Origin of the sequence: Mycobacterium sp. MAA66 (assembly GCF_041261665.1) — a bacterium.
Taxonomy (GTDB): domain Bacteria; phylum Actinomycetota; class Actinomycetes; order Mycobacteriales; family Mycobacteriaceae; genus Mycobacterium.
The window spans coordinates 1-113665 of record NZ_JBGCCC010000006.1 but is presented as its reverse complement, the minus strand read 5'-3'; the positions used below and the strand labels follow the sequence as shown (position 1 = coordinate 113665).

At 64.9% G+C, this 113665-nt stretch carries 113 protein-coding genes (1 of these 113 cut by a window edge); 67 read left to right on the top strand and 46 right to left on the bottom strand.

The features are described 5' to 3' along the window. Positions 1-754, bottom strand: the 5' portion of a protein-coding gene (locus tag ABIA30_RS18325) for a cytochrome P450 (RefSeq protein WP_370067910.1). Its footprint begins 449 nt before the window's first position; 754 of the gene's 1203 nt are visible here — the first part of the coding sequence; it begins with the start codon at positions 752-754; its stop codon lies beyond the left edge, outside the window. Positions 755-842: 88 nt separating this feature from the next. Beyond that, positions 843-1832 carry a LacI family DNA-binding transcriptional regulator gene (locus tag ABIA30_RS18320; RefSeq protein WP_370067908.1) on the bottom strand — a complete coding sequence of 330 codons (990 nt, stop codon included), beginning with the start codon at positions 1830-1832 and terminating at the stop codon, positions 843-845. A gap of 95 nt (positions 1833-1927) precedes the next feature. Here ABIA30_RS18320 and ABIA30_RS18315 point away from each other — a divergent pair, with 95 nt between their 5' ends. Together ABIA30_RS18315 and ABIA30_RS18310 are read left to right on the top strand one after the other, a co-directional pair. Beyond that, positions 1928-2662 carry an SDR family oxidoreductase gene (locus ABIA30_RS18315; RefSeq protein WP_370067906.1) on the top strand — a complete coding sequence of 245 codons (735 nt, stop codon included), beginning with the start codon at positions 1928-1930 and terminating at the stop codon, positions 2660-2662. Between the two features lie 63 nt (positions 2663-2725). After that, entirely contained in the window at positions 2726-3277 is a 552-nt protein-coding gene (locus ABIA30_RS18310; RefSeq protein WP_370067904.1) for a hypothetical protein, read from the top strand. 59 nt (positions 3278-3336) lie between these two features. Here the strand turns inward: ABIA30_RS18310 and ABIA30_RS18305 are convergent, their stop codons facing one another. The 4 genes from ABIA30_RS18305 to ABIA30_RS18290 form a co-directional block, all read right to left on the bottom strand. Further along, positions 3337-4716 carry an alpha/beta fold hydrolase gene (locus ABIA30_RS18305; protein ID WP_370067902.1) on the bottom strand — a complete coding sequence of 460 codons (1380 nt, stop codon included), beginning with the start codon at positions 4714-4716 and terminating at the stop codon, positions 3337-3339. A gap of 68 nt (positions 4717-4784) precedes the next feature. Then, positions 4785-5948: an MFS transporter gene (locus ABIA30_RS18300; RefSeq protein WP_370067900.1), complete on the bottom strand. Its 1164-nt coding sequence runs from the start codon at positions 5946-5948 to the stop codon at positions 4785-4787. Positions 5949-6030: 82 nt separating this feature from the next. Next, positions 6031-7221 carry a serine hydrolase domain-containing protein gene (locus ABIA30_RS18295; protein WP_370068168.1) on the bottom strand — a complete coding sequence of 397 codons (1191 nt, stop codon included), beginning with the start codon at positions 7219-7221 and terminating at the stop codon, positions 6031-6033. A gap of 177 nt (positions 7222-7398) precedes the next feature. Beyond that, positions 7399-7632 (bottom strand): hypothetical protein, encoded by a 234-nt coding sequence (locus ABIA30_RS18290; protein WP_370067898.1) that lies wholly within the window; start codon positions 7630-7632, stop codon positions 7399-7401. Between the two features lie 214 nt (positions 7633-7846). On the opposite strand from ABIA30_RS18290, the gene ABIA30_RS18285 reads away from it, so the two are divergent. Beyond that, the gene (locus ABIA30_RS18285) at positions 7847-8458 is read left to right on the top strand and encodes an O-methyltransferase (protein ID WP_370068166.1); all 612 of its coding nucleotides are present in this window, start codon (positions 7847-7849) and stop codon (positions 8456-8458) included. Here ABIA30_RS18285 and ABIA30_RS18280 read toward each other — a convergent pair. Further along, complete coding sequence (locus tag ABIA30_RS18280; protein WP_370068164.1) at positions 8455-9414, bottom strand: esterase family protein; 960 nt, start codon at positions 9412-9414, stop codon at positions 8455-8457. The genes ABIA30_RS18285 and ABIA30_RS18280 overlap by 4 nt on opposite strands. A 216-nt stretch (positions 9415-9630) precedes the next feature. Beyond that, the gene (gene mrf / locus ABIA30_RS18275) at positions 9631-10809 is read right to left on the bottom strand and encodes a ribosome hibernation factor-recruiting GTPase MRF (RefSeq protein ID WP_370067896.1); all 1179 of its coding nucleotides are present in this window, start codon (positions 10807-10809) and stop codon (positions 9631-9633) included. A 95-nt stretch (positions 10810-10904) separates the two neighbouring features. Between mrf and rpmB the strand changes: the two genes are divergently transcribed. The 4 genes from rpmB to rpsR are packed head-to-tail and all read left to right on the top strand — an operon-like array spanning position 10905 to position 11863. After that, positions 10905-11141 (top strand): 50S ribosomal protein L28, encoded by a 237-nt coding sequence (gene rpmB, locus ABIA30_RS18270; RefSeq protein ID WP_370067894.1) that lies wholly within the window; start codon positions 10905-10907, stop codon positions 11139-11141. Then, complete coding sequence (gene rpmG / locus ABIA30_RS18265; RefSeq protein ID WP_370067892.1) at positions 11142-11306, top strand: 50S ribosomal protein L33; 165 nt, start codon at positions 11142-11144, stop codon at positions 11304-11306. Next, positions 11306-11611, top strand: a complete 306-nt coding sequence (rpsN, locus tag ABIA30_RS18260) for a 30S ribosomal protein S14 (RefSeq protein ID WP_370067890.1) — start codon at positions 11306-11308, stop codon at positions 11609-11611. Before rpmG ends, rpsN begins: the two co-directional genes overlap by 1 nt. Then, complete coding sequence (rpsR, locus tag ABIA30_RS18255) at positions 11612-11863, top strand: 30S ribosomal protein S18 (protein WP_370067888.1); 252 nt, start codon at positions 11612-11614, stop codon at positions 11861-11863. Here the strand turns inward: rpsR and ABIA30_RS18250 are convergent. Continuing rightward, on the bottom strand, positions 11852-12700 hold the full coding sequence (locus tag ABIA30_RS18250; RefSeq protein WP_370067886.1) for a rhomboid family intramembrane serine protease: 849 nt from the start codon (positions 12698-12700) through the stop codon (positions 11852-11854). The genes rpsR and ABIA30_RS18250 overlap by 12 nt on opposite strands. A gap of 16 nt (positions 12701-12716) precedes the next feature. Continuing rightward, positions 12717-13499, bottom strand: a complete 783-nt coding sequence (locus tag ABIA30_RS18245; RefSeq protein ID WP_370067884.1) for an acyl-CoA thioesterase — start codon at positions 13497-13499, stop codon at positions 12717-12719. A gap of 38 nt (positions 13500-13537) precedes the next feature. Between ABIA30_RS18245 and ABIA30_RS18240 the strand changes: the two genes are divergently transcribed. From ABIA30_RS18240 to lipE, 4 genes are read left to right on the top strand one after another with little or no spacing between them, the layout of a single operon-like run. Then, positions 13538-14746 (top strand): hypothetical protein, encoded by a 1209-nt coding sequence (locus ABIA30_RS18240; RefSeq protein WP_370067882.1) that lies wholly within the window; start codon positions 13538-13540, stop codon positions 14744-14746. A gap of 38 nt (positions 14747-14784) precedes the next feature. Then, complete coding sequence (locus ABIA30_RS18235) at positions 14785-15411, top strand: class I SAM-dependent methyltransferase (RefSeq protein ID WP_370067880.1); 627 nt, start codon at positions 14785-14787, stop codon at positions 15409-15411. A 35-nt stretch (positions 15412-15446) separates the two neighbouring features. Further along, positions 15447-15941, top strand: coding sequence for a peroxynitrite isomerase (locus ABIA30_RS18230; protein WP_370068162.1), 495 nt, complete (start codon positions 15447-15449; stop codon positions 15939-15941). Further along, positions 15938-17182: a lipase LipE gene (lipE, locus tag ABIA30_RS18225; protein ID WP_370067878.1), complete on the top strand. Its 1245-nt coding sequence runs from the start codon at positions 15938-15940 to the stop codon at positions 17180-17182. Before ABIA30_RS18230 ends, lipE begins: the two co-directional genes overlap by 4 nt. A gap of 4 nt (positions 17183-17186) precedes the next feature. Here the strand turns inward: lipE and ABIA30_RS18220 are convergent, their stop codons facing one another. Then, the gene (locus ABIA30_RS18220; RefSeq protein ID WP_370067876.1) at positions 17187-17606 is read right to left on the bottom strand and encodes an SRPBCC family protein; all 420 of its coding nucleotides are present in this window, start codon (positions 17604-17606) and stop codon (positions 17187-17189) included. A 74-nt stretch (positions 17607-17680) separates the two neighbouring features. On the opposite strand from ABIA30_RS18220, the gene ABIA30_RS18215 reads away from it, so the two are divergent. Then, a complete protein-coding gene (locus tag ABIA30_RS18215) occupies positions 17681-19225 on the top strand; it encodes an acyl-CoA carboxylase subunit beta (protein ID WP_370067874.1) in 1545 nt (514 codons plus the stop codon). 48 nt (positions 19226-19273) lie between these two features. Here ABIA30_RS18215 and ABIA30_RS18210 read toward each other — a convergent pair whose 3' ends face one another. Together ABIA30_RS18210 and ABIA30_RS18205 are read right to left on the bottom strand one after the other, a co-directional pair. Continuing rightward, a complete protein-coding gene (locus tag ABIA30_RS18210) occupies positions 19274-20377 on the bottom strand; it encodes an FAD-dependent oxidoreductase (protein ID WP_370067872.1) in 1104 nt (367 codons plus the stop codon). Positions 20378-20390: 13 nt separating this feature from the next. Then, complete coding sequence (locus ABIA30_RS18205) at positions 20391-21182, bottom strand: SDR family NAD(P)-dependent oxidoreductase (RefSeq protein ID WP_370067870.1); 792 nt, start codon at positions 21180-21182, stop codon at positions 20391-20393. A 74-nt stretch (positions 21183-21256) separates the two neighbouring features. Between ABIA30_RS18205 and ABIA30_RS18200 the strand changes: the two genes are divergently transcribed. From ABIA30_RS18200 to ABIA30_RS18190, 3 genes are all read left to right on the top strand, one after another. Then, positions 21257-22159, top strand: a complete 903-nt coding sequence (locus tag ABIA30_RS18200) for a hypothetical protein (RefSeq protein WP_370067868.1) — start codon at positions 21257-21259, stop codon at positions 22157-22159. A gap of 94 nt (positions 22160-22253) precedes the next feature. After that, positions 22254-23207 carry a permease gene (locus ABIA30_RS18195; RefSeq protein ID WP_370068160.1) on the top strand — a complete coding sequence of 318 codons (954 nt, stop codon included), beginning with the start codon at positions 22254-22256 and terminating at the stop codon, positions 23205-23207. Continuing rightward, positions 23204-23920: a TIGR03943 family protein gene (locus ABIA30_RS18190; RefSeq protein ID WP_370067866.1), complete on the top strand. Its 717-nt coding sequence runs from the start codon at positions 23204-23206 to the stop codon at positions 23918-23920. The genes ABIA30_RS18195 and ABIA30_RS18190 overlap by 4 nt, the downstream gene beginning before the upstream one ends. A gap of 126 nt (positions 23921-24046) precedes the next feature. Here ABIA30_RS18190 and ABIA30_RS18185 read toward each other — a convergent pair whose 3' ends face one another. Beyond that, on the bottom strand, positions 24047-24202 hold the full coding sequence (locus ABIA30_RS18185; protein WP_370067864.1) for a hypothetical protein: 156 nt from the start codon (positions 24200-24202) through the stop codon (positions 24047-24049). Here ABIA30_RS18185 and ABIA30_RS18180 point away from each other — a divergent pair. The 6 genes from ABIA30_RS18180 to ABIA30_RS18155 are packed head-to-tail and all read left to right on the top strand — an operon-like array spanning position 24195 to position 30025. After that, positions 24195-24998 carry a metal ABC transporter solute-binding protein, Zn/Mn family gene (locus tag ABIA30_RS18180; protein WP_370067862.1) on the top strand — a complete coding sequence of 268 codons (804 nt, stop codon included), beginning with the start codon at positions 24195-24197 and terminating at the stop codon, positions 24996-24998. The genes ABIA30_RS18185 and ABIA30_RS18180 overlap by 8 nt on opposite strands. Beyond that, complete coding sequence (locus ABIA30_RS18175; protein WP_370067860.1) at positions 24999-25844, top strand: metal ABC transporter ATP-binding protein; 846 nt, start codon at positions 24999-25001, stop codon at positions 25842-25844. It begins immediately after the preceding gene. Continuing rightward, positions 25841-26734 carry a metal ABC transporter permease gene (locus ABIA30_RS18170; RefSeq protein WP_370067858.1) on the top strand — a complete coding sequence of 298 codons (894 nt, stop codon included), beginning with the start codon at positions 25841-25843 and terminating at the stop codon, positions 26732-26734. Before ABIA30_RS18175 ends, ABIA30_RS18170 begins: the two co-directional genes overlap by 4 nt. After that, complete coding sequence (locus ABIA30_RS18165) at positions 26731-27582, top strand: metal ABC transporter permease (protein ID WP_370067856.1); 852 nt, start codon at positions 26731-26733, stop codon at positions 27580-27582. The genes ABIA30_RS18170 and ABIA30_RS18165 overlap by 4 nt, the downstream gene beginning before the upstream one ends. An 18-nt stretch (positions 27583-27600) precedes the next feature. Beyond that, on the top strand, positions 27601-27891 hold the full coding sequence (locus ABIA30_RS18160) for a DUF1490 family protein (protein WP_370067854.1): 291 nt from the start codon (positions 27601-27603) through the stop codon (positions 27889-27891). Between the two features lie 4 nt (positions 27892-27895). Further along, entirely contained in the window at positions 27896-30025 is a 2130-nt protein-coding gene (locus ABIA30_RS18155) for a heavy metal translocating P-type ATPase (RefSeq protein WP_370067852.1), read from the top strand. On the opposite strand, the gene ABIA30_RS18150 is transcribed toward ABIA30_RS18155, so the two are convergent. Then, complete coding sequence (locus ABIA30_RS18150; RefSeq protein ID WP_370068158.1) at positions 30022-30729, bottom strand: Rv3717 family N-acetylmuramoyl-L-alanine amidase; 708 nt, start codon at positions 30727-30729, stop codon at positions 30022-30024. The two genes, ABIA30_RS18155 and ABIA30_RS18150, sit on opposite strands and share 4 nt — an antisense overlap. A gap of 208 nt (positions 30730-30937) precedes the next feature. Between ABIA30_RS18150 and ABIA30_RS18145 the strand changes: the two genes are divergently transcribed. Then, positions 30938-32866 (top strand): CocE/NonD family hydrolase, encoded by a 1929-nt coding sequence (locus ABIA30_RS18145; protein WP_370067851.1) that lies wholly within the window; start codon positions 30938-30940, stop codon positions 32864-32866. A 151-nt stretch (positions 32867-33017) separates the two neighbouring features. Here the strand turns inward: ABIA30_RS18145 and ABIA30_RS18140 are convergent, their stop codons facing one another. After that, positions 33018-33317: a hypothetical protein gene (locus tag ABIA30_RS18140; protein WP_370067849.1), complete on the bottom strand. Its 300-nt coding sequence runs from the start codon at positions 33315-33317 to the stop codon at positions 33018-33020. 437 nt (positions 33318-33754) lie between these two features. Continuing rightward, on the bottom strand, positions 33755-34774 hold the full coding sequence (locus tag ABIA30_RS18135) for an alcohol dehydrogenase catalytic domain-containing protein (RefSeq protein WP_370067848.1): 1020 nt from the start codon (positions 34772-34774) through the stop codon (positions 33755-33757). A gap of 138 nt (positions 34775-34912) precedes the next feature. Between ABIA30_RS18135 and ABIA30_RS18130 the strand changes: the two genes are divergently transcribed. Beyond that, positions 34913-35917: an AraC family transcriptional regulator ligand-binding domain-containing protein gene (locus ABIA30_RS18130; RefSeq protein WP_370067846.1), complete on the top strand. Its 1005-nt coding sequence runs from the start codon at positions 34913-34915 to the stop codon at positions 35915-35917. Between the two features lie 266 nt (positions 35918-36183). After that, positions 36184-36465: a hypothetical protein gene (locus tag ABIA30_RS18125; protein WP_370067844.1), complete on the top strand. Its 282-nt coding sequence runs from the start codon at positions 36184-36186 to the stop codon at positions 36463-36465. Between the two features lie 153 nt (positions 36466-36618). On the opposite strand, the gene ABIA30_RS18120 is transcribed toward ABIA30_RS18125, so the two are convergent. Next, complete coding sequence (locus tag ABIA30_RS18120; RefSeq protein ID WP_370068156.1) at positions 36619-37821, bottom strand: sulfotransferase; 1203 nt, start codon at positions 37819-37821, stop codon at positions 36619-36621. A 70-nt stretch (positions 37822-37891) separates the two neighbouring features. Between ABIA30_RS18120 and ABIA30_RS18115 the strand changes: the two genes are divergently transcribed. Together ABIA30_RS18115 and ABIA30_RS18110 are read left to right on the top strand one after the other, a co-directional pair. Next, positions 37892-38467 carry a TetR/AcrR family transcriptional regulator gene (locus ABIA30_RS18115; RefSeq protein WP_370067842.1) on the top strand — a complete coding sequence of 192 codons (576 nt, stop codon included), beginning with the start codon at positions 37892-37894 and terminating at the stop codon, positions 38465-38467. Then, complete coding sequence (locus tag ABIA30_RS18110; protein ID WP_370067840.1) at positions 38464-39576, top strand: DUF1214 domain-containing protein; 1113 nt, start codon at positions 38464-38466, stop codon at positions 39574-39576. The genes ABIA30_RS18115 and ABIA30_RS18110 overlap by 4 nt, the downstream gene beginning before the upstream one ends. A 46-nt stretch (positions 39577-39622) precedes the next feature. Here the strand turns inward: ABIA30_RS18110 and hrpA are convergent, their stop codons facing one another. Both hrpA and ABIA30_RS18100 read right to left on the bottom strand, forming a co-directional pair. Continuing rightward, a complete protein-coding gene (gene hrpA / locus ABIA30_RS18105) occupies positions 39623-43522 on the bottom strand; it encodes an ATP-dependent RNA helicase HrpA (protein ID WP_370067838.1) in 3900 nt (1299 codons plus the stop codon). 24 nt (positions 43523-43546) lie between these two features. Then, the gene (locus ABIA30_RS18100; protein WP_370067836.1) at positions 43547-44386 is read right to left on the bottom strand and encodes a helix-turn-helix domain-containing protein; all 840 of its coding nucleotides are present in this window, start codon (positions 44384-44386) and stop codon (positions 43547-43549) included. An 82-nt stretch (positions 44387-44468) separates the two neighbouring features. On the opposite strand from ABIA30_RS18100, the gene ABIA30_RS18095 reads away from it, so the two are divergent. The 3 genes from ABIA30_RS18095 to ABIA30_RS18085 are packed head-to-tail and all read left to right on the top strand — an operon-like array spanning position 44469 to position 46734. Further along, positions 44469-45521 carry a zinc-binding dehydrogenase gene (locus tag ABIA30_RS18095; protein WP_370067835.1) on the top strand — a complete coding sequence of 351 codons (1053 nt, stop codon included), beginning with the start codon at positions 44469-44471 and terminating at the stop codon, positions 45519-45521. After that, entirely contained in the window at positions 45518-45913 is a 396-nt protein-coding gene (locus ABIA30_RS18090) for a nuclear transport factor 2 family protein (protein WP_370067833.1), read from the top strand. The genes ABIA30_RS18095 and ABIA30_RS18090 overlap by 4 nt, the downstream gene beginning before the upstream one ends. An 8-nt stretch (positions 45914-45921) precedes the next feature. Then, positions 45922-46734 carry an SDR family NAD(P)-dependent oxidoreductase gene (locus tag ABIA30_RS18085; RefSeq protein WP_370067831.1) on the top strand — a complete coding sequence of 271 codons (813 nt, stop codon included), beginning with the start codon at positions 45922-45924 and terminating at the stop codon, positions 46732-46734. Between the two features lie 119 nt (positions 46735-46853). On the opposite strand, the gene ABIA30_RS18080 is transcribed toward ABIA30_RS18085, so the two are convergent. Then, positions 46854-48248, bottom strand: a complete 1395-nt coding sequence (locus ABIA30_RS18080) for an oxygenase MpaB family protein (RefSeq protein ID WP_370067830.1) — start codon at positions 48246-48248, stop codon at positions 46854-46856. Between the two features lie 112 nt (positions 48249-48360). Between ABIA30_RS18080 and ABIA30_RS18075 the strand changes: the two genes are divergently transcribed. Then, a complete protein-coding gene (locus ABIA30_RS18075) occupies positions 48361-48951 on the top strand; it encodes a TetR/AcrR family transcriptional regulator (protein WP_370067828.1) in 591 nt (196 codons plus the stop codon). Positions 48952-49002: 51 nt separating this feature from the next. Here the strand turns inward: ABIA30_RS18075 and ABIA30_RS18070 are convergent, their stop codons facing one another. Beyond that, the gene (locus ABIA30_RS18070; RefSeq protein ID WP_370067827.1) at positions 49003-49608 is read right to left on the bottom strand and encodes a TetR/AcrR family transcriptional regulator; all 606 of its coding nucleotides are present in this window, start codon (positions 49606-49608) and stop codon (positions 49003-49005) included. A 130-nt stretch (positions 49609-49738) separates the two neighbouring features. Between ABIA30_RS18070 and ABIA30_RS18065 the strand changes: the two genes are divergently transcribed. Further along, positions 49739-50968: an acyl-CoA dehydrogenase family protein gene (locus ABIA30_RS18065; RefSeq protein WP_370067825.1), complete on the top strand. Its 1230-nt coding sequence runs from the start codon at positions 49739-49741 to the stop codon at positions 50966-50968. Between the two features lie 16 nt (positions 50969-50984). Here ABIA30_RS18065 and ABIA30_RS18060 read toward each other — a convergent pair whose 3' ends face one another. Continuing rightward, on the bottom strand, positions 50985-51377 hold the full coding sequence (locus ABIA30_RS18060) for a MarR family winged helix-turn-helix transcriptional regulator (protein WP_370067823.1): 393 nt from the start codon (positions 51375-51377) through the stop codon (positions 50985-50987). Between the two features lie 219 nt (positions 51378-51596). Here ABIA30_RS18060 and ABIA30_RS18055 point away from each other — a divergent pair, with 219 nt between their 5' ends. After that, positions 51597-52136, top strand: coding sequence for a hypothetical protein (locus ABIA30_RS18055; RefSeq protein WP_370067822.1), 540 nt, complete (start codon positions 51597-51599; stop codon positions 52134-52136). A gap of 47 nt (positions 52137-52183) precedes the next feature. On the opposite strand, the gene ABIA30_RS18050 is transcribed toward ABIA30_RS18055, so the two are convergent. Then, entirely contained in the window at positions 52184-52420 is a 237-nt protein-coding gene (locus tag ABIA30_RS18050) for a hypothetical protein (protein ID WP_370067820.1), read from the bottom strand. Positions 52421-52589: 169 nt separating this feature from the next. After that, positions 52590-53276, bottom strand: a complete 687-nt coding sequence (locus tag ABIA30_RS18045; RefSeq protein WP_370067818.1) for a class I SAM-dependent methyltransferase — start codon at positions 53274-53276, stop codon at positions 52590-52592. 45 nt (positions 53277-53321) lie between these two features. On the opposite strand from ABIA30_RS18045, the gene ABIA30_RS18040 reads away from it, so the two are divergent. Then, positions 53322-53735: a MarR family winged helix-turn-helix transcriptional regulator gene (locus tag ABIA30_RS18040; protein WP_370067816.1), complete on the top strand. Its 414-nt coding sequence runs from the start codon at positions 53322-53324 to the stop codon at positions 53733-53735. A 273-nt stretch (positions 53736-54008) separates the two neighbouring features. Here the strand turns inward: ABIA30_RS18040 and ABIA30_RS18035 are convergent, their stop codons facing one another. Further along, the gene (locus ABIA30_RS18035) at positions 54009-54902 is read right to left on the bottom strand and encodes a mycobacterial-type methylenetetrahydrofolate reductase (protein ID WP_370067814.1); all 894 of its coding nucleotides are present in this window, start codon (positions 54900-54902) and stop codon (positions 54009-54011) included. 165 nt (positions 54903-55067) lie between these two features. Between ABIA30_RS18035 and ABIA30_RS18030 the strand changes: the two genes are divergently transcribed. After that, entirely contained in the window at positions 55068-55829 is a 762-nt protein-coding gene (locus tag ABIA30_RS18030; protein WP_370067812.1) for an alpha/beta hydrolase family protein, read from the top strand. On the opposite strand, the gene ABIA30_RS18025 is transcribed toward ABIA30_RS18030, so the two are convergent. Continuing rightward, positions 55822-57492 carry an alpha-keto acid decarboxylase family protein gene (locus ABIA30_RS18025; protein ID WP_370067810.1) on the bottom strand — a complete coding sequence of 557 codons (1671 nt, stop codon included), beginning with the start codon at positions 57490-57492 and terminating at the stop codon, positions 55822-55824. The genes ABIA30_RS18030 and ABIA30_RS18025 overlap by 8 nt on opposite strands. 104 nt (positions 57493-57596) lie before the next feature. Between ABIA30_RS18025 and ABIA30_RS18020 the strand changes: the two genes are divergently transcribed. From ABIA30_RS18020 to ABIA30_RS18010, 3 genes are all read left to right on the top strand, one after another. Then, positions 57597-58205 (top strand): TetR/AcrR family transcriptional regulator, encoded by a 609-nt coding sequence (locus tag ABIA30_RS18020; RefSeq protein WP_370067808.1) that lies wholly within the window; start codon positions 57597-57599, stop codon positions 58203-58205. Between the two features lie 75 nt (positions 58206-58280). Next, on the top strand, positions 58281-59822 hold the full coding sequence (locus ABIA30_RS18015; RefSeq protein WP_370067806.1) for an FAD-dependent monooxygenase: 1542 nt from the start codon (positions 58281-58283) through the stop codon (positions 59820-59822). A gap of 73 nt (positions 59823-59895) precedes the next feature. Continuing rightward, complete coding sequence (locus tag ABIA30_RS18010; RefSeq protein WP_370067804.1) at positions 59896-60429, top strand: hypothetical protein; 534 nt, start codon at positions 59896-59898, stop codon at positions 60427-60429. Here the strand turns inward: ABIA30_RS18010 and ABIA30_RS18005 are convergent. Then, positions 60426-61643, bottom strand: coding sequence for a hypothetical protein (locus tag ABIA30_RS18005; RefSeq protein WP_370067802.1), 1218 nt, complete (start codon positions 61641-61643; stop codon positions 60426-60428). The two genes, ABIA30_RS18010 and ABIA30_RS18005, sit on opposite strands and share 4 nt — an antisense overlap. A 154-nt stretch (positions 61644-61797) precedes the next feature. On the opposite strand from ABIA30_RS18005, the gene ABIA30_RS18000 reads away from it, so the two are divergent. Continuing rightward, entirely contained in the window at positions 61798-62565 is a 768-nt protein-coding gene (locus ABIA30_RS18000; protein WP_370067800.1) for a hypothetical protein, read from the top strand. Positions 62566-62570: 5 nt separating this feature from the next. On the opposite strand, the gene ABIA30_RS17995 is transcribed toward ABIA30_RS18000, so the two are convergent. The 4 genes from ABIA30_RS17995 to ABIA30_RS17980 all read right to left on the bottom strand — a co-directional run bounded on the left by ABIA30_RS17995 (position 62571) and on the right by ABIA30_RS17980 (position 65840). Next, positions 62571-63731, bottom strand: a complete 1161-nt coding sequence (locus ABIA30_RS17995) for a hypothetical protein (protein ID WP_370067798.1) — start codon at positions 63729-63731, stop codon at positions 62571-62573. A 312-nt stretch (positions 63732-64043) separates the two neighbouring features. Next, entirely contained in the window at positions 64044-64472 is a 429-nt protein-coding gene (locus ABIA30_RS17990) for a hypothetical protein (protein ID WP_370067796.1), read from the bottom strand. A 52-nt stretch (positions 64473-64524) separates the two neighbouring features. Beyond that, on the bottom strand, positions 64525-65184 hold the full coding sequence (locus ABIA30_RS17985; RefSeq protein ID WP_370067794.1) for a hypothetical protein: 660 nt from the start codon (positions 65182-65184) through the stop codon (positions 64525-64527). A gap of 20 nt (positions 65185-65204) precedes the next feature. Continuing rightward, positions 65205-65840 carry an LpqN/LpqT family lipoprotein gene (locus tag ABIA30_RS17980; protein ID WP_370067792.1) on the bottom strand — a complete coding sequence of 212 codons (636 nt, stop codon included), beginning with the start codon at positions 65838-65840 and terminating at the stop codon, positions 65205-65207. Between the two features lie 183 nt (positions 65841-66023). Between ABIA30_RS17980 and ABIA30_RS17975 the strand changes: the two genes are divergently transcribed. Continuing rightward, positions 66024-66875, top strand: coding sequence for an MBL fold metallo-hydrolase (locus ABIA30_RS17975; RefSeq protein ID WP_370067790.1), 852 nt, complete (start codon positions 66024-66026; stop codon positions 66873-66875). Positions 66876-66877: 2 nt separating this feature from the next. After that, complete coding sequence (locus ABIA30_RS17970) at positions 66878-68008, top strand: alkene reductase (protein ID WP_370067788.1); 1131 nt, start codon at positions 66878-66880, stop codon at positions 68006-68008. Positions 68009-68013: 5 nt separating this feature from the next. Here the strand turns inward: ABIA30_RS17970 and ABIA30_RS17965 are convergent, their stop codons facing one another. After that, the gene (locus ABIA30_RS17965; RefSeq protein WP_370067786.1) at positions 68014-68577 is read right to left on the bottom strand and encodes a PadR family transcriptional regulator; all 564 of its coding nucleotides are present in this window, start codon (positions 68575-68577) and stop codon (positions 68014-68016) included. Positions 68578-68686: 109 nt separating this feature from the next. Between ABIA30_RS17965 and ABIA30_RS17960 the strand changes: the two genes are divergently transcribed. The 3 genes from ABIA30_RS17960 (at position 68687) to ABIA30_RS17950 (ending at position 71852) form a co-directional block, all read left to right on the top strand. Further along, on the top strand, positions 68687-69097 hold the full coding sequence (locus ABIA30_RS17960; protein ID WP_370067784.1) for a nuclear transport factor 2 family protein: 411 nt from the start codon (positions 68687-68689) through the stop codon (positions 69095-69097). A 2-nt stretch (positions 69098-69099) separates the two neighbouring features. Then, complete coding sequence (locus tag ABIA30_RS17955) at positions 69100-70137, top strand: LLM class F420-dependent oxidoreductase (RefSeq protein ID WP_370067782.1); 1038 nt, start codon at positions 69100-69102, stop codon at positions 70135-70137. A 164-nt stretch (positions 70138-70301) separates the two neighbouring features. Next, positions 70302-71852, top strand: a complete 1551-nt coding sequence (locus tag ABIA30_RS17950; protein ID WP_370067780.1) for an adenylate/guanylate cyclase domain-containing protein — start codon at positions 70302-70304, stop codon at positions 71850-71852. 36 nt (positions 71853-71888) lie between these two features. Here ABIA30_RS17950 and ABIA30_RS17945 read toward each other — a convergent pair whose 3' ends face one another. Continuing rightward, on the bottom strand, positions 71889-72635 hold the full coding sequence (locus tag ABIA30_RS17945; RefSeq protein WP_370067778.1) for a helix-turn-helix transcriptional regulator: 747 nt from the start codon (positions 72633-72635) through the stop codon (positions 71889-71891). A gap of 109 nt (positions 72636-72744) precedes the next feature. On the opposite strand from ABIA30_RS17945, the gene ABIA30_RS17940 reads away from it, so the two are divergent. The 4 genes from ABIA30_RS17940 to ABIA30_RS17925 all read left to right on the top strand — a co-directional run bounded on the left by ABIA30_RS17940 (position 72745) and on the right by ABIA30_RS17925 (position 80393). Further along, positions 72745-73920 carry an FAD-dependent monooxygenase gene (locus ABIA30_RS17940; protein WP_370067776.1) on the top strand — a complete coding sequence of 392 codons (1176 nt, stop codon included), beginning with the start codon at positions 72745-72747 and terminating at the stop codon, positions 73918-73920. Positions 73921-74201: 281 nt separating this feature from the next. Beyond that, positions 74202-76151 carry a PecA family PE domain-processing aspartic protease gene (locus ABIA30_RS17935; RefSeq protein WP_370067774.1) on the top strand — a complete coding sequence of 650 codons (1950 nt, stop codon included), beginning with the start codon at positions 74202-74204 and terminating at the stop codon, positions 76149-76151. Between the two features lie 399 nt (positions 76152-76550). Then, complete coding sequence (locus tag ABIA30_RS17930) at positions 76551-78338, top strand: PecA family PE domain-processing aspartic protease (protein ID WP_370067772.1); 1788 nt, start codon at positions 76551-76553, stop codon at positions 78336-78338. Positions 78339-78449: 111 nt separating this feature from the next. Then, positions 78450-80393 (top strand): PecA family PE domain-processing aspartic protease, encoded by a 1944-nt coding sequence (locus ABIA30_RS17925; protein ID WP_370067770.1) that lies wholly within the window; start codon positions 78450-78452, stop codon positions 80391-80393. 27 nt (positions 80394-80420) lie between these two features. Here the strand turns inward: ABIA30_RS17925 and ABIA30_RS17920 are convergent, their stop codons facing one another. Further along, entirely contained in the window at positions 80421-81533 is a 1113-nt protein-coding gene (locus ABIA30_RS17920; protein ID WP_370067768.1) for a hypothetical protein, read from the bottom strand. Positions 81534-81721: 188 nt separating this feature from the next. Between ABIA30_RS17920 and ABIA30_RS17915 the strand changes: the two genes are divergently transcribed. Then, on the top strand, positions 81722-82960 hold the full coding sequence (locus ABIA30_RS17915) for a DUF445 domain-containing protein (RefSeq protein WP_370067766.1): 1239 nt from the start codon (positions 81722-81724) through the stop codon (positions 82958-82960). Between the two features lie 5 nt (positions 82961-82965). On the opposite strand, the gene ABIA30_RS17910 is transcribed toward ABIA30_RS17915, so the two are convergent. After that, the gene (locus ABIA30_RS17910; RefSeq protein ID WP_370067764.1) at positions 82966-84120 is read right to left on the bottom strand and encodes a cellulase family glycosylhydrolase; all 1155 of its coding nucleotides are present in this window, start codon (positions 84118-84120) and stop codon (positions 82966-82968) included. 479 nt (positions 84121-84599) lie between these two features. Here ABIA30_RS17910 and ABIA30_RS17905 point away from each other — a divergent pair, with 479 nt between their 5' ends. From ABIA30_RS17905 to ABIA30_RS17895, 3 genes are all read left to right on the top strand, one after another. After that, entirely contained in the window at positions 84600-84836 is a 237-nt protein-coding gene (locus ABIA30_RS17905; protein WP_370067762.1) for an RNA polymerase sigma factor, read from the top strand. Between the two features lie 205 nt (positions 84837-85041). Next, positions 85042-85722, top strand: a complete 681-nt coding sequence (locus tag ABIA30_RS17900; protein ID WP_370067760.1) for an SDR family oxidoreductase — start codon at positions 85042-85044, stop codon at positions 85720-85722. Positions 85723-85894: 172 nt separating this feature from the next. Beyond that, complete coding sequence (locus tag ABIA30_RS17895) at positions 85895-86689, top strand: L,D-transpeptidase (RefSeq protein ID WP_370067758.1); 795 nt, start codon at positions 85895-85897, stop codon at positions 86687-86689. A 437-nt stretch (positions 86690-87126) separates the two neighbouring features. Here the strand turns inward: ABIA30_RS17895 and ABIA30_RS17890 are convergent, their stop codons facing one another. Together ABIA30_RS17890 and ABIA30_RS17885 are read right to left on the bottom strand one after the other, a co-directional pair. After that, entirely contained in the window at positions 87127-87999 is an 873-nt protein-coding gene (locus ABIA30_RS17890) for a beta-xylosidase (protein ID WP_370067756.1), read from the bottom strand. A gap of 226 nt (positions 88000-88225) precedes the next feature. Then, a complete protein-coding gene (locus tag ABIA30_RS17885) occupies positions 88226-89224 on the bottom strand; it encodes a glycoside hydrolase family 6 protein (protein WP_370067754.1) in 999 nt (332 codons plus the stop codon). A 319-nt stretch (positions 89225-89543) separates the two neighbouring features. Between ABIA30_RS17885 and ABIA30_RS17880 the strand changes: the two genes are divergently transcribed. After that, positions 89544-90032: a PRC-barrel domain-containing protein gene (locus ABIA30_RS17880; protein ID WP_370067752.1), complete on the top strand. Its 489-nt coding sequence runs from the start codon at positions 89544-89546 to the stop codon at positions 90030-90032. Between the two features lie 40 nt (positions 90033-90072). On the opposite strand, the gene ABIA30_RS17875 is transcribed toward ABIA30_RS17880, so the two are convergent. Next, entirely contained in the window at positions 90073-90456 is a 384-nt protein-coding gene (locus tag ABIA30_RS17875; RefSeq protein ID WP_370067750.1) for a cupin domain-containing protein, read from the bottom strand. Positions 90457-90667: 211 nt separating this feature from the next. Here ABIA30_RS17875 and ABIA30_RS17870 point away from each other — a divergent pair, with 211 nt between their 5' ends. From ABIA30_RS17870 to ABIA30_RS17850, 5 genes are all read left to right on the top strand, one after another. Further along, complete coding sequence (locus ABIA30_RS17870) at positions 90668-91504, top strand: ABC transporter permease (protein WP_370067748.1); 837 nt, start codon at positions 90668-90670, stop codon at positions 91502-91504. Positions 91505-91544: 40 nt separating this feature from the next. Further along, positions 91545-92267, top strand: coding sequence for an ABC transporter ATP-binding protein (locus ABIA30_RS17865; protein ID WP_370067746.1), 723 nt, complete (start codon positions 91545-91547; stop codon positions 92265-92267). Between the two features lies 1 nt (position 92268). After that, positions 92269-93294: an ABC transporter substrate-binding protein gene (locus ABIA30_RS17860; RefSeq protein ID WP_370067744.1), complete on the top strand. Its 1026-nt coding sequence runs from the start codon at positions 92269-92271 to the stop codon at positions 93292-93294. Positions 93295-93307: 13 nt separating this feature from the next. Further along, entirely contained in the window at positions 93308-94405 is a 1098-nt protein-coding gene (locus ABIA30_RS17855; protein WP_370067742.1) for an LLM class flavin-dependent oxidoreductase, read from the top strand. A 499-nt stretch (positions 94406-94904) separates the two neighbouring features. Next, a complete protein-coding gene (locus ABIA30_RS17850) occupies positions 94905-96422 on the top strand; it encodes a PE-PPE domain-containing protein (RefSeq protein WP_370067740.1) in 1518 nt (505 codons plus the stop codon). Here ABIA30_RS17850 and ABIA30_RS17845 read toward each other — a convergent pair. After that, positions 96408-97775 (bottom strand): flavin monoamine oxidase family protein, encoded by a 1368-nt coding sequence (locus ABIA30_RS17845; RefSeq protein ID WP_370067738.1) that lies wholly within the window; start codon positions 97773-97775, stop codon positions 96408-96410. The two genes, ABIA30_RS17850 and ABIA30_RS17845, sit on opposite strands and share 15 nt — an antisense overlap. A gap of 190 nt (positions 97776-97965) precedes the next feature. On the opposite strand from ABIA30_RS17845, the gene ABIA30_RS17840 reads away from it, so the two are divergent. The 6 genes from ABIA30_RS17840 (at position 97966) to ABIA30_RS17815 (ending at position 103692) form a co-directional block, all read left to right on the top strand. Then, positions 97966-98337 carry a nuclear transport factor 2 family protein gene (locus ABIA30_RS17840; RefSeq protein ID WP_370067736.1) on the top strand — a complete coding sequence of 124 codons (372 nt, stop codon included), beginning with the start codon at positions 97966-97968 and terminating at the stop codon, positions 98335-98337. Between the two features lie 113 nt (positions 98338-98450). After that, positions 98451-99068, top strand: a complete 618-nt coding sequence (locus tag ABIA30_RS17835) for a DUF1345 domain-containing protein (RefSeq protein WP_370068154.1) — start codon at positions 98451-98453, stop codon at positions 99066-99068. Positions 99069-99101: 33 nt separating this feature from the next. Beyond that, complete coding sequence (locus tag ABIA30_RS17830) at positions 99102-100583, top strand: serine hydrolase domain-containing protein (RefSeq protein WP_370067734.1); 1482 nt, start codon at positions 99102-99104, stop codon at positions 100581-100583. A gap of 171 nt (positions 100584-100754) precedes the next feature. Further along, positions 100755-101744 carry an aldo/keto reductase gene (locus tag ABIA30_RS17825; protein ID WP_370067732.1) on the top strand — a complete coding sequence of 330 codons (990 nt, stop codon included), beginning with the start codon at positions 100755-100757 and terminating at the stop codon, positions 101742-101744. 19 nt (positions 101745-101763) lie between these two features. Beyond that, positions 101764-102657 (top strand): helix-turn-helix transcriptional regulator, encoded by an 894-nt coding sequence (locus ABIA30_RS17820; RefSeq protein ID WP_370067730.1) that lies wholly within the window; start codon positions 101764-101766, stop codon positions 102655-102657. 15 nt (positions 102658-102672) lie between these two features. Beyond that, positions 102673-103692, top strand: coding sequence for a zinc-dependent alcohol dehydrogenase family protein (locus tag ABIA30_RS17815; RefSeq protein ID WP_370067728.1), 1020 nt, complete (start codon positions 102673-102675; stop codon positions 103690-103692). A gap of 26 nt (positions 103693-103718) precedes the next feature. Here the strand turns inward: ABIA30_RS17815 and ABIA30_RS17810 are convergent, their stop codons facing one another. Next, on the bottom strand, positions 103719-104330 hold the full coding sequence (locus tag ABIA30_RS17810) for a TetR/AcrR family transcriptional regulator (protein ID WP_370067727.1): 612 nt from the start codon (positions 104328-104330) through the stop codon (positions 103719-103721). A gap of 98 nt (positions 104331-104428) precedes the next feature. Here ABIA30_RS17810 and ABIA30_RS17805 point away from each other — a divergent pair, with 98 nt between their 5' ends. Together ABIA30_RS17805 and ABIA30_RS17800 are read left to right on the top strand one after the other, a co-directional pair. Beyond that, positions 104429-104899, top strand: coding sequence for an SRPBCC family protein (locus tag ABIA30_RS17805; RefSeq protein WP_370067725.1), 471 nt, complete (start codon positions 104429-104431; stop codon positions 104897-104899). A 140-nt stretch (positions 104900-105039) separates the two neighbouring features. Then, a complete protein-coding gene (locus tag ABIA30_RS17800; protein ID WP_370067723.1) occupies positions 105040-106440 on the top strand; it encodes an amino acid permease in 1401 nt (466 codons plus the stop codon). A 10-nt stretch (positions 106441-106450) separates the two neighbouring features. Here the strand turns inward: ABIA30_RS17800 and ABIA30_RS17795 are convergent, their stop codons facing one another. From ABIA30_RS17795 to ABIA30_RS17785, 3 genes are all read right to left on the bottom strand, one after another. Beyond that, on the bottom strand, positions 106451-107698 hold the full coding sequence (locus ABIA30_RS17795) for an MCE family protein (RefSeq protein WP_370067721.1): 1248 nt from the start codon (positions 107696-107698) through the stop codon (positions 106451-106453). Positions 107699-108081: 383 nt separating this feature from the next. Next, the gene (locus ABIA30_RS17790; RefSeq protein ID WP_370067719.1) at positions 108082-108456 is read right to left on the bottom strand and encodes a YidH family protein; all 375 of its coding nucleotides are present in this window, start codon (positions 108454-108456) and stop codon (positions 108082-108084) included. Positions 108457-108681: 225 nt separating this feature from the next. Further along, positions 108682-109659: a LysR family transcriptional regulator gene (locus tag ABIA30_RS17785; protein WP_370068152.1), complete on the bottom strand. Its 978-nt coding sequence runs from the start codon at positions 109657-109659 to the stop codon at positions 108682-108684. Positions 109660-110110: 451 nt separating this feature from the next. Between ABIA30_RS17785 and ABIA30_RS17780 the strand changes: the two genes are divergently transcribed. Next, on the top strand, positions 110111-111148 hold the full coding sequence (locus ABIA30_RS17780; protein WP_370067717.1) for an FAD-dependent oxidoreductase: 1038 nt from the start codon (positions 110111-110113) through the stop codon (positions 111146-111148). Positions 111149-111247: 99 nt separating this feature from the next. Beyond that, positions 111248-112048, top strand: coding sequence for a DUF1906 domain-containing protein (locus tag ABIA30_RS17775; protein ID WP_370067715.1), 801 nt, complete (start codon positions 111248-111250; stop codon positions 112046-112048). Positions 112049-112119: 71 nt separating this feature from the next. Here ABIA30_RS17775 and ABIA30_RS17770 read toward each other — a convergent pair whose 3' ends face one another. Continuing rightward, positions 112120-112527: a hypothetical protein gene (locus tag ABIA30_RS17770; protein ID WP_370067714.1), complete on the bottom strand. Its 408-nt coding sequence runs from the start codon at positions 112525-112527 to the stop codon at positions 112120-112122. 236 nt (positions 112528-112763) lie between these two features. Further along, complete coding sequence (locus tag ABIA30_RS17765; RefSeq protein WP_370067712.1) at positions 112764-112946, bottom strand: hypothetical protein; 183 nt, start codon at positions 112944-112946, stop codon at positions 112764-112766. Positions 112947-113665: the final 719 nt, after the last annotated feature.

Sequence of the window (113665 nt, the reverse complement as noted above, 5' to 3'; positions counted from 1 at the left end):
CCGCCCATCCGATCAGCCGAGTGGTGGTCTCGTTGCCGGCACCGGCGACCACGTTGATGTAGATGAGCAGCTCTTCGCGGGTGAGCTTGCGAGCGATACCGTATTCGTCGGTGAACTCGACGGTGAGCAGGTCGGTCATGATGTCGTCGGACGGGTTGTCCTTGCGCCAGTCGATATAGGTCTCGAAGATCGAGCCGTCGACCAGGCCCTCCTTGGCGGCCTTCATCGGCTTACCGGCCTCGGTGCGCAGCTGATCGTTGCCGTGATCGCGGATCATCACCTGGTCGTCCTCGGGGATGCCGAGCAGCTCGCTGATCACCTGCATCGGCATGATCGCACCGAAGTCGGTGATGAAGTCGAACTTCCCGCCGCCGACCAGCGGATCGAGCGCCCGCGCGCAGAACTCGCGGATCTTCGGTTCCAGCGCGTTGATCTTGCGCGGAGTGAACATCCGCGCAAGCAGCTTGCGGTGGATGTCGTGGATCGGTGGGTCCTCGAAAATTAATGCACCAGATGGGATTTCGATATCGGCCTTGATCAGCTCGATGATCGCGCCGCGGGCCGAGCTGAAGGTTTCGTGGTCGACCAGGGCCTTGTTGACATCGTCATAGCGACTCAGTGCGTAGAAGTCGAATTGTTGGTTGTAGTAGAGCGGCGCCTCCTCGCGGAGCCGGCGGAACACCGGGTACGGGTCGCGGTTGATGCCGACGTCGTACGGGTCGAAATACACATCGCTGGTGGTCTCCACAGACACTGTGGTCCGCCTCTCTGAAGCCGCGAGACTGCTTACCCGCGTAAGCTACACCGCTGAGCGGTCGCCCGACAAGGGGTGCGAACCCGATTCAGGTGGAGTCGCGGACCAACAGCATCGCCGCGTCGTCGCCGGGCTGTTCACCGACCGCGGGGTAGCCCAGTTCCGCCATCATTGCAGGTACGGCGGCCTCCACGATCAAACTGGGATCGAACCGCACCGAGGTCAGCGGGGGCCCACTGACTGCACCGAGCGGGATGGCATCCACGCCCATCACAGCTAGATCCCGCGGGCAGTTCAGCCCCGCTTCACGCACCCCGTGCAGCACCACGAACGCCGTCTCATCGCTCTGCGCACACACCGCGGTCAACCCCGAATCCACCCAACGGCGCACCACGTCGGCGGCATTCGAGCCGTCCGCCGCCACCGTGTCCACGACGACGTCCGGCAGTCCACGCCGGCGGGCCGCCTCCCGCAGCCCCGCCAACCAGTAATCACCAAGCGGCCGCAACTCCGAGGTGTCGACGTAGGCAAACGCCAATCGCGTATGTCCGCGCGACACCAGGTGGTCGATCCGCATCGCACCGACCGTCAGGTGCAGCGCCCCCAGCGCCTGCAACTTCTCACTGCCCAGGTAGATCTGGGGAATGCCGGCCGCGTCGACGGCCGCCGCGGCAGCTCCGGTCAGCGGAAAGACCCCGGTGACCGCGATCGGGTTGAGGTCGGCGACCGCATCGACGACGTTCTGTCCATCATCGGTTTCCAGTTGCAGCGACAGCACGATGCCCCGTCGAGCCAGCGCGGTGGTCAGCCGGCTGCCCACTTCCAGCGGGAGCTCCCCGAGCGCGATCCGCGGCACGATGTAGAGCACCACACCGCTACCGCCAGAGGCCAGATTGCGCGCCGCCAGATTGGGGCGATAGCCCAGGCTTGCCGCGGCATCATGCACTGCGGCTCGCGTTTTTGCTGAAATACGCTGCCCAGCAACATCATTGAGGACATAGCTGACTGTCGCCGGCGACACATTCGCCAGCCTCGCGACGTCGGCCTTGGTCGGCCGGGACGTTCCTCGGATCCCCACGGCCGTTAGCTTGGCACACCACACCCGACCGGCCGCAGATTTAATGTTACCTTAAGTTTCTCTTATTTTTCTTATTTTTTGGGTAGTGTTCTCTCATGCGCCCCAAAATCGCCCTTGTCACCGGAGCTTCTCGCGGCATCGGAGCTGCCGTCGCCCGGCAGCTGGCCAGCTCCGACACCCATGTATTGGTGAACTACCGGGAGAAGGCGCGGCGCGCAGAGGCCGTCGCCGAAGCCATCAGGGCCGCCGGCGGACAATCGTCCGCCCTGCGCGCGGACCTATCCGATGAATCTGCGAGCCGAGCGATGGTCGACCGGATCGACAGCCGGTTCGGCCGCTTGGACATGCTGGTGCTCAACGCCTCCGGCGGCCTGGAACTCGGCGCCGAACCCGGCTACCCGATGCGGCTGAACCGAGATGCCCAAGTCCGCCTTGTCGATTCGGTATTGCCACTGATGACAGCCGGCAGTCGCATCGTGTTCGTCACCAGCCACCAGGCACACTTCTATCCCGGCCGGCCGATCCCCGATGGTTACGCGCCGATCGCCGAGAGCAAACGGGCCGGCGAGGATGCACTGCGTGCGCTGCAACCCGAATTCGACCGGTGCCGAATCGGTTTCACCGTGGTGTCGGGCGACATGATCGAAGGGACCATCATCATCCGATTGCTGGAAAGACGCGATCCGTTGGCCGTTGACGCACGACGCGACTTCGCCCCGTTGCCGACCATCCAGCAGTTCGCGGCCGCCATAGCGGACGCGGCCACCGGACCGGACCAACGCGACACGGTGTACGTCGGCGGCACCGATTACCTGGACCGCCCGGCATGACCAAGGACGTGCACGCCATCAGAGAACTGACACCGCTTGTCGCGTGGCTGGCAGGATGAACACATGGCTATCGTCCACCGCGCAACACTGACACCGCACAAGTTCGACCTGGTCACCGCGTGGGTGCCGACGCAACCGTGGTTCGACGGCGACGGCCCCGTCGAAATAGTGTCCGCCTTCCGGCTCGACGATCCCGCAGGCGAGGTCGGCATCGAGACGTTCATCGTGCGCGGTGGCACGCGACTGTTCCACGTACCGGTCACCTACCGGTCGGCCCCGCTACCCGGTGGCGTACTGGTCGGTGAGCTTGAGCATTCCGCATTGGGGCACCGCTGGCTCCACGACGGACCCAGTGACGGCGTGTACGTCTTGACCACCACCCTGGCCATCACGTCCGCCGGCCACGAAGTGGAGATGTTCCAATCCGACGGCACCCTGGTGCCGCGCCCGGAATCGGCTGCGAGCGTTGCCGGTAGCGGCCTGACCGACGGCGCGGCGCCCGGTGAACTCGTGATAGCACGGGCACTGCCCACCGAAGTCCCTGCCGGGGCTGCGACCCTGCACGCCACCTGGCCGGGACAGAGTACCCCGGTAACGCTCGCCTGGCTGAGCTAGGCGACGGTCATTCCTGCACTGCACCAACGTGATTCAGTAGGGCTCGCCACGCGGCTGGTTCAATATCGATGATCCAGTTCGGGGACGACCGTCGCCGCGCGGACGAGCGCGCACACCTGCCATCGGCCCGGGACACCTTTGAGGTCGTACTCTCCGCGGTCGGTGAAACTATGGCGAGAGCCGGTGACGATATCGCGCACCGTCGATGAGACGAGCACCTCGCTCGGACCGGCCAGCGCGGAGACACGTGCGCCGATGTGCACGGCCATACCGGCGATGTCATCGCCACGAATCTCGACCTCGCCGGCGTGGATGCCCACCCGGACCTCGATGCCGAGCGGGCGGACCGCATCGACGATGGCCTCCGCACAGTTGATCGCGACGCTGGGGCTGTTGAATATCGCCACGAATCCGTCGCCGACGGTGTTCACCTCGATGCCTGCGAAACGTTCGAGTTCATGGCGGATCACGGTGTCGTGGTTGTCGAGCAGGCCATGCCACCGGATGTCACCGAGCCCGGCCGCATGCTGCGTCGAGCCGACGATGTCGGTGAAAACGATTGTGGTGAGCACACGTTCGGCGTCCGAGCCGACGCGGACACCGGTGATGAACTCCTCGATCTCGTCGAGGACCGGAGCACTGTCGCCGACCCAGTAAAGCGTGTCTGCGCCGGGCAATTCGACGTATCTGGCGCAGGCGATGTGCTCTGCGAGATACCGGCCGTGCGCGACCGGAACGAATGTCGCCTCTCTCCGATGCAGAAGGAGGGTCGGAGCGGTGATGTGCGAGAGCCGGTCACGCACGTCTCCGGCCACTATCGTCTGATTCGATCTGCGGGCCATGCTCGGTGATGCCGCGCGGTTGCCTGCGGCGTCCCACCATGCGCGGAACGCCCGGTCGTTTGAGACCGACGGCGCGATCTGCTGCAACACGTCGAAGCCCTGCTCGACGGCATCTGGTTCGAGTGCCACGGTCGTGAACGGGCTGGCCCCGCTCCGATGTGAGCCGGCCTCGTAGTCCGGCGCCCAGAGCACCCTGGCGGCGCCGTTGACGATCACCAGGTTCTCCACCCGCTCCGGTCGGTCGCCTGCCAGCAGGAGCGCGGCCATCGCAGTGAAGCCGGACGCGAAGATCGTCGCGCGTTCGACGCCGATCGCGTCCATCACCGTGACCGCATCCTCGGCCCAACATCCCTGGGTGATCGTGTCAGCCCCGATGCGCGACGACATTCCCATGCCGCGATGGTCGAACCGGATCAACCGAGAAAACGAGGACAGTCGCCGGAAGAAGCGATACATCGACGGCTCGTTGTCTATCGAGTCGATGGGGATGAATGGCCCCGGCATGACCACCATGTCGGCGGGTCCTTCGCCCAGCACCTGATAGGCGATGTCCAAGTCGCCGCGTGACGCGTAGCGAGTTCTGGGAACCGGTGCCACAAACGCCAGAGTAACCCGGGTGAAGCACTACCGGGACAGGACCGAGCGAGCTCCGTCGTGGCCGTGTACTACCCGGTTCCAGCCTCCGCCCGGAACATCCCCGTCCGCGCGATCACGCCGGCCAGTGCGACGGCGAACAGGACCGCCGAGGTGCTGATGACCGTCAGGACGCTATGCCCGTCGTACACCGCTCCACCGCCCACCGAACCGGAAACGATGCCCACCTGAAAAGCCGTGACGTACCACGCCGAAGCCCCCTCTGCATGTTGTGGGCAGGCCCGGATCGCCGAGGCCTGCAGCATCGGCGGCAACACCGCTGCGCAGGCACCCCAGATCAGAATGGCACCGCCGCCCAAAACCGGTGACCCGCCCGACGCCACTGCGGTCAGCACAAAGAATGTCAGGCACAGCACCGCCACCGTCACGGTCACGGCGAAGCGCGGCCATTTGTCACTGGCCCGGGCCAGCACCGCCATCGACACCAATCCGACGACGCCGTACGCCGCCAACAGCATCGCCTGGCCCCGTCCGTCGGCTCCGGTGACATCCCTGATGATCGGCACGACGAACGTGTAGGAAGCGAAATGCGCTGTGACACCGACCAACGTGATCGCACACAGCGTGAGCAGTCGCTTGTTGCGGAACCAACGCATCGGTGAATTCGATTCCAGCTCAACCGCACCAACGGTCATCGTCGGCAGGAGGCACCGCGCCAGCACCGTGATCACGCCGGCAACCGCAGCGATCACCAGCAGCGCACCCCGCCACCCCCAAGCCTGACTCATCGAGGTGGTCAGCGGGTTGCCCACGATCAGCGCGGCGGAGGTCCCGATGTAGACCGCGGTGGTGGCCCGGCCCGTGTGCGATGCCGGAACCAGGCGAGCACCGATCGGGGCAACGATCGACCACATCAATCCGTGGGTGAGCGCGCACAGCACCCGACTGACGGCCAGCAACAGCAAGCCGGGGGCGAGCGCCGAAAGCACCTGCGACACAGTGAGACTCAGCAAGGTCAAGACGAACACTTGGCGCCTGGGCCAGTGGGCGGTGAGGCGTACCAGCGGCACGGTCGACAACACGCTGATCAATGCGTAAGCCGCAGGCAGCATTCCGACCCGGGCCTCGCTGACGTGCAGATCGGCCGCGATCGCCGGCATCGCGCCGATCGGTGCCAGTTCGGCCACGGCGTAGACATAGGCAGCCGCCGCGAGCACGGTCAGCTGCAACACCACTCGCGTTGTCCACTGATAGCCCCGTGCGGGGAGCACGGGTGGCGGCGGTTCGAGCCCGATTACCGCAATGAGCGCGACCCTCTCATGCGGGCACCCCGAGCGCAGCGTAGATCTGGTCCGACAGCGCGGTACTGCGCGGATCGGCATTGGCCTTGGTCTTGTCGAAGAAGTTCATCACGTACGCGTACGCGATGCCGTTCTCCAGGTCGACGAAGGCGAACGAACCGCCCGAGCCGCCGTGCCCGAACATCCGCGCGTTGGGGCCGTTCACCTGCCGCTGGTTGAGCATGTACCCCAAGCCCCAGCCGTGGTCGGCGACTCGGGGCCCGAGTACCAGGTCGGTGTCGAAGCCACCCTGGGACGTCCGGCACAGGTCCATCAGGTCACGGCTCAGGACCTTGCCCTGAGCCATCGCGTTGTAGAAGGTCGCCATGCCCAATGCCGACACATGTGCATTGGTCGCCGGGAATTCCATTGAACGCCAACGATCCATGCTCTGCGAGCCGACTTCGTCGTCGGAGATGAAGCCCATCGCCACCGAGAGACCGGCCTTGCGGTGCTCGGCCAGCGACGTGGGACGTTCCGGCGCCCCGGCATCTTCGAGTAACTCGCGCACATGCGGCTTGTTGATCATGTCCGCACAGCGCCCATGGTGTTCCCCGGGCAGCCCGATGAACACATCCGCGCCGAACGGTTCGGCAATCTCCGCACGCAGTATCTCGCCGACGGTCTGCCCCGTGACCCGTTTGATCACCTCGCCGAGGATGAAACCGAAGGTGACCATGTGATATCCCTGCGCCGTGCCGGGAGTCCACCAGGGTGCGGATGCCGCGAGGGCGCTACACACGTGATCCCAGTCCAGCACCTCGTCCGGCGACATCCGCTGTTGTGGACCGATCACGCCCGAACGGTGCGACAACACCATCGAGACCGTGATATCAGCCTTGCCTGATTGTGCGAACTCCGGCCAGTACGTAGATACCGGCACGTTCAGATCAATGACACCGCGCTCGGCCAGAAGATGTAGGCAGGTGCTGGTCAGACCTTTCGATCCAGAGAATACCGGCGCCAATGTGCCTTGGTGCCAGGGAATTTCGCTCCCGGCATCCTGCCACCCGCCCCACATGTTGACCACCAGTTCGCCGTCGACGAAACCGGCCACCGCGGCCCCCACATCACCGCGCGCTGTGAAGTTGCGTTCGAATTCCACACGGACAGCGTCGAACTCGGGGGCGCAAAAGCCCCCGACCGGAAATTCGTCGCAAGAGTACAACTCAATGCCACACAGCGAGTCGGGCGGTTGAATGCCGTTGGCTTCCAAGCCCGAAGGAGTCCGTCACTCTAGGAGTGTTGGCCGTCCGATGGTCTCGTGGCTATGCCGTGTCGCAAATGGATTCCAGTGTGGAACCAGAACGTGATGAAACCGACACCAGCCGCAGCAGCCCGCTGCTTACCCGCCCGAGTTCGCCGTCGTGGTGATTCCGGAATCGGAACCGCCGGAGCGGACGACTGCCGACGGCGCGGTGTAGGGGTTGTCGCCGGTGGCGTTCACCGCGTTCTTCGCGATATTCACTGTGTCGTGGGTCGTGCCGTCGGTGTGCGAGATCGCCAGAACCGCCGACGCCGCGATCGCTGCACCGCCGAAAATCAGACCCAGCGACTTGGCAGTGATCTTGATGCCCATCGTGCACCTCCATGCCCTCAGGGACTGCCATCAGTCGACAGCAGTCGGGGCAACCCTACGAACCCAATCTGTGGAATCGTTGGGAATTTCATCCCGCCAAGCTGCGACTGGCAACGCCCGGCAATCGGTAGCCCCCACCTGGACAACGCCGGCGCGTACCGTCGGTCCGGTGAGCACACTCGATGATGCCAAAGTCGCCTCGGCCCTGGATCGAATGTATGCAGAGTCCGACGCCCAGATGGCCGAACTACAGAGCCGCGCAGGTCAATTCGCGCGGCTTGCCGATGCGACCGCGCAGGAGCGGGCCGACGCACTCAGCGACATCTACATGCCGGTGACCCGAGATGCCGGCCGACTGATCTATTCCTTGGTGCGGGCATCGCGCCCGCAGACCGTGGTCGAGTTCGGCATGTCGCTGGGCCTGTCCGGCATTCATCTGGCCGCAGGGGTGCGTGACAACGGCGTCGGCCGGGTCATCACCACCGAACTGAGCGCAGCGAAGATCGAAGCGGCCACCCACAATTTCGCCGAAACCGGGTTGGACGACCTGATCACGGTGCTGGCCGGAGACGCACTACAGACCCTGCCTGCGATCGACGGACCGATCGGCTTCGTGTTGCTCGACGGCTGGAAAGACCTGTACGTCCCGGTGCTCAAGATCCTGGAGCCCAAGCTGGCGACGGGCGCGCTGATACTGGCCGACAACACGTCCATGGCAGACACCCAGCCGTATCTGGACCATGTGCGTGATCCGGCGAACGGCTATGTCAGTGTGAGTTTTCCGGCCCGCGACGCCGACAGCATGGAACTCAGCTGTCGGGTCTAACCTGCGGCCGGGGCCGGGGCGGGCACCGGCGCGGCCTCGGGTGCCGCGGGCGGCGGAGCCGGCTGCCCGACACCCAGCACCCGCAGTAGATCGGGCTTCATGGCCTGCAACTGCTGGCCCCAGTAGCCCCAGCTGTGGGTGCCGTCGGCCGGGAAGTTGAACACCGCGTTGTGCCCGCCGGCCTGCCTGTACAGCTGCTCGAACTGCTTGTTGGTGGTGATGGTCAAGTTCTCCAGGAACTGCGCGCTGTACATCACGCCGAAGTCGCCCGGGGCGTCCAGATCCGATGGCGCGCCGTTGCCGCAGTAGACCCACACCGCGGTGTTGTTGGCCACCAATTGCGCGACGTTGACCGTGGGGTCGTTGCGCCGCCACGCCGGATCGCTGGCGATGCCCCACATCTGGTTCGGGTTGAAGCCGCCGGCGTCCTTCATGGCGAAGCCGATCAGGGTGGGCCACAAGCCTTGCGACGGGTTCAGGAAACCGGACAGTGAACCGGCGAAGATGAACTGCGCGGGGTGCCAGATCGCCAGGGTCAGCGCCGCGCCACCGGACATCGACAAGCCGACCACGGCGTTGCCCTGCGGTTGCACGCCGCGGTTGGCCGCCAGCCAGCCGGGCAGTTCCTGGGTCAGGAAGGTCTCCCACTTGTAGGTGATGGTGCCGCCAGAATTGGTGGCCGGCTGGTACCAGTCGGAGTAGAAGCTGGACTGCCCGCCGACGGGCATCACCACGGAGATACCGGATTGGTAGTACCAGGAGAAGGCGTCGGTGTTGATGTCCCAGCCACTCTGGTCGTCCTGCGCGCGCAGGCCGTCGAGCAGGAAGACGGCGTGCGGTCCACCGCCCTGGAACTCGACCTTGATGTCACGGCCCATCGACGGCGACGGCACGCTCAACTGCTCGACCGCCTTCGAGGCCGCCTGTGCCTGTGGAAGCCGTCCGGGCAGCAGCATGCCCGGCAGAGTCAGAGCGATGACCGCCGCCACCGCCAGTCGACGCAGTTTTGCGCCACAGGTCCTGCCCACCAAAGTCGCCAACACCGGTCCGGCTCCATCCCTCGTCTGAACCTTGTATCGCGAAGTTAGCCCGGTGGTTCGGTCTGCTCGGGGACCCACACGCGGCGTGATCGCCTTGTTATCGAGGCGATTGACAATCGAGTCCTGAACCGCTTACGCGGCGCCGTGTTCGGTGCCCGGACCGTTGCGTACCGGTTCGTCGGCACCGCACGGTTCCTGATGCCAGTCACCGAACGGGTCCGGGTAGTCCGCCCACGTCTGCGGGCGGGCGAATTCCTCGTCGGTGAGCAGTGCCGACTCCAGGGGCGCCAGCACGTCCTCGTCCCGCGCGCCACACACCAGCATCGTCATCGCGATATGTCGATCACCGAAATCGTTGTCCCACATAAGGTCTGCCATGGCCCGACGCTCCCGGTTGAGATAGGCAGCCTCGCCGGGGGCCATCGCGGCGATCCACCGTCCGGCGTTGCTGACCCGCAGCCCTCCTCCGGCGGATTCCAACCACATGACATGCTCGGGCCGGTTGGCCAGCCACATCCGGCCGCGCGTTCTCACCACCCCGTCGAGTAGGTGATCGACCGCGTCATGCAGACGCTGCGGGTGAAACGGCCGCCGTGCATTGAACTCGATAATCTGAACGGGCCCTGCGGGTTTCAGGCTGGGCTGGCCGACGAGCAGCGAGGCATGCGGGTCGTCACTGCGACCCATCCGGGCATCGGGCCACAACGTCCGCAATGCGCTGTCCGTCGCTTCGCCCGTGGTGATGACCTGAGCCCGCGGCGCCAGCCGCCGGCATACCGCCAACAGCACCGGCTCGGAGCGAGTCAGCACCAGCACGTCCGCGAACTCGGCCTGTCCGACCACCACTTGCGCCACCGTACGACCGTCGGCCAATTCGTCCTCACCGAGTGCCTGCGACAACCAGTCGGTGTCGTCGATGCACGTGACCACGCCGGCAATGACGACATCACGCGCGGCGGGCCCGTCGATGTACCCGGGTCCGAGGACAACTCGGACATGGTTGATCGCCCAGCAGATCGGTTCGGGTTCCAGCCAAGGCGCCAGGTGCACCACGATGCGATTCACCTCCGCCCGCCGGTGCAGCAGGCGAAGATAGACCAGCAGGTCGTTGCGGATCGTGCAGGAGAGGCAGCCGTGCGCGAGTTCGAGTGCGGCTTCGGCGGTTTCACCCAGGCGGGTGACGGTTCGACGCCGGACCACATGCCCGTCGAACCGATGCTCGACCAGCACTGTGCCGGGGGTTTGAAGCAGTTCCTGCACGACCTCCGCGGTCCGTTCCTGCCCAGTCACCACGATCACCGGCGTACGCATTGCCACCCCTTATCGACAATCATTTTCAAAACCGACGTCGCAACGGTACAGTGCCGATCAGCACTTGTCGAAAATGATTTTCATTAAGGATGGTCATGTCTGCACACTGCCAAGTCACCGGCCGGAGGCCCAGCTTCGGCAACACGGTGTCCCACTCGCATCGTCGCACCCGCCGCCGATGGACCCCCAACATCCAGGTCAAAACCTATTACCTGCCCTCGCAAGACCGCCGCATCCGGCTGCACGTGAGCGCCAAGGGCATCAAGGTCATCGACCGCGACGGCATCGAAGCCGTGGTGGCCCGGCTCCGCCGAGACGGGGTGCGAATCTAGATGTCCCGCACCGATATCCGCCCCGTGATCAAGCTGAAGTCCACCGCGGGCACGGGCTACACCTACGTCACCCGCAAGAACCGACGCAACGACCCCGACCGAATCGTGCTGCGTAAGTACGACCCGATCGTGCGCCGGCACGTCGACTTCCGCGAGGAACGCTGATGGCCAAGAAGTCCAAGATCGTCAAGAACGATCAGCGCCGGCTGATCGTCGCGCGCTACGCCGTCCGTCGGGACGAGCTCAAGGCAATCATCAAGTCCCCGTTGAGCACGGCCGAGCAACAGCTGGCCGCGATGCGGGAATTGGCCCGCCAGCCCCGCGACGCCAGCGCCGTACGGGTCCGCAACCGGGACGCGGTCGACGGACGGCCGCGTGGGCATCTGCGCAAGTTCGGGGTGTCCCGGGTCCGGGTCCGCGAACTGGCACACGAGGGACACCTGCCCGGTGTCCGGAAAGCGAGTTGGTAGATGGCCCGCCGCAAGCCCGCTGCCAAGAGGCCTACCGATACCAAGCGACCGGCCAGGAATCTGCTGGACACTCTGGGCGTCGACCACCTCGACTACAAGGACACCGCCAAAGTGCGGCAATTCATTTCCGAGCGCGGCAAGATTCGCTCTCGCCGGGTCACCGGATTGACCGTCCAGCAGCAGCGTCAGGTGGCGACTGCCATCAAGAACGCGCGGGAGATGGCGTTGATCCCCTACACATCACACGGCTGACCAACCGAACATCGCCTGCAACGCCAGGGTGCGCCACACGATCAGCCCGAGGAACACCGCGAGCAGTATCACCGTCACGGATACGAGCGCCAGTTTTCGTTGCTGCGCGGGCGCATACGCGAACACCGCCGCCACCAGGACGCCGGTGACCAATCCGCCGACATGCGCCTGCCAGCTGATCGCCTGGGAACTGATCAACGGCACCACGAAGGTGATCACCAAGTTGATGACGATCACGGTCACGATGCCACGGGCATCGACCCGCAGCCGCCTCAGCAACACGAATGTGGCTCCGAACAAACCGAATATCGCACCGGATGCACCCGCCGACGCGGAGTTCAGCGGCGAGAGCAAGTACACCAACACCGACCCGCCCAGGCCACTCAGTCCGTAGAGAACTCCGAACCGCAACCGGCCCAGCCATTGCTCGAGCTGAGGACCCACCGCCCACAACGCCCACATGTTGAACGCGATATGGGCGAGGCCGTAGTGCAGGAATGCCGATGTCACCAACCGGTACCACTGCCCCTGGGCAACCCCGGGCGGCCACAGCACCAGATCCTGCTGCATGTGCTCCGACGTGTGCTGCAGCACGAACATCGCGACGTTCACCGCGATCAACAGGTAGGTGAGCACCGGCTTGACACCGATCTGCCCACCGAAGCGGGTGCGCACCTGCGGCGCCGACTGCTGTCCCTCCGCGACGCAGTCGACGCATTGCTGGCCGACGGCGGCGCTGCGCATGCACTCCGGGCAGACCGGCCGGCCACACCGGGTGCAGCTCACGTAGGTCTGGCGGTCGGGGTGCCGATAACAACTCGGCGCGGGGACGGTCATCGACACACTCTCCGGACTACAGCCGCCACAAGGCTTCCTGGCTGGTGCTGGCGATCAGCACTCCACCAGTGTCGTACAAGCTGCCGCGCACCAGCCCGCGGGAGTCGGCGTTGCCCAGGGCGATCACTTCGTATCGGTGCCAGTCCTGCGGCACGAACGGGCGATGGAACCACACCGTGTGGTCCAAGCTGGCGGCAAAGCCATCGGTGAGCACCGTACCGGCGGGCCGGGCCACCGGCACTGGCCCGAAGTCGGACATGAACGTCAGCATGCAGGCGCGAATCAGCGGGTCGTCCTCGATCTCGTCGTTGGTCCGGATCCAGAACGGCGGCACGGCGAACAACGATTCGTCGTTCGGGGTGACCCGGATCTCGAACCGATCAGCGAATCCGAGGGACGGCGCCTTCAGCACCGCGTCGTCCAGCTCGATCCCGATCGGTTCCGGCCGCTGCCAGATCGCGCCGGGCTCGGAAACGTGAAATGACGCGATCATTTCCAGGATCGTCTTGCCGTGCTGCTTCGCGGTGACCCGTCTGGTGTCGAAGGCACGCCCGTCGCGGGTCCGTTCCACGTGAAATTCGACGTCCACCCCGTACTGGCCGCCCCGGACGAAATACAGGTGCAGCGACTGCGGCAGCTTCTCGCCGGGGACGGTCCGGCCGGCGGCGGCCAGTGCCTGCGCGGCTATCAGTCCTCCGAACAACCGGGAGCCGGGTCCCCCTGCGGGTTGCGGCGCGGTGAAGACGTCGCCGTCGCGGGCGAAGTCGAGAAGTCGGGCGATCCAGCTGACAGAACTCACAAACCGGCAGCGTATCGGCTGGCCGGTACAGTCTGTCCGTGCGCCTGAGCCGCGACCGGAGGTTGGTCTATGCAGCGACCGGCCTCGGTGTCGGAGTGTGGTCGGCGATCATCTTCTACGGGGCCATCGCGCTCATCCCGGTCGAGCACTACCTGGTCTCCTATTACATCGCCGACTATCGGTTCGGTTTCATCCGGCGCGGACTGGCCGGTGAACTTGTGGGCCCGGTGGACGGCCCGTCATTCTTCGTCCGGGCCGGCGCGATGCGGTGGACGTCGACCGCCGCGTACCTTCTGAGCCTGGCGTCAGTGGGCCTGATGCTGCTGCGTAACGGCTGTTCGGAACGCCGGATCATGCTGGTGCTGCTACTGCCGACGCTCTCGTTCGGCGTTCCGTTCGCGGCCTTCTCGGCGCGCCCGGACCTGTTCGGCGCGACTGCCGTGGTGCTCCTGGCACTGAGTGTGGCGGCCCGGCCGGGTTGGGCGCTGCCCTGTAGTGCCGCGTACAGCGTTGTGATCGCGGGCCTGGCGTTCGTCCACGAAGCCATTCCGGTGGAGTTCGCCCTCGGTGCGATCCTCGCGATTTACCTTCTTGCCGAAGGCCTTTCACCGCGGCGACGACGCTGGTGCGCCGCCGTCGCCGTGGTTCCCGGCCTGGCCGCGCAAACCGTCATCTCGATGTTCGGCCGCCATGACGTCGGCGCCCGGCTGTGTGCCATCGCGCCGCACCGCGTGGTGCCGATGATGACCAATTTTCGCGAATTCCGGCAACAGCTGCGTACCGGCCATAGCCCGACGCGGGATTACCACACGTGGGCCTGCCGCTGGTATCTGACCGACTACGACAAGAGCCTGGCCGACGCCGTGCGGCACGTCGCGCACAAGGGCGTGGCCGGGCTGTCGGTTTCACTGGTGCTCGGGCTGGTGGGCTTGGCCGGATGCATCGCGGCGGTGCAATACCTCTCCGGGGTGCGGTTCACCGATTTCCTGTCCGGGCTGCGTGATCAGTGGGCATGGGCGGCCTTCGGGCTGGCGCTGACCATCCCGCTGTTCGTCACGGCTTTCGACTGGACCCGGTGGTTGCTGGTCATCGCCTTCAACACCGTCGTGGTTTACCTGCTGTACCTGCGAAACCGGCCCGAACTCGACGAACCGCCGCCGCGGCGCACAGTATCGGCATTCGTCATGATCACCGCCGCGTTCGCGGTGCTGCCACTCGGTCTCATCCCCGGCGGTGCCACCGGCTGATCCCGCCCCGCTCGATACCGGCGCTTAGTATCTGGCCCATGGTTCAGCGTCGAGGATTCAACGACATCGTCACGGGTTTCTGGAGCTTTGCTGCACCGGCCTACGACACCCAGGTATTACAGCGGTTGGTCTACCAACCGGCTCAGGACGAGGTGCTGGCTCAGCTGCGCACCCACAATGCCCACAAGGTCGCCGATATCGCCTGCGGTACCGGAATTTTCGCCGACCGAATCGAGCGCGAACTGCAGGCCGACGTCACGGGCGTCGACATGGCCGACGGCATGCTCGCCCAGGCCCGCGCCCGGTCCTCCGAGGTCACCTGGCAGATCGCGCCCGCCGAGCAACTGCCGTTTTTCGACGATGAGCTGGATGCGGTGGTGACCACCTCGGCGTTCCACTTCTTTGACCAGCCTGCGGCACTGCGCGAGTTTCACCGGGTGCTGCGACCAGGCGGTATCGCCGTGGTCACCACCATGAGCCCGCGGCAGGCCGGGCCGCTGCACGGGTTGTCGTCCAGTCTGCTGAACCCGGCGCACACCCCGACTCCACCGGCCATGGCGCAGCTGTTCGAAGATGCCGGGTTCACGGTGTCCGAGCAGCATCGGGTGAAGCGGCCGTGGTGGACGCAGCTGGTCTCCGACCTGCTGACCGTCGGGACCAAGTAACTACTCGTCGGGACTGCCGGTGATCAGCCCGTAGGCTGGCGACCGTGGCCGAACTGCATGCCGACGTCGCCGTTCTCGCACCGCTGCTGGGCGCCTGGGCCGGCGCCGGTTCCGGCGAGTACCCGACCATCGAACCGTTCGACTACACCGAGGAAGTGACCTTCGGCCACGTCGGCAAGCCTTTTGTGGCCTACGGTCAGCGCACCCGGGCCGCCGACGACGGTCGGCCGCTGCACGCCGAGACCGGTTATCTGCGGGTGCCGACCCCCGGCAAGGTCGAATGGGTGCTCGCGCACCCGACCGGGATCACCGAGATACTGCAAGGCACCCTGACGGTGCTCGACGACGGCCTGGAGCTGGACCTGCAGTCGACGACCATCGCACGTACCGATTCCGCGAAAGAGGTTGATGCGCTGCGCCGGTGGTTCAAGCTGGAGCGCGATACGTTGAGTTACAGCGTGCGGATGGCGGCGGTGGGTGTGCCGTTGCGACACCATCTTTCGGCCGCCTTGCACCGGAAGGACGCATGAGCTCCCCCGAACCCGGGCGTATCCGGGTGCCGGCCGATCTGGACGTGGTGACCGCGGTCGGCGCCGAGGACCATTCCGACGTCGATTCGCAAGCAGTGGAACGGATTTGGCGGGCGGCCCGGCACTGGTATGCCGCCGGGATGCATCCGGCCATCCAGGTCTGTGTGCGCCGTGACGGACGAGTGATCCTCGACCGCGCAATCGGGCACGCCTGGGGTAACGGCCCCGCCGACGCCCCCGATGCCGACCAGATCCCGGTCCGCACCGACACCCCGTTCTGCGTGTACTCCGCGGCCAAGGCCATCAGCACCACGGTGGTGCACATGCTGGTCGAGCGCGGCGAACTCGACTTGGATGCCCGGGTCTGCGACTACCTGCCGACCTACACCAGTCACGGCAAGGACCGCACCACCGTTAGGCACGTCGTCACGCACAGCGCCGGGGTGCCGCTGGCCACCGGACCGCGGCCAGACCTCAAGCGGATGGACGACAGCGCCTACGCGCGCGAGATGCTGGGCAATCTCAAGCCGATCTATCGCCCCGGCCTGATGCACATGTACCACGGGCTGACCTGGGGCCCGCTGGTGCGGGAAATCGTCTCGGCGGCAACGGGTCAGGGCATCCGCGACATCCTGGCCGCCGAGATCCTCGATCCGCTGGGATTCCGCTGGACCAATTACGGCGTTGCGATCGAAGATGTTCCGCTGGTGGCGCCCAGCCACGTGACCGGCAAGCCCCTGCCCGCGCCGATGGCAGCGATCTTCCGCAAGGCAGTCGGCGGCACCCCCACCCAGATCATTCCGTTCAGCAACACCGAGGCGTTCCTCACCAGCGTGGTGCCGTCGTCGAGCACGGTGTCCAACGCGTTCGAGTTATCGCGCTTCGCCGAAATCCTCTGCCGTGGTGGCGAACTCGATGGCGTCCGGATCTTACGACCGGAGACGCTGCGCGCCGCCACCCGACAGTGCCGACGGCTCCGCCCTGATGTCGCGACCGGCCTCATGCCGATGCGTTGGGGCACCGGATACATGCTGGGCTCCAAGCGGTTCGGGCCATTCGGCCGTAATTCGCCGGATGCCTTCGGCCATACCGGGTTGACCGATATCGCGGTATGGGCCGATCCATCGCGCGCGCTGTCGGTGGCGGTGGTCAGCAGCGGCAAGCCGAGCAACCACCCCGAATCCAAGCGGTATCCCGCGTTGTTGGACGCGATCGCCGCCGAGATGCCGGTCGGACTCTAGCCCGTCAGGCTTTGGTCGCGGCCCGCGCGAACAGTCGCAGCAACACCTGGCTCATGGCCGCCAGTGCCAGCTTCACCGGCGGGAACGAAGAGGTCGACGACACCGCGTAGTCGATACGCGTGCCCGACCCTTCGGGCGTCAACCGAACCTCACCCTGATAGCCGGGGATGGGCACGCCGGAACGCGCCGCGTATCCGAACAGGTTCGGGGCCTGAAACGTCACGACTTCCTCGGTCATCGCCGGTCCCGGGCCGGGCGTGGTGATGCGACGCACCGCACCGAGGCCGTTCGGCTCCGGGCTGCCGGGCTTGTCGACGGTCACGGTGACGCCGGGACCCCAGCTGGACATGCCTTCGTGATCGGTCAGCGTGTTCCAGACGGACTCGATCGGGCGGGCGACAGTGGTGGATGCGGTCGCTTGCATAGTGAAGACTCCTCGGTCGGTTGAATGTGATCATGCCGCACGCTCGGCCACGGCGTCTGGCAGGCTCGGTGCCGATGCCCGACGAACCGATCCGCGATGACCACGCCGAACTGCTGCGCCGGCGCGCACTGACCGAGGACGCCGCCCGACCCGATGCGGTGCACCGCCGTCACGACGCCCGGGGTCGTACCGCGCGGGAGAACATCGCCGACCTGGTCGACGCCGGCAGCTTCGTCGAATACGGCCGGTTCGCGATCGCCGCGCAGCGGCAGCGCCGCGCCGTCGACGACCTGCTCGCCCGCACCCCGGCGGACGGCCTGGTCGCCGGTACCGCACGGGTGGACGGTCAGCCGTGCGCGGTGCTGTCGTACGACTACACCGTGCTGGCCGGCACCCAGGGCGCACTGGGACATCTCAAGAAGGACCGGTTGTTCGACCTGATCGAGCGGATGAAGCTGCCGACGGTGTTCTTCGCCGAGGGCGGCGGCGGACGCCCCGGCGACACCGACTATCCGACGGTCTCCTCGTTGGATGTTCGGGCGTTCAAGTTGTGGGCTTCGTTATCCGGTGTGGTGCCACGGATTTCGGTGGTCAAGGGACGGTGTTTCGCAGGCAACGCAGTGATCGCCGGTTGTTCGGATCTGATCGTCGCCACCGCGGACACCTCGATCGGGATGGGCGGCCCGGCGATGATCGCGGGCGGCGGGCTCGGCGACGTCGCACCCGACGACGTCGGTCCGCTATCGGTGCAGGGGCCGAACGGTGTGGTCGACGTGGTGGTGCCAGACGAGGCCGAGGCGGTCACCGTCGCCCGGCGACTACTGGGTTACTTTCGCGGGCCCGGCTCCCCTGGTACGGTGGCCGACCAATCCACTTTGCGCACAATGGTTCCCGAGCGTGCCCGACGCGCCTACCAGGTCGGGCCGATCATCGAGACCCTCGCCGATCACGACTCGGTGACCTTCCTGCGGGAGAAGTTCGCCCCGGAGATGACGACGGCGCTGGCCCGCATCGAGGGGCGCCCGGTCGGGGTGCTGGCCAACAACACGATGGTGATGGCCGGAGCGATCACCGCGGCCGCCTCCGACAAGGCCGCCCGGTTCCTACAGCTGTGCGACGCGTTCGGGATTCCCGTCCTGTCGCTGGTTGATTGCCCTGGCTACATGGTGGGCCCGGCCGCCGAGGCCGAGGCATTGGTGCGGCGCGGGTCACGGATGCTGGTCGCCGGTGCAGCGCTGCGGGTCCCGTTGATCGCGGTGATCCTGCGGCGCGGTTACGGCCTTGGCGCACAGGCGATGTGCGGTGGCAGTCTGCGTGAGCCGCTGCTGACCGTGGCCTGGCCGGGTGCCCACCTGGGTCCGATGGGGTTGGAAGGCGCGGTCCGGTTGGGACTGCGCAAGGAGCTGGCTGCCATCGCCGACGAGACCGCCCGCGAGGAGGCGGTACGGGCGGCGACGGAGGCGGCCCAAGCCAATGCCGCCGCACTCAACGCCGCGTCGATGTTCGAGATCGATGACGTGATCGACCCGGCCGAGACCCGCTCGCTGATCGCCGCGACGCTGGCCGCAGCCCAGCCGGCCGGTTTGCCGCCCCGGCGGGGCTTCGTCGACACCTGGTGATCGGCGTCGGCGAACGACGTCTCGGCTCTGTTGCGCCCGCCGCCACCGTCAGTCCCGCACGCCGCGATACAGCGATCGCCGCACCACCAACCGTTGCAGCACCCGATCGACGGACCAAGCGGGGAATCGGACGGCCTGCCCCCACGGGGTGAAGACTTCCAGTCCATCGGGCTGCGGACCCAGCACCGATCCCCAGCGAACCGCCGGCGGTCGGTAGCGTCGCAACGGACGAGACTTGAACTCGGCCAGAATATTTCGAGCGACAAGCGCACCCCCGCCGTTGCGGGCAGAGGTCCGCTGCGGATCGGTGGCAGCGAGGTCACCGACCGCGTACACCCCCGGATGTCCCGACACCTGCAACTGTGGGGTGACCCGCACGAAGCCGTCGTCGTCGAGTATCTCGGGTGGCAACCACTCGGTATTGGGCTGCACCCGCCCGACCGCCCACAACACCGCGTCGGCTTCAGCCTGTGGTTGTCCGGTACTGAATTCAATTGGTCCGCTGGTTATTTGGTCGTGATCGCCGGGGAGCACCACACGATGGCCGGACTGCAACCGGACGCCGGCTTCGGCCAGTCGGCGTTCCACCCTGGCCCGAGTGCCGGGGTGGTAGCCCGGCAGTACCTCGGCGCCCGGGAAGTACAGCTCAATCCGCTTGCCCGGCCAAGTCCGAGCCAGGTTCGCCGCCGAACTCACCGCAGCCGCGCCGCCGCCGATGACGGCGATCCGCTCGGCCGCGGCGAGCCGGTGGTGTGTGCCGTGCAGATCCGCGGCCACGTCGCCGGCGGATTGCAAGGTGGGACGGCGCCAGAATCCATTACTGGTACCGGTGGAAATGACCAAGGCGTCGAACGACTCGGTGACTTCGGTGCCATCGGCGGTGACCACCGAGACGGTACGAGCCGCGAGATCGGTACCGGTCAACGCGCCGTGCACAATCCGCACACCGTCCAATCCCCGAAAGCGCCGGAAACCGATGAAGTAGTCCCGCGCCCAGTCGTCGGGGCGGGACACCCGCATGCCGAGTTCCTGCCCACTGACCAGCCCGTCTTTCACCGAGATACCGACCACGTCGGCGTGCTCAGCCAGCCGGACTGCCGCAAGTATGCCGCTGTCCCCCAGCCCCGCGACGACGATTCGTTTTCGACTCACTGGGTTGTCCTGGTCAGGGCAGGATCGAGTCGACATAGCCACCATCGGCGCGAACCGCGGCACCGGTGGTCGCCGACGCCTGCGGTGAACTCAGATAGGTCACCATGTTGGCAATCTCGTCCGGTTCAATCAGCCTGCGTAGCAACGATTGTGGCCGGAACTTGATCATGAATTCGCGCTGCGCCTCATCCCACGGCAAGTCCTTGTCCACGAGCTGGTAGACGAACTCCTCTACGCCACCGGTGTGAGTGGGGCCGGCGATAACCGAATTCACCGTCACTCCGGTACCGGCAGCGTCCTTTGCAAAGCCGCGGGTCACCGCCAACAGTGCAGTTTTGGACACGCCATAGTGGATCATCTCTGCCGGGGTGACGACCGCCGAGTCACTGGCGATCTGGATGATCCGGCCCCAGCCCCGCTGCGTCATCGCGGGTAGGTAGGTCCGGATCAGCCGCACAGCGGAGAGCACGTTCACCTCGAAGTAGAGGCGCCACTGCTCGTCGGTGATTTCCCGGGCCGGTGTCGATCCGAAGATGCCCAGGTTGTTCACCAGGATGTCAACGTCCGTCAGCCGCTCGATGAGTTGATCGACGCCGTCGGCCGTGGCGACATCCGCTGCGATGCCGTCGACGTCGGTCAGGCCGCGGCCGGTCAGCTCGGCCACCGCCGCCTGGACCCGCTCTTCACTGCGGCCGTTCACCACCACCCGCGCACCGCTGCCACCTAGCCCTTCGGCTATCGCCAGTCCAATACCTTGGGTGGATCCAGTGACCAGGGCGGTCTTGCCGGTCAGATCGATGTGCACAACCGTTCCTCCAATGTGATTGCCGGTCATCCAGAACGCTAGCGACCCGTGAGACATTTCAGTACCGTCTGGGCGTGACCGAGCTATTGGTGCTGCACATCGCCAAACGCGAAATCCAGGCGGTGACCCTGGATGGCTCGCGGGTACGCACGCTCGTCGGCGATGTCGACGAGACGCCCGACGGGATCGTCGTCGATCAGGCTCGGGGCCACATCTATTGGACCAACATGGGCACCCCCGACCCCGGGTCGGGCCAAGGCTCCCACTCGACGTTCTTCACGCGCAACGGGTCCATCGAACGGGTGAACCTGGACGGTTCCGATCGGCGCACCGTGGTGCCGCCCGGTGCTTTCACCACCGGCAAACAGCTGACCGCGGACTTCGACGCCGGACTGCTGTACTGGTGTGACCGCGAAGGTATGCAGGTCTTGCGGTGCCGGCTGGACGGCTCGGACCTGCAGACGCTGGTGGTCACGGGCCACGGCGAGGCCGACGCGCGGGACGCTCGCAATCACTGCGTGGGTGTTGCCCTCGACCCCGAGCGGGGGTTGGTCTATTGGACACAGAAAGGCGCCCCGGATTCCGGCCAGGGCCGAATCTTCCGATGCGGCAGCGACATTCCAGCCGGACAGTCGCCCGCCGATCGCACCGACATCGAGTTGTTGTGGCAGGACCTGCCCGAACCCATCGACCTGGATCTGGATACCACCGGACACCTGGTCTGGACCGACCGCGGCGCGGAGCCGGACGGCAACACGCTCAATCGCGGCCAGGTCCAGCCGACGGTCGGGCCATACGGGATCCTGTCCCGGGGCTACCAGGAAGCGATCGGTCTGGCGACAGCCGACAACGTGACGTACTACGTCAGCGAATTGCGCTCTGGCGGTATCCGAGTGGTGAATCTGGCCGACGGCACCGATCGGGAACTGGTGCAATTGGGGCCGGGCATCACCGGTATCGCGCTGGCCGAGTTGTAGCACGCCCGCGCACTCACAGCGTCCCCAATGCCTGCGATGGGAGCATGAGTCCGTGGCTGTCTCCTCCCCCGCTATCCGCTGGCGGCCACGACCCATGCATGCACTGGTGCTGGGTGTCATTGCTTTTGCGCTGGCGAGTCGCTGGCTGCATGCATTCGTACTGACCCACGCCGATCTGGCCACCGCAGGCACGGTGTTCTCCGGCGTATTCGTCCAGGCAGTGCCGTTCCTGATGTTCGGAGTGGTAGTCAGCGGACTGATCGCAGCTTTCCTTCCGGCCGACCGCCTCGCTCGCTGGCTGCCCCAACGGAGCGGCGCGGCGATTGTCGCCGCGGCCGCGAGTGGCGCACTGATCCCCGGCTGTGAGTGCGGCTCGGTCCCGGTGGCCCGCCGGCTGTTCGGCGACGGAACGCTGGGGGCCGCCGCCCTTACTTTCATGCTCGCCGCGCCGGCAATCAATCCAGTGGTTCTGGTTGCGACCGCGGTGGCCTTTCCCGGGCAACCCCAGATGGTGGCCGCCAGAGCCGGGGCGTCCTTGCTCACCGCGCTGACCATGGGCGTGCTGTGGTCGCGTCTCGGCCGGCCCGAATGGGTCACCAAACGGTTGAAATCGACAGTAGAAGAACATGATTCGACGCATTCGGCGCTGTTCCTCGAAGCCGCCCGGCATGATTTTCTGCAGGCAGGCGCGTATCTGACGCTGGGCGCCGCTTCCGCTGCGGCTCTGCACGTGCTGGTGCCGCCATGGGTCTACGAGGGGCTGGCAGGCCGCCCGATACTGGGCATTCTGGCCATGGCCGTATTGGCATTCGCCCTGGCACTCTGTTCGGAGGCCGACGCGTTCGTCGCATCCAGTCTCACCATGGTCCCGTTGGTCCCGCGGTTGGTGTTCCTGGTAGTCGGTCCGGTGGTCGACATGAAATTGGTGGCCATGCAGGTCGGCCTGTTCGGTCGGCCGTTCGCAGTCCGTTTCGCGCCGGTGGTTTTCGCGGTGTCCACGGTCAGTGCGACGGTGGTCGGGGGCGCGCTGCTCGGGGGGTTACGGTGAACCGGGAGGCCGAGAACGCGTTGCTCCTGCTGGTTGGCATCAGTACCGCAATAGTCGCGGCCACAGGAACATTCACCCGCTACGTGAAACCTTCGTTGCTGCCTTGGCTGATCGTTTCCGCGGTGGGGCTGATCACGCTCGCCCTGGCGTCGACCATCCGCGATCTGCGTCATCCACCTCACGACGAGCACGGTGGACATTCGCACGCCAACGGCGTGGTGTGGGCGCTGGGGCTCCCTGTCGTTGTGCTGATCTTCGTGGCGCCACCGGCGCTATCACCAAGGGCCGCTACTGCAACAGTGCAATCCGTATCCAATGATGTTCTACGCCATGCCTATCCGCCGCTGCCTGATGGTTCGGCACCTGAAGTGTCGCTACCAGCGGCGGTCGCCCGCGCCTCCTACGACTCTGCGGGTTCACTGAACGGACGGACGGTGACCATCGTCGGGTTCACCTACAAGGACGGAGCGGCTACCGACCTGGCCCGGATCACCATCACGTGTTGCGCCGCCGATGCCCGGCTCGCCCAGCTGCGGCTGATCGGCCCGGTGGTCGCCACCGCAGCCGCCCTTCCGGAGAACACCTGGCTGCAGGTCCGGGGGATCGTTTCTGCACCGAAACCCGGTGCTCCGCAGTCTATTCCGTTGCTCATGGCGTCGTCGTCCCAACAGATCAGTGCCCCTTCAGACCAGTACGCCTACCTCACCCGGTAATCCGCCGGCAGCAGCCGCCCCAAGCTGGGCGTCCACTGGGAGTTTGAGTTCCGGGTCGCTTCCATCCCGGACCGGTGCTACCGTCCCAATGGTAATGGAAATCGTTTTCATTACCATTCAGCCTGCCTAGGAGGGCGTCGTGGTCAAGGCCCGGGTCACATCTGTCGCACTGTCCGTCGCGATGTTGGTGTCGGCAACTGCGTGCGGTGGTACGTCGTCCGAGTCGGCTTCGAGCAGCACCACCAGCTCGGCCTCAGGTCCGAAACTCGTTGTGGTGTCCACCATCAACGCCTGGGGCAGTATCGCCACCCAATTGGGCGGCGACCGAATTCAGGAAACCTCGATCATCACCAACCCGGACACCGATCCCCACGACTACGAGCCCGCCGCCGGTGACGCCCGAACCATCGCCACTGCGCGGGTCGTCGTCGAGAACGGCATCGGCTACGACGCCTGGGCCGACAAGCTCATCGCCGCCAACCCGAATCCGCAACGCACGGTGATCAACGTTGGCAGCACCGTCGGAGTACCCGCGGACGGCAACCCGCACCAGTGGTACTCGCCCGACTCGGTGGACAAGGTGATCGACGCGATCACCAATGCCTACAAGACCGCCGACCCAGCCGATGCCACCTACTTCGACCAGCAGCGTCAACAGTTCCTCGACCAGGGCCTGGCGAAATATCACCAAGAGCTCAACGTCATCAAATCCGCCTACGCGGGTACACCGATCGGCGCCAGCGAGTCGATCATGTCCCCGCTGTCGGACGCATTGGGCTTGAAGATGCTCACTCCGCCGGAGTTCCTCAAGGCGATCAGCGAGGGCACCGACCCGTCGCCGGCCGACAAGTCGACCGTCGATCAGCAGATCGAGAGCAAGGCCATCAAGGTGTACGTGTACAACAGCCAGAACAGCACTCCGGACATCCAGGCCCAGGTCGGGGCCGCCAAGAAGCAGGGCATCCCGGTCACCACGGTCACCGAGACGCTGGCCCCGGCCAACACGACCTTTCAGGATTGGCAGTCCACCCAACTGTCCCAGTTGGCCGACGCATTGCATACCGCGACAGGTAAGTAGGTGACCGGAACCATCCCCCGACATCCCGGCAGGGTCGATCCCACCGACCCCACCACGGCGGCGGTCTGCATGCGTAATGCGGCCGCCGTCGTCGGTGGTCGTACGGTCTGGTCCCAGGTGTCCCTCGACATCATGCCGGAAGACTTCGTTGCGATATTGGGGCCCAACGGTTCCGGTAAGTCCACGCTCATCAAGTCACTGCTCGGCCTGAACCCGGTCAGCGGCACGGTCGAGGTACTCGGCGCCCAGCCCGGCCGACGCAACAGTCAGATCGGATACGTGCCGCAGCGCCGCGCCTTCGACAGCAGCCTTCGGATCCGAGGTATCGACGTGGTGGCGCTCGGACTCGACGGAACTCGATGGGGAACGCCAATTCCGCTGATCTCCAAGCTATTCCGACCACAACACCATGCCGAACGGAAACGGCGTATCGACGATGCCGTCGCCACCGTCGGCGCGGCTGGTTATGCGCACCGGCCGATCGGGCGGTGCTCGGGCGGCGAACAACAACGGCTACTGATCGCCCAGGCCCTGCTCCGCGACCCTCGGCTGCTACTCCTCGACGAGCCGCTGGACAGTCTCGACGTACCCAGCCAGTCCGGCATCAGCGCGCTGGTCCGGGACATTTGTCGCCGCAACGGCGTTGCGGTGGTCATGGTCGCTCATGACGTGAATCCGATTCTGCCGTACCTGGATCGGGTGATCTACCTGGCCGGCGGTCATGCGGCATCGGGTACACCTCAGGAAGTGATCACCGCCGATCAGCTCACCGCGCTGTACGGCGTCCCGATCGACGTGCTGCACGATCGCACCGGCCGCATGATCGTGGTCGGGCAGCCGGAGTGACTCCCGAGCTCAGCTGGGATCTCGCCGACGACGTCAACCAGATGCTCGCTTACCCGTTCATGGAGACCGCACTGCTGGCCGGCGCTGCGGTCGCCGTCGTCACCAGCTGCGTGGGCTGGTTCATGGTGCTGCGCCGGGAAAGCTTTGCCGGACATACCCTGGCCGTCGTCGGATTCCCCGGCGGCGCCGGGGCCGCCTGGCTCGGAATCGCAACCGGCTACGGCTACCTGGTGGCGTGTGTGCTCACCGCGGCAGCCATCGCTGCACTACCCCCGCTGGCGCGTGCCAGCGGGGTCGGTGGCCACAGCGCCGCAGAGGAATCCGCCGTGATCGGCACCCTGCAGGCATTGGCACTGGCGACGGGCCTGCTGTTCGTCAGCCTGTACCACGGCTTCCTGTCGGGCCTGACCGCTCTGTTGTTCGGCACCATCGCCGGGGTGACAACCGACCAACTACGGCTGCTGGTGATCGCCGCAGTCGTCTGTCTGGCGGCGCTGGCCGCCATCGGCCGGCCGTTGTTCTGGGTGTCGATTGATCCGGAATCTGCTCGGGCCCAGGGCATTCCGGTCCGATTGGTCTCCACGATGTTCCTTCTGGTACTGGCGGTCGCGGCCGCCGGGGCCAGCCAGATCACCGGTAGCCTGCTGGTATTCGCATTGCTGGTGGCGCCGGCCGCCGCGGCCTTCCAGTTGACCGCCCACCCGGGCTACGGCATCGCGATCGCCGTGATCTTCGCCCTTTTCGCCACCTGGGCCGGGTTGGCCGCTGCCTTCTTCTCGCCATACCCGGCTGGATTCTGGGTGGCAACCTTCGCCTTCGGTGGGTACCTACTGGCCACAGGCTACCGATTCCTGACCGACCGCCGACTACAGCGCGCGGTGGCGGCATGACCGGCATGTTCGACCATCCATTCATCGTGCATGCGCTGGTGGCGGGCAGCGCGGTGGCGGTAGCCTGTGGACTGGTCGGCTATTTTCTGGTGCTGCGCGGCCAGATCTTCGCCGGTGATGCCCTGGGCCACGTCGCGTACACGGGCGCAATGGCGGCTTTGGTAGCGGGTTTGGATCCTCGCGTCGGGCTGTTCGCCGCAACCATAGCGGTCGGAATTCTGTTGGGCTCCAACGGCATCCGCGGCGCGGACGATGTGGCAATCGGCACCTTCTTCGTCTGGGTGCTGGGGTTGGGTGCGCTGCTGCTGACGATTTACACCACCTCCGGCAGTGGGACAAACGGCACGGCGAATGTAAATGTCTTGTTCGGCAGCATCTTCGGTATCAGCGCCACGGCAACCCGGCTGGCCGTCGTCATCGCAATAGCGGTGATCGCGGTGCTGAGCGTCATCGCCCGGCCACTGTTGTTCAGCACGATCGACCCCTTGGTGGCTCAGGCCGCGGGAGTTCCGACCCGGATGCTGTCTGCTGCGTTCCTGGGTGTCGTCGGGGCCACCGTTGCCGAAGCCACGCAGATCATCGGCGCGCTGGTGGTGTTGGGGCTGCTCGCCGCACCGGCGGCCGCGGCCGCCCGTCTCACCACCAGGCCTTGGCGCGGATTCTGGCTTTCCGCAACGCTTTCCGTTGCGTCGATCTGGATCGGTGTCGGCCTGGCGTACGCGATCCCGAAAGCACCTGCCAGCTTCACCATCATGGCTACCGCAGCGATGCTCTACGCGGCGGCAGCACTGGTCAGTACAAACCCCGCGCGCATCGGCGTCGGGAGTTCTAGGGTCAACAACACATGAACAGGGGAGGTCGGGAACATGATCGCGAATAAGGCACTCACCAAAGCCGCGTCGGCGGTCGTCACCGGCGTGGTCGGAGTGGCCGCCTATGAGGGTCTGCGTAAGGCCTGGGCCAAGCTTCCCGTCCGCGAAGCGAGCGTCACCGCGGTGTCGTACGCACTCCGTGGCACCCGCAAGGCCGAAGAGTGCGCCGAGTCAGCCCGGCTGACGGTTGCGGACGTGATGGCCGAGGCCCGTGATCGAATCGGCGAGGAAGTGCCGCCACCTGCGGTCGCAGACCCCGAGCACGCACACGACCACGACCACTGACGCCATGGACGTGCTGTCCGATGCAGGCGGCCGGCTACGGGTCCGGGTGCCCTGGGTACGCGCCGATCCGGTCCGGGCGGTAGCGGTCGAGGAATCCGTGGACAAGGTGCCCGGGGTACGTGCGGTGCACGCTTACCCGCGCACTGCCTCGGTGGTCGTCTGGTACTCGCCGCGCCGGTGCGATACCGCCGAACTGCTGTCCGCCATCACTGCGGCCCAACGGGTTTCGGCTGCGCTGGTACCGGCCCGCAGCCCCCGCTCCGCTGACATCCGCAGCGCCGACGTGGTTCGGATGGCCATCGGTGCGTTGGCGTTGGCACTCTTGGGAATTCGGCGCTACGGCCTGGTTCGACCGCCGCTGCTCGGTCCCACCAGTCGGCTGCTGGCCACCGGCGCCACCGTCGTCACCGGGTATCCGTTCCTGCGGGGTGCCCTGCGTTCGCTGCGTGGCGGCAAATCGCCTGGCACCGACATGCTGGTGTCCGCCGCCACCGTCGCCAGCCTGATCCTGCGCGAGAACGTGGTCGCCCTGACGGTGCTGTGGCTGTTGAACATCGGTGAGTACCTTCAGGATCTGACTCTGCGGCGAACTCGACGGGCCATCGCCGACCTGCTGCGCGGCACCCAGGACACCGCCTGGATTCGGCTCGACGACGGCACCGAGGTGCAGGTCAGCACCGACGCACTGCGAATCGACGACCTCGTGGTGGTGCACGAACAGGTGGCCATACCGATAGACGGTCAGGTGGTTTCCGGCGACGCCGTCGTCGACCAGTCCGCGATCACCGGCGAAACCCTGCCGGTCACCGTAGCGACCGGCGACCTGGTGCACGCAGGATCCGTGGTGGTCCGCGGCCGGGTGGTGGTGCGGGCCAGGGCCGTCGGGAGCCACACCGTCCTGGGCCGGGTGGTAGCCAGAGTCGAAGAGGCACAACGAGATCGAGCGCCCATCCAAACCGTCGGGGAGAATTTCTCCCGGCGGTTCGTACCGGCCTCGTTCGTCCTGTCCGCCGGGACCTTCCTACTGACCGGGGACGTCAGGCGGGCCATGACCATGCTGCTGGTGGCCTGTCCCTGTGCCGTCGGATTGGCTACCCCGACCGCGATCAGCGCGGCCATCGGCAACGGGGCGCGGCGCGGCATCCTGATCAAGGGCGGATCGCACCTCGAGGCGGCCGGCCGGGTCGACGCCGTGGTGTTCGACAAGACCGGAACTCTGACACAGGGTCGCCATGTCGTGACGAATATCGTTTCTTTCCATAATGATTGGTCCGCAGAGCAGGTGCTGGCCTATGCCGCGAGCTCGGAGATCCACTCCCGGCATCCATTGGCCGAAGCAGTGATCCGATCCACCGAGGACAAGCACATTGTCATACCGCCACACGAGGAGTGTGAGGTGCTGGTCGGCCTGGGCATGCGCACCCGGGCCGACGGCCGGACCCTGCTACTCGGCAGTCCGTCACTGTTGGAGCGGGAAAACGTGTCGGTCAGCTCGGACGCCGGTGCGTGGGTGCAGCGGCTACGCAAGCAGGCTGAGACACCGCTACTGCTTGCGGTCGACGGTGAATTGGTGGGGCTGATCAGTCTTCGCGACGAGGTGCGGCCGGAAGCGACGACTGTGCTCAACGCTCTTCGCGCCTCAGGCGTCCGTCGCATCGTGATGCTTACCGGCGACCATCGCGAAACTGCCGCGGCCATCGCCGACGAACTCGGAATCACCGAATGGACGGCAGAGGCTCTGCCAGAAGACAAACTGGCGGTGGTGCGATCGCTGCACGATGCGGGCTACACCGTGGCCGTGGTCGGTGACGGGGTTAACGACGCACCGGCGTTGGCCGCCGCAGACATCGGTGTAGCGATGGGCCTGGCCGGCACCGACGTGGCCGTGGAGACCGCCGATGTCGCGTTGGCCACCGATGACCTGCGGCGTCTGTTGGATATCCGGGAGTTGGGCGGGCACGCAGTCGAGGTCATCCAGCAGAACTACGCGATGTCGATCGCAGTCAACGCGTTCGGCCTGTTGCTCGGCGCCGCAGGTGGGCTGTCGCCGGTGCTGGCCGCCGTGCTGCACAACGCCTCGTCAGTGGCCGTGGTGACCAACAGCTCCCGGCTGATCCGGTATCAGCTGACCTAACTCTGCTGCAGGTACGCCACGATGCCGCGAGCCACCGCATTGGCGTAGGTCTGCTGCCCCTCGGCGGTCGCCATCGCTGCGCCCTCGTCCGCGTTCTTCATGTTTCCGCATTCGACCAGAATCGACGGGTACTCGGCCAGATTCAGGCCGGCCAGGTCGGCTCGGCCGTACAGCCCGTTGTTGCCCATGTAGGTCGACGGCGTCAGCCCGGAAGCGACCATCTGATCACGCATCACCTGCGCAAACCGGACCGCCGGACCGGCCTGCGCCGGGTTCAGCGGCGGGTTCGAGTAATTGACGTGGAAGCCACGGCCTCCCGCAGGTCCGCCGTCGGCGTGAATCGACACGATTGCATTGGGCCGCAGTGCATTGGCCATCGCGGCACGCTGGTCCACGCACGGCCCCAGGGCACTGTCGTCGCCGCGGGACATCGCGGTGCGCACGCCGAGCTGACTGAGCTGTTGACGGATGCGCAGCACCACGTCCCAGTTGAAGGTGTGCTCGGTGAAGCCGGCATTGGTGGTGGTTCCGCTGGTCTGGCAGTCCTTGGTACCGCCACGACCAGTGGGTACCTGCTTGAAGATCGACGAATCGTTGGCACCGTTGTGTCCGGGGTCGAGAAACACGATCGCTCCGGCCACGCCGGCTGCCGACGCTATCGGCGTGGCCAACGACGACGACAACACGGCGGGAATCCCGACCATGACCGGCGCGGCCGCAGCCATTCTCAGCATGCGGCGCCGAGAGATGCAGCCGATTCCGCTGTCTTTTTCGCATGGGCTACTCGTCACTGCCTGAATGCTACGGATCGCACATCACGAGGTCGGCCAGCGATTTGGCACAATTCCGTTACGAAGCAATAACTTCCATGCATTTGGGGCGTAGTCTCGGCTCGACGAAAGGGGCTCATCGATGAGCAGCCAGCACACAGCGTCCGGACTGCGTACGAAGGCAATGGCCGGGTGGGCCGCGGCCCGCACCCGTCAGCGCAGCCCCTCGCCCCTGCTGCCGCCGTGGGAGCCGGGCCCGGCCCAGTACGGCGTCGGCGTTCGCCACAACGTCGCGGTTCCGATGGCCGACGGCGTTTCGCTGCGGGTGGACATCCATTATCCGACCGACCCGCAGACCGGTGAGGCCGCCACCGGGCCTTTCCCCGTGTTGTTGTCGATCACTCCCTACGGCAAGAAGGCGCCGCCACCGGCCGCCCAGATCGGCGGCGGCGCAACGCCTTACCTGATCCGCCGGGGCTACATCGAGGTGATGGCCGACGTGCGGGGCACCGGCGTGTCCGGTGGATCGTTCGAGATGCTCGGGGCCGAGCAGGTGCAGGACGGGGTTGACCTGGTGAATTGGGCTGCGACACTGCCTAATTCGAATGGCCGGGTCGGCATGTTCGGCATCTCCTACCTCGCCATCAACCAATTGACGACGGCCGCGGCGGTGGGCCCGGACTCGCCGCTGAAGGCGATCATGCCGGTGATGGCAGCCAGCGACTTCTATCGCGACGCGGTCACCATGGGCGGGGTTCCGCACATGCGCACGGTGCGGGCCTACGGAACCACCTACTCGCTGCTCAACCTGGTCAATCCGGCGTTGGAGTTCGCCACCCGCGGCGCTCACGAGCGGCCCCGGGCCGGCGGGCTCGCCTCGGTGCGCCAACGCGGGCGCGATCAGCGCAGCTACTTCCGGTCCTTGATCTCTGATGCCGCCGCAGGTGGGGATACCGCATTCGACGGCACGTTCTGGGACAGCATGCGGCCGAGCGACGTGCTGCCCGAGATCGTCGAGAACGGCGTCGCGGTGTTCTTGATCGCTGGGTGGCATGACGCGTTCCAGCGCGGCGGACCGCTGAACTACGCGGTCCTGCAGAACGCTTTCGCGGGTCGCCCGCCCGGGGCGGCCATGGATCCGTCGCAGCCGACCTCCGACCGTTTCCAGTTCATGGGCGGGCCCTGGTATCACGTGTCGAATCTGGATGGCCTGCACCTGAACGCGCTGCAATTGCGCTGGTTCGACCATTGGCTCAAGGACTCGGACAGCGCGGCGGTCAGCGGCTCACCCATCCGGTTCCAGGCCATCGGCAGTTCACGGTGGTTCCGTACCAATTCCTATCCATTCCCCGAGGCCGAGCCGACCCGGTTCTATCTCACGTTGGGCGGCGGGCTGGCGGCCGAACCGCCCGGCACCGAATCCGACGCGACGCTGCGCTACGCCTCACGCGGCCCGGTGTCCGGACGCAGCTTTGAACAGTGGACGCTCGGCATGGGCAGTTTCGTGGTCTCCCAGACCGGGCGCCGCATTCGCTACGACCTGGACAATCGCCGCCTGCAGCGCGAGGCACTCACGTACACCACCGACGCGTTCGACGTCGAGAAGCTCGTCGCCGGGCCGGTGACCCTGACCGTCCATGCGACCGCGGACACGTCGGAAACCTTGTGGGTCGCCCACCTCGATGACGTGGCGCCCGACGGGTTGAGCCGACCGCTGACCCAAGGCGCGCTGCTGGGTTCGCGCCGCGCACTCGACCCCGCGACCACCTGGTATCTGCCGGACGGCACCGTCCTACGGCCGCACCACTTCAGCACGCGCGCCACCGCCGAGCCGGTGGTGCCCGGGGAACTGACCCGGTACGACATCGAGGTCTTCCCCACCGCAGCGCTGATCGAGCCCGGCCACCGTCTGCGATTGACCCTGACCACGTACGACTTTCCTAACCTGGTGCCGACCAAGCCCCAGCGCGCTGCGTTGGCCGGCGGGGTGTACCAGGTTCGGCAGGGCGGCGTGCATGCGTCGAGTCTTCTTGTGCCGCTGGCTGATCCGGCTGCCATGGAACATGACTAGTCAGCCGTAGAGTCACGCTACGCCGAGCCCATGAACGACGGACGGCGATGATGCGACTGGCCCCTGAGGCTGCGGTAATTAGCTCAACAACGACAGCACCTTTGATATCACTGAATATGCATGTCCACCAAGGTAATTCGACTAGAGTATCTCAGATGGTATTACCTTCCGCGCGGCACGTTGCTGCGGCATTGGCGACGGCAACCTTGGTGGTCGATCTGTCAGGTTGTTCGGGATCGTCCGAGAAACCACAAACGACGGTCGTCATCTCGACGACCACGAAAGTGCCTACACAACCGGCGCGGCCGGCGCCGACGACAACCGTCACGACGCTGCCCGGCGGCAAAACCACGACAATCGTCGTACCGCCGCCGACCGATTCAACAGTGGTGCTGATCCCCAATCCCAACGGAGACGGCTCGATGGTGCCATGCGAAGGCACGATCTGCACGAACCCGAACCACGGAGGTGGACCGCCAGAAGATGGCCCACCCGAGCCTGGGCAATCGACGTTCACCGCGCCGACGCCGGGTGACGCGCCACCCGAACCTGGCCAATCAACATTCACGCGGCCGACGCCGGGTGACGCACCACCCGAACCCGGCCAATCAACATTCAGCGGACCCGTTCAAGAAGGACCACCTGAACCCGGGCAATCGACGTTCACGGGGCCGGGATCTGCCGGATAGAGCAGGCCGATCCGCGCCCCTGACACGAATGCTGTCGCCCGATTTCTTTGGGTTGCAGTTATTTTCAGATCACGGCAAACCGCCGTCGCTATCTGTATGCGATTCGGCCCGTACCCCACGAACGGACCCTCGTGTACCTCCAACGTAGCAACGCTCCCAACGCCTTTCGGAGAGGGGCGCAGACCATTGGCGGCCTTGCTCAGTACGTGACGACCGCCCGGAACCGCACGGTACCTTCCGCCACCTTTGCTACAGCACTGCTGACTTCTTCCTTGGGGAAGGTTTCGATCATGGGGGTGACTTTTCCGGCGGCGGCGAAGTCGAGAGCTTCGGCGAGATAGCGCAGTCCGTTGTGCGTTGAGCCAATGACCTTCTGCCGCTGGGCAAAGAATGGTCGGTTTCGGTCGGTGGGAATGACGAAATCCGCGTTCGGGTCGAGTCCCATCGAGACCACGCGGCCGTCGTGACGCAGGCCCGCCAACGCGTCGGCGCCTTGATCATAGGAATTGCTGCAGAGCAGCATCACGTCGGCTCCTCCGGCCGCCAGCAGCTCCTCACCGGTCGCGAATACCTCATGTGCTCCAAGCGTTCTGGCCAGTTCCTGCTTATCAGGCGAGTGCGTGACCGCGATGGTCTCCAATCCGGATGCCGCCGCAAACTGCAGAGCCAGATGCCCCAGGCCACCGATGCCGACAATCGCGACACGCTCGTGGGGTGCCGGTTCAGCAGCGCGCAGTCCGCTCCACGTGGTGTAGCCGGCACAGAATATCGGTGCGGCAAGCTCGAAGGACAGGGCGTCCGGTATCAGGACGGTGCCGGTGGCAGTAACGGCGATGTATTCCGCATGCCCGCCCTGCGCTGTGAAGCCGGTCAAGCGCGCCGGTCCCGCGCAATTCATCGCAGCCTGGCCGGACAACGGCAGATTCTGTCGGCAATAGGCGCAGCGCCCGCAGGTGGACTGCACCCAAGTAGTCCCGACACGATCGCCGACCTGCCGAGAATGCACTCCAGCGCCCACTTCGACAACCTCACCGACAACCTCGTGACCGGTGATCAACGGGAAAAGGTCTCCAGCGGCACCGCGCGTGGTCCACACATCGGTGTAGCAGATCCCGCACGCGTGGACCTTGATGAGCACCTGGCCGGGCTCGGCCGTCGGCGTCGGCACATCGCGTAACTCCCACACGCCATTGATCTCCGGGATTACGGCGGCCTTCATCTACTGACTCTCCTTTGACGTGCCCGACACTTTGCCCGGCCAACGCTAAGTGGCGACCGCGGCAGGTGTCACTAGCAGATCGCGCCACGCGACTTGCGGATTGCGCCAGCGCGAAATGCAGGTCCTAGACTCGTCCCGATGAGTACAGCCTCGGGGACGTTCGCGCTTTCACCGATGATCCGGCCCCTGCTGCATGACCTGGGCATTCCGGTCGATACCGTGCTGCGGCGGGCGCAGTTGCCAGCGGATTTGTTCACCCGTGGCACCAGTGATCTAGCCAGCGAACCTTATTTCGCCTTTTGGCGCGCACTTGAACGCGAGAGCAGCCACGAGGTACTGCCGGTCGCCGTCGCCCGGGCACTGACCGCCGAGGTCTTCGATGCGCCGATATTTGCTGCGCTCTGCAGTCCCAACCTCAACATCGCGGCGCGCCGGATCGCGAAATTCAAACACTTGATTGCCCCCATCGACATCACGGTCGAGGAAGACAGCGAACGCACCACGTTGACCTATACCTGGCTTACCCCAACGCCGGCGCCACCGGTTCTGCTCACCACCGAGATGCTCTTCTGGGTGGCCTTGGCGCGCATCGCGACCCGGCAGCAGATCGCGCCGCTGCAGGTGCGCACAACAGCGCCCCCACCTACTTCAGAAGTCATCAGGGAGTACCTGGGTACCGACATCGAACCAGGGCCAGCGGATTCAATCGTCTTCTCTGCCAAGGACTCCACGTTGCCGTTCCTCACCGAGAACACCCAAATGTGGTCCTGTTTCGCCCCGCAGCTCCGTGTCCGTTTATCCGAGCTGACACAGTCCTCGCCGATGGCCCAACGGGTACGAGCGGTCCTACTTGAGACTCTGCCAGCTGGACAAAGTGATATCACCACCGTCGCCCGGCGATTGGCCATCAGCACCCGGACACTGCAGCGTCAGCTCCAACTCGAAGACAGCAGTTTTCAGGCAGTACTGCATGAAACACGTGAGAAACTGGCCCACCACTACCTATCAAGAGGCGACACCAGCATTGGCCAGATCGCACTACTCCTCGGCTACGAGGACCCCAATTCGTTTCACCGTGCCTTCCGCAGCTGGACAGGTCAGACCCCAGAACAAACACGACCGCCGATTCCCTCGACGATTTGAAACGGTGCTCGAGCTGAGGATGGCAGAGGCCTAATTTGCGGCCGAACTGGACCGGACACTGCACTGATTGTTCGCTTCACCCAACAACACCAGAGCTTGGTGCGGTGCTCTCGGGACGGTCCCGAACCCATGAGCGAAGCGAAATCGTAAACGACATCGGCTTTCTGAAAGCGCTACTGAGGACTACCTCTGTAGCGTTTGTGGATTACCGTTTGTGGATTACTCAGTGCGCGTTGGACGTTCAGGGCCGGCAGAGGAGACCTACCATGATGAAGAATTTGATCGCCGCCGCAATGATGGCCGGGGGCACCCTGGTTGCGAGCTCCCCGGGCGTAGCGCAAGCCGATGACGTCGCCGTCGTCGGCGCCGACGGTGTCGACGAGTACTACTTCACTCAAGAGGAGTGCGCGGCCGACGGCCCGAAGGTTCGTCTACAGGAACAAGATCAGCGCTGGCCATACTGGTTCTGCACCCAAGAGGCGGACGGCAAATGGTATTTGTGGAACACCGACGATCCGAGCCCGCACGACCCGCAAACCAGCAGATGATGCGGCACCAACGCGAATCGGTGCGTTCAACCGACTAGATCGAGAGGCCGCGCGATACCCACACGGACAGTGATGGTTTCAGAAACAATGCGTCATCTCGGTCACCGCCGCGGCTAGGTAGCGCGCTGACATGGCACACGGCGGGCACCGAATTCAGGACAGAAACCGCTGGACGTAGGGCTCGAATCTGCGCGTCAGGTCGTCCGGGTCGAGCCCGAAGAGCTCGCACGAAGTCGCCACGCGACCCAACCGGCCCCGCTTATGGTCTGCCAGGTAATCGGCCATGGCGCGGCGCTGCGGGTCCGAAAGTGGTTCGCCGGCAAGGTCGAATACCTTCTCGGCGACCCCGAGGTCGTCGGCCATGAAGTCCTCGAATTGCACATCGATGGATCTGTCGGGCCCGATGACCTCGCGGTCCCGGATCAACCCGCTCAGCATCTGTTCCAGTCGCTCGACCCAGTAGGCCGCGATCCGCTCGACCGGGACCGGGCTGCGGTGCATCCGGGCCGAGTACGTGATCATCGCGATCATCGAGAGCACCACCGGCACCGGGTCGCGGTGGGTGAAGATGCCGACCACGCCGGGCAACGACTCGTTGAGTACCGGTATCTGTTCGAGGTGCTGTGGCGACTTCAGCAGCCAGCGCCTGCCCCCGCGGAGAAACTGCAGCGCCTTCAGCTGGGTGACCATGTGCCGGTAATGCGGGGACTGGTCATGACTTTCGTAATAGGCGCGCCACGCGGGTACATCGGCGAGGGTCTCGAAGTACATCGTCGAGAAGTCGTTGGCCAGCAGCTGGATCTCTTCGTGGACGTGCTCGGTGGTCATCTCGTGCATGAGCGGGAAATGCGGCATCACGAGGTTCATCACGTTCACCGCGACGTCCATCCGGGTCATCCGCGGGTCCGGCTCGATACCGGCCTCTGCGGCCAACGGAAATGGTTCCGCCGCTTCCCAATACGGCAGGGTGCGGAATGTCCCGGCGGCGGCCAGCAGGTTGTGCAGATGGGTGGTGCCGGTGCGTGGCAGGCCGATGATCGCGACCGGCGGCAGCAGCTCGACATCGTGAATCTCCGGGTGCCGCTTCAACAGATCGGTCATCAGCAGGCGGTTCTTGAGCAGCTGCAACAACTGTCCGTGGAAGTTGACGATGCCCGGTCCGTTCATGGTGTCGATGCCCCGCAGCGCCGCGAGGTAGACGTCCAACCGCTCGCGGTAGTCGACGGGTCCGAAATCGTCGAGGCCGGTATCCGCACTGGCTCTGGCATGCAGGATCTCAGAGTCCAGCGGACAGTCGGCTGCCATCACCTCCAACAGGTCGCGGATCGGCTGCGCATCCGGGCTGAACGTGGGCATCGCGAGATCGTCGAGCTCAACAACATCTGTGGTGTCAGTCACAGCGAGTTATGTTACTCTGAGTTTCGTAATGATGAAAGAGCTTGGACGCCCTCGCGATCGGCGCATCGACGGCGCAGTACTAGCCGCAACCGTCGACCTACTCGCCGAGGCCGGGTATGCAACGTTGTCCGTCGACGCCATCGCGCAACGCGCCGGAACCAGCAAGCCGGCCATCTATCGCCGCTGGCCCAGCAAGGCACACCTCGTGCACGAAGCCGTCTTTCCGATCAGCGCCACCACTGAACTGCCGGATACCGGCTCACTGGATGGCGACGTCCGCGAGATGATGCGCCGCACCGTGACCGTCCTGAGCACCGCGGCCGCCCGGGCGGCGCTGCCGGGTCTACTCGGCGAGATGGCGGACGACGCCACACTGCATGCCGTACTGCTGGAGCGATTCTCCGACGTCCTCACTCACGGGCTCGGCGAACGACTGGCCGCCGCCGTGGCCCGGGGCGAGGTACACCCAGAAGTGACGGCCGCCGACCTGACCGAAATGGTCGCCGGCGTCGCACTGCTCGGCGCGCTGGCATTGAGCCGAGAGCTCGACGACGACTGGATCGAACGCCACGCCACTCTGATTCTGAAAGGTATTGCCACATGACCGAATCCGGCACCCAATCCGGCGCCGCCTGGCGCGAACTCATCGACACTCTGCGCGACCTCGACCGCTCGTTCCTGGACGGCGACCGCGCAGTGAGCGACGACCGGCAGATCGCCGACGGCTATCGCATGCTGGCCACCGGCCTCGGGGTGGCGTTGGACTGCTACCTGTACCCCGAGCCCGGCCGGCCGCAGTTCGTCGCGGTCAACACCCCGTTCCGGCACGATCGACGCTGGGGTGGCGACAACACCGATGCCTATTACTTCATGTGCCCGGTCGATTCTCTGCTGCGCTACCGGATCAGCGGCAACAAGGGCGACAGCGTCTACCTGTCACTGACCGCGTACAACGAGCCTGCTCCCGGTGCCTGGTCTGATCGCGTTGTGGCGATCGTCCGGGACACCGACCTGGAATTCGACGCCGACGGCAACTTCTCCTTCGAGCTCGGCCCACTGCCTGACGCCGCGGTCTTCTTCACCCGCGACTACCAGGCCAGTCCCGCTACCGGCCGGCCGGCCGCTTGGCACATCGAGGCGCTGGATGCGCCAGAACCACTGCGACACAACGACGTCGACACCGCGACGGCCTTCAGGTCCGCCGCCAACTGGATCCGCACGCTGTTTGCCATCATGCCGATGCCGGTCGGCACCCGGCCCGACGATGCAGCTTCGCTCGGACACTCCACCGCGCACCTGGCCAATGAATTCGCCGTGCCCTATCAGGTTCCGGACGCGAACTTCGGCTGGTCGGCGCGCGATGCCTGCTATTCGTACGGCAGCTTCGCGCTGGCCGATGACGAGGCGCTGGTCATCACCCACCGGCCGCCGGCCTGCCGATTCTGGAATCTGGTGGTATGGAACCAGTTCATGGCCACCCCGGGTGTCAACGACGCCCGCAGTTCGGTGAACTGCCACAGCGCGGTGCCCAACGCCGACGGTTCGGTGACCGTGGTGTTGTCCAAAGAGGCAACTGCGCACCCCAACTCGTTGACCACGCTGGACTATCCGCAGGGCATCCTGGCGTTCCGCTGGTTTCTGACCGACGAGGTACCGGCCAAGCCCGAGGTTCAGCTGATCAAGGTCTCCGACGCCCCCACTCAACCGTCCTGAACGACTTCGGCGTGTTCCGGGGGAAGCACCCCCGAACACGCCGAGTTCACGGGACGATGGCGTCGATGGCGCGATAGATTCGCTGCTCGCTGACCGGCCGCGGGGTGCCGAGTTGCTGCGCCCAGAGACTGACCCGAAACTCCTCGATCTGCCGGGCGATGTCGCGGACATCCTCACCCTTGCCACGTAACGGTGAAAGCGTCTGTCGCAGTTCGTCGTAGGCATCCTGCACGGCATGTACCCGATCCATCCGCTCGCGGTCGGCAACCACGCCTTGGGGCAACCGCTCCAGCCGGCGGCCGATGGCGGTGAGGTACCGGGTCAGGTCTGCCAGATGGGCGACTCCGGTAGCCGCCACAAAACCCTTGGGCAGCAACGCCGCCAGCTGTGCGTGCACGTCCGCCACGGCGTCGGCCTGCGCGGCGGTCGGCTTGTCGGGCAGGCCGACCTGCGCCGCGTGGGCAGCGGTCAGCACGCGCTCGACGCGTCCGACGACATCCATGGTGCTCGACCCCAATTTGGCCGAGACCTGTTGCCGCAGCGCACCGAAATCTGCCGCAGTCCATACCGGTTTGGGTGCCAGTAACGCCACCGCGGCGTCCGCGCAGTCCTCCAACAGGGCCGCCAAGCTACCGTCCGGATTGGTGGACAGTGCCAATCGAGTTCGGGGATTCAAACCGCGCTCGACCGCCTTGGCCGGCGACGGTACCGCCAAACGCAGCAGTCGACGCATGCCGGCGCCCATGGCAGCGGACTGTTCGGCCTGGGTCGGGAACACTCGAATATCCACGGCTGCACCTGTATCCACCAGAGCCGGGAATCCTCGGACGGTGTGCCCGCCCGAGGTGTTCTCCACGAAGCGGGGCAACTCGATCAGATCATCGGGCCAGGACGGCAGGCCGGTGCGCTGCAGGTCGCCGGCCACGGCGCCGGCCACCGCCTGCCGGACCGAGCCGGCCAGTTTCTCATGCAGCGCGGCCAGGTCCTTGCCGCGGGCAACCTCTTTACCACCCGACTGCACAGCGAAGGTCACCCGCAGGTGGTCTGGGACCTTGCTGAGGTCGAACGCGTCGATCGGAACCAGAATTCCTGTGCTCCTGTGCAGTTCACGCTGGACCGCGTCCAGCAGTGCACCCTCGCCGGGGTCGATGAACGGCACCAGCGCGCGAGCAGTGTCGGGCGCGGGCACGAAGTTCCGGCGCAGGTCCTTAGGTAGCGACTTGATCAGCGCCGTGATCAAGTCCTCGCGCAGCGCCGGCACCTGCCAGGCAAACCCGTCTCCGCCGAGCCGGGCCAGCACCTCGACCGGAACATGCACGGTCACACCATCATCGGCGGCACCTGGCTCGTACCGGTAGCTCAGCGGCAGTTCGAGATCACCGGTCTGCCAGGTGTCCGGCTGCGCCTCGGAGGCCTCGGTACGCAGCAGGTCGTCGCGGGTGAAGGTCAGCAGATCCGGTGTCCGGTGCCGTTGCTTCTTCCACCAGGTATCGAAATGCCTTGCCGATAACGCACTTTCAGGAACACGCTGGTCGTAGAACGCGAACACCTCTTCGTCGCCGACCAACAGATCGCGACGTCGGGCGCGTTCCTCTATCTCCTCGAGTTCAGCGCGCAGCCGGGTGTTGTCCCGGAAGAAGTGGTGCCGGGTCTGCCAATCTCCTTCGACCAGCGCGTGCCGGATGAACAGCTCGCGCGACACCACCAGGTCCACCTGCCCGTAGCCGATCCGCCGGCGTGGCACCAACGGCAGTCCGTACAACGTCACCCGCTCGAAGGCCATGACAGCGCCCCGTTTGGCGTCCCAATGCGGCTCACTGTAGGTGCGCTGCAACAGATCTCCGGCAACCCGCTCGACCGCTTCGGGTTCGATGCGGGCCGCGACCCGGCCGAACAGTCGGCTGGTCTCCACCAGGTCGGCCACCACGATCCAGCGCGGCGGCTTCTTGGTGAGAACCGAACCCGGTGCCAAGACGAACCGCGAGTTGCGGGCACCTTGGTAATCCCGGGTCTCCCCTTCGCGCAAACCGACATGCGACAGCAATCCCGAGATCAATGCGCTGTGCACCCGGGCCGCGTCGGCGGGCTCGCTGGATTCACGGATCCCCAGATCGCCGGCAATGCTGCGCAACTGACCGACCAGGTCCTGCCATTCCCTGATCCTCAGGTAGTGCAGGAACTCGTTGCGGCACATCCGCCGGAAAGCACTGCCGGACAGCTCGTTTCGCTGCTCGCGCAGGTAGTTCCACAGGTTCAGGTAGGACACGAAGTCCGAGTGCTCGTCGGCGAAGCGCGCATGCTTCTGCCGCGCGGCCTCTTCCCGGTCGGCGGGCCGTTCTCGCGGGTCTGGGATCGACAGAGCTGCGGCCAGCACCAGTACCTCGCGGACGCAGCCCTCGGTGTCGGCCTGAAGGATCATCCGGCCGATACGCGGGTCCAGCGGCAGCCTGGCCAACCGTCGGCCGACGTCGGTGATGGCACCTGTCGCGTCGAAAGCACCCAATTCCTGGAGCAATTGGATGCCGTCGCGAATACTGCGGGCCTCCGGTGGATCCAGAAACGGGAATTGTTCGATATCGCCGAGGCCCAACGCGGCCATCTGCAAGATCACCGCACCGAGGTTGGTGCGCAGGATCTCCGGGTCGGTATATCGGGGCCGGGCGTTGAAATCTTCTTCGGAGTACAGCCGGATGCACACGCCTGGCGCCGTGCGTCCGGAACGCCCGGACCGCTGCGCAGCCGAAGCCTGCGAGATCGGTTCGATGGGGAGCCGCTGCACCTTGGTGCGCCGGCTGTAGCGGGAGATGCGCGCGGTGCCGGGGTCCACCACATACCGGATGCCCGGAACCGTCAGTGAGGTCTCGGCGACATTGGTGGCCAACACTATTCGCCGCGGACCGCCGGCCTTGCGCTGGAACACCCGCTGCTGCTCGGCTGTGGGCAGCCGGGCGTACAGCGGTAGCACCTCGGTGGGGAACACGTCACCGGAAAACGCGTCGCGCAATGCCTCTGCGGTATCCCGGATTTCGCGTTCGCCGGACAGGAACACCAATACGTCGCCGTCGGGTTCGGCCTCCAGCTCGCGGACGGCATCGACGATCGCCTCAGTCGGGTCACGCATCTCGGTACGGACGATCTCGTGGTCCGGATCATCGGGATCATCGCTGTCATCCCCGACGACAGGGACTTCCAGTGGGCGGTAACGGATTTCGACGGGATAGGTGCGTCCCGACACCTCGACGATCGGCGCGTCATGGCCATCCACACCGAAGTGCGCAGCGAACCGCTCCGGTTCGATGGTCGCCGAGGTGACGATGACCTTCAGATCCGGGCGGCGCGGCAACAACTCCCGCAGATACCCCAGCAGAAAATCGATGTTGAGGCTGCGCTCATGCGCCTCGTCGAGGATCAGGGTGTCGTACCGCAGCAGCCTGCGGTCGCGCTGGATCTCTGCCAGCAGGATGCCGTCCGTCATCAGTTTGACCAGCGTGCGGTCGCTGGCTTGGTCGGTGAACCGGACTGTGTAGCCGATGGCCCCGCCCAGTTGGGTTCCGGTCTCCTCGGCGATGCGCTGGGCCACCGTGCGAGCGGCCAACCGGCGCGGCTGGGTGTGCCCGATGGTGCCGCGGATACCCCGGCCGAGTTCCAGACAGATCTTCGGCAGCTGGGTGGTCTTGCCCGAGCCGGTCTCGCCCGCGACGATCACCACCTGGTTGTCCGCGATGGCGCGGGCGATCTCGGCGCGCCGATCCGTGACCGGCAGATCCGGATAGGTGATACGAGGTACCGCAGCCAGTCGCGCCGCCACCAACGCCTCGGCCTCGGCGATCTGCTGGGCGATCTTCTCCGGGCTGTCGCCTCGCAGGTTCTTCAGCTGCCGGCCCAGCCTGGCGGCGTCCCGGATGGTCAGACCATCGAGGCGGTCGCGCAGTTCAAGATCGGACACCGTAGTGAGGATAGTTGGTTGGCCTCATACGCCCAGCCGGTGAGCGGCCCGCATCACCCGCAGGCCCACCGTCTCCACCTGGCGCGCAGTCATCGGCCGCAGCGGATGTACCGCAAGGATCCGCGCCACCCGACGGTGCTCGTCGAGTACCGGTGCCGCGATGGTGGCCACCGGGTGCACCCCCGACTGCTGCAGACCCATGGTGGTGAACTCGGCCAGCAGCTGGTCGGTGATGCCACGTACATGCTCGGGCAGGCCGTCGCTGGGTAGGGTGCCGACGACCTGGGCGGCCCGGGTCAGTTCGGGGGTTGTCCAGTCCACGTCATAGCCACGCTGGCGGGTCTGGTTCAGTACCTGCTCGAGGCGCTCGCTCAGCCCGTCGACTGCCGAAGGCGCCCGAGCCATCCACTCCCGTTGTCCCGCTTCTGAATCCCATGCCGCGAAGGCAACGCCGAACGGCGGCGCATACCGGATCCGGTCCCCCGGCACGCCGGCTGACCCGCCCCCCTCGAAGGCCGTGATCACCAGCTCGTCGTCGACCCTTTCGACCACCGATGCCGGGTAACCCAATTGCTCGGACAGCTCTTTGGCTGCGAGGCGCGCCGCATGAGCCAGCGGCCGGGTCGCGTCGGTGCGAGCGGCGATGACAGCGAGGACCGGCCCGAGTGCGAAGGTCTTGTCGACGGAATCGCGGATCAACCACCCGCGGTCGCACAGGGTCTTGAGGATGGCATGCGCGGTCGCCTGGGTGAGCTCGAGTGCGCCGACGATGTCCGAGAATCGCGCTGATTCCTGGCCGGGTTGGGCCAGCAGTTCCAGCACATCGAGTACTCGCTCCGTCGGAGCCGATGTAGCACCGCGCACCCTTGACTCCTCGTTCCACGATTCTTACAGTCATTTTGTTATTTCGAGATCATATCTCGAATATTCGAGATTGGTGGTGGCAATGCGGGCGGTCGTTCTCCGCGGTGGCAAGTTGGACGTACGCGAAATCGCCGACCCACAACCTGGGCCGGGTGAATTGCTCTTGCGCATCCGCAGTACTGCGATCTGCGCCTCGGACGTTCACTTCATGGACTACCCGGAACTGAGCCTGCGCGACCCGACCGGCCGCTCACTGTATGACGCCGACCGCGACGTGGTGCTCGGCCACGAGTTCGTCGGCGAGGTCATTGCCCACGGCCCGGGCTGTACCGATCAGTTTCCGCCGGGCACCCGGGTCACCTCGATTCCGATCCGGCTGATAAACGGCGGATCCGACGGCGCACACATCATCGGCCAGCATCCCGAATCCCCCGGCAGTTTCGCCGAATTGGCGGTGGTTACCGAATCCATCGCGCGGGCAGTGCCCACTTCGGTCTCCGACGACGCCGTGGCGTTGACCGACGCCTTTGCCGTAGGCGAGTTCTATGTCCGTAGCGCCAATGTGCAACCCGACGAGGTACCGATCGTGGTCGGGGCCGGCGCAGTCGGTCTGTCCGCCGTGGCGGCTCTCGCGCGGCGCGGTATCGACCCGATCCTGGTCGCTGATTACCAGGGCGATCGGCGCGATCTGGCCCGCACGGGATTTGGTGCACACATCGCCGTCGACCCGACACGCACCCAGCCGTTGGACGCGGTTCGGCAGGTACGTGCCGACCGCGGACTATGGGGTGCCACCGTGGTATTCGAGTGTGTGGGTGCGGCCGGCCTGATCCAGGAACTGGTGAACAGCGCCGACATGGGCACCCGGATCTATTGCGCCGGTGGCTGGTACACCGGCGACACCCTCGACATCACCGCCGCGACCCGCCAGGGCGTGACCCTGCAATTCGGCGGCGGCCCCTGGCCGCAGGACTGGTACGGCACGCTCGACGCCATCGCCGCCGGAGAGCTGGATCCAACGCCGAGTATCGGGCAGGTCGTCACCCTCGATGAGGCACCCGAGGCCATCGATTTGGCCCGGCGCTCAGCCGGGCCACCGCGAATCATGATTCACCCGAACGGACTGTGCACATGAGCGATCGTGACGACATCAGCGACGTGCTGATCCGCTATGCCACCGGAATAGACCGCCGAGACTGGCCGACGTTCCGCACCGCATTCACCGCCGACTGTGTGCTCGACTACGGCGACATCGGCACCTGGAATGGGGTGGATGCCGTCACCGAGTTCATGGATCAGGCGCACGCCATGGCGGGGCACACCATGCACCGCCTGACCAACCATGCGATCTCGATCGACGGCGATACCGCAACCTCACGCACGTATGTCGACGGGCTGATCATGGCCGCCGACAACGTATCCGGCGTCAATGCGGTCGGCTTCTATGACGACGTACTGGTACGCACGGTCGACGGTTGGCGGATAGCCCAGCGCCGGTTCACTCCGGTTCGCGTGGTCACGATCTAGGAGGACTTGTGGAATTCGCAGCGAAGTACGGACCGTGGGCTCTGGTCGCCGGGGCCTCAGACGGACTCGGAGCGGCGATGGCCGACGAATTGGCCTGTCGCGGTGTCAACGTCGTGTTGCTGGCCCGGCGGCAAGCCGTCCTCGACGAGGTCTCGGCGGCGATCCGCGACAAGCACGGCGTCCAAACCCGGACACTGTCGGTCGATCTCGCTGAGCCTGGCGCCAGCGCCCGGGTTATCGAGGCTACCGCCGACCTACAGATCGGCTCATTGGTCTACTGCGCCGGCGCGGACCCCAACTTCGAACCGTTCCTGACCAGCCCGCTGGTCAACGCCGAGTCGTTGGTGCAACGCAATTGCGTTGTTCCACTTCAGCTCTGCCATCACTATGGGCGACCAATGGTCGACCGGGGCCACGGCGCCATCGTCATCTTCGGGTCCGGGGCCGGGTTCGCCGGCGGCCCGAACATGGTGGCCTACGGCGCCAGCAAGGCCTTCGACATGGTATTCGCCGAGGCACTCTGGGCCGAACTGCATGTCCATGGCGTCGACGTGCTGGGACTGATCCTCGGCAAAACCAACACTCCGGCGCTGCGGAAACTCGAATTCCGCAGAGGGGTAATCGAATCCGAGGATCTTGCGCCCAACGACGCGGCATCGGTCGATTCTGTGGTGGCAATGGCATTCGAGAATCTGGACAACGGACCGACATGTCTGGTCGGGCCAGAGATTGAGGCCGCAGCCCAACTGCTGGCCTCAGTCGGGCGCAATGATGCAGTCAAACTCATCACCCAGGCGATCGACGCATCCATGGGAGCCTGAATCACTGGGCCGAGATTGCCGTGCGGCACAAGAAGATCAAGTCTGGTCGATGACGACATCGGGTGCCGGAGTCAAGCCAAGGCCGTGTACCGCGTGGTTCGGCATACGCCGTCACACTGTCAGTCCGGCGGTTCGGATGTCGCCGGTGCATGCGGGATCGGGCAACCCGCGCCGACATCGGCCGTCTGATTGTGATGGTCATACGGCGTGCCGGTGACCCCGTTGCGCGCGGCCATGAATCGGGCGATCTTCACCGCGGCGCCCCACATTGCGGTGTCGCTGTCGCGTGACGCAGCACGGCGCGCAGCTCCCGGCGTGCGATCGAGCAGTCGACGGAAGCCGATGTTGGTGTGGACGAGCACAGCGGTGACGTTGGTCCACGGCCTGAAGTTGATGCCGGCAAGGCCGGTGCCGCGAACCATGGCGCGCGTGATGTCCTCGCCGCCGTAGTAGACCAGCAACCCGAGCAACGGGCCAATGGAAGCGCGCGTCAACCAACCCGAGCGCAAGGGTCCGTCGGCCGCCGCTCCGATCATGGTTTCGGTCCACTCAGAGGGCCCGCCCGCGTAGGCGACAACGAAGTCCATCGCCTCCAGTGCTTCCGCGACGTTCTTCGGGATGAGCTCTTCAGCGACACCGAACACATAGGCGATATATGACCAATACATCAGCGCCGCGTCCAGATCGGCACGGCTGCAACGACGTCCGTGTGCGTGGTCGATCAGCAGCGGCTGCAGCCCGAAGGTGATTGCCGCGTTCATCATCATCGCGTTGGAAATCGGGTTGCCGTGGTGGGCGAACTGATCGTCACCCCACGAGCGGCGCAATCCGGCACGCACCTGCGCGTGCATGAGCCGCACCCGGACGGTGTCTTTGAACGGATCGGCGAAACGCCCCAAGGCATTGCGGTAAGTCATGTTGCGAAACCAGGCCGCCGTTTCCAGGTTGCGGCGGTAGAAGTCGTTGACGAATCGACCGGTTTGTCCGGTGGCGTAGGCAACCTCGTCGCCAACAAACGTTCCGAAGGTGTCCCCCACAACCATGCCCAATTTGCCGGCCAGGGAGGCGTTGTTCCACAACTGTCGGCCCCGCTCCCACTTCTGCGAGTCGTACCAGTGCGGCGGGTGATCGAGGTGTTCGAACAGTGCGACCAGTTCTTGCGGCGGATTGGGCACCGACCCGATGCCGTGGTCGAGCGCCCGTTCCAGCAGCGCCCGTCCCTGCGCCATCCCGATCTCGCGGAACCGCACGACGACGGCATCCATCAACTCGTCGCCCTGCCAGAGGTGGTCGACGAATAGGTCGGTCCATGGGGTCGCCTTCGGCACGTCGCTGAATTCCATCCAAGGCGACACTTGTTGTCTGCGCGTACGCGTCCAGATCGGCTCGAACCGCAGGCGGGCAGGCGCTGGCCGCAAAGCCATACCCGGCCGCCAGTAGTAGTCGTACGGGTGGCCGCCGGCCGGTGCGCCGGGATCAGCAGAACGACGCTGTTCTTGAGTCGAGGAATCCATGCTCGAATGCTGACACGAGCTTTTACTCGCATACAATTCGTCTCGTGACGGCCCGATGAGCAGCACTTCAGGGGTTCCCCGCCGCGCGCCGCGGCAGGAACGCTCGCGTTTGATGGTTGAACGCATCCTCGACGCCGGACGGCAGGTGCTGATCGCGCGCGGATACGACGGCACCACGACGAACCGCATCGCGGAGACGGCCGGTATCAGCCCAGGGTCGCTGTACCAGTACTTTCCCAACAAGGACGCGGTCATCGTGGCGATAGTCGACGACTACACCGACCGCATTGTGCGCACAGTGACCACTCGTCTGGTGGAGCAGGTCGGGCGGCCCGAGGACATCCGCACGCTACGCGACGTCCTCGCAATCCTGCTCGATGCGATGAACGACCAACCCGAGTTGCTCCGCGCGATGATCGAACACACCCCCCGGCTCGGCATGGGCAACAAGATCGCCGATTTTGAGCAGCGTGTCGGCGAGCTCGCCATTGCCCATCTGCGGCTGCGCTCTCAACCGATCCATCACGCCGGCACCAGGGTCTGGATCGCAGTCCGTGCGGTCGAGCACCTGACCATCCGGTACGTGCTCGACCGTCCCTCGATCGATCACGACGAATTTCTCGACGAGCTTGCCGCACTCATGGCGTCGTACATGACGGTTCCCGGCCACCAGGACGACCCTGACGACGGCGCAGCGTCTTGATTGCCTTAGAACTGCTCCGGTTTGTGCTGTCGCCGGGCCGGTATCGCGCTGTCATCTCGCCCCCAGCAGCACTCCTGTCGCCAGAGCAACCCAGTCCGCGATATGCGGGTCGCGCAACGCATTACGACGATCGAATGCATACGTGAGCGCGACGCCGCGCATGCTGGTGTTGAGCGTTTCACGAACGCGGGCATAGTCGGGATGTTGATTGAGCGGCTCGCCGAACATGGCGTCGGTCACTGCCCGCACCTGACGGTAGAGAACACGCTCCTGTCGCTCGAGACTGGCGCACAGGTCGGCGTTGTGCCTTGCCGCAAGCCACAATTCGGTGGCGGCCCAGAAGTAGTCCTGCTGGTACGTCGACCACATCGATGCCACAGCCGCACGAATTCGCTCATGGGGATCGACCGGCCACCTGGTCCGCGTGCCCATCTCGTTGAATCGCGCTTCGGCAAGGTGTTGCACCGCTGCGACGAGCAGGGCGTCGCGGGAGGGGAATTGGTGCAACAGGCTGCCCCTGCTGACCTCAGCCATCTGCTGGATACGCAGAGTCGAGGTGCCGGCATAACCATGCTCCACGAGTGCTCGGACCGCGGCATCCAAGATGCGTTCCTGCACCGCAATGCCGCGGCGTTGCGCGCGACGAGGTTGCGTCATGGCACGTGGCCCTTTCGGTAGGCGAGTCACCCCTGGCCGTCGAGTGTCACTCAGAAGATAAACTAGTCAGAGTTGACTAGTTTATCTTGACTTGCCTACGCTCTGGCGCAACGACCGCAGGAGGACAGGCATGGACACCGAACCCGTCAGTCGGACCGCTGATCGCATGTGGCACGACGTCTTTCTGCCCGACGACGTGCAGCACATCCGCGCGATGGCCCGTGAGGCCGTCGCAAACCACCTTGCTCCGGTGGCGCGCGAGATCGCCCAACGCGAGGAGTCGGTCGAGTCGTTCCCGTGGAGCGCGTTCAAAGGCCTTGCCGCCGCGGGGTGTTTCGCGGTGCCGTTCGAGCGCCCGTTCGGCGCGGGGCTGGCGCACCCGATGCTGGCCACCTGCATCGTCACCGAGGAGATCGCGTACGAAAGCTCCAGTTTGGCCGGCGTGTTCGATGGGCAGTGCATCCTCAATGCCAGGGCACTATCGTTCGCCCAACCGCATGTCCGCGAGCGAGTCCTCCCCGGGCTGATCGGCGGCGATTTGGTTTTCGCATTCGCAACTACCGAGCCCAACGCATCAAGCGATCTGACCCCGACTGCGTTGACGACGGTCGCCACCCGAACCGCTGACGGGTTCGTCGTCAGCGGCCGTAAACGCTGGATCACCAATTCGATTGTGGCCGACTGGGTCTGCGTGCTGTGTCGCGACGGCGATACCAACAACGCAACCATGCTTCTTGTCGACATGCACTCCCCGGGAGTGCATGTCGGCCAACCGGATCTCAAAATGGGTCACCGCGGCCAGATCACGGCCGACATCGTTTTCGACAACGTCGCAGTGCCGGCAGACCAGGCGCTCGGCGATCCCGGCCGGGGCCTTGCCACTGGCCTGGCGTCATTGGCCGCCGGTCGCGTCGGCATCGCGGCAGCAGGCGTCGGCGTCGCCCAGGCCGCCTTGGATCTCGCGGTCTCGCGGCTACGTAGTCGCGAGCTATTCGGCCGCAAGCTCGGCGAAATGCAGTACTGGCAATACAAATTGGCCGAGCGTGCCACCGAGTTGGAAGCCGCGCGCGCGATGTACCAAAAGGCCGCGGTCCGGCTCGACCGCGGCGATCGCTCGGGCGAGCCTGAGGCGTCCATGGCGAAGTCCTATGCCACCCGCCTGGCCAACGACCTGGCTCGCGACGCCCTGCAGATTTATGGCGGCTATGGATTCGCCCGGCAAGTCTCCGCCACCGGGGAGACCTACCGACTGGAGGAGATCTACCGCGACGCCAAGATCCTCGAAATATTCGAGGGCGCCAACGAAGTGCTGCAGTGGGTCATCGCCCGCCACCTGATCGGCCGCGACATCACCGGGTAAGGAGTTCGCGGCCGGGTCACTGAATCGCGGCATCCAACCGTTTTTCGAGACCCTCGACGACGCGGAGAACGGTTGCGCGGTCCTGATCGTTCAGCCCACCGACGGTCATCTCCTCCATCTGACTCCAGACGTCCTCCAGCTGCTGACGCAATCCACGACTGGCCGGGGTGGCTTCGACCAGATGGGCGCGCTTGTCCTCCAGGCTCGGAGAACGGCGAACGAACCCCGCATGCTCCAAGCGTTGGATCATGCGGGTCATGGTGGCGGCATCCGAACTGGTGAGCCGCACCAGGTCGGCCTGCCGGAGTGGACCGAGATCCCAGAGATACATCATCACCAACTCCTGCCCCGGGTACAGCCCGAAGGGGCGGAGCAGATTCGCGATGATCATTCGCGACAGGCGTGCCACTCGAAAGACTGCATGGCTGACTGGGCCTCGCAGCGCCACGCTCGACAATGCGCTCTCGGCATCCGTCAACTGCCGATCTGCACCCTCTTTGGCCATCACTACACCCCTTCCTCGGTAGTTGTTCAATCAGCTTAGCTGATCAAACTGCCTTTGAAGTGCCTGTTGGAATAGCTTTTAGCATTTACCTGTTCGGACAAGTATCGAACGAAAGGCAGTGACATGGGCACCACACTCGCAACCAACGACCAGCGCGATATCGACCCGATCGCGCACCGCGGCGCAAGCGCAGCGGATGGAGGCCAACGTCACCACTACTTCGGCAGGGTCATCGCAGCAGGCGCCATTGGGCTCGCCGCCCTCTCTGTCGTATTGGCCGCTCCCGCCGCAGCGCATGGATCCCCGCACAGCGACAACGCCCACCATCACAGCGTGACGAGTTCAGCTCATGCGCAACAGGATTCAGCACACCCTCAGCACAGCCGCGGCGCCGCCGCTACGCCGCCGGCCAGTGGCACCGGGGGCGCCGTGGCCAATCCGGCCGCCGGCGATCCGACATCGGGAGCTCCGGCCGGAGGCGGCGGTCACGACAAATGCAAGCGCGCCAAGAACGGTCAGGTACCGCCGTGGTGCACCGATCCAGCCGCCGGCTGGGGAAGCACTCTGCATCGCGCCGAAGGCGGTTTCCCCACCATGAGCAGCGCCAAGTCCAATTCAAGCAACGCCCGCGCCGCTGCCGGCCGGGTCGGCGCCCACCGCTGACATGGGCCCTTGGCATCAAGAAAATGCCGGGTGGGTTCAGCGCGTCGTCAGCGGCTCTGGTGCACAGAGGTGTCGACGTGCGGCACCTGCACGCGCGGTTGCGTGCTGTAGATCCATTGCAGCTGGCTCAACCCGCTGTCCGCTTTGAGCACCGTTCCGTTGACCGATGACGCCACCTCGGAACTGGAGCTGATCGACCAGACGACCGGAGACACCAGCGCCACTGCTGCCAGTCCGCCCGCCATCACGAAACGACCCATCGTCTGCCGCAGAGACCCGTTCACTGTCTTCATCGTCGTTGCCCTTCATTGCTGTCCGAAGGCGACCATTCGGCCGTCGTAGGCTGCAACCGCAGGGCGCCGGAAATTCAATCCGGCGGCTATCGGGTTTGGTTATGGCGGCTATCACATCGACCACTAGGTGTGAGAGGTCACGCGTTCGTTACGTGAGTGATTACTGCGGGCGGTGGGCAGAGAGCAGCCAGGCGGCAACGGATTTCAGTCCGTCGGGTTCGTCTCGGAAGTCAATCGAAGCGAAGTGCGCGGGAAGCGCGTCGGGCAATCGGCAGTGATGGCGAGCGGGCCGGACATCGTCGATAACCCAGCCTCGGGCGACGGTCTCGGCGAGTTCGTCCGCGCTGACGGGAGCAACCGAGGCCTTGGGAGCATCTGGCATAGCGCTGCGATCAAAGGCCAGTACGTAGAAGCGTGCCCCCGGTGCGGCAGCCCTGGCCATCGATGCGACGTAGCCTTCGCGGCGAGCGATGGGCATCGAATGGAATAGGGCACTGTCGATTATGGTGTCGAAGCGCCCGTCGTAGCCGTGCAGTGTGGTGATGTCGGCGACGGCGAACTGAGCGGTCGTCAGGCCACGTGAGCGTGCCTGGCTGATGGCGAGATCGATCGCGGTTGGCGACAAGTCGATGCCCACGGTGCGATAGCCGCGGCCGGCCAAGTCGAGGGACAACGCAGCTTCACCGCACCCGGCGTCGAGGACGTCCCCGACCACCAAGCCGGCGTCGATGAGCGCGGCGATGTCGGGTTGGGGTTTGTCGAGGCTCCAGCCGGGTCGGCCGGCGCCGAACTCGGTCACAGCGCCGCGATATATCGGGTCGAAGTCGAAGTTGTGTGCGTCAGCCATAGACCGGTTATATCAGGATTCCGAATATATGGGAACCTGATATGCGTGGCGAATAAAACCGAGCTGCTTGGACCATTGCTCTACCGGGTAAGCGCCAAGCTCAGGGCTGCGATGGCTGCCGCGCTCAGACCGTTCGACCTGACGCTAAGCGAGTTCGTGTGCCTGAAGCTCCTGCGAGATACGCCAGGACTGACGAATGCCGACCTCGCGCGATTGTTCGAAGTCAGCCCCCAAACGATGAACGCCACCCTCAAAGCCCTTCAGTCGTCACAGCTGGTCGAACGGCCTGCATCAGCCGCACAGGGACGCACGCTTCCGACAGAAATCACCACCGCTGGGCGGAGACTTCTCGACGCCATCGAGCCGGCGGCCCTCCATGCCGAGGCCACGGTGTTGGCTGCTCTTCCGGCCGCTGATCGCCAACGCTTCAAGCACATGCTCGATGCCATCGCTGGGTAGCGCGGGACCAACCCCTCTCGCGGCCACAGTCCGGCCGCTTCGGTCACTGCAGCGACGCGGCTCGCCTAACGGTCAAGGAAGGTTGGCCACTCCAAATCGCATGTGCCACAGGACAGCCGACACACCGAACCCCAACAGCAGTGGCCCTGTCGAACGGCGCCGCATACTGCCGGCGCACCTGCCCACGTCGCCTCCCGATCCGGTAGCCCGGCCGGCCGAGACCCTGCGTGCCCTGACCGTCGATCCGCACGCCGGCCAACCCAGGGAACTGGGTCAGCCGCGATCCGGTGCCCAGTAGGCCAGCATCTCGGCGAACGTCTCGAACGCCGGCTTGGACACCCCGTAGGCCGCTTCCAGATGAATGCTCAGCGGAAAACCCAATTCGCCGACCCCGTCGATGACCCGCTTGTACAAGTCCAGCATCAGCGCACGCTTCTTGATGGGTTCCAACGCAGCCAACCGCGAAACGAACTCCTGCTCAGCGGCGACCAACGGATTGCCCGGGTCTTGGATCAGCCAGTTGATCAGCCCGACCGTGGACTCGATCTTCGGGACGAAACCGAAGGACAGCAGAATCTCGGGCCGGTGGTCGCTGGTCTTGGCGAACTCGGCGAGAAAATCCACGATCGCGTCCGAGTACAGCAGTTGGGTCATGCCGTAGGTGGCGCGCTGGTTGCACTTGAAATTGAACCGGCCCTGTTCACCCTCGCGGGTAGGGATCAGGATGACGCCGCGGTTGGGTACCTGGTCGGCGTAGATGGTCAACGCATCGGTCGGTGCGACGCCGGCGCCCTCACCGTCGTTCATGGTGCGCGGGACACCGACAAAGGCGATGCCATCGAAGTCGGCGGCCTGCAGCACGCCCAGCCGTTCCCCCAGCGCATCCTGATCCAGGAACGAGGTCACCTGGGTGCACAGGCCGCGCATGCCCGGCAGCTCTGGCTTGATCAGCGTCCAGAAGTCGAGGACGTCCATCTTGGGCTTCATCTCGACGGGACGGTCACCGTCCTCTTCGATCATGCCGGGGATCATCACGTGCCCGATACGTCCCTCGATACCGACCTCGGCGGCCTTGGCCAGCACCTTGTGCGCCTCTTCGATGGCGTACTGCGGACCGCGTTCGATATTGGTAGGAACCAGCTCGAATGCGATGGTACTGAGGGTCACGTATCTGCTCCGGATCTCACGACAGCGGTCGGGTGTAGCGGGCGTCGCTGGCCGCCGCGACCCGCAGGTCGTTGTTTCCCGTGAAACACACCCTACCCAGCGACTCTGGCAACAATGCCGCCACATCCACGTCACCGAACTAGGTCCGCGTGATAAACCTCCCCCATGGCAGAACGCGTCAGGTTCCCCAGTTCCACCGGGCCCATGCTGGCTGGGCTCATCGATCTGCCCGAGGGGATCCCGCGCGGATGGGGAGTCTTCTCACACGGATTCACTCTGGGGAAGGACTCCCCCGCCGCCGCACGCATCTGCAAACAACTTGCCGCCGACGGCATCGGGATGCTGCGCTTCGATGCCATCGGGCTGGGCGACTCGGAAGGCCACTGGGGCGACGGCTCGTTCACCCACAAGACCAATGACGTCATCGAGGCGTGCAAGTTCATGGCCGAGCGCGGCACTCCGCCGGCTCTGTTGGTAGGTCACTCGTTCGGCGGCGCCTCGGTGCTCGCCGGCGCCCGCCAGGCACCGGGAGTGCGTGCAGTGGTGACCGTCGGTGCGCCCATCGACCCGTCGCACGTCGAGAAACAGTACGACGACGTTCTCGATTGTGTGATGGCCAATGGCAGTGCTCAATGGATGGTCGGCGGGCGCGAACTCACCCTCAAACGGGACTTCGTCGAGGACGTCCGGGCGGCCAAGCTGCACGACAAGATCCACAGCCTCAAACTGCCACTGCTGATCCTGCACTCCCCCACCGACAACACGGTGGGCATCGAGAACGCCAGCCAGATCTTCGTGACCGCCCGGCACCCAAGGAGTTTCGTGTCGTTGGAGGGATCGGAGCATCTGCTCACCGGCCCGGGGCAGGCCAAACGAGCCGGCCGGATCATCGGCGCCTGGGCCGATGCATACCTCGGCGCTAGGTGACCTGGTTCGCGTTCGCCTTCGCGATCGCCTCGGCGAGTTCCTCCAACAATGGCGGCACGTCCAATGCCGTCACCACGGCTTCGATGAACACCATGTCGTCCGGATGCGCGGCCGCTTCGGCCAGCGCGGTATCCAGCTCGCCGCCGGTTGTCGCGCGGTAGGACAACGGGTTTCGCACGCCGAGGACGGCGGGGACGTCCCGCCACTGCCAGCCGACGATGTCGTTGTACGGTGCGGTCGGCCCGTGGATGGCACGTTCGACGGTGTAGCCGTCGTTGTTCACCAGAATCACCACAGCGGGCACACCTTCCCTTCCGAACTGGCCAAGTTCCTGGATGGTCAACTGAGCGGCGCCATCGCCGATCAACAGCACCGGCCGTCGGTCCCGGTGCGCCAAGCCGGCTCCCAGCGCCGCCGGCAAGGTGTACCCGATGGACGCCCACAACGGCTGGCCGATGAACGTCACCCCGGCCGGCAACCGGTGTCGGGCCATGCCGTAGTAGGACGTGCCTTGCTCGGCGAGCACGATGTTGCCCGGTGTCAATGCCCCACACACCTTGTCCCACAGGGCCTTCTGAGTGAGCGGTTGGCCGGGATCACCGGCGGGGCCGGGCGGCACGGGGGCGGGCTGCGGGACTGCGGCAGACCGGGTGGATCGCGCCGAGAGGATGCCGGTCAAGGCGACCAGCGCCGCCGACATATCAAGGGGCGCAAAGACCTCCCCGGCCACGACGCTCTGGTTCGCGCCGATGTCGATGGTGCGCGCCGGGTCGATCTGCTGGGTGAACGACGCACTGACCATGTCGGTGAACTGCACGCCCGCAGTGACCAGAACCGGCGCCTCCTCGATGGCCCGGCGGACTGACTCATCGCTGGAGGCCCCCGCGTAGATACCCAGGAACTCCTGTGCACTTTCGTCGACCAGGCTCTTGCCCCACATCAAGGTCGCGTGTGGCACCACATCGGCGGCCAGTAGCGCCTCAAGCTCGGGAACGGCCTCCAATCGGTGCACCAAAAGGTCTGCCAGGACGGTCAATTGGTGGGTACCGATCAATCGCGCGGCAGCCTCGGTGAACAGCGCCAGTGCGCGGGGGCTGGTGCCGCTGGCGTACCGCGGCAGCGGCACGGTCGGCGGCTCGACGGGAAAGCGGGCCACGTCGGTGGCCAGCATCAGGTAGCCGGGTAGTTTGCGTTCCCTGACCTCCGAGAGCACTCGGTCGATCTCCCGGGTCGCGGTGGCCGGTACCAGTTTCGCTTGAGCGCAGGTGATTTCGCGAGCGATGCGAAGGAAGTGCTCGAAGTCGCCGTCGCCCAGGGAGTGGTGCACGACGCGCCGTGCGCCCTGGGTGTCCATCGATGGGGCTCCGACGACGTGCACCACCGGGACATGTTCGGCATAGCTGCCGGCAATGGCGTTGGTTGCGGACAACTCACCGACGCCGAAGGTGGTGATCAGGGCAGCCATCCCCCGCAGACGGCCATATCCGTCGGCGGCGTAACCGGCATTGAGCTCGTTGGCGCTGCCAACCCAGCGAATATCCGGATGGGCAATCACGTGGTCGAGTAATTCCAAGTTGAAATCGCCTGGCACTCCGAATATTTCAGTGACACCGAGTTCGGCCAACCGATCCAGCAGGTAGTCACCGACGGTGTATTCGGACATGCCGGCCTCCTGGTGTCGCTGTTACCGCGATGGTATCCGCCGTTCCCCCGCTCGGCACCAGTACAGTTACGGAACCGAATTGTTCCGCTCTTGCAGGAGTCACCATGCCGACCGGTCGAGGACCTAAGCGCGCCGCGGGTCGTTGGGACCCGTCCCTGGAGGGTGCCATCCTGGACGCGGCGCTGGCAGCGGTTGCCGAGCTGGGCTACGACCGGATGACCATGGATGATCTGGCGGCCCGCGCCGGTGTCGGAAAGGCCGCGATCTACCGGCGGTGGTCGTCCAAGGGCGAAGTGGTCGCCGAAGCCATCGCGCACTGGCGACGCTCACTGGGCCCGTCGACTACCCCTGACACCGGCTCCTTGCGCGGCGACCTGGACGCGCTGGTGGAAGCGGTGCGCGACTACAACGACAATGAGCTCAACATGTTTCGCGTGGTGATCGGGGTGGCCACCGCGGCCATGCGCGATCCGGTGCTGTCCGCCGCGCTCGACGACCTGGTGCTGAGCGTGCCGCGTCAGGTGCTGCGATCTGTGTTGGATCGCGCGGTCGCTCGCGGCGAGATCTCGTCCGAACTCGATCTGTCACTGGTGCCCGATGCCGTCCTCGGGCTCAACGTTCTGCGCATGATCTCGGGCCGACCGGTCGACCGGATCTACGTGCGGCGGGTGCTGGATGACCTCGTGTTGCCGCTCGCGACCGCCCCTCGGTAATCCAGGCCTTGCATCGTCGCCGAGATCGTGCGACCGTTGAACGGAACTTATTAGTTCCGTTCAATTGGAGGAGTCATGGATACTCCGGTGCTGATCGTGGGCGCGGGTGCCGCCGGACTGACGGCCGCAGCCGTGCTGTCCAAGCACGGCGTCAAGTCACTGGTAGTGGAGAAGCGCCGGGAAGTCTTCCGCTATCCCAAGGCCCGCAATCTGAGCTTCCGATCGCTGGAAATACTGCGTGGGCTGGGTCTGTCCGACGAGATTCACGCCGTCGGTGCCGACTTGCCGGACATGATCTGCAAACCGACGCTCAACAGCGCCGAAGAATTGCCGGCCCTCGATATCAAGGCGGTCTTCGGCGGGCTCGACGGCCTGAGCCCGGAGCCGGTGGTTCAGTATTGCCCGCAGAGCAGACTGGAGCCGATGCTGTTGCGGCACATCAGAAACTACGGCAGCCAGGTCAGGTACGGCACCGAACTGGTGGCAGTGCGGCAGGACGCTGACGGGGTGGACGCGGTGCTGCGGGACAGCGAGTCCGGGCAGAGCACCGCAGTGCACGCCGACTACCTCGTAGCCGCCGATGGTGTGCACAGTCCGATCCGCAAGAGCCTCGGCATCGGCACCACCGGGTGCGATGCCCTCCCGATCTACGTGGTGTTCGTCTACTTCCGCGGTCCCTGGCTGCAGTTCGTCCCGCACCTGGGCGACGGATCGAGCGTGCAGGTGAAAAATGCTGCGGTGGACGGGATTTTCGTGCCCGCCGACGGCGACCTGTGCGTGTTTGTCACCACCTATTTTCCACAGCGCGGACAGTCTGTCGATGAGTTCACCGAAGGGCGGTGCCGCGAATTACTGCTCGCCGCGGTGGGCGAACCAATCGACATCGAGATCATCGAGATCACGTCGTGGCAGCCGTATGAGCGCGTCACCGAAACGTTCCGGCACGACCGAACCTTCTTCGTCGGCGACGCCGCCCATGCCATGCCGCCCTTCAAAGCCGGAGGTGCCAACGTGGCCATCCAGAGCGCGGACAACCTGGCCTGGAAACTGGCCGCGGTGCTGCAGGGGCAAGCCGGCTCGGCATTACTGGACACCTATCACGACGAGCGCCATCCGATCGGGGCATTCAGCTGCCGGCAGTCATTGGCCGGACCGCCACTGGCCTTCCTGGACATCGGCTCGTACACCGGGCTCGAGGCCGATGAGGAACAGCCTTTGTTCGCCATGCTTGCCGGCTATCGATACCGTTCGGCGGCAGTCATTTCCGATGACCCGCCCACCGGAGAACTCCCCGAGCTGGTGTCCGAACTGCGTGGGCAGCCCGGCACGCGGGTACCGCACGTCTGGCTGCAGGGCGGGCTATCCACTCTCGACCTTGCCGGCCCCGGCTTTGCCCTGCTGACCGCCGACGCCACCGGACGTTGGGCCAATTCTGCTCCCAAAGAGGTTGCTGTGCATGTGATTCCAGCGGATCGCTGGGCGGCCGCAACCAGCCTCGGGTCGGACGGCGCCCTACTGATGCGGCCCGATGCCTTCATCGCATGGCGGACCGAGGCGATGCCCCCTGATCCGGCCGGTGCGCTCACCCGGGTGTTGTCGGACATCTACCAAAGATGACGCAGTAGACAGTCCCTATCTCGGCCGCTACGGAAGATGTAGCGCGCAGCCCAAACCACCTATCCTTAGGGGTATGCAACGGTTAGCTCCCATCATCATCGGGTCAGCCGCAGCCTTGCTGCTCAGCTCGTGCGGATCCACCCAACCGACGCCGACGGCCTCCGGTATCACGACGTCGTCGACCCCGGAGAGCACCATCCCAGACACCAGTTCCCCGGGCCCCAAACCGATTCCGCTCATCCCGCTTCCTCCGACGATGTTCCGACAGGCCAAGTGGGTCGACCTGAAGGTCGGTGACTGCCTCGTCGGACCGCCGCCCAGCGACCCCAGCATCGTCGAGGTTCAGCTGACCGATTGCCAGGTACCGCATGCCGCCGAGGTGTTCCTACGCACCAACGTTGCCGTCAACGACGCCATCGCCGGTGTCGCCGACGGACGCTGCGCCGACGGGCTGGCGCAATACACCCACCAGCATGGGCGCTACACCTCGACCTACCTCATCGACTCCAACATGGACCGTACCGGCTACACGACGTTGCCCAGCACCGTGATCTGCGTCCTGCAGGCCGCCAACGGCCAGCAGCTGTCGGGTTCAGCCCGCAGCTAGCGCTTGGCGGTCAACAGAATGTATTGCGCGGCAACCTGTTCGTGCACATCCTGCAGATCTTTGCCGTGCGCCTCAATCGCGTAATTGCCCGCCGGTGCAACACAGTAGGACTGCTTGCCCTCTGCCATCGACACGCACTTGCTCAGCGGCAGGCCGGGCACCGCGTCGGCCGGTTGCGCACCCGCACCGACCTCCTTGGCGAAGGTGTTGACCACGTCGACCGCGGACCACGGATCCTTGGCCTGGAACACGTTGGTCACGCCCAGGGCCACTTCGGTGATCCCGTTGTCCTTGAAGGTCTTGGCCGATGCGATCGGGTCGACCTGAAAATGCAGGGCCCCGTCGCCGGAGTAGACGGCGTTCTTCGTCGGCGAGCTGGCGTCGGTCAGCAGCGTCATGGCAAGCAGCCCGGTCGGATCGATCGGAACCTGCGCCAGCGCCCCCGGGTCAACCGGCTTGAATCCGTCCAAGAGCGGTAGCTGTGTGTCAATACTCTTGGCCACCAAGGCATTCGTCGGATCCAAACCACGAGGATCTTGGGCGAACTGCATCAGCACCAGCGGACCGTGTGCGGTGAATGACCTGATGCTGGCTCGTTGCTCCCCGCCCGCCTCGACCTGATAGGTCGAGGCCAGGGTTTCCGGATGACCAGGTACGGCAACGGGTTTCGGCACGCCTCCCCTGATCTGGGTCGCCGTCGCCGCGGTGTTCATGTCGGCGGCCGCTTTGGTTGCGTCATCCGGACCGGCGAACTGCAGGACCGCGTTGACCAGAACCACTTTGTCGGCAGAATCCCTGGTCGAGGCGAAACCATCGACGAAGTTGTGCCGACCAGCTGCGTCAGCCACCGCACCCGGGCCCAACTGGCCGAGCACATCGGCCTTGTCGATGACCAGGACCGGCGACATAAATGGTTGTGTCAGCTTCGAATCCACCGCCCACGGTCCTGCCACGTACCCGGCCAACCGGTGCGCGTCGATCGTGGCGCCGAGCGCCGGATCGCCTGCCGGGCCCAACGCAGGGCGCGGTGTGGTCGGATACTTGCCGGGCTGCAGATGCGCCGGATCAATGATCGGCGGCGGGGGCTTTTGGGTCGTCGTTGTCGTGGTACTGCCCCCGGGTGACGACGGGCTGGATTGCGGGTGCCCACCGCACGCGGCCACAGCCGCAACGGCGGTCAGCGCAACTGAGAACCTCGCGACACGGCGCAGCATGACCCTCCTACAGGACGTCTCGTCAAACCTTGTCGCCCCAACCTAACTGGTAGACCCCACCTGCCTCAGGCGCTTGGGCAAGGTCGGCTGTCTGCGTACTGTGAGAGTTCTGCGAGCGGCCGACCGTACCCGATCACGCACCTAGCATCGCTTCATGAGTTGGCTCAACATCTGGTGGCACGACGAGGTCGTATACGGCTACAAAGGCCCGCTGCTGCTCAGTTTCACCGCGTTCATCGTGACCTTCATCTCTACCCGGACCATCACCCGGATGATCCGGGCCGGCAAAGGGCCGTTTCACGACATCGACAACGGTGGCGTACATATGCACCACTCCACCCCGGGTGTGCTGATCCTGATCCTGGGTGCGTTCATGGCCGTCGGGTCACCACCGCAGACCGTGTGGATCTACGTGTCCGGTGTCTTCGTCGGCATCGGTGCCTCGTTGGTGCTCGACGAGTTCGCCATGTTGTTCCGGCTACAGGACGTGTACTGGTCGCAGGAAGGCCAGCTCTCACTGAACGTGGTGACGCTGGCGGCGGGCTGTGTGGGACTGGCCGCCGTGGGTATCTCACCGGTCAAGCTGGATCGCCTGGCCGACGTATCGACGGCGGCCCGGGTCGTCGCGACAACCTGGCTCGGCATCCACCTGGCGTTTGTGGTGATCACCGCACTGAAGGGCAAGTACCCGACGGCGCTGATCGGACTGTTCTTCGGCCCGGTCACCTGGTTCGGCGCGATCCGGCTTGCGCGTCCGACCTCGCCGTGGGCGCGCAAGCGGTACTCCCCGGAGAAGCTGGAACGGGCCCGGCAGCGGGCGGCCGCCATCGACGACAGGTGGGGCCCGGTGCGTCAGCGTTGGGACAGCTTCATCGGCGGCACTCCGACAACGCAGGCAGTCGACCAACGGCCCAACACCTAACGGCCCTACTTGCTGCCGTGGCCGCCGGCGTGACCGGTTCCCGCCGCGGGGTGGCGCGCTGCATGGGTGTCGTGGGATCCCTTGCTGCCGTTGGTCTTCGAATCGGTCTTGGCGTCCGAAGTGTCGGCCTTGACGGGCTTGTTCGACTTCGTTGTCTTGCCAACTGGCTTGGAGTTGTCCGGCGTCGACGCCGGCGGCTTGAGCGTCAACGTGGTGTTCTTGGGATTCGTCTTGGGTACCGCGGCAATGGAGTTCTTCACCGCAGCCGACGAGGTTGCCGACTTACCCTGCAAGCTTGCGACGAAGGCCTGCACCGCCAGCGACAGCGCATTGACCGGCGCCGTGGCCATCCGGAAGAGGTTGATCGGAATCGCCAGAGGCGGAAGTCCGAATGCACCGCTGAGGCCCTCCAGACCGGTGGGCGGCACCACCACGTTCTCGAAGAACGTATTCACCGCGGTGAGAACCGCTTTGACCGGCTGAGCGCCGGCCACCGGCCCCAGCAGTTTGGTCAGGGAGTTGGTGACCGTCGTACCGGCCGTCGTCGCGCCCTGGTAGAGCCCACCGTCGACGGCGATGAGCCCGAGGTCGGCATTGGTTCGGACTACCTGGAAGGTGTTCAGCGCCGAGTTCAACGCCGAGTTCACGAAGTCGACGATCTGCGTGATGATCGACGACGGCGTGATGGCCGCGGCATTGGCGACCACGTTCGACGTGGCCGCCGGCTTCAGCGCCGCCGCGGGCGTTGCGATCACCGAACCCAGCGACAGCAGGCTTTTGACCAGCGTCACCACGTCCTGGACGACACCGGTGGCCCCTCCCCCGACAGCGGCAATCAGGGTGGTGAAGTAGTTCTGCAGGACGCCCGGAATGATCGACGGCTCTTGGATCATTCCCTGGAGGTTCTCGGTGATGAGCATGGCCGGCCAAATGATCGGCTGCATGATGGTGTGGAAGGCGACCGATCCGACAAACGTATTCAGGTCGGTGCCTACGGCGGCCACAATTTTTCCGATGTCAGCCACCCACATCGCGGGATTGGCGGCATTGGCCGCGGCCTGCTCGAACTGACTGACCGCGGTCTGGAACGCCGACTCGGCCGTCGTCAGCCTGATCTGGACGGTGGTCGCCCCAGGCAGGCTGCCCGAATGGATCGGGCTAACCACGACCGCGCTCGCTCCGACAGTCGCCAGAGCCGCCATTACAGCGATAGCCGATTTTTGATAGTTAGCTGCAGTTGTCTTTGCACATACCGACGTCATCGCCGCTCCCCTGTTAGAGGCGATCGGAAGTGCCATCCTTAACTGGGATTACTCCGCAGCTTCCCCTCAGCCTGCGGCAATGCACAACGGTCGCCAACGGATGTACTGTCACCAACAGTACCCACAGTATGTTTGCTGAGTCAACGGATTGGTTAGATGAGTCAGCAATACCGACCAGGGACGTTCATCGCCCTGGCAAACACCACGGTGTGCGCGTCAGGCGTTCGGGGCCGGCGGTGGAGCAGGAGCGAGAGTGAACTGCAGGGTCTTGCCGCCCTGCGGATCACCCGGGCATCCGACGCTGTAGGTGAGCGTGCCGGTGCCGGCCAGGGTCGCCGGGTCGAACGACGCCTTGGCAGTCATCGATTTGCTCCGACCGTTGGTGCACTTGACGACATTCTGCACCGGATTCATCACCCATTGCCCGTCGATCAGGTGCGCATCGGTCTTCCAGCCCTTGCTGCCCACCACGTGCAGGCAGCCGTCACCACACGGAGTGAAAGTCCATGTGGTGGGCGGGGTTCCATCGCTCCAGGTGACGACGTATGGCCCGGCTGGGTCATCGGCCCACGCCGTCGGAACGGCCAGCGACCCGACCGCCATCAACACAGCCGCTGGCACCACAACCGTCCGGATGATTCGCATGATCTTCAGTGTGCCAAATTTGCCGGTCCGGGTGATGAGGAACTGCGCGGGTTCACAACCCCGGCGTCGACACCTGCAACCCATCGAGCATGAGCTGCGCATCTTGCTGGTAGGTCGGGTTGTCGGGAGCTGCGCTCTGCACCGTCGCGGTCACCAGATACTCCTGGCCGCCGGTGCCGACGACCATGGATCGCACCTTCGACTGGCGTAGCTGGCCACCGGGCATCACCGCCGGCTGATTGAACGTCAGCGTCGCCGCGGGCAGCCCGCACTGTTTGCCCCTGCTGGTCACCAGATTCGTGGTACTCGGCAGAGCGCGCAGGCTCTGCTCTTGCTTGTCGAACTCGCCCTGCGGTTCGATCGGCTTGATATGAATAAGGGCCACAACGATATTCGCCGGAAACGCGTTCGCCGCCAGCGCATTGTTGACCATCCGGTAGCGGATCAGTGCACTGTCCAACGTGTCGTCGCGCACCCAGCCGGCGGGCTGCGGCACGCGCAGCTGCGGTTCGGCATCGTTCTGCGACGGGATGTCGGCCAGTTGGGCGTCGACGTGGGCGCATGCGGTCGGGGTGCCGACGCCTCCGCCGGGTGCCGGTCGGGCGTCGACGGCGGTCGCCTCGCCCGCGATCACATTCGAGCTGCACCCGCACAACGTCGTCGCGACCAGCAGCAGTGCGCCGACGGAGCGCACGCCCCGATGTGTGGTCATCACGCGATCCTAGAGCTGGCTCACGTGCTGGGAGCCGACACCTGCAAACCGTCGAAAATCGTCTTGATGTCCTTGCGATAGACCGCATTGTCGGGATCTGCCGTCTGCGCCGTCGCCGTCACCAGGTATTGCTTGTTCCCCACCGGGGCCACGACGGCCAGGGTCGTCACCGCGCGTTGCCCCCGGCCCAGCATGCGCGGCCCGCGGAAGCTGATCAGATCGGCCGGCAATCCGCATACCGTGGACAGCTGCGAGTTGAGTCCGGAGACCTTGCCGCGTCTGATCAACAGCTTGCGCTGGTCGGCGAAGATCGTCTGCGCGTCGAAATAGTTCGTTTTCTCCAGTGTGACAACGACATTGGAGGCGAACATGTTGCCCGTCAAGCGAGGGTTCGTCATGACGAACCGAATGAGTCCCCGGGTCATCTTCGGGACCGTCTCCCAGTCGGTTGGTTGCGGCACCCGAAGCTTCGGCTCCGTGGTGCTGTGCGTGTTGACGTCTTTCAACGGAGCGTCGACCTTGGTGCAGGCCGACAGACCAGCCGAGGCATTCGACACCCGTTGCCCTGCACCGTTGACGACCTGTGTGCAACCCGACAGCGCCAGCACCGCCGCGAGGGCCACCACCACGGGTGTCGGGCGGAATCGAGTGGTCATCAACGGTCCTTCCGTTCGCGCTGTTCGTACAACCCTAAGAGGCCGTGGTGACGAACTGGCAGCGTCCCGCCATCCGCCGACCCCAGGGCTCAGTCTGTCCCCGCGAATACCAGGACCATCGCGGTCACCCTGCCGGCCCGAATCCGGGCACAAACTCGCCCGGTCGAGCAGTTGGTCCTGACCATGACTCTCTCGGTGAATGTCTTCAACAGCGGCTACCTGCCGGTGAACAGCGGGCCCGGCTGGGATGGCCCGGCTCCCGCGACGTGGCCTGCGTCCACGGCCACCCTGGTCTCCGGCGATCGCGAGGCTGTCCTGATCGATGCGTTGATGACCATCGATGAAGGCCACCAACTGGTCTCGTGGATCCGCGGGCTCGGCAAGAACGTCACCCACGTCGTGATCACCCACGGTCACGGCGATCATTTCTTCGGCGCGGGCCCGGTGCTGGCAGCGTTCCCGGATGCGCAGCTGGTTGCGCTCGACGAGGCAGTCATCGAGGAAGCCGCAGCACACCTGGAGCCACCGGTTCTGCAGAACTGGCTCGACTGGTTCGGTGACCGGTTCGATCGCCGCGCGGCCATCCCCCGCATCGGTCCGGCGGTGATCGAGCTCGAGGGCCACGCGGTACGGCTCCTGGCCGTGGGCGATGCCGACGGCACGCTCGGCACGGTGGTACATGTCCCGGAACTCGAGCTCGTGGTGGCGGGCGACGCGGTGTACAACGGCATCCACATGTGGCTGTGGAACTCCACACCCCAAAGCCGGCACGCCTGGCTGCGCACCATCGATGCAGTGGCCGAGTTGCACCCCACCACCATCATCGCCGGCCATCAGGATCCTTCCGCCCCGGACAACGACGCGGTCCGGCAGCTCGCCGAATCACGCGAATACATCAAGGCTTTCGAAGCTGCGGTCGCCGAATCGACCTCGCCCGGCGCGGTGATCGATGCCATGACCGCCGCCTTCCCCGGCCGCGGCAACCCCTACACGCTCTTTCTGGCCGCCCACTCACAGTTCCCGCAGGAGGCATGAACATGAGCCAGCCATTGCTCGAGCCCTACCGCATGGGCGATCTGCAGCTCGCCAACCGTGTGGTGATGGCGCCGCTGACCCGCAGCCGAGCCACCAATCCGGTACTGGAACCGACCGAACTGCACGCCCGCTACTACGCCCAACGTGCCTCGGCCGGGCTGATCATCAGTGAGGGCATCTGGGTCAGCCGTGATGCTGTCGGATGGCACGACGTGCCAGGGCTTTTCACCGATGACCAGGTGCGCGCGTGGTCGACGGTCACCGAGGCCGTGCATGAAGCCGGCGGTGTCATCTTCGCCCAGCTGTGGCACACCGGATCGGCGTCACATCCCGATTTCTTCGATGGCCGAGCGCCATTGGCACCGTCGGCAGTCAATCCCGGGCTGAGCTCACCCACCCCATCGGGCAGCCAACCGACGGTGACACCGCAGGCCATGACGTCGGCCGATATTCGCGCCACTGTTTCCGATTTCGCCGCCGCGGCGGCGAATGCCAAGCGCGCCGGATTCGACGGCGTACAGGTGCAGGCCGGCTTCAACTACCTCATCGGCCAGTTCCTCAACCCCCGGACCAACACCCGCACCGATGCGTACGGCGGGTCGATTACGAACCGGGCTCGGATACTCTTCGAGATCCTCGATGCCGTGGGCGCGCAGGTCGACATCGGACGGGTCGGCGTGAAGGCCGGGCCGGCGTGGGCAGAGCGTGGCGAATTCGTCTCCACTGCGGACACATTGGCGAGCAGTGAGTACATCGCGTCCCGGCTGAACGACTATCGGCTGGCGCACTGGTTGTTGATGGGCGCGATGGCCGACCTCAGCGCAGGCCCGTTGGCCGGGCTTGCGGGCGACGGTATGTTCGAGCACTTCCGGAAGCTGTATCGGGGCACGCTGATCGCCAACGTCGGCATGACCCAGGACCGCGGTAATCGACTGCTATCAACCCGGGCGGTCGACCTGGTGGCTTTCGGCCGCCCTTTCATCGCCAATCCTGATCTGCCTGAACGCTTTTCGATAGGCGCTCAGCTGGCACAGTCCGATGGGTCGTCGCACTACACGCCCGGACCGGTCGGGTACACCGACTATCCGGCGTGGACCGATACGCAGGAGTGCTTGTCCACGGCGTGCCGATAACCAAGTCAGGGACGCCGGTGCGTCCGCGCGGTGATCGCCGCCGATGCCCGGCGCCCCCAGCGAATGTTCTCCTCCTCGAAGGAGATACCGCGCAGCAGCGTCAGATACGGGCCCACCCGCGGCGCATCGGCAAGGAACTCCTCTTCGCTGCGGCCGTCGAGGAGGCGAGCCCGCAGCCGTTCGTAGCGTTCGAGTTTGTCCGTCGACCGCCGGACTTGCTCATCGATGGCCGCGCACACCGAGTCGGGACTGCCGCCTTCGACTGCTGCCACCTTCACCAATAACTCGTCCCGCATGACTGAAGGCCGGGGCGGCGCCTCGGTGAAATCTCGGACGGCGGCGCGCCCTTCGTCGGTCAGGTTGTAGACGCGCTTGTTGGGGCGCCGCTCCTGTTCGACCACCCGCGCGACGATCAATCCCTCGGCGGCCAGTCGGTCGAGTTCGCGATACAACTGCTGGGGCGTGGCCGCCCAGTAGTTCGCGACGGATCCATCGAACCCTTTGGCGAGGTCATAGCCCGACGCCTCGCTGTCGAGGAGGGCCGCCATGACGGCATCGCGTAGAGCCATCCCGCGATCCTATAGTCAACAAAGTGATTAGTCACATATGGACATATCTTGAGTCGGGCGCTAGCGTCGGCACTACCCATTCACCTAGTTGACTATGTTAGGTCCCGCGATGCACGCATTCCGTAAGGCCGTCGAGGCCCAAGACACCGCGGCCATGGCGGCCTGTCTTGCCGAGGACGTGGTTTTCACCAGCCCGGTGGCGTTCAAGCCCTACCCTGGCAAGCCCATCACCGCCGCGATCCTGCGCGGTGTCATGCGGGTCTTCGAGGACTTCCGCTACATCCGCGAGATCAACGACCCCGAAAACGGCAACAGTGCACTGGTATTCGAGACCTACGTGGCCGGCAAGAAGATCACCGGCTGCGACTTCATCCACGTCGACTCCGATGGTCTGATCGACGACTTCATGGTGATGGTCCGTCCGCTGTCGGGCGCCCAGGCACTGTCCGAGGCCATGGCCGCCCAGTTCCCACAGATTCAGGCCGAGGCCGCCGAAGCGATCGCCGGACAGGTGAAGTGACCATGAAGATCGGTCTGGGCATCAACTACGCCGGCGGTTTCAAAGAGGTCGCCGCGGAGGTCGCCGACCTCGAAAAGGCCGGGCTGGACGTCGTTTTCGTCCCCGAAGCCTATTCGTTCGACGCGATCAGCGCGTTGGGCTACCTGGCCGCCATGACCTCGCGCGTGCAGCTGGCATCGGGCATCCTGCAGCTCTATACCCGCACGCCCACGTTGACCGCGATGACGGCGGCCGGCCTGGACTACGTGTCCGACGGCCGGTACATCCTCGGACTGGGAGCCTCCGGGCCCCAGGTCATCGAGGGCTTCCACGGAGTGCCCTACGACAACCCGATCGGACGCACCCGCGAGGTCGTCGAGATCTGCCGCCAGGTGTGGCGCCGCGAGCGGCTGGAATACCAGGGCAAGAACTACACCATCCCACTTCCGGCCGGACAGGGCACCGGCCTGGGCAAGCCACTGAAGCTGATCAATCACCCTCTGCGTGAACGCATTCCGGTCCTCCTGGCCGCGCTCGGACCCAAGAACGTGGAACTGGCCGCCGAGATCGCCGAGGGTTGGCAGCCGATCTTCTACGTACCCGAGAAGGCCAACGACGTCTGGGGCGACGCCCTGGCAGCCGGATACGCCAGACGCGATGCGTCGTTGCCCCCGATGGATATCTACGCCGGACCTGCGCTGGCCATCGGCGACAACGTCGAGCACATGCGGGAGTTCATCAAACCCCATGTGGCGCTGTACATCGGCGGTATGGGCGCCAAGGGCAAGAACTTCTACCACAACGTCGCCACCAAGTACGGCTATGGCGCCGAAGCCGACCGGATCCAGGAGCTGTACCTGGCGGGCGACAAGGACGGCGCGGCGAAAGTCGTTCCGGATGACCTGGTTCGGGATATGTCGTTGATCGGCAGCCGGGAGTTCGTCAAGGAGCGGATCGCTGCCTTCCGCGAGGCGGGCGTGACGGTCCTCAACGTGGTCCCGTTCGGCGCCGACACCGCCGAGCGGGTCAAGCTGATCGAGGAACTGCGCTCGCTGGTCTGAGCGGACGGAGCCGCGTCAGTCCGGGTGCGCACAGCTGATGCGCACTCGGACGGCGATGCAGAAATGCTCGGACTTACGGCGTGTCGCCCACAACCTCGCACACTCGCGGCAGGATGGCGCCTATGCGCAACGCGGCAGTACAGCGGGCCTGATCGGGAAATGTCGTGAGCACTGTCGAGCCGCCCACGAATCTGTTCATCCTTCGGCTCATGATCGTCCCGTACACCCGTGGCGGCATCCGGTTGCTCCGTCGTGAATTGCTGCTCTTCTACACGGTGTTTTCTGTGCTGCTGGCGGTGGTCGGCCCGCAATTGATCCGTCTGTTCACACCCGGCCTGACCCGCTCCGAAGTGCTGATCCTGACAGCCATCGCGCTGGCCATCTATCTGATCGACGACCTGCTGGCATACCAGGCGATAGCGCCGAAGTTGCAGGCTCTGGAGCAATGGTTCGACGACACCGACCGGTGCGACGCCGCCGAGATGTGGCGGACCGCCGCCGAAGTCCCCCTGGCCCCGGTCCTGCGCCCAGTGGCACTGACGCTGGTGGCCGCCTTGAACTTGTCTTGGATCGCCGTGTTGATGCGGTTGCAGCACCTTCCGGCCGCGGCCCTGTTGCTGTTCATCCCTGGTGCCATGCTGTTCAGGTTCTACGGACTCATGCTGCGATCCCTGGTCACCGAGCAGCTCATGCGGCCGGTGCTGGCCGACATCAGCACGCACGTCAAAGATTTCAATCAGCCGGTGCGAGTGCCCATCAGCCTGGCCTATCGGATGTTCGCCACCATCCCGATGATCGCGGTCATCGCCGGCACCCTGGTAGCCGGCGTCGTCGGGCCGCACACCATTCCATCGTTGGCCATCGGCATCGGCTTGTCGATAGCAATATCGATCAGCATCACCGGACCGCTCCTGCTGCTGGCCACCCGCTCGGTCACCGAGCCGGTGCGCGATCTGATCCGTGCCGCCGGCCGTGTCGGCGAGGGTGATCTGGCCGTTCAGATTCCTGTCACCAGCTCCGACGAGATCGGTTCACTGGCAGTGTCGTTCAACTCGATGATCGACGGCCTCCAGGAGCGGGAACGGATCCGCGCCGCCTTTGGCACCTACGTCGACCCGACGATCGTCGACCACATCCTGGCCAGCGCGGGCGACCAACTGACCGAGGGCGTGGAAGTCGAGATCACGGCGCTGTTCATGGATGTCCGTGGCTTCACCGGGTACTCCGAACAGCGCTCCGCGCGGGAGGTGATCGCCATGCTCAACCGGTTGTTCGCCACCGTGGTGCCGATCATCGCAGCGCACGGTGGGCACGTCGACAAGTTCATCGGCGACGGTCTGCTCGCGGTTTTCGGTGTGCCGCAACGGTGCACCGACCACGCCGATCGTGCCCTGGCCGCGGCACTGGACATCGCCGCCACACTGCACAACCGTCGCGATGATCCCGACGTCGGGATCGGCCTGAACTCGGGCCCGGTGGTGGCCGGAAACCTCGGCGGTGCAGGACGATTCGACTTCACCGTCATCGGCGATCCAGTCAATGTCGCAGCTCGTGTGGAGTCGGCGACCCGTCAGACCGGCGACACTATCCTGCTCAGCGCCAATACCCGTGCCCTACTGAGCCCCTCGACTCGCGCTCGCACAGTCGCCCGGCCGTCCGTCCCACTCAAGGGCAAGACGCAGACCATCGGGCTCTACGCGCCGGCGGACCGGTAACGCCGAGGCGGTCGCCGGCAGCCGACTTACCGGTCCTCACGACACCCCGGCCATCCGGTGCACCACCAGCACCTGGCTCGGGGTGTCGTAAGCCTTCAACAACTCGAAATCGAGCTTCAGGTCGCCGAGATCCTCGTGGCGGAAGGTCTTGGCTTTCTGGTCGGGGACATCCATTGCCTGTCTGTCCCACATCGGCCCGAATTCCGAACTGGCGGCGGATACCTCGGCAATCAGTGCCGTGGTGGCAGCGTCCATGACCGGTCCGATGATCCGGCGGATACCACCGACGAAGAACGTCGCGAACGCCTCCCAATCGACCCAACGCAGCTTGGCCGCCGGATCGAGGAACAGCATCCGCAGGATGTTGTCCGCAACCTCGAATTGTCGAAAGATGTCTTGGGCCAACGCGTTTACCGCCAGTACGTCGCTGCGGTGGTTCACGATGTAGGCCGGTCCGTATGACCAGGATTGCATCGCCAACACCAGGAACTCATTGGGCGGCACGTCGGCCGGGGCACCCGTGAGCGGCCCCGCCAGGCTGTACAGGTAGCTCGCTTCGGCCGGTGAGAGCTCGAGAGCGGCCGCCAACGCATCGAGCACCTGCGGCGACGGATTACGTTCGCGCCCTTGTTCCAGCCGGGTGTAATAGTCGGTGCTGATCGCCGCGCGCACCGCCACTTCTTCACGACGCAAACCCGGGGTTCGACTGCGCCGCCGATCACCGGTGGGCTGCACCGCTTCGCGGTGCGCGCGCAGGAACTCACCCAGCCCGTTGACGGCCACAGCGACATCGTAGAGCCAGGGTGCGGCACTCCCAGGAAAACCGCGTCCTGGTTGGCCCCCGGCGAACGGACAACCCTGGTGTCTGCAACTACCAAGAAAGGTTGGGACAATGACCGGATTGAAGATCGCCATCGCCGGAGCGGGCATCGGCGGGCTGACCGCCGCCATCGCACTGCAACAGCACGGCGCCAGCGTCACCGTGTACGAGAAGGCACACGAACTCAAGGAATTGGGCGCCGGCGTCGTGATCGGGGCCAACGCCGAGCGGATCTACCAACGGCTCGGCCTGCGTGACGAGCTTGCCACGATCGCCGGCAAGATCTCCGGCTGGACCATGCAGACCCGGCAGGACGAGCCGCTCGCGGGATGGCAGGCGCCGTACCCGGCCGACCACACGTACCCGCTGCACCGAGCTCAGTTCCAACGGCTGCTCTTCGACGCCCTGCCCTCGGGCACCGTACAGCTCGGCCGCGGCATCGTCGGAGCCACCGAGAACGCGGACGGCGTGCAGATCGAGCTCGCCGACGGCTCTCGTGCCCGAGCCGACCTTCTGGTAGGCGCGGATGGCATCCACTCGGTGGTGCAGGGTCTGGTCGGCGCCAAGAGCGCACCCGTCAGCGAAGGCATCATGGCCTATCGAGGGCTGATCCCGGCCGAGCGGCTGGCCGGCATCTACGACATGCGACGGATGTCGATGTGGGTGGGGCCCGGACAGAGTTTCCTGACGTTTCCGGTATCCGACGGCGCGCTGCTCAACGTGGTCGCGTTCGTCCCGACCGATCTGGATGTCGAGGAATCCTGGAGTGCCCCCGGCGATATCGCGACATTCGCCGCTGCCTACGACGGCTGGGCGCCCACGGTGCAGCGAGTGATCAGCGCTATGGACTCCACATTTCGCTGGGGCATCTACGACCGCGAGCCGTTGCCGAGCTGGTCGACCGATCACATGACACTGCTGGGCGATTCCGCGCACGCCGTCACCCCGCACCTGGGTCAGGGCGCCAACCAGGCCGTCGAAGACGCCATCACCCTGGCCGTACTACTGGAAGATGCTGCGCGCGTAGATATTCCGGAACGACTGCGGCGTTACGACGCGCTGCGCATCAATCGGAATCGTCAAGTCCGCGACGGCGCCAGGGAGGCCGGGTTACTTTATCGTTCAATGGATTTGGCACCGGGTCCGCAGGCCGCACGGATCGTCGAGATCTACGACGGATTGCATTTGAACACGTACGATGCCGAACAGATCGCGCGCGAGGCCCGACCGGCGATCTCCGTCCGATGACAGCGTTGGTTTGAATCCAGCTCCAACCCATCCGACAACAGTGCCGGAATGACAGCTCCTGCATAGGAATTCGATAAAGAACACCCATACATCCAGAGCCGCTGGGAATCACCTGCAAGCCAGGTCCGTGGGCCTACCAAACTCCTCAACTTGTGCCTAAATAGTGCTGCCTGAGTGATGTCGTCAGGGAAAGTACTTCGGGCTCCGGCTCAAGGGGTCAGGCAGCGGCTACATCCGAGGAGTTCCACATGGCTGGCGGACAGCATCACAAACCACGTCGCATGTTGACGGTTTCGACCTTGCTGAAGGCCGGCGCGACAACCGTCGGGGTGGGCGCGGCGCTAATCAGCGGCGCCGCCGTAGCCAGCGCCCACCCTTCCTCGGACACTTCGCAAGCGACGCACCACACCGACAGCAGCAAGAGCGCCGCCGGCAGTTCTGCTGCCACCAGCAACAAGAGTTCGGCGACAACATCCCACAAGTCGCATCAACACGACGCCGCGGCACCGGCATCGGGACTGCCTGCGCATATCCAGCAGGTCGCGGCGGCCGCCACGCCCCAGCCCAACACTTCGCCGGACTCGGCCAAACGTCACGAGCAGAAGCCCTCCCCCGCTATCGCAAGCACTACCCCAACCAGCGCCGCGGCCGCCGCCGTCTCCACGACACCGACTGCCGCTGCGGCCACCGCCCAGACACCTGCCGCTGCCACCTCCGCGGGCGCGGTGGCCTCGTCCGCATCGAACAGCCCAGGGGTCTCGGCGCTGCTGTCGGTGTTCGCCGCCATGGGCCAAGCCCTCAGCGTGGCTGCCAGGGACACCGAGTCGACGTTCAAGACCGCGATCCAGAACACCAGCGAAACGCTCTCGAAGGACCTCAACACCGTGTCCGCCGACGTCGAGTCGCTGGTCAACAAGGCCACCGGCGCCGCCGCCAGCGCCAGCAGCTCGTCCACCAGCGGTGAGTTGCAGCTCGGCGACGGCGCCACCGTCGGCTCGTCGGTGAGCACCGCACTGTCGGAGATCTCGCAGGCCCAGGGGACGCTGAGCGCCGACACCTGGGGCAAGGGCAACATCCTGGCCGGCATCGCATCGCTGGCCCCGGAAACCTGGCTGGCTGTCGCCAAGTGGGCACTGAGCGAATGGCAGGCCACCAACCCCGGCATGCTGAGCCTGTACGCCAACACCGAGAACACGCTCGTCGGTTGGGCGACCAAGCTGCTGCTCAACGCCGACGAGATGCTCCCCTCGATCGCCCAGGACATGATGGGTACCTTCGAAACCATCACTCCAGCAATGGGATTGGTCGGCGCATCCAGCGCCGCCGCAGCCGCGAACGCCATCGTCTCCCAGGCCACGCAGGACGGCCGGGTGTACGGATACGTCCCGCTGACCATGTACGAAGGCACCGAACCCATCATCGAGATCTCGGTTGACGGCGGCCCGGAAGAGAAAGTTCTGGTCGACACCGGCTCGTCCGGCCTGGTGATCCCCGAGGAATACGTCGGTACCGGGACCGTCGACCTGACCGGCCTCACCACCGGAACCAGCGCCTACAGCGGCGGGCTGACCTACACCTACAGCGAGTTGGGCGGTACCACGGTCAACCTCGGCAGTGGTGTCGTCGCGAGCAACGCCACCGTCGACGTCGTCCAGGCCGGATCGTCGACGAGCGCTTTCGAGAGCTTCATCTCGGCCGACGGTGTGGTCGGTGTGCTCGGCATCGGATCGAACGCGGTCGGTCCCGGCCCGAGCATCATCACCTCGGACCTGCCCGGCGAACTCAAGGACGGCGTGGAGATCGACGAGGCCGACGGAACACTGGTGTTCGGTCCCAACACCCTGCCCGTCCGCGCATCGACCTCCGGCTCACCCAACACCTCGGCCACCGTGACCGTCAGCGGCGGCAGCCCCAGCGCCACCAACACCACGAACACCAGCGACTTGCTGCTCGACTCCGGCGGCGTCTACGGCACCATTCCGTTGAGCGATCTCAGCAGCGGCCAGTACACCGATACCGCCGGCACCTACACGATCGACAACGGCATCAAGATCACGGTCGACAACTCCTCCGGCGAAGTGCTGTACTCCTACACCACCAACTCGACCAACGCCCCAACGATCGACACCACCGAGGGCGACCCGACGAACAGCGGTGCGGTGCCCTTCAAGAACAACGTCATGTACATCTCGTACAGCACCGCCAATGGCACAACAGATTTCGACTACTAGGCCCTAGCCGACGACGGGCCGATCGACCTGCCGGTAGCCAGGCCTAAAGCCATTTGCGCCAGGTCAGTTCCCGCCGGTCATCGTTACCCGACTGCCGACTCCGGCGCGCGCCGCCTCCTGCCCGAAAAACCAACCAAGGCAAGCGCCCTGACCGTTGCGACAGCTTCACAGCGAGCGGAAAAGTACGTGAAGAAAGCCAATGGGCCGCGGTGCGAGCAGTTCCCCAACCGCGATCAGCAAAGGTGAATAGCGGGTGACGGTTATCAAGAATGCGCCCCGTTTTGCAGACACAGCAAGCTTTCATATGCGTAAATATTCTCTTCGGGTTGCGCCACGCGACCGCCGCAGCCGCCGTGCCTGGAGCCGGACAGTGCTGCGGTCAGCCTTGAGGAGCACAGAATGGCCGGTGCACACCGTCGTAGGCGGCGTCAGGACATAGCGGTTTCAGCCTGGCTGGGAGCCGGTGCGGCGACCGTCGGGATCGGCGCGGCACTGCTCGGCGGCGCGGCGCTCGCCCAGGCCCAACCCGGCGGCGGCACCGGTCATGCCTCCAACAGCGATGCCCATGCCGGCGCGGACAAGAGCACCGGTTCGCCTGGTAAAAACTCGCCCATCAAGACCGCGCGCAGCAAGTCTCACCCCCGCGTCGCCAAACCCACCGCCGCCGTTTCCACCGACGCATCCCCCACGAGCGCCAAGCCCACGGCCACCAAGCCAAAGCCCCAATCCGAGCCCATCGCCGCAGAGCATGCGGCGGCCGCGGCTGCAGCAACCGAATCCAGCCCGGCCCCGGCCGCGCCACCTGTTGCCGGCCCGGCGTCGGCAGCCATCGAGAAGACCACCCGGCACACCACCACGTCGCAGTCCTCGACCGGTACGGCGGCGGCCGCCCCGAGTGGCGCCGCGAGTACATCCGGCGCGCTGTCCGTGCTGGCTGCCGTCAGCCAACTAGCGAGCACCCCGATCAACAGCGGCAATCCGAACTCGGCCGCCATCGCGGCCGCCCAGACCAACACCACGTGGCTGGCCGGCAAGACCGCTACTCCGGGGGCCTCGGTGACTCTCGCCCTGCAGGAGATCGCCCAGGCCCAGACGGCTGTCGGCAACAACGTCGTGCCCCAGGTCCTCCTGTCCGTGGCGAGATGGGCACTGAGCACCTGGCAGAGCACCAACGCCGGAGCCCTGGCGTACTACGCGAAGAACTCGACCGGCCTGCTCGGCTTCGTGGCGCAGGTGTCGTTGAATGTGAACGAGTCCCTGCCTGGCATCGCCCGCACCGCACTGCTGGCCGCCCAGTCCCTGACCGTGACGGACTCGTCGGCCAGCACTCTGATCAACCAAGCCGCCCAGGACGGGCGGGTGTACGCATCGGTCCCGCTGTCGATGTACCAGGGCACCGAACCGATCGTCGAGATCTCGGTCAACGGCGGTCCGATGGTCAAGGTGCTCGTCGATACGGGTTCTTCGGGGCTGGTGCTCAACACTGCCAGCGTCGGCCAGGGCGGGCTGGGCGCCGCCGTCGGCAGCGGTACCAGCGGCTACAGCGGCGGTCTGACGTACAGCTACAACGTCTACAACACCACGGTGAGCTTCGGCAACGGCATCGCCACCGGCCTGACCACCGTCGACGTGGTCACGCCGGCAACGCAGGCTGCGTATGAGAAATACATCGCAGCCGACGGGGTGGTCGGCGTGCTCGGCATCGGCGCGAACTCCGTCGGACCGGGTCCGTCACTGGTGACCACCGCCCTGCCCGGCGAACTCCGCGACGGCATCTTCATCAACGAAGCGGCCGGTGTACTCCAATTCGGCCCGAATCCCCGGCCGGTACGGGTGGCCGTTTCCGGTTCGCCGAATGTCAGCGGAGTCGTCAAGGTCCCGGTGCTCCAGGTCTCCTCGCTGATCAATCTGCTGATCGACTCGGGCGGTGTGTACGGAACAATCCCGTCGACGGTCTGGACCGCTGTCGGTGAAACCCAGGTCCCGGGCGGCATCACGATCTCGGTATACGCCGCCGACGGCACGACGTTGCTGTACTCCTACAAGACCACCAACTCCAACGCCCCGGTCGTCACCACGGACGCCGCCGAGTCCGAGCAGATGAACACCGGGTATACGCCGTTTGCCAACAATCCCATGTACATCGCCTACACCACCACCAACGGCGAAACTGACTTCGATCTGTAAGCGAGACCTGCAGACGACATGTTTGCGGTAAGACGTTTACAGTCACCTCGGTGAATTTAATTTTAAGGAGCACCAATGGCCCAGGCCCGGCACCGTAAGCAACCTCGTCCGATGAAGGTGTCCGCTTGGCTGGCAGCCAGCGCGACGACTGTTGGAGTGGGTGCGGCCCTGCTCAGCGGCGCGGCAGCCGCCAATGCCAAGCCGGCTTCGGATTCGTCGCACTCCGATTCATCGCACAACACCAGTTCCGGGTCGACCGCTGGTTCCAGTGCCGGTTCGAGCTCCGCCAAGGCCGACAAGAAGACCAAGAGCCCGAACCCCCAGCGCAACAACAACTCTCACGCCGATACCGACGCCGGCCAGAAGGCTGCCGCGGCTACCGCGTCGGCCGCGACTGCGGACTCCTCGGCGCCCAAGCACGCCAAGGCCGCCAAGCCCAGCACCGCCGCGTCCACTTCGGTTTCCCCCGCAGCGGCCACGTCAGCGTCGGGTTCCTCGGCCCAGCCGAACACCCCATCGACAACCCCGTCGACCCACACCGCCGCGCCGGCCGCCGCCACCGCCACCTTCGCGGCCACCAGCGGGTCATCGGTGACGACCGGAGCCGGCGCCGGAAAGGTAACCACACCTGCCCGCAACGCCGACGTCTCCGGGGTGCTGTCGGCCCTCGCCGCGATCGGGCAGGCGCTGACGGTCGCGGCTCGGGACACCGAGACCACGCTGACCAAGGCGGCGCATGACACCTCGCTGACGCTGACCAAGGACCTCACCAATACCCGGTACACGCTGACCAAGCTGTCCAGCGCGTCCAGTGCCTTGGCGACCTCCGCCGCTGCCGGGCCGCCCTGGCAGACCACGCCGTCCACCACCGGCGACACGACACTGCAAGCCATCACCGAGGTTCAGGCGGCACAGGCCGCCTACGCGGCAGCGACAAAGAGCAACTGGTTCGCCCAGTGGACCAACGGCTTCTCGGGCTACGCGCTGTCGGTGGCACTGAAAGACCTGAACAAGTACCAGGCCAACCAGGCCACGCTGATGGCGGCCTACGCCGCGAATCCGACGACGGCGAACCTGAACAAGCTGACGGCCAACGAGGCGCTCACCAACAACGCAGTGGGCGCGCTCAATCTCGCTGCGCAATGGACCAACATCAAGGCGCTGAAGACGCAGGCCTCCGCGGCCGCAGTCGACGCCCGGGTGTACGCAGGGGTGCCACTGTCCATGTACCTGGGCACCGAGCCGATCGTGAAGATCTCGATCAACGGTGGCCCGATGGTCAAGGTGCTCGTCGACACCGGATCCTCCGGCCTGGTGATCCCGACGAAGTACGTCGGCAGTCAGAACACGCTGGGCACGTCGGTCGGCACCGGAACCAGCGGCTTCGGCACCGGCGTCGGCAGCGCCGCCCTGACCTACACGTACGACCAGTACAACACCTCGGTCAGCTTCGGCAGCGGCATCAAGACCGGATCCGTCACCGTCAACCTCGTCCAGACCGGCACCTCCACCACCAACTTCCTGAACTACATCTCGGCCGACGGTGTGGTGGGCGTGCTCGGTATCGGCACCAACGCGGTCGGCCCCGGTGGATCGATCGTGACCGCATCGCTGCCGGGCGCCCTCGGCAGCGGCGTCTTCGTCAACGAGCAGACCAAGACGCTGATCTTCGGCCTGAACCCGCTGCCCGTGGTGAAGTCGGTCTCGGGATCACCTAATGTCGCCGGATACGTCTCGATCAACGGCGGTACCACCAAGACGCCGATCAACCTCTTGATCGACACCGGCGGCGTTTACGGAACCATTCCGGCCACAGTCGCGGGCAGCTCGGTGACGGCGGCCGATTCGAGTGGCGACCAGTACTTGACGGCCGGCACCACGGTCTCGATCTACGCCTCCGACGGAACCTTGTTGTACTCGTACAAGACGACGAGCACCAACACTCCGACCGTCACCGGTACGACGTCGATGAACACCGGCTACTCGCCATTTGCGTTGGGCCCGGTCTACATCAACTACAACACCCTCACCGGTTCGACCGACTTCGACTACTGAGTCGCAGTCAACTTCTTGCTCACCGGCTCAGGTCGTGCTCATCGAGTACGACCTGAGCCGCGGGTCGATGCCGTCGCCGCCGGTGATCCGATGGAAAGCCGCGGCAGCGGCGGTACCCATCGTCAACAGGCCCACAACCAGTAGAAGCAGCGCAGCCACCCGCGCCCGGGGGGACTTCCGTTCAGGCTCGGTGGCCAGGATGATCGCGAGCCCGACGGTGCCCACGACAACCGCCCCGATCACCCCAGTGTGACGACAGGCCGCCACCATGCCTGTGCTGTAGCTCAGCCGCATCAGGCCCGGCAGCAGGACCGTGATGCTCAAAACCCACAACCCGAATGCCGCACTGCCGCGCGCCCCACACCGCAACCACTGTCGGTCAGTCAGTTTGGCCCACAACGCGATGAGCACCGTCGAGATCGCCAGGGCCACAACGGCCCACCACGATGCCGGATGATCGACCAACGACCACAACACATCTGGGTGGTCGCTCCGGAAGCCGGCAGTGACTTTCTGATTCGGGACCGGGACAAATGCCGCAACCGCCCAATCAGGTTTGGCCAGCCAGCCGCCCAGCATCCAGCCGACCGCACCGGCCCCAGCAACTCCTCCGACCAACAAAACCGCGCGCATGAGCTGTGCATGCCCCGCCGTAGACCGCTCTCCGGTGGGGCGAACTCGCGCGAGAACAGCGCGAACACCTATCGCCATGGCCAACGGAATGCCGGCCAGACTCACCAACATCGCGCTCCATTTGATGGTCACCAGTACTGCAATCGCAGTGACCATGGTCGGGTTGTCGCGACCGGACGGCGCAGCGAGCAGGAGCCATGCGTCTTCGATCAGATTGCAGGCTGCCATCACGGCGGTCGCAGTGAACATGGCCGTCGCTGCGGCCCGTCCCGACCCCGTTATCGCGTAACGCCGAACGAGCCGAGCGAATCCAGAGAGAAACAGGACATAACCAAGAATCACCGGCAGATCGGCGACGACGGCGGCAGCAAGACCCGCCTCGACGCCGGCAGTGCCGAGGCGGCGGTCGCCGAGGGCATAGACCGGAAGGTGCGGGATGGTCGCACGTTGGACAAACCCAAGGGCCAGTGCTGCCCCACCCACGATCTGTGCCCCAACCAGTTTCATCATGTGCACGCTCGCTAGTTTCCCAGGACCCCGACGACACCTGTCGACTGCGACACGGCACTGACCGGACCGCTTGTCCTCCGAACCGCCTCGGTCGCGTGACCAGCCGATCAGGCTTCTGGCCGCGGCTGCCGGCCAGCTAATGTGCAGTGCGCCCGCAACAGTCGGACGCGCTGGGAGGCAGGCTGGTGAAGGATCTCTGGGAGCACGCGTTCAGCTATCCGTGGTGGGTGTACATCACCATCCCGTTGGGTGCGGCGTTCGTCGGCTGGATCACCAAGATCATGGCGCTGAAGATGATGTTCTACCCCGTCGAGTTCAAAGGCGTTCCGCCGTATCTCGGTTGGCAGGGACAGATTCCCAAGCGCGCGCCGAAAATGGCTGCGGTGGCCGTGGATTCGTTGACCTCCGAGATCCTCAAACCCGAGGAGATGTTCGACCGCATCGATCCGGACGAGCTGGTCGCCGAACTTGCCGAGCCATTGCGGCAGACCTCTGCGGAGATGGTCGACACCATCATGATGGCGTTCCAGCCGCAGCTCTGGCGAGCCACTCCGGACCAGTTCAAGGACGTCGTCGTCAAGAACGTCGAGAAACGCATCCCCTCGGCCATGGCCGCGATGTTCGACAAGCTCCGCGGCCAGGTCGACCAGATCTTCGATATCAAACACATGGTCGTCACCAACCTGGTGCGCGACAAGGCAACGCTCAACACGGTTTTCCAGGACATCGGCAAACCCGCGTTCAAATTCCTGATCATGTCCGGGTTGCTCTTCGGCTTCCTGATCGGCCTGATCCAGGCAGCGGTGTTCGGTATCACCAATTGGCACTGGTCGCTGCCGCTGTTCGGTCTGCTGACCGGTGGTCTCACCGATTACGTTGCGCTGCAGATGATCTTCCGGCCACTGGAGCGAAAAAACGTCTTCCCCGGCATCAAGTGGCAGGGCGTGTTTCAGCGGGAACGCGCCCAGGTGGTCGAGGGCTACGCGGCACTGATGGCCCGGGAGATCTTCACCCCCAAGGCCATCATGGAGAGCATGCTGAACGGTCCCTCGTCGGACCGCTTCTTCGACATGATCGCGACGGAGATCAGCAAGACCGTCGACACCCAGATGGGCTTCACCGGACGCATCTTCAGCGCCGTCGGCGGCCGTCAGTACGTGGACATGAAGCGGCAGATAACCGATTCGATCATCGAGAAGCTGCCCGAGACATCCACTTACATCGAGGATTACATGCGGACTCGCCTCGATCTGGAGAACGTCATGGTCGACAAGATGATGGTGCTGGATTCACTGGCCTTCGAAAATCTACTGCGCCCTGCATTCAAGGACGACGAGTGGATCGTCGTGGTGCTCGGCGCCACGCTCGGCTTCCTCTTCGGTGAGCTTCAAGCCCAGCTGATCCTGCTGCTGGCCCACCACTGATCGTTTCAGGCCTGTCCGGAGACGCCCGCCAGCTGCCTGACGGTCAGCACCTCACTGTCCCGGAACGCCCGACCGTTGGGGTACAGCAGGTCGCTGAACCACACCGCCGGTTCGGCCTTGTAGGGGTGATCCCATGAGTCCCATGGGAAGTAGGTCTGGGTCTTCCCCGCGACCAGCCCCCAACTGAAGGCTCCGACGTTGTTCCGCTTGGCAACCGGCAGGACACCCTCGACGGTGCTGCCCTGGTTGCGGGCCAGGTATTCGGTGCACATGATCGGGCGCCCCAGCGGCGTCAGTTCGCCGATCCGGGACTGGAAGTCGGTCGGCTTGGCGTAGCTGTGGAACGTGATGACGTCGGAGTTGTCGAGCTGAATCGAGGCAATCGCACTGCGCTGTGCGGGGTTTGCCCAGCTTCCCTGCCAGACACCGGAAGTCAACGGTTGGATGGGATCGACGGCGCGGGCCCAAGCGAAGACCTGGGGCAACAAGTCGGTCACCAATTGGATCTTGTCGCTGCGCTCGACTTTGCTGTACACCTTGGCCGGATTGTCGGGCTCGTTCCACAGATCCCAGCCCAGCACCCGATTGTCGTTGCGGAACAGGCTCAGCACACCGGTCACGTAGTTCTGCATGACGGCGCGATAACTCGGATCGCCCAGCCGATCGGCACCCGGGCTCTGCACCCACCCCGAGTTGTGCACGCCCGGCGTGGGCGCGCGCTGCGGGCCGAGCCGCGGGTGCGGGTCCCAGCACGAGTCGAAGAACACGAACAGCGGTTTGATGTTGTGGCTCGCCGCGATGTTGACGAACTGGGCCAAGCGTTGCGAGAAGCCCCGCTGATCCTGCACCCACAAGAGGTCATGCAGGAACACCCGCACGGTATTGAACCCGAACCAGTGGGCGGCGCCGAGTTCGGCATTGATGCGCTGCGGATCGAAGGTGGCCGCCTGGAACATCTCCAGCTGATTGATGGCGGTTGAGGTGATGTAGTTTCCGCCGACCGGCCAGCTCTGGGCCGCGTACCAGTTGTTGGCGCGGTCAGGGGTCCATCGGGCTCCCGCGGCGTTGGCTCGCAGCAGTCCGGGAGTTCCGGGCAGCCCGGCCAAAGCGGAACCGGCTGCCAGTAGCAATGGCAGCTTGAGCGCGGTTCGGCGATCCACCTGACAACCCTATTCAGCCAGAGCGGTTTGCTGGGCGGCGCTTATCGAGTTGCAATCAAGTGGTTGTGAGGCGGTGATGTTGGTTCCTCTCATAGTTGTCTTCTGGGGTTCGTCCCCCTTGGTACTCCGGTACCAAGGCGGCCGCAATGAGTAGGCTGGCCAGGCAGCGCCACCGGTGGTTTTCCGCTGCCGGCAATTGAATTTGCTTGCATTTTCGATCTTTTGACGTTCGGCAGTGTCGGCGAACAGCTCACCCGGGTAGCCGTTGAAACGGCTTGGTGGACTACCAGCTAGCTGGTAGTCCACTGGTCATGCCAGCAGCAAGGCCATGGTGACCGATTGGCTGAAGAATCGAGGTAAGGCCCAGTACAGGCCGACGCATACGCGAGATCCGCGTCGACCTGTTTTGCTCCGTCTGACTGTTCGTCTCACAACGCGGTGAGACGGGACCGACGTCCTACCTCGAACTCGGGGGCCGCGTGCAAGACAACCTCAGAGCTGCTTTCCTGCAGCTGTCCCGCGACCAGGGCATGGCGCTGCACCTGGCGTACAACGGCGGGCACTCCACCGGGCACATTGCGGCCAGGCTCGGCGTCAGCGAGACCACCGCGAAGTCACTACTTCACGATGCACTGCATGCATTACGCGAGGCTGTCCCACGCGGAGCCGTCGCGCCCTCAACCTGCGCCGGGCCGAAACAGCCTGAACCGACGTGACAGCCGCAAACACATCCCAGATCTCCTCGTCGACGACGACGGGATCGATTCGGGGGCCACTGGGAACCACCGAGTAGCGGGCGGTTCCCTCTCGAACACCAAGGTCGTACGCCTTATTGTTACCTTAGAACATTTCTTATTTTTCTTAGAGTCGGTGTAGGGTGGGTCACAGTCCGCATCCACTTCCAATGACAAGGGGCTCGCCATGCAGGCACAGCCAACTCACCGCGTCGCCCTGGTGACCGGCGCATCGCGTGGCATCGGCGCCGAGGTGGCACTGCAACTCGCCGATCCCGGCACCCACGTCATCGTCGCCTGCCGGCAGAACACCGCCCAGGCGGAATCCGTCGCCGAGGCCATCCGCGCGGCCGGCGGGCAGGCCTCGACCGCCACCGCCGACATCTCCGACGAGGCTGCCGTCGCCACCATGATCGACGACATCGGCCGACGATTCGGCCGCCTGGACATGCTCGTGCTCAACGCCTCCGGCAGGTTCAAAAAGTCGGACTGCGCAGGGGTTGCGATGCGAGTCAACCGCGTCGCCCAGCGCCGCCTGGCCCAACTCGCCCTGCCGTTGATGCCGACCGGCGGTCAGATCGTCTTCGTCACCAACAACCAGGCGCACTTCTACCCTTACAAGGCCGTCCCGAAGGGTTACACCTCGATGGCCGCCGGAATGCGCGCCGGGGAAACCACACTGCACGCGATGCGCTCGGAATTCCACCGGCACGGAATCGAATTCACTGTCGTGTCCGGCGAGATCCTGGACAAGTGCCGCCCGCAGGACGCCGAGTTCGCCGCCGCCGTCTCCGGTGCCGCCTCCGCGCATCACTCCGGGATCGTCTATGTCGCCCGCGGTGAACACCTGCATCGCAAATCCGCATAATCCGCCGTCTGCCCGAGGCTTTTCGGCCCCGTTTCGGGCGGATATCGGGCCGTCCTCAAACCGTGATGAATGCTTGACCGAAATATCAAGTGCGCCTGCGGGTTCAACCGCCTTCGTGTTAATAACATGACCTCGTATTTGACGAGGGGGTCAACTCGAAGGGATTCGGCCGATGCGGGCGGTCATACAGTTTGTACTGGCGGTACTCGTGGTAGCGGCATGTCTGAATGGCGCGCCTGACATCAACACGACTGCGGTAAGCCTGCCGCACAATTCGAACATCACCTCTATCCTGCCGGCGCCCGGAGCAGTTGTGGGCGTGGCACATCCGGTGGTGGTGACCTTCAAAGCGCCTGTCACCGACCGGCCGGCGGCCGAGCTCGCCCTCGGGATTCGCTCGACGCCCGCGATGACCGGCAAGTACGAATGGCTGGAGAACAACGTCGTGCAGTGGAAGCCCGACCGATTCTGGCCCGCACACAGCACGGTGAAGCTGTCGGTCGAGGGTCAGTCGGCAGCATTCACGACAGGCCCCGCCGTGGTCGGAGTCGCCAGCATCTCCGAACACACCTTCACCGTGACCGTCGACGGCCAGTCTCCAGCGGATTTCCCTGCGCCGCACCATCTTCCGCATGCAGGTGAACCAGGGGTGCTGCTGGCCTCGATGGGCCGGCCCGAGTATGAGACTCCCGTCGGCACCTATTCGGTGCTCTCGAAGGAGCGTTCGGTGACCATGGACTCCAGCAGCGTCGGCATCCCCGTCGACAATCCGGATGGCTACCTCCTCGAGGTGGACTACGCCGTACGGATCACCAGGCGCGGGCTCTTCGTGCACTCGGCTCCGTGGGCCGTGACGGCAATGGGTTTCGAGAACACCAGCCACGGCTGCATCAGCCTGAACCCCGCAGAGGCCGAGTGGTACTTCAACAACGTCCACGTCGGCGATCCGGTGATCGTCCAGGAGTAGCCCTTCAGGCGTCCACACGAGGCGGGTTCGCACGGTCGAACCCGCCTCGTTTCATGTCTGCCGACGGCGAATGCTCCTGGGCACCAATACTTTCCCTCGTCGTAGCAGCTATGCCAATGCGATCTCCCGGCCCCGGCGGCCGACCCACCGCAGCGCTGGACAACGCGGCCTCCACCGATCCGACACCGCGGGCAGGGCACGGCAGGGTATCGAGATGCCGTCGCACCTGTCATCAGACCCGGCCCAGTACTTGCATCAGGAATCGTCACCCAGGGCGGATGTAACCTGCCCGTGCCGGACGTACCCCGTCGCAACCACCTTGCACTACAACAGGTTTCAGTGCTCGATGCGAGCCGGCGGCCGATAGTCGACAGCCCAGCTACCGGACAGACGAAAACCGCCCCGGAGGCGATCCGGGGCGGTTTTCGTATTGGGTATCAGTGTGCCGAGTTCAGCGGTCCGCTCTGAACGGTGACGCGGGACCCTGGCGGGCCGGGCTGGGTCGGAACGCCAACGGAGGGGCCGACGCCTGCGGGAGACGGCCCACTCGGAGCCTCCTTGCCCGGCATGAGGCCGTTTGCATCCACCAGGACAGCACCCGGAATTGCGCCTGCCGCGGCCGCAACAGCTCCGGCCCCCAACGGAATTGGGGCGGCGATCGGAACGGGAGGAACACCGACGGGTACCGGCGGCACGCCCGCGGGAACGGGCGGCACACCCAGCGGAACCGGAGGCACCCCAGCCGGGATCGGCGGCACACCCGCGGGAACCGGGGGCACCCCAGCAGGAACAGGCGGCACGCCCAGCGGAACCGGAGGCACGACGGCTGGGACCGGGGGCACGCCAGCCGGAACCGGAGGCACGGCCGCCGGAACCGGAGGCACGACAACCGGCGGTCCGGGCAGGATCGGCACGCCACCGGCGAGCGGCGAAATCGCCGCTGCGTCAACGGCACTGCAAGGCATCGGAGGGGTGCCGCCGCCACCGGCCGCAGGCACTACACCACCGCCACCGCCCCCGCCACCACCAGCCACGGGGACTGCTCCGCCGCCTCCTCCGCCGCCGCCACCGGCTGCAGGAACGCCCGCGCCGCCGCCCATGCCCGCGCAGCACGCAGACGCCGGAACCGCGCCACCAGCCGCGCCCGCGGCTCCGCCCGCACCTGGAATGACGTTGCCTGCGCTGTCGTAAACGCAGTGCGTCCCACCGGTTTTCAGCGGGATTGCTGCCGCATTGGGGGTCAAAGCCATTGCAGCCACACATAGTCCGGCGCCGGCAACCACCGTCATGGTGAATCGATCAAAGTTCATCGACACGGTCGCTCCCTTGGTTGTGTCCCTAAATTACGACTGCGTAATTTTCAAGGCGAACCGTACGACCAGACGGTGGGCGATGTCGACACGGAAACACTCTTCGTTACCAACCTGAGGTTCATACGATCCGCATCGTGACCCCGGCGTTTCCAAACGGTGTCCTGAACCCGGTTCCATTGCGCGCCAAAACCTTTGCTGCGATGCCGAGTTGCGCTGAGCTTACCTACTGCCCCGCGTTGCGGGCCAGGTCAATGGCGTACTGACTGACAAACTGACCCGCGCCCGGTTCCCCACTACCGCATGAACCGTCGGATTCACCAGGGCGCTTGATCCACAGGTAGGCGTCTGCGTGCGGGCCCGAGGTAGCTGTGGTCGGTGCGACGCCCAACGCTCGGCCACTGGGATTGCACCAATTGAGCGCACCGGCGGCGGGTCCGGCACCGTTGCGCGAAGTATCGATCACGTAGTGCGATCCGCCCAGGATCCCGGATACCGCTTCGCCGAAACCGGTCTGGTCATCTGTGGTGTAGAAGTTGTTGGCATTGAGGGAGAACCCCCGCGCCTGATCCACCCCGGACTGCTTGAGCCGGTCGGCCAGTTGGTCGGTAGTGAGCCAGTGCGAGTGCCCGCCATCGAGGTACACGACCGCGGCCGGGTCCCGGGTGAGCGCGCCGACGGCGTACTTCAAAAGACCGAACCGCTCCTGGAGCTGATCGTCCGACAGGCACTTGGTGTGTGCGACCGCATCGGGTTCGACGATGATCGTCGCCGGCATGGAGCCCAGGCCGGCAGCGACCGCGTCGATCCAGCCCCGGTAGTCGTCAGCCGAAGCGAACCCGCCCGCTGCGTAGCTGCCGCAGTCGCGGTGCGGGATGGCGTAGAGCGCGAGGATCGGCATGGCTCCGGCCGCCTGCGCCGCGCCGACATACTTGGACACCGTGCCGCCTACGGTGCCCGTCGAGAAGGCCTGATCGAGCCAGTACGCCTGCGGGGTTCTGGCGATGGTGGCCAGCTCCGGATTATCACTTCCGCGAGCGGCCCTGGCCGCCGCAGAGTTGGGGTCGGCGTAGAAGGTCTGCCCCGCGAGTGGGTTGTCGTCACCGGTGAGCCGGACCGTCGGGGCCGGAGCGGCCAGCGTCGACGAGGCAATCGCGGCGACGGCCGCCACAGTCAAAAAGGGAGAGATCCATCGCGCGGTGGCGCCGGCTGCTGAGAACGTCACTCGAAAAACTTAGTGCGACAACATAACTGGACGCCAGTCGAGCAAATCGAGCAACGGTCGATCGATCAGAGGGCAAATCACGCGACCAAGTCAGAATGCGCTCTACATGCACTTACGCCAACCGCGCGGCGCGACTCAGCAACGCGATTCGATTCCCGTAGGCAACATCACACCGAACGGCGCCGCGGTCTGTCGGACTCGATGTTTGCCGATTGCCACACGTGGTAACCACCCCGTATCGGCCCAGCGGTCGACGGTCCGCAACGACCGGCGACCAGAACCGATGACCTACGGATACCCACTGAAGGGAAGCGGAACCATGCCAGACATCTCTGACCAGTTGGTCGGCGCGACCGTGTACGACGCCGCGGGAGACAAAATCGGCCGAATCCGTCAGCTGTACCTGACCAGTCTCAGCAGACGGCCGAAATGGGCAACGGTCCGTACCGGACCGTTCGGCGTCTGGAAACTACTGGTCCCGCTCACAGGTGCGCGCTACGACGGTCGCGATTCGGTGCGGGTCCCGGTCGCAAAAAGCAGGGTCAAGAGTGCTCCGCATTTCGACGGCGGCGCTCAGATCGCGCCGGAGGAAGACGAGCGGCTGATGCGGCATTACGGGTTTCCTCTGGAAACGTCGGGCCCGCCGCAGTCGGCGACGCAGCAGCCGGCACCCGGTAAGCACGCCGCAGCGCTGGCAGCCGCAGCGGCAGCGGGGATCGGCGGCACGGCGTCAAACACCTCGGCGCGCACCTCGCCACTGACACCGTCGGAGGAAAGCCCTGTTCGTGATTCTCCCGGCCCGAGCTGATCCGTTCGTGGAACACTCCATAGCAGTTCCCCGGAAGCACTCACACGCTGCCGCTGTTGTCGGTCGGGGTGAAGCGAAGGTCTGAGTCCTCGTCGTAGACCACGTAGGCACGCCGCCAGGGTTCGTCCCCGACGAGCCGCCACGTGTGGCCGGTGCCGCTGTTGTCCTGGGCAAGCAAGATGTCACCGGGGCGGATGATGAACGTGGCACCCGATTTGACCTCGAACTCGAGCGTGCCCGACAACGTGAGGACAAATCGCGGTACCGGGTCCTGATGCCATTCGTACGATCCGCCCGACCGGGTCTCCTGGAAAGATAGCTCGTGGACCCTTATCGGCTGCCCGACAGAATCACCGCGCATGCCATCGACCAGGTCGATCCAGCCCTCTTCGAACAGTGAGTTGCCGTCGTCACCAGTCCACATACGGACGCAACGAATCATTACGGTTCTCCTTCGACTGTCATGCACAGGAATACGAGATGCCATGGTTGGTTGCTTCGCATTCTCCGCCCCCATGGCAATCCCGAGGTGAAATCAGTGCGACTGTAAATCTTCACTGGGTACCCGAAGCTTCGTAGGTTCGACGCCGTGGCATGCGCGCGCACGCCAGATTGCCATCGACCCGGGGAGCGTGATGACCACCCGCCATTCTTCGGTGGCCACCACCGCCATCGGCAGTGAACATGTTGCGGCGTCGTCGCTTTCCTGGCACCAGCGGATACGCGCGCGACGCTGGGAGATCGTCCGGTGGCTGTCGCCATTGCTGGTGGTGGCCGTCTGGCAGGCCGGCAGCGCCTGGGGACTGATCGATCCGGATATCCTGCCGGCGCCGCAGACGATTGCCGAGGCCGGTATAGAGCTGATCGGCAACGGCCAACTTGCCGCAGCACTACGGATTTCAGGTATCCGGGCCGCCGAGGGCCTACTCCTGGGCGGTGTCATCGGTGTGGTGTTGGGTGCGCTGGTGGGGCTGTCGCGGTGGGTGGACGCCACCGTGGATCCGACGATGCAGATGATCCGTGCACTGCCGCACCTCGGCTTGATCCCGCTCTTCATCTTGTGGTTCGGTATCGGTGAGCTACCCAAGGTACTGATGGTGGCATTGGGCGCGGCATTCCCGCTCTACCTGAATACGTCGTCGGCGATCCGTCAGGTTGACCCGAAGTTGTTCGAAACCGCTGAGGTACTGGGTTTTTCAGTCTGGCAGCGCTTGCGGAACATAGTGGTGCCCAGCGCAGCGCCTCAGGTTCTGGTGGGTCTGCGCCAATCGCTGGCCATTGCCTGGCTCACCCTCATCGTGGCTGAGCAGATCAACGCCGACTCGGGTGTCGGATACCTCATCAACAACGCCCGCGACTTCCTGCGAATCGACGTGATCATCTTCGGACTCGTGGTGTACGCGCTGCTGGGCATCGTGACAGACGCGCTGGTTCGAGTCCTGGAGCGCCGTGCCGCGCGGTACCGAATCTGAAAGGCACACTGTGACAGCGATTCACGATCTTCCCGCGTCGGTGAGAACCGATGTCGCCCCGCCCGCCGCGGAACTGCACTCGGTATCCAAGTGGTACGGAAGCGTCCGAGTGCTCGATGACGTGAGTCTGCGAGTGGGTAGCGGCGAGATCGTCGCGCTGCTCGGGCGCAGCGGATCCGGCAAGTCGACGGTACTCCGCGTGCTGTCTGGGCTGGCAGGCCATCACGAGGGCCGGCGGGAAGTGCAGGGCGCGCCCGCAGTCGCGTTCCAAGAACCCCGCCTGTTCCCGTGGCGATCTGTCCGGGAGAACGTGCGCTACGGCCTGACCCGGAACAAAGTTCCTCGGGCTGAAGCATATTCACGGGCCGACCGGGCGCTCGAAGAAGTCGGCCTGGCGGACAAGTCGCAGGCTTGGCCGTTGACCCTGTCCGGCGGGCAGGCACAACGGGTCTCGTTGGCACGAGCGCTGGTCGCCGAGCCACAGCTGCTGCTACTCGACGAACCGTTCGGCGCCCTGGACGCGCTGACCCGCCTCTCGATGCACCGGCTGCTGCTCAATCTCTGGCGCCAGCACGGCTTCGGAGTACTCCTGGTGACCCACGACGTGGATGAGGCGATAGCGCTGGCCGACTCGGTCCTGGTGCTGGAACGCGGTCAGGTGGTGCACACCCTGCGTGTCGAGAACCCCCGTCGACCGCACGGACAGCGCGAAAGCGGCACCGACAGCTACCGGGCTGAACTTCTCACCAAGTTGGGCGTGTGAGATGACCCGTTCCCGAGTCGGGGTCGTGACAGCTCTGCTGGCGGCCACCATGCTGCTGTCGGCTTGCGTATCCGGCCGTCACGTCAGCGGGGAATCATCTGTCCCACAATCTGTTCCACCATCAGAATTGGCCGGACTCACCTTGCAGGTAGGCGATCAGAAGGGCGGCACCGAGTCGCTGCTACGTGCGGCCGGGGAACTGGACAACACGCCCTACCAGGTCCAGTTCTCGACATTCACCTCCGGCCCACCACAGGTCGAGGCCGCCACCGCGGGCAAGATCGACTTCGCCGTAACCGGAAACACCCCACCCATTTTCGGCGCCGCGGCCGGCGCGAGAATTCGTGTGGTCGCGGCCTACTCGAACCAGGCCGACGGCGATCAGATTCTGGTCCCCGCCGACTCACCCATCCGGTCTGTGACCGATCTGCGCGGCAAGAAGGTGCTCGTCGGCAAGGGCAGTTCAGCGCACGGCCATCTACTGCTGCAGCTGCAGAAGGCGAACCTCACGGTGCATGACATCCATTTGGTGTTCCTGCAGCCGGCCGACGCGTTCACCGCCCTGAGTCAGGGGCAAGCCGACGCCTGGGCGATCTGGGACCCGTACACCGCCCTCGCCCAGCGACAACTCAAGGTACGCACGCTGACCACTGCGGCGGGCGTCAGCAACGGCTACGGATTCGGGATTGCGTCGGTAGCCGCGTTACGCGATGCCAAACGCAACACCGCCCTGGCCGATTTCGTCCAACGCGTGGCCCGTGCATCCCTCTGGGCCCAGGCGCACCAGCAGCAATGGTACGTAAAGTACGCCGCTGCAATAGGAATCGATCCGGACGCAGCCCAGATCGCGCAGTCCCGAAGCCTACGGCTGGCCATCCCCCTCGACCAACAGGTGCTCAACTCCGAGCAGCAGCTGGCCGACGTGTTCGCTCAATCGGGCCAGACCGAGAACAAACCGACCTTTTCGAACTTTGTTGACAACCGATTCAGCGATGGGCTGTCGCAATTCTGGAACACCGCCAAATAGGAGACGAATCAACGTGCCCGCCAAGTTTTTCTGGTTCCTGCCCACCAACGGCGACAGCCGGTCGATCGTCGGTGCGTCGCACGCGTCCGCGCATCACACGACTCCGCCCGGATACCGCGAGCCCAGCCTCCGCTATCTGGGTGAGATAGCGCGCGCGGCCGATCGTCTCGGCTTCGAAGGGGTACTCACCCCGACCGGAACCTGGTGTGAGGACGCGTGGTTGACATCGGCTGCGCTGTTGGAGCAGACCGAGCGACTCAAGTTCCTGGTCGCATTTCGACCGGGCTTGGTGCCGCCGACCCTGGCTGCACAGCAAGCAGCAACCTTCCAGCGTTTCTCCGGCGGCCGGTTGTTGCTCAACGTGGTCAGCGGCGGGGACGACGCTGAGCAGCGCCGCTTCGGCGACTGGCTCAGCCACGACGAACGGTATGCGCGGACCGGAGAGTTCCTTCGGCTCGTCCGGCAGATCTGGCGTGGCGAACCGGTTGATCACACCGGCGACCACTACACGGTGACCGATGCCCGGGTCTCTGCGCCGCCAAATCCGTTGCCCCAACTGTATTTCGGTGGCTCATCACCGGCCGCGTTACCGATCGCCGCCGAGCACGTCGACGTCTATCTGACCTGGGGTGAACCACCAGCTGCTGCGGCCGCAAAGATCGCGAAGGTGCGAGAGTTGGCCAAGGCGCGCGGACGCACATTGCGGTTCGGCATCCGGCTGCACACCATCAGCCGGGACACCTCCGAAGCCGCGTGGGCGGTTGCCAATTCGTTGGTGGCGGAGTTGACGCCGGAGCAGGTCACGCAGGCCACGGCGCTGCACGCCAAATCCCAATCGGAAGGACAACGACGGATGACAGCGCTCCATGGCGGGCAATTGGACCGGCTCGAGATCTACCCGAACCTTTGGGCTGGTGTGGGTTTGGTGCGCGGCGGCGCGGGCACGGCACTAGTCGGCAGCCACGAAGAGGTGGCCGCGCTGATATCGGAGTACCACGCCCTCGGATTCGACGAGTTCATCCTCTCGGGATATCCGCATCTGGAGGAGGCTTACTGGTTCGCCGAGGGCGTGCTGCCATTGTTGCGCAAGCGCGGAGCCTTGGCCGCGTAGGCCAACGCGTAGGCCAATTCGGTACGCCTGCCCGACTGCGAATGAGCAGAACTCCGCCGCGGCTTTCTGAGCCCTGCCTGGTAGATATCGCACAGTTTCCTGCATGACATATTAAGTGCCTACGTCGCGCCCTAGTGTTTTCATAAGTTGGTAGCTACAGGTCACATGGTCATTCCCAGTCATCCATCTCAACGGCACGTCAAACTGGCTTTGACCAGCGGCAGTATTGTCACACTGGTGAATTTGCGGCCATAATTCCATACCGTTGGTCGGCGGTTTGGAGTTTGCCATGGGGAGGACCGGCCATGGGGGATTCGTGTTGTTCCGGACACATCGGTCTGCCGTACGTCGGGATACCCAACACCTCAAATAGGTGCCGCTCCATTGACATCGGCGCCACCACCCCAGCCTCACGTCGGCACTTCACGTACTCGGTGCAGTTCCCTACCAGTTCTCTCGACTCGGATAGAGGTTTGCCATGCGTTACGCATCCAGAACGATGAATACTTCGCGGCTGGCCATGGGCACGGCATTGGCGGCGGTGTCGATATTGACTGCAACCACCAGCGGGGCGGCTCAGACGGTGCTCGTCGTGCCAGGGACTGGTAACCCCGATCCCACTGCAACATTCATCAACCGAGAGGTGCAGAACCTCGTCACTCCGTGTCAGTCACCACCCGCCTGCATACAGGATCCGATCAACTATCCCGCATCGTTCTGGCCGATCATCCTCTTCGGACTGAAGCAGCTGACGTCTGACACGTGGAATGTGTCCGTGGGCACCGGCGTCAAGAATCTCATTTACGGGTACACAACGCCCGCCACCGTGACGGGCCTGCCCACCACACACCCGGGGCTCACCCAGGCGTACGAGTCTGATCCCACCGGGTCTTTCTATATTGTCGGCTACTCGCAGGGGTCCACCGTCGTCGCCCTTTTCAAGCAGGACTATCTCAACAACAAGATCCCGCCGAATCCTTCTGGAGCACGCACTATCCTGCCGTCGCTGTCTCAGCTGTCGTTCTTCCTCGGAGCCGACCCGAACCGGCCCAACGGCGGGCTCTTCGAACGGCCGGGCTTCTTCGGGCCGTTCACCATCCCGATCCTCAATGCGACGGTCGGGGATCCGGCTCCGACCAACTCCTTCGGCCAACAGGCCAACAACCAAACCGACAAGATCAACACCGAAGACATCGCCATTCAATATGACGGCGTCTCGGATTTCCCGGAGTACCCGCTCAACGTGCTGGCCGACGCCAACGCCCTTCTGGGGCTGTTCCTCATCCACCCGACGTATGTCGAGCCGAAGGTCACCAGCGGCACCGGTGCCGACGCCCATCCGTACGGATACACCGTCCAACAATTCCAAGACGACGTCTCGGCGGCCGAAAGCAGTTGCACCACAGCCAATAACTGCCAGACCTACGGCGACACCCAGTACATCACCCTTCCCACACTCGACCTCCCGCTGCTCGCACCGCTGCGGTATCTGGGCGACAAGATCGGATTGTCCGGGGTGGTGAATCCCGCGCTCGATCTGATCCAACCGATGCTGCAGGTACTCATCGAGACCGGATACAACCGCACCAGTTACGGCACGCCCACGCCGTTCCAGCTTGTCATCCCGTTGAACCCGTCTGCGGTGTTGGGCCTACCGGCCGCCCTGGTCAAGGCTGCCGTGCAAGGCATCCAGGACGCCATCGGCGATCTCAACGGGACCAGGAAGCCTGACACCACCCCGCTGGACCCGATCTACTCGCCGCCCGCCGGCCCGCCGGTCGCTGCGACCACGCCCGTCACTGCGGCTGCCGTAAAGACCAACGCGCTCAAGACCACCACAGTGAGCACCGCTGTCGTCAAGACTGCGGCAAACAGCGCCACGCCTTCCGCGACGCTTCCCAAGACCCCGGCGCCAAAAACACCCCCGCAGAACCCGATCGCCAAGGCCCTCTCAGGCGCCGTCAGCGGGGCCGCCAAAGCGATCAGGTCCGCCATCAACCATCTACACGGCAAGTAGCACCTCTTCGGCAGCCACCACCTCGGCGGCGGCACGTTCACCCGAGCGGACCGCGCCGTCGATCCAGCCGCACATGCTGGCCGAACTCTCGGTGCCGGCCCAATGGACGCGTCCGCAGGGGGTCCGCAGGGCATGGCCGAATTCGGTGAGCACGCCCGGCGGTGCATGGCTGATCATGCCGCCACCCGAATAGCGCTCGGCGGTCCAGTTCTGTTCGTGATAGCTCACCGGTGTGGCGGCCTTGGCGCCGAATCGGTCGATCAGTTCTCTGATCACAACGATCTTCCGTTCGGCTGGATCCAGCCGTCCGAGCTTGCGTGCGGCCGGCCCCTCGGTGATGACGCACATGATCCCCGGAATGCCTGTGTCGGTGCAGGCATCGATGGTCAGCGTGGCGGGACTGCCGGGCGACGTCGATTGTCCGCACAGCCCATCGGCCCGCCAGAACGCTGCGTCGTAGACGACCGAGATCTTGAAGACCGCGCCGCTGGGCATTCTGCGATGAAGGAACATCCGGTCGACGGGAAGCATTGGCTCATAGTCGATCTGGCTTGCCACGGCTAACGGTACTGCGACGATCGCCCGCCGGGCCCGCACAGTCAGCCGCTGCGCATGGACCGTGACTCCGTCACCGCTCTGCGCGATGAGATCCACCGGCTGGGAAAGATGCAGTGCGTCACCGAGTTCGGCGACCATCGGCCCATAGATGGCACCCATCCCACCCCGCACCCGGGCATCCTGAGCGCCGTCCTTGTTCGAGATGACGAAGATCGGTCCGCCGCCTGACCCCATCTGGTGCAGCGCCCACAACAACGACACCTCCGAGGCGGCCGACGTGTAGATACCGGCCAGCGCCATGTCCAGCATCTCGCGGGCCTGCTGCGAGTGCACGTGTCGGCTCAGCCACTCCCCCAGGCTGATTCGATCCCACTCGGCCGCCCGCTTCGCCTCCCACGGAGCTTCGTGGGGAATCGACTTACACAGGTGCCCGATCTCGAGCAGACCGGCTCCGAGATTGGCGATCGCCCACGGGCTCATCGACCACGGAATCGTGCCGGAATATCGGTGTTTCTTGCCGTCGACGATCATCATCGCGTCGCCGTCGATGTACTCCTTGTATTCCTCGGCACCGAATTCGGCCATCAACGCCTTGATCCGGTCCTGCCCCGGCCCGATCCATGCCCCACCGCAATCGATCCACGTCCCGTCGGACAGGACCTCGGTAAACGTACGACCACCAACCCGGTCGCGGGCCTCCAGCAGTGCCACCGAATGGCCCGCCTGTTTCAGGCGCAACGCGGCAGTCAGCCCCGCGAAACCTGCTCCTACAACACAAAAGTCGGCGTCTGGCATGAGCCGCTCCTTCGACACGAGATCCTGTTCAGGATCCCTGGCGAGTTCCGGCTTACCAAGAAATTGACTACCATGTCAATAGGGTGTCCCCGCGCGTGCTGCCTTGACCTTCCGGTAGCGGGAACCCACACGCTGGTAGCGCACCGGCGGCAATCCGTCGATGAATCAGCTCGACGAAGGAGAACCTGCAATGAACACAATCGCCACCCTCGACCTGCCCGCAACCGTACGCACGTTCTTCGACGCGATGAACAGACACGACACCGCAAGCATGGTCGCGCTATTTCCGGATGACGGTCTGATCAACGACATTCAGCGTGAGTTTTGGGGGCCTGCCTCGATCTCGCAGTTCATCGATCGCGAGATCACCGGCGTCAAGGTCGTTGCCACCAAGGTGGTGGAGTCGAAGGAACACTATGGGGACCACATCGTCTCCGCCGAGATCGATGGCGACTACGACAAGACCGGTGTGCCCGACCCGCTGATCCTGACTTTCTACTTTTCACTTGCCGGCGGCGGCATCAGCCGGCTGATCATCCTCGGGAACAAACCGGGCTACTGAAGGTTTGGCCGCTTCCGCACGTCACCCGACGGGTGGTTCGGCGCGGTAACGCGTAAATCCACCGAGATCGCCGACGCGGCCGGAACATAGATGATGTGAGTACGCGGATTCGCATCTCGGGCGCCGGCCGATTCTGGATCAGCCTCGCGGTTGGCCTGATCGCCGGCGCCATCGCGTGGACGCTATTGGAGCGATGGCCGGTCAGCCTGCTGGTCATCGTCATCACGACCTCGTTCACCCACGTCTCCTGGACCTTCGCCGTGCAGTGGCCGATGGACGCCGAGCAGACCCGCACGCACGCCAGCGACGAGGACGTCAACAACGACGTCGGAAACCTTGTGCGCCTGCTTATCCTGGCCGCGAGCCTCTCCGCGATCGGCATCCTGCTGCGTTCGGCCAACGATGCCGACAAGGCGTCCTTTGCAGGCCTGTCCCTCGTCGCGATCTTGTCGACGTGGGCCCTATTGCACACCATGCACACGGCCCGCTACGCCCGCGCGTACTACAGCGGCACACCCGGCGGTATCGACTTCAATTCCGATGTGCCGCCCCGTTATGTCGACTTCTACTACTTTTCGTTCAACCTCGGGATGACCTATCAGGTGTCCGACACAGCCGTCACCGAAACCAAGATCCGGGCCGAGGTACTCGAGCACTGCCTGTTCAGTTACATCTACGGCACCGTGGTCATTGCCTGCACGATCAATCTCGTGATCAATTTGGTCGGGTGACTCGTCATCACGATTCCGGCTAGCCTCGAGCCGGTGAAAGTGTTGCGCGTCTCCCGGGTCTGCGCCATTGGAATCGCCTCGCTCGCGCTCGCTGCGACCCCGTCGTGCGGACATGCCGTGTACCCGCCGCCCAGCAGCGACAGCGCGGCGCCGGTTGCGCCCAGTGTCGTGCCAACGGGCCCTTTCGCATCCGTCACCCGCTTGGTGAACGACGCCGTTGTGGCACATCGCCTACCCGGCGCGGTGGTGCAAATCGGGCACTCCGGCACGATCGCTTTTGAGCAGGCATACGGCTGGCGCAGGCTGCCCGACGAACCGGCACTCGACGGTTCCTCCAGTCCCGCCGAAATGATGACCGGCGATACGATTTTCGATCTCGCGTCGTTGTCGAAGAGCCTCGCGACCACCGTCGCCGTCATGCAGCAGTACGAGAAAGGATTGGTTCGCCTCGACGACCCCGTGCAGACGTACCTGCCGGACTTCAACGCCACCAACGACCCGCGGCGGGGCCAGGTGACGCTGCGGATGTTGCTCACGCACACCTCAGGTGCAGGCGGCGACTTGAGTCATCAGGGTCCCTGGGGAGTAACCGCGCCGGACAAGGCTGATGGCCTTCATCGCGCTCTCACCGCGCCATTGGAGTTCGGCCCTGGCGAGGGGTTCCACTACTCCGATATCAACTTCATCATCCTCGGTGCGCTGGTCGAGAAGATCACCGGCGAAACGTTGGATGATTACGTGCAGGACAACGTCTTTGCCCCGCTGGGCATGGCAGATACTCGCTATCTTCCGCTCGCCAAAGCGTGCGGTCCGCACCAGATACGCGGAACCGCAATCGCTTTCGAAAACGGCGCGCCCGGAGCGTGTCCAGCGGGCACGTGGAGCACCTCGCTGTTGGCCCGCGTCGCGCCGACCGCGCATGACGACGACACCCCCGGCATCAACCCGGACTTCGACCACCTGCTGCGCGGTACCGTGCATGACCCAACTGCACGCCGCATGGGCGGCGTGGCCGGTAGCGCTGGGGTCTTCTCGACGGTCGCCGACATCGGCCGGTATGCGCAGGCGCTCCTCGACCGCCTCGCCGGACGCCCAAGCACGTTCCCGCTGAAGCAATCGACCCTCGAGTTGATGACCACACCGCAACAGCCCGGTCACACCGCCGGACAGGTCCAAGCGGCGAACGACGCCACCCGTAAGGCCATCGAAAAGTCCCCCAACACAACCGATCCCCTGCTCGCGCCGCACTATCCGGCTATCCCCGGACAGGACCTGCGGGGCCTGGGCTGGGATATCGACACCGAGTTGTCCAAACCGCGCGGCATGGTCTTTCCCATCGGCAGCTTCGGCCACACCGGCTTCACCGGGGTATCACTGTGGATCGACCCGGGGTCGGACACCTATGTGGTCGTGCTGGCGAACGTGATCCATCAGCGCGGCGGTCCACCGATCGTCAGGCTGAGCGGCGACGTGGCCACGGAAGCCGCACGGGCACTGAGGCTTTACCCCAACTAACGGCACCGGTCGCGACGATGCCCCGAGGGGTACTGCCAGTACCTGGCATGGCAGGCACTGGTTGATCGCCCGAGGCCGCGGTTGACTGGGGTCATACTTCATCGTTGACCAGCCCGCAGCCCTGAAACCGTCAGCCGTGAGCTACGCATCCCGCAAACCTGAGGAAGATTCATGCACACACGCACATTGGGACAGAACCTCGAAGTATCCGCGATCGGCCTCGGCTGCATGGGCATGTCGATGGGTTACGGGCCAAATCCCGGTGACCGTGATGACATGATCGACGTCATCCGCTACGCGGTCCGCGAAGCCGGTGTGACATTCTTCGACACCGCGGAGGTCTACGGGCCCTACGTCAACGAGGAACTCGTCGGCGGGGCGCTGGCGCCGGTTCGCGACGAGGTCGTGATCGCCACCAAGTTCGGGTGGAACATCGTTGACGGCAAGATGGCCGGCACCAATTCGCATCCCGACCAGATCCGCCGGGTCGCCGACGCGTCGCGGCAACGGCTCGGCATCGACGTGATCGATCTGTTCTATCAGCACCGCGTCGACCCGAACGTGCCCATCGAGGATGTCGCGGGCACGGTCGGTGAGCTGATCGCCGAAGGGAAAGTCCGCCACTTCGGCCTGTCCGAAGCCGGTGCGGCGACCATCCGGCGCGCCCATGCGGTCTGTCCGGTCACCGCGGTACAGAGCGAATATTCGCTGTGGACCCGCGACCCCGAAGCCGAGGTGCTGCCAACTTGCGCTGAACTTGGCATCGGGTTCGTGCCGTTCAGTCCGCTGGGTAAGGGGTTCCTCACCGGAACTGTCTCGCAGACAACCGAATTCAAATCCGGCGACGTACGCACCACCATCCCCCGGTTCAGCGCCGAGAACGTCGCCGCGAATCAGGCACTGCTCGATCAGGTTCGCGCGCTCGCCACCGCCCGGAACTGCACTACCGGCCAGGTCGCCCTCGCTTGGCTGCTGGCCCAGCAGCCGTGGATCGTGCCTATCCCGGGCACCCGCCGACGTGGGCGCATCGACGAGAACACCGGCGCCACCGCCGTCGCACTGTCCGCCGACGAGGTCGCCGCCCTCGATGCGCTCGCGGCCCGGGTTGGCGTGCAGGGTGACCGGTACAACCCGGCCGGAATGGCAATGGTCGGGCTGTGACCCCGCCTAACCTGGTGTCATGACCACGCTCGATCTTCGCTACGAGATCCGCGAGTTCCTCCGGTCACGGCGAGCCCGCATCACCCCGGAACAGGCTGGGTTACCGGCCTACGGCGGCAACCGCCGAGTGGCCGGTCTTCGCCGCGAGGAGGTGGCGCTGCTGGCCGGCATTTCGATCGACTACTACGTGCGAATGGAACGGGGCAGCCTCTCGGGCGCTTCTGATGCTGTGCTCACCGGACTCGCCGAGGCATTGCAACTCGACGCCGCCGAACGCGACCACCTGTTCTCACTGGCACGCCAGTCGCAGAATGGTGCCGCCGGCCGCAAGCGCACCTCCCCCACGGCCGTGCGCCCGGCCATTCAACAGGTGCTCGATGCCATCACCGACGCCCCCGCGTGGATCCGCAATGGCCGGCACGACATTGTCGCGATGAATCTGCTTGCCCGAGCACTATATTCACCGGTGCTGGCCTTGCCGCGCCGGCCCGCGAACACTACCCGGTTCGTCTACCTGCACCCTGACGCTGCCCGCGAATTCTTCGTCGACTACGACCAGATCTCGAAGAACGCGGCCGCGATGTTGCGTCTGGAAGCAGGCCGGAATCCACATGACAAGGCGCTCATCGAACTGGTCGGTGAACTGAGCACACAAAGTGAGACCTTCCGGCAGCGGTGGGCCTCGCAAGATGTGCGTTATCACCGCAGCGGACGGAAACGATTGCGGCACCCCGCCGTTGGCCAACTCGACCTGGACTTCGAGGCAATGACACTGCCGTCGGATCCGGGTTGGCAGCTCAACGTTTACACCGCCGCGGCGGGCACACCGACCTACGATGGCCTGAAACTACTGGCATCCTGGGCCGCATCGCAGGAGCAGATCGACACCGAATTACGCAGCAGTACAACCTGAAAGGGAATACAGACCATGCATGGTGCAGTCCTCTACGGCAAGGACGACGTCCGGTTCGAAGAACTCCCAGAGCCGACGATCCTCAAACCCACCGACGCCATCGTCCGCAATGCCGCTACCTGTGTGTGCGGGTCGGACCTCTGGCACTACCGCGGAGTCAACGCCGCGCCGGACAAGCCGATTCCCTTCGGCCACGAGTACTGCGGCGTGGTCGAGGCCGTCGGCGACGCGGTGAGAACAGTGAAGCCCGGTGACTTCGTCATCGGGTCATTCTTCGCCTCGGATGGCACGTGCCCGAACTGCCGCAACGGTTTTCAGACCTCGTGCCTGCACAAGGAATTGATGTTCGGCTGCCAGGCCGAGGCGGTTCGGGTGCCCTGGGCCGACGGTAGCCTGGTCGCGACGCCCGATGCGCCCACACCCGATCTGGTGCCCAGTCTGCTGGCCGCCTCCGACGTCATGGGCACCGGCTGGTTCGCCGCCAACGCCGCACAGGTGACGCCCGGCATGACGGTTGCCGTCGTCGGCGACGGCGCCGTCGGCCTGTGCGCGGTGATCGCAGCCAAACAGATGGGCGCAGAACGCATCATCGCCATGAGTCGGCATGCGTCTCGGCAGAAACTGGCCAGTGCCTTCGGGGCCACCGACATCGTCGAGGAACGTGGTGACGACGGTGTCGCCCGGATCAAGGACATGACCGCAGGCATCGGCGCCGACGCGGTCCTCGAATGCGTCGGCACCGAACAGTCAATGCAGCAAGCGATTTCGTCCGCGCGGCCCGGAGCCATCGTCGGGTTCGTCGGTGTGCCGCACGGGGTCAGCATCGACGGCAACACCCTGTTTCGGTCCGTCGTCGGCGTGCGCGGTGGTCCGGCCCCGGTGCGTCGGTTCCTGCCCGAATTGATCAACCTGATCTTCGAGCGGACCATCGATCCCGGCCAAGTATTCGACCTGACCCTTCCGCTGTCCGAGGTCGCCGAGGCCTATGCCGCGATGGACGAACGCCGCGCGATCAAGGTGCTGCTGCAGCCGTGACCAATCCAGCCCAACCCGTACGGTCGCTAGTTGCCTGCACTGCAGGGCAATTGATTCACCACACCCATCGCGAGGTCCTTGGCGCGGGCTAGTTCTGCGTCGTCGGCGAACAATTCACGGCGCATATTGCCCGCGGTGAGAAGTGCGTCGATCGTGAATGCATCGGCTGCAGGGTGGGGCGATCCTGCGGCACTCAGCTCGGTCTCCAGCACGGTCAACCACTCTCGCTTGAGATCCCTGACTGCGTCCGCGACCGGACCCGAGCGGCGGCCGTACTCGGCCGTCGTCGCCGCGATGAAGCAGCCGCCCGGAAAAACCCCGGCGTGGAGGTAGTCGACCCAGGAGTCCATGAGTGCGCGCAGCCGCGGCGCTCCTGGTGCCGCCGTGTACACCGCTGAGATCACCTCTTCGATATAGATGGTGCGCGCTTCGGCGACTGCGGCCACTTGGATCGCCTCACGAGTTCCGAAGACGGTCAGAATGCCGCTTTTACTGACGCCGGTGGCCGCGGCCAAGGCACCCACGGTGATCGAATCGAGTCCGTGCGTCGTTGCGATCATGGCCGCCGCCCTGGCCACTTTGCGGCGCGTGGCATCTCCGCGTTGGCGGCGCCCGTCTGACACATCGACTGTTGTCACCCCTGCACTTTATACGTCCGACTGGACGTATATCGCCGCAGATCGCTACAGTAACGAAACACGTCCGATCGGACGCTTAACCTGAGGCGAGGTGCCGAATGACCGTGGAAGACAAGCAGCAGCTTGAGCACAGCATCGAGATCGCAGCGACGCCGGCCGAAGTGTGGGCTGCGGTCAGCGATGTTCGCCGGATGTCGGAATGGAGCCCGCAGGTCGAATCAACCCGACTTCGGAACGGCGCGAATGACGTCGTCCTCGGGGTGGAGTTCACCAATCTCAACAGCAAAGACGGGCTCAAATGGACGACTCACGGAACCGTCGTGCGCCTGGAGCCTGCCCGCGAGATCGCGTTTCGGATCAATGAGAACTGGGTCATCTGGTCCCTGCGCCTGGAGCCCACGCCTCGGGGAGGCACCCAGCTCACCCAGCGGCGCGAGACGCCCGACGGGATGTCACCGGCCTCGCAACAGTCGGTCGAGGACCACCTCGGAGGGCACGTGGCCTTCACCGAGCTCATGAGCAATGGCATGCGCCAAACCCTGCGGGCCATCAAGACAGCGGTGGAATGACGCCGCGCAGGTGGTGACGTGCGAGGTGGTCGCGATGGTGAATCCGCTGCTGTTGCCGCACTTCGGGTCGAAGTCCAGGACACAGTCGCCGTCAGCTACCACTATGTGAAGCGCTATCACCACCGAGCGGAAGGCACCCGATGTCCCGAAGCCCCCTGCCTGTCGACGGGCCCCCGACAGACGGCGGCGCCGACACCAGCAATACCGAGTTGCACCGCGGGCTGAAGAACCGCCACCTGCAGATGATTTCGCTCGGATCAGCGATCGGGACCGGCCTGTTCCTCGTATCTGGTTCGTCGGTACAGACCGCAGGACCGGTGGTGCTCGTCGGCTACGTGGTCGCCGGCATCGTGCTCTTCATGGTGATGCGCATGCTCGGTGAGATGGCAGTCGCTCATCCCGTCGCCGGGTCGTGGTCGTCGTACGCTCGCGACTACCTCGGCAAGCCGGCGGGATTCATCGCAGGCTGGAACTGGTGGTACATCTGCATCGTCGTATGCATGGTGGAGTTGACCGCGGCCGGGGAGTTCATGGCCTTCTGGTTTCCAAACCTGCCGCACTGGATCACCGCAGCCGTCTTCCTCGCGGTACTCACCGCCGCAAACATGTTCAATGTCAAGGCCTTCGGCGAATTCGAGTTTTACTTCACGCTGATCAAGGTGACAGCCGTCATTGCGATGATCGTGCTCGGTATCGCCATCATCTGCGGAGCGGGCAACTACCACGTGCACGGCCTGGAAAACCTCTGGGCGCACGGCGGATTCGCGCCGATGGGGCTGGGCGCCTTCATGCTGTCGCTGGTTGCGATCACCTTCTCGTTCGGCGGGATCGAGTCGCTCGGCACCGCCGCGGGCGAGGTCGAGGACCCCACCCGCAACATCCCCCGGGCCATCAACGGTGTCCTCATCCGAATCCTGATCTTCTACGTGGGCGCAATCGGCGTCATGTTGATCATCTGGCCGTGGAACAAGGTCGGTACCGATGGCAGCCCGTTCGTACTCATGCTCGTCGGTCTCGGAATCGGCGGTGCCGCAACCCTGTTGAACGTCGTGGTGTTGAGCGCGGCCCTATCGGTGCTCAACGTCATGACCTACAGCAATGCGCGAATCCTGCATGACCTCGCCACCGGCGGCCAGGCCCCACGATTCTTGGCCCACACCAACAGGCATGGCGTACCCATCCGCGGGGTCCTGCTCAACTCCGGGTTCGTCGCAACGGGGGTGGTTCTGAACGTCGTGTTCCCTGGCAGGGCGCTCGCGATGCTCATCTCCATCGTCGTCGGCAGCGAGCTGATCAACTGGAGCATCATCGTCCTGAGCCACCTCCGGTTCAGGACTCGCGAGGGAGCGGGCGTCTTCAAGTCCCCGCTGTCCCCCTTCACCAACTACGCGTGCCTGGCGTACTTCGCCTTGATCTATGTGCTGATGACCAGAATCCCGTCCTTCCACTCCGGGGCGATCGCACTTCCGTTGTGGCTCTGCACCTTGCTCATCGCCGGATTCCTGCTCAACAGAACAGCCGTGCGACAGCCAGGTGCATGACGTCACACCGTCAGGGGTTGATGGTGTTCTCGCCGACTTGGCGGCCCCACACGTATTCCGTGGCGAATGGCGAACCGAGACCGAAGTGGTTGTACGGCGCGATGGACGCTCCGGTGTCCATCACCATGTACGGCATCGGCCAGATGTCCCTGGTGACGGTCCAGCAGCCCGCCCGGCCCTCAGGGCCACCCGAGGCGTTGACCCGGGGCAGGTTCTCCGGATACAGGTACGGATTCCCTGCACCGACGAGTTTCGTGATGCTGACCAGCGAATAGCCGTTACCGCCCACGATGGGCGTTGCGACCGCCGCCGCCCTGCTGAGGCCATGAATTGAACAGTCGACCTCCGGGCTGTACTTGTCCAGCAGCGCCGACGTCGGCAGCAGGTCTTGCAGGCCGCGCACCAGGTAGGGCCCGCCGCGTTCCAAGATGTCGCCACCGGTGTTGCCGAAGCCGACCGAGGCCATCAGCGCCCGATCGACGTTGCCCCGCTGGTCGTTGAACGTACGCGCGGTGGTCACCGCGTTCTTCAGGCCGTCCCACAGATCGGCCGACGCATCGGAGTACACGTTCGCCAGATCGGCGAGCCCGCTGGTGTCGTGCCGCAACGACGGCATCCGCTGATTCAGGTCAGCCAAGATGGCGTCGCCATTCGCCAGCGACTGACCGAATTTGTCGCCCTGGCCATCGAGCGCTTGCGCGGCCGCGGTCAACGTCTGGTTCAACTTGACCGGGTCGACCTCCTCGGAGATTGCGGTGATGGTCTCGAACAGCGTGTCGAATTCTGTTGTGACGCTGACCGCGTCGACCTCGTCGCCACCCTTGAGCCGCTGCGGCGACGGGTTCGGCGGCGAGGTGAAGGCGATGTATTTGTTGCCGAAAACCGTGGTGGCAAGGAGCTTGACGTCCACATTGCGGGGCAACAGACCCAGATACTCGGGATCGACGTTGAGCACCAGGCGAGCCTGCGGGTTCTCACCGTTCACACTCACCACTTCGGCTTCCTTCAATCGGCCGATCGGCACCCCGTTATAGGTGACTTTCGAACCCGGGTCCATCGACAAACCCGCACGACTCGCCAGGACATACAACTGGGCCTTGGTGCCGAAGTACCCGCGGAACTGGTACCAGGTGACAGTGAGCACCAACGCCATGGCCAAAGCCAGGACCAGACCGGCGACCCGATAAGGCGGGGTGCGGACCTTGTTGAGGGGAGCGCGCACCTGACCTTGAGCCACCGGAGGCAAGGGGTTCGTCATCGCGTGACCCCAACTCTGACCGACACCGCATTCCACCTCCGTCCTGGTCACGAGGCAGAGACTGGATCAGTTCATTCGCTCACCGACTCTGCGTGCGATCGACGCTGCGCGCCGGGATGAATGCGCCGACCACGGTGGCCATGGATGACCTCGCCCTGACTTATTCGTTGGTGACGACTGGACCGTCGCATTCGGTGTGGTGCTCGCTCTGGCCGCCCACCTACGAGCTCAGCCGGGCAGGGGTCGTCGGCTGGTGGCTAACCTCGATTGCGGTTCTGTTGCTGCTCGGCGTGAGCATCTACCGTAAGGCCCGCCCAACCAGAGTGACGAGAGTTCACTCATAAATACGTTGATGGCCAATCGATCTCAGGAGTTCGGGCGTTTCACCGACGGATCGCCGGAACGATGTCGGCGACGATGAACAATATCGCCGTGAGCGGTAGAAGAATCCTGCCGATGACCATCGGCAGCCGCTGCGAAGGAATGGCGCCATCGACACGCATCGCCGCTTGTACCAGGTTCCATCGGCGAACCGCCGATGCCGCAAGTAGCCCCCCGCCGAGCAGCAGAAGACCGGCCATCAATGCATGCAGGCCCGGGAACCCTGTACCCGGCGGCAGCTGCATCAACGCGACGCCTCCGGCGATGAACGCGAATGACGTCCGAACCCACGCCAAGAACGTCCGCTCGTTGGCGAGGGTGTATCGGTAATCAGGCTCATGGCCGTCGGTTGCATCGATGTCGGCAACGGGTGGCAACGATTCTGTTCTCGTGCATTCCGATGGTTGCGATGCCCGACTTCGAGATCGCCGCCCATCAGCCGTCGCGTCAGACATTGGTCTACTCCCCTGCAAGCGGTTGGTACGCAGTCGAATTCGTTCCCACTACGTAGATTCCCCAAGGTATGCACCGCCGACGGCCGACGGTAGGAGGGATTCGCTTGTATGGCCACAACCAGACTTTGTGACGGGGCGCGACGGCGTTTATGGATTGCGGCCGGGCTTCAGGCCCGCAGTCTTTCGCGGCGGGTTTGGCCCTGATCGCCTGCTGTGGGTTGTGATGTGGCTGAGCAGGTCTCGCACTGCGCCGGCGGGCGGAGTGCGACCGCCGGTCCAGATCGCTCGCAGTTCTCGGTGCAGGTCGAGTCCAGATGTCGCGACGAGGTGCAGACGTCCGATGTCGACGTCGTCCGCAACGGTGAGGTAGCTCATCACGGCCGGTCCGGCGCCGGCAATCACCGCCGCGCGCACCGCCGCCGCCGACGCCAACTCCAACACGGGGTCGGGCTGGGGTGTCGATGCGCCCAGCGCCTTGTGTAGCGCAGTGGTCAGCGCGTCCCGGGTGCCCGATCCCGCTTCGCGGGTGACCAGTGAGGTCTGATTCAGCTCCGCTGGGGTGAGTGGAGCCTTGCGCTTGGCCCATTTGTGGGTGGGCTGTACGACGACAACCAGCTCGTCGTGGGCCACAACGCAGCTCTTGACATCAGACGGCACACGTGGGGTTTCGATGAACCCTAGGTCCGCCGTCGTGTCGCGCACTGCGGCGACGACGTGGTCACTGTTGGTAGCGGTCAAGATGACCTCTGTGGGTGTCGTACCGCGCAGTCTGGCCTCGGCTTGCATGGACACCAGCCAACGCGGCATGAAGTATTCGGCGACGGTCAGGCTGGCCGCCACCTTGACCCGGCGGCGTTTTTCCGCGCGCAGCGTCGCCAGTCCCGCATCGACTTGCTGTGCAACCTCGATCAGTCGGGCCGCCCATTCGGCCAGCACCGTCCCGGACGGGGTCAGTCGCGATCCGCGCGGTGTACGTGTCACCAACTGCACAGCGGTCTGAGCCTCCAGCGAGGCAATCCGGGCCGACACGGCCTGCTGGCTCAGCCCGAATTCGCGTCCAGCTGCACTCAGGCTTCCGGTGCGGGCCACCGCGAGAAATATCTCCAACGTCGACAGCTCGGGCATCCGCGCACTGAGTGGTTCGATGGTCACAGCTCCCTCGACTCGGGTCGATCGATCTGTCAATGCCCAAGGCTTGCTGGGGATGCCTTTCATGCTGCCGGACCACGCGATGGCAAATCGACGGTGCGCCCAGAATACGACGCACTCGTCGCTGGTCATGTTGAACCGAGCGAATACACGGCAGGAAGAGCTCCCGGCAGCAGCGAAAGCCGCATACTCGTCAACCGCCGCCACGACAGTCGGTCGGGTTCCGGTCGCTGTCGCATTGGTGCGGGTTGGAGGACGCGTTGTTGTGCGGCAACAATTTCCGGTTCCGGCAACACGGACGTTCGACCCACAAACTCAGGTTGTGGGCCAACAAGGCACAGGTCTCTACCGGCGAGCCGGCGCGCGGGAAATCATCGTAGATATACATCGACGTTCAGGCGCATCAATCGTAGATAAGGCACTGCAAATGAGCACTTACGAATGGGCAGTGATCGGGGCAGGACCCGCAGGCATCGCGGCAGTTGGCCGGCTTCTGGATCACGGCGTTGCGCCAACGCAGATCGCTTGGCTGGACCCGGATTTCACTGCTGGTGACCTCGGTGGCAAGTGGCGTGAAGTCCCCAGCAATACTGTGGCTTCACTGTTCCTCGATTACCTCGACGCCTCGCCGTCGTTTCAGTTCGCCGCCGCTCCGCCGTTTGAGCTGACTGCGATCGACCCGCACCAGACCTGTCCGCTGGGGATGGTCGCCGATGCACTGGTGTGGATCAGCGAGCATCTGCGACGTCGCGTCGTGCCGATCCGCGGTATTGCCACCGCGTTGCGCTTGCGGAACCGGGCGTGGACCATCGAGATTGGCGACGACCAGATCACCGCCACCAACGTCGTTCTCGCGGTGGGAGCGACTCCCCGGAAGCTCGATTACCCCGGCTTACCGGAAATTCCGCTGGAGATTGCCCTGAGCCCCAGCCGACTTGCACACGAATCCCTCGATGGTGCAACCGTTGCGGTATTCGGGGCATCGCACTCGGCGATGATCGCATTGCCGAACCTGCTGGCGCTACCGGTCAGGAAAGTCATCAACATCTACCGCCATCCGCTCAGGTATGCGGTCGATCTCGGCGACTGGACGCTGTTCGACGACGTCGGACTGAAGGGTCAGGCCGCACAGTGGGCCCGGGAGAACATCGACGGAGTGCATCCACCTCGCCTGGAGCGCTACTGCCTGCACCATGACGAGACCGCCGCGCGACTCACGGAATGCGACCACGTGGTCTACACCGTCGGATTGCAGCGTCGGCCGCTTCCGGCGCTACCGCAGTGGGACAGGCTGGACTACGACCCGACCACCGGAATCATCGCCCCGGGCCTGTTCGGATTTGGCGTGGCATTCCCCGAGTACCACGTCGATCCAACGGGATTCGGCCAACATCGGGTCGGTCTGTACAAGTTCATGCAATACCTCGATGCCGTCTTGCCGATCTGGCTGAACTACCGCCCGTGAGCCCGATGCATGCGTGGGCCCGCAGGCAAAACGGCGAAGATCTCAACTCGGCCAGCGTGGCTACACCGTTGACACGAGTCACATTGTTAACATCGGCCGATGCAAGACTGGCCAGAGATTGGGCGGTCACGCCCGGTTTCCCGGCGTGACGCCCTGCGCTACGCCGCTGCTGCGTCGGCGTTGGCCGGGCTGGGTGCGGCATCAGCTGCTGCCGGTGCGCCCACGGCGTCGGCTGCCGCCCCAACGCTGATCGACTTCGCCATGCGCCAGATTCCGGCGCAGGACATCCGGGCCGCCGGCCACGCTGGAGTGATCAACTACGTCTCCACGTCGCGTCCCGGCTCGTCCTTCGGCGCCAAGCCGATCACCCGGCCCTACGCCCAGTCGCTGGCTGCCGCCGGGCTGGCAATTGTCAGCAATTACCAATACGGCAAGCCGGGCGGGACGGCCCCGTCGGACTTCACGCGCGGATTCGCCGGCGGCGTGGCCGACGCTCGTACGGGCTGGGCGCTGCATACCGCCGCCGGTGGCGGCCAAAGTGCGCCGATCTTCTTCACCATCGACGACGATATCGACCGCAACACATGGAGTACCGTTGCGCTGCAATGGTTTCGCGGCATCAACTCAGTCCTTGGTGTGCAGCGCACCGGCATCTACGGCGGTATCAATGCGTGCCAGTGGGCTGCCGGCGACGGCGTTATCGGGAATTCAACGACGGCCGGCCGCGTGTGGGCCTGGCAGACCCGGTCCTGGTCTCGTGGTCAGGTCTTCCCCGCCGCGGTTCTCTACCAACGCATCGTGAGTACCGCGTCGAATCCGGGCCCCGTGGTTGGCGGGCTCGAAGTCGACGTCAGCGACGCCCTGGCCTCCGATGTCGGCCAGTGGAACCTGCACCCGTGAGGTCGTAGCAAGACGGCAGGCATGCCAGCTCCTCGCCCGGCCAGCACCTAGCGGATAGGGTGGTCGGTGACCTAGCTTGCCCGAGTCGGTACGCAGCAGCCCCGTTCATATGCCACACCGGAAATCACCAGGGCTGCAGGCTGTCTCATGGAGATCGGCGAGCTGCCGATCGCCAGCGGCTGGCGAGTGGTGACGGGCCTCGTGAAGCCCTCGATCAGTAGCCGGAGGCACTCGTAGTCCTCATGCAGCGCATACGCTTCGAGCCAAGTGGTACAGAGCTGCACCAGATGGGGATGCAGGCAGATATCTTTGACGGCAATCAGTTTGAGCAGTATGCGAATAGCCGTAAATGAGTCGCCACCTCCGACACTGACGAAGACGTGCTGACGCTCTCGGACATTCAATTGAGGCTTGGCAGCTTCGATGAGCGACCACGCCAACTTCGTTTCTTGTACATGTTGCATCGTGGTGACCGCCAACTGCTTGTGTCAACGCTGAGGAGCGCCGAAGCCGAGTTCTACGCGTGATATCCGAAGCCGCACCAACTCCCACGGACATACCATCCGAGGAGCGCCCATGGCTGTCCTGACGGCGATCAGCACGGTGCCGACATCGGTGACTGTGGCGACATGCGCGCCATTGCGAACCACATCGCCAACGCAGAACTGCCGCGCCGCGCCACCAAGGTATGCGCTACGTCCCGCACCCGTCGTGGTCATGTCCACTGCCGCCCGTATTCGAGGCGAGGGATAGCCAATTCACCGCGCGCATGCCAGCACAGTGTGCCTTTGCCATCACGCCAATACACCCGGTATCGGACCGCATCGCAGTCGACGATGATGCCCGAACCCCGTCGGTGATCATCCCGCAACAACACGGTGTCACCGACCACTGGCATGCGCGGATCCCGCCCGATTATCATGACCGGCTCCCGTCGACCCGGTGTCTGATCTCGGCCACGAACCGCCGCCCCTGATTGTCGACGACGTCCCACGAAAATGGCCCGCGCCATTGTGTTTCGCCCAGCATGTGAACGGTGCGCCTCGCGTCTTCCTCGGAGCCGAGGTTCGGCAGCCGCCGCCCGTCACTGGTTATCAGAGTCCACATGGCCACCGCCGCAGATCATTTCAAATGTTGGTAGATATCCGATCGCCATCGGCGCGGCCCCCTTCACTCCTACTGAAGAGCCTCAAACGTCCGCCAGCAATGGCCGACGTCTGGCATTGTGCTTCCATCGGGTGTGGACGACAGGGTTGCCCACACGAATGTCGTTCTACGACAATCTGATCCAGCTGGATCATTCGAACTATGTATAGAAGTTCACTACCACTGCGAGCCAGACAAAAGAGTAGGCACTACTCCTCTCGCAGCCCACGGATCAAACGTGTGCGCAGCTGCGGTCCAATGGCCGACGCTCAACAGTGAAGAGTCCGCGCAGCCAAAGAGATACGCCACGCTTGTACCGCACACCTGGTCGGATGAGGTCAGGCCGGCCTAGACCACCATTCCGATTCGCAGGACAGCCAGCCCTTCGGCGATCAGTGGTGCCACGGCCTGGCCCACCGGATCCTCATACCCACCATCACCGCTGCCCATCCGAGCCCGAAAATCGATACC

What these genes read in the sequence shown, in the direction of transcription:
- ABIA30_RS18315 (WP_370067906.1), top strand. Translation starts at nt 1,928, where the DNA reads ATGCGCCCCAAAATCGCCCTTGTCACCGGAGCTTCTCGCGGCATCGGA.
- ABIA30_RS18310 (WP_370067904.1), top strand. Translation starts at nt 2,726, where the DNA reads ATGGCTATCGTCCACCGCGCAACACTGACACCGCACAAGTTCGACCTG.
- ABIA30_RS18290 (WP_370067898.1), bottom strand. Translation starts at nt 7,632, where the DNA reads ATGGGCATCAAGATCACTGCCAAGTCGCTGGGTCTGATTTTCGGCGGT.
- ABIA30_RS18285 (WP_370068166.1), top strand. Translation starts at nt 7,847, where the DNA reads ATGTATGCAGAGTCCGACGCCCAGATGGCCGAACTACAGAGCCGCGCA.
- ABIA30_RS18280 (WP_370068164.1), bottom strand. Translation starts at nt 9,414, where the DNA reads ATGCTGCTGCCCGGACGGCTTCCACAGGCACAGGCGGCCTCGAAGGCG.
- mrf (WP_370067896.1), bottom strand. Translation starts at nt 10,809, where the DNA reads ATGCGTACGCCGGTGATCGTGGTGACTGGGCAGGAACGGACCGCGGAG.
- rpmB (WP_370067894.1), top strand. Translation starts at nt 10,905, where the DNA reads ATGTCTGCACACTGCCAAGTCACCGGCCGGAGGCCCAGCTTCGGCAAC.
- rpmG (WP_370067892.1), top strand. Translation starts at nt 11,142, where the DNA reads ATGTCCCGCACCGATATCCGCCCCGTGATCAAGCTGAAGTCCACCGCG.
- rpsN (WP_370067890.1), top strand. Translation starts at nt 11,306, where the DNA reads ATGGCCAAGAAGTCCAAGATCGTCAAGAACGATCAGCGCCGGCTGATC.
- rpsR (WP_370067888.1), top strand. Translation starts at nt 11,612, where the DNA reads ATGGCCCGCCGCAAGCCCGCTGCCAAGAGGCCTACCGATACCAAGCGA.
- ABIA30_RS18250 (WP_370067886.1), bottom strand. Translation starts at nt 12,700, where the DNA reads ATGACCGTCCCCGCGCCGAGTTGTTATCGGCACCCCGACCGCCAGACC.
- ABIA30_RS18235 (WP_370067880.1), top strand. Translation starts at nt 14,785, where the DNA reads ATGGTTCAGCGTCGAGGATTCAACGACATCGTCACGGGTTTCTGGAGC.
- lipE (WP_370067878.1), top strand. Translation starts at nt 15,938, where the DNA reads ATGAGCTCCCCCGAACCCGGGCGTATCCGGGTGCCGGCCGATCTGGAC.
- ABIA30_RS18220 (WP_370067876.1), bottom strand. Translation starts at nt 17,606, where the DNA reads ATGCAAGCGACCGCATCCACCACTGTCGCCCGCCCGATCGAGTCCGTC.
- ABIA30_RS18215 (WP_370067874.1), top strand. Translation starts at nt 17,681, where the DNA reads ATGCCCGACGAACCGATCCGCGATGACCACGCCGAACTGCTGCGCCGG.
- ABIA30_RS18195 (WP_370068160.1), top strand. Translation starts at nt 22,254, where the DNA reads ATGCATGCACTGGTGCTGGGTGTCATTGCTTTTGCGCTGGCGAGTCGC.
- ABIA30_RS18165 (WP_370067856.1), top strand. Translation starts at nt 26,731, where the DNA reads ATGACCGGCATGTTCGACCATCCATTCATCGTGCATGCGCTGGTGGCG.
- ABIA30_RS18160 (WP_370067854.1), top strand. Translation starts at nt 27,601, where the DNA reads ATGATCGCGAATAAGGCACTCACCAAAGCCGCGTCGGCGGTCGTCACC.
- ABIA30_RS18155 (WP_370067852.1), top strand. Translation starts at nt 27,896, where the DNA reads ATGGACGTGCTGTCCGATGCAGGCGGCCGGCTACGGGTCCGGGTGCCC.
- ABIA30_RS18150 (WP_370068158.1), bottom strand. Translation starts at nt 30,729, where the DNA reads ATGGTCGGGATTCCCGCCGTGTTGTCGTCGTCGTTGGCCACGCCGATA.
- ABIA30_RS18145 (WP_370067851.1), top strand. Translation starts at nt 30,938, where the DNA reads ATGAGCAGCCAGCACACAGCGTCCGGACTGCGTACGAAGGCAATGGCC.
- ABIA30_RS18135 (WP_370067848.1), bottom strand. Translation starts at nt 34,774, where the DNA reads ATGAAGGCCGCCGTAATCCCGGAGATCAATGGCGTGTGGGAGTTACGC.
- ABIA30_RS18130 (WP_370067846.1), top strand. Translation starts at nt 34,913, where the DNA reads ATGAGTACAGCCTCGGGGACGTTCGCGCTTTCACCGATGATCCGGCCC.
- ABIA30_RS18125 (WP_370067844.1), top strand. Translation starts at nt 36,184, where the DNA reads ATGATGAAGAATTTGATCGCCGCCGCAATGATGGCCGGGGGCACCCTG.
- ABIA30_RS18120 (WP_370068156.1), bottom strand. Translation starts at nt 37,821, where the DNA reads ATGCCCACGTTCAGCCCGGATGCGCAGCCGATCCGCGACCTGTTGGAG.
- ABIA30_RS18115 (WP_370067842.1), top strand. Translation starts at nt 37,892, where the DNA reads ATGATGAAAGAGCTTGGACGCCCTCGCGATCGGCGCATCGACGGCGCA.
- ABIA30_RS18110 (WP_370067840.1), top strand. Translation starts at nt 38,464, where the DNA reads ATGACCGAATCCGGCACCCAATCCGGCGCCGCCTGGCGCGAACTCATC.
- ABIA30_RS18095 (WP_370067835.1), top strand. Translation starts at nt 44,469, where the DNA reads ATGCGGGCGGTCGTTCTCCGCGGTGGCAAGTTGGACGTACGCGAAATC.
- ABIA30_RS18090 (WP_370067833.1), top strand. Translation starts at nt 45,518, where the DNA reads ATGAGCGATCGTGACGACATCAGCGACGTGCTGATCCGCTATGCCACC.
- ABIA30_RS18080 (WP_370067830.1), bottom strand. Translation starts at nt 48,248, where the DNA reads ATGGATTCCTCGACTCAAGAACAGCGTCGTTCTGCTGATCCCGGCGCA.
- ABIA30_RS18075 (WP_370067828.1), top strand. Translation starts at nt 48,361, where the DNA reads ATGGTTGAACGCATCCTCGACGCCGGACGGCAGGTGCTGATCGCGCGC.
- ABIA30_RS18070 (WP_370067827.1), bottom strand. Translation starts at nt 49,608, where the DNA reads ATGACGCAACCTCGTCGCGCGCAACGCCGCGGCATTGCGGTGCAGGAA.
- ABIA30_RS18065 (WP_370067825.1), top strand. Translation starts at nt 49,739, where the DNA reads ATGGACACCGAACCCGTCAGTCGGACCGCTGATCGCATGTGGCACGAC.
- ABIA30_RS18055 (WP_370067822.1), top strand. Translation starts at nt 51,597, where the DNA reads ATGGGCACCACACTCGCAACCAACGACCAGCGCGATATCGACCCGATC.
- ABIA30_RS18045 (WP_370067818.1), bottom strand. Translation starts at nt 53,276, where the DNA reads ATGGCTGACGCACACAACTTCGACTTCGACCCGATATATCGCGGCGCT.
- ABIA30_RS18030 (WP_370067812.1), top strand. Translation starts at nt 55,068, where the DNA reads ATGGCAGAACGCGTCAGGTTCCCCAGTTCCACCGGGCCCATGCTGGCT.
- ABIA30_RS18025 (WP_370067810.1), bottom strand. Translation starts at nt 57,492, where the DNA reads ATGTCCGAATACACCGTCGGTGACTACCTGCTGGATCGGTTGGCCGAA.
- ABIA30_RS18020 (WP_370067808.1), top strand. Translation starts at nt 57,597, where the DNA reads ATGCCGACCGGTCGAGGACCTAAGCGCGCCGCGGGTCGTTGGGACCCG.
- ABIA30_RS18015 (WP_370067806.1), top strand. Translation starts at nt 58,281, where the DNA reads ATGGATACTCCGGTGCTGATCGTGGGCGCGGGTGCCGCCGGACTGACG.
- ABIA30_RS18010 (WP_370067804.1), top strand. Translation starts at nt 59,896, where the DNA reads ATGCAACGGTTAGCTCCCATCATCATCGGGTCAGCCGCAGCCTTGCTG.
- ABIA30_RS18005 (WP_370067802.1), bottom strand. Translation starts at nt 61,643, where the DNA reads ATGCTGCGCCGTGTCGCGAGGTTCTCAGTTGCGCTGACCGCCGTTGCG.
- ABIA30_RS18000 (WP_370067800.1), top strand. Translation starts at nt 61,798, where the DNA reads ATGAGTTGGCTCAACATCTGGTGGCACGACGAGGTCGTATACGGCTAC.
- ABIA30_RS17990 (WP_370067796.1), bottom strand. Translation starts at nt 64,472, where the DNA reads ATGCGAATCATCCGGACGGTTGTGGTGCCAGCGGCTGTGTTGATGGCG.
- ABIA30_RS17985 (WP_370067794.1), bottom strand. Translation starts at nt 65,184, where the DNA reads ATGACCACACATCGGGGCGTGCGCTCCGTCGGCGCACTGCTGCTGGTC.
- ABIA30_RS17980 (WP_370067792.1), bottom strand. Translation starts at nt 65,840, where the DNA reads ATGACCACTCGATTCCGCCCGACACCCGTGGTGGTGGCCCTCGCGGCG.
- ABIA30_RS17975 (WP_370067790.1), top strand. Translation starts at nt 66,024, where the DNA reads ATGACTCTCTCGGTGAATGTCTTCAACAGCGGCTACCTGCCGGTGAAC.
- ABIA30_RS17970 (WP_370067788.1), top strand. Translation starts at nt 66,878, where the DNA reads ATGAGCCAGCCATTGCTCGAGCCCTACCGCATGGGCGATCTGCAGCTC.
- ABIA30_RS17965 (WP_370067786.1), bottom strand. Translation starts at nt 68,577, where the DNA reads ATGGCTCTACGCGATGCCGTCATGGCGGCCCTCCTCGACAGCGAGGCG.
- ABIA30_RS17960 (WP_370067784.1), top strand. Translation starts at nt 68,687, where the DNA reads ATGCACGCATTCCGTAAGGCCGTCGAGGCCCAAGACACCGCGGCCATG.
- ABIA30_RS17955 (WP_370067782.1), top strand. Translation starts at nt 69,100, where the DNA reads ATGAAGATCGGTCTGGGCATCAACTACGCCGGCGGTTTCAAAGAGGTC.
- ABIA30_RS17940 (WP_370067776.1), top strand. Translation starts at nt 72,745, where the DNA reads ATGACCGGATTGAAGATCGCCATCGCCGGAGCGGGCATCGGCGGGCTG.
- ABIA30_RS17935 (WP_370067774.1), top strand. Translation starts at nt 74,202, where the DNA reads ATGTTGACGGTTTCGACCTTGCTGAAGGCCGGCGCGACAACCGTCGGG.
- ABIA30_RS17930 (WP_370067772.1), top strand. Translation starts at nt 76,551, where the DNA reads ATGGCCGGTGCACACCGTCGTAGGCGGCGTCAGGACATAGCGGTTTCA.
- ABIA30_RS17925 (WP_370067770.1), top strand. Translation starts at nt 78,450, where the DNA reads ATGAAGGTGTCCGCTTGGCTGGCAGCCAGCGCGACGACTGTTGGAGTG.
- ABIA30_RS17920 (WP_370067768.1), bottom strand. Translation starts at nt 81,533, where the DNA reads ATGAAACTGGTTGGGGCACAGATCGTGGGTGGGGCAGCACTGGCCCTT.
- ABIA30_RS17900 (WP_370067760.1), top strand. Translation starts at nt 85,042, where the DNA reads ATGCAGGCACAGCCAACTCACCGCGTCGCCCTGGTGACCGGCGCATCG.
- ABIA30_RS17895 (WP_370067758.1), top strand. Translation starts at nt 85,895, where the DNA reads ATGCGGGCGGTCATACAGTTTGTACTGGCGGTACTCGTGGTAGCGGCA.
- ABIA30_RS17890 (WP_370067756.1), bottom strand. Translation starts at nt 87,999, where the DNA reads ATGAACTTTGATCGATTCACCATGACGGTGGTTGCCGGCGCCGGACTA.
- ABIA30_RS17880 (WP_370067752.1), top strand. Translation starts at nt 89,544, where the DNA reads ATGCCAGACATCTCTGACCAGTTGGTCGGCGCGACCGTGTACGACGCC.
- ABIA30_RS17875 (WP_370067750.1), bottom strand. Translation starts at nt 90,456, where the DNA reads ATGTGGACTGGTGACGACGGCAACTCACTGTTCGAAGAGGGCTGGATC.
- ABIA30_RS17870 (WP_370067748.1), top strand. Translation starts at nt 90,668, where the DNA reads ATGACCACCCGCCATTCTTCGGTGGCCACCACCGCCATCGGCAGTGAA.
- ABIA30_RS17860 (WP_370067744.1), top strand. Translation starts at nt 92,269, where the DNA reads ATGACCCGTTCCCGAGTCGGGGTCGTGACAGCTCTGCTGGCGGCCACC.
- ABIA30_RS17850 (WP_370067740.1), top strand. Translation starts at nt 94,905, where the DNA reads ATGAATACTTCGCGGCTGGCCATGGGCACGGCATTGGCGGCGGTGTCG.
- ABIA30_RS17845 (WP_370067738.1), bottom strand. Translation starts at nt 97,775, where the DNA reads ATGCCAGACGCCGACTTTTGTGTTGTAGGAGCAGGTTTCGCGGGGCTG.
- ABIA30_RS17840 (WP_370067736.1), top strand. Translation starts at nt 97,966, where the DNA reads ATGAACACAATCGCCACCCTCGACCTGCCCGCAACCGTACGCACGTTC.
- ABIA30_RS17825 (WP_370067732.1), top strand. Translation starts at nt 100,755, where the DNA reads ATGCACACACGCACATTGGGACAGAACCTCGAAGTATCCGCGATCGGC.
- ABIA30_RS17820 (WP_370067730.1), top strand. Translation starts at nt 101,764, where the DNA reads ATGACCACGCTCGATCTTCGCTACGAGATCCGCGAGTTCCTCCGGTCA.
- ABIA30_RS17815 (WP_370067728.1), top strand. Translation starts at nt 102,673, where the DNA reads ATGCATGGTGCAGTCCTCTACGGCAAGGACGACGTCCGGTTCGAAGAA.
- ABIA30_RS17805 (WP_370067725.1), top strand. Translation starts at nt 104,429, where the DNA reads ATGACCGTGGAAGACAAGCAGCAGCTTGAGCACAGCATCGAGATCGCA.
- ABIA30_RS17800 (WP_370067723.1), top strand. Translation starts at nt 105,040, where the DNA reads ATGTCCCGAAGCCCCCTGCCTGTCGACGGGCCCCCGACAGACGGCGGC.
- ABIA30_RS17795 (WP_370067721.1), bottom strand. Translation starts at nt 107,698, where the DNA reads ATGACGAACCCCTTGCCTCCGGTGGCTCAAGGTCAGGTGCGCGCTCCC.
- ABIA30_RS17785 (WP_370068152.1), bottom strand. Translation starts at nt 109,659, where the DNA reads ATGCCCGAGCTGTCGACGTTGGAGATATTTCTCGCGGTGGCCCGCACC.
- ABIA30_RS17780 (WP_370067717.1), top strand. Translation starts at nt 110,111, where the DNA reads ATGAGCACTTACGAATGGGCAGTGATCGGGGCAGGACCCGCAGGCATC.
- ABIA30_RS17775 (WP_370067715.1), top strand. Translation starts at nt 111,248, where the DNA reads ATGCAAGACTGGCCAGAGATTGGGCGGTCACGCCCGGTTTCCCGGCGT.
- ABIA30_RS17765 (WP_370067712.1), bottom strand. Translation starts at nt 112,946, where the DNA reads ATGCCAGTGGTCGGTGACACCGTGTTGTTGCGGGATGATCACCGACGG.